Raw genomic sequence first — 112,121 nt, forward strand, 5'->3', positions numbered from 1 at the left:
ACATGGAGCCGAATTTGCCCGCGCCTATCAGGCCGATGCGAATCGGCTTGTTGTCGGCGGCGCGTTGCTGGAGTTTGGTGTGAAGATTCATGGTTTATCCCAAGTCGCTGTTGTTGTCAGGCCGCTTTGCGTTCGGGCGCGATGGCGTCCATCGAGGTTTGCAAGGCCATGGCCGGCAAGCCGTCTTTCCACGGCAGATCCACCGGGTAGTCCTTGCGCAGGCAGTCGTCGGGCAGGCAGGTGATGGGCGTGAAGTCGCGGTGGGCGATGTATTCGGGGCGTTTGTGGCGGCGGATGTGGTTGCTGACCGCGCACAGGCTCAGGTAAACGCTCACGCGGTTGAAGGGCGACAGGTTGCTGCCCGAGGCATGGACCAGGCAGGAGTGGAACAAAATCATGGAGCCGGCCGGGCCCTTGGGGCTGACGATGCCGCCTTGTTTGCCGCCGGCGCGTTGCACCAGTTGGCGGATCAGGTCGTTGTCCACGGTCCACAAGGGGTAGCTGGTGGTGGTCAGGTCGTGTTTCGCATCGACCACGCCTTTTTTGTGGCTGCCGGGAATAAACATCAGCGGGCCGTTGTGCTCGTTCACGTCATCGAGAAAAATCGCCACGTTCATCGCGCGTTCGGTCGGCATCAGGTCGTCGTTGAGCCAGGTGCCGTAGTCCTGGTGCCACTGCCAGACATCACCTTCAAAAGCCATCTTGCCGTTGATCTTGAACTGGTGCATATAGAGCTGCTCGCCCAGCAAATCTTGCACCGGTTCTATCATGCGCGGATGCCGCGCCAGTTTGGCGAAAGGTGCGCTGTACATGTGTGCGGCGAAGTTGGTGCGAACCGCGTCCTTGCCTTTTTCACGAACGTTGTAGTCCTCGCGCCGGCTGTAAAGGGCAGGGACTTCGTCGTTGAGGGTTTGGGTTTCTTCCGGCGTGAACAGGCCGGGGAAAAACAGGTAACCGTCGCGCTCAAATTGGGCGAGTTGCTCGGGGCTCAGTTTCATGGTTTGTCTCCTGGTTTGTTTTATTCAGGGCACTGGACAGCAGGCTGGCCAGGTTGCGGTTGGCGTCTTCGCCGTGCTGGCGAATCAGGGTCTCGGCCCGGTCTTCATCTCCTGCGCCTATGGCCTGGGCAATGGCTTCGTGTTCATCCCAGATGGATTCACGCATGGTGGTCAGCTGCAGCACTGCCCCCATGGCGCGGCGTATGTGTTGCCAGTGCAGTTGCGCGCTTTGTGCAATCAAGGGGTTGCCCGAGGCGGCGTAAATGGCCGCATGAAACTGCGCGTCGGCCGCCATCATGGCCTTGATCTGGTGGCTGCGCGCCGCCAACCGGCCCTGGCGTATCAGTTGCGGGTCCATCTGGTAACGGGCTTTGGCGGCCAGCCGTGCGGCCAACCCATCCAGCGCGCTGCGCACCTGGTAAATCTGCGCCAGCCAGTTCACGTCCAGTGGTGCCACCAGGACGCCACGGCCGGGTGCGTCCAGCACAAAACCGTCTTTTTTCAAGAGGCGCAAAGCCTGCAACACCGGCTGGCGCGACACCGCCAGTTGCTCGGCAATGTCTTCCTGCATGATGCGTTCGCCAGGCGCCAAGCTCCCGTCGCTGATGGCGTCCAGCAAGCTGCGGTAGACCTGGTCAACCAGGTCTGGCGTGGATTCGATTTTGATGAGTTGGGGTGGCATGTTTGTACTCTGTATACAGAATACTCCGTTGAGATTTTCTTGTATTCCGGGTTTTCCCGATGCTGGAGGGTGTTGCCCCAGACGTCGGACCGGCTGTGCCAAGATGGCAGCCGTTTGACAATGGTGTTGATATTTTTCAGGAGCAAGCATGAGCCGACTCGATCCCGCCTGGCTGGACCGCATGTACAACAACCGCGCGTTGGTGCCCGAACATCCCGCGTATTTCAGCCGCTGGGCGGCCTTGTCCGCGCAGGTCCGGGCCACGCAGCCTTGTACCCTGGACATCGCCTATGGGCCGAGTGCTCTCCAGACCCTGGATGTTTTTCCGGCCGCCAAGGCCGCTAAGGCTGGCGCACCGGTGGTGGTGTTTATCCATGGCGGGTATTGGCGCGGGCTGGACAAGTCCGAACATTCTTTTCTGGCGCCGGCTTTCAGCGCTTCAGGCGCCTCAGGCGCTTGTGTCGTGGTGCCGAATTACGATTTGTGCCCGGCCGTGACGATTCCCGAGATCACGGCGCAAATGGTCAAGGCGCTGGCCTGGACTTATCGCAACATCGCACGTTTTGGTGGTGACCCCGGTCGCATCAGTGTGGTGGGTCATTCCGCCGGCGGTCACCTGGCGGCCATGCTGCTGGCCTGCTTGTGGCCGGTGTATGCCAAAGACCTGCCGGCCGATCTGGTGAAAAACGCCTTGTCGATTTCCGGCCTGTATGAGCTCGATTCCGTCATGCTCACACCGTTTTTGAAAGACGCGCTGCGTTTGACACCGGCGCAGGTGATGCAGGCCAGCCCGGCCTGGCTGCCGGCACCCCAACAAGGCCAGCTGTACAGCGTCGCCGGCGGCGACGAAAGTGAAGAGTTTTTGCGCCACAACGCATTGATCGCCCAGGCTTGGGGCCAAGCTGTGGTGCCGGTGTGTGAGGACTTGCCGGGGCTGAACCACTTCAGCATCGTGGATGCCTTGGCCCAGCCCGGCCACCGGCTGAACCAGCTGGCTTTGCAACTGGTCGCCGGTACCGCCTAACGGTTTACATCAGCAGGTGTTCGCCGGCGTTGTCGCCGCCCAGGATGACGTAGTTCACCTTGCGGATGTCCATCAGTTTTTTGCCGCCTGAATAACTGATGGCGCTTTGCACGTCTTCTTCCATCTCGCGCAAGGTGTCCTTGAGGCTGCCCTTGACCGGCTCCAGGATACGTTTGCCCTCGACGTGTTTGTATTCACCCTTGTTGAAGTCCGAGGCGCTGCCGTAATACTCCTTGAAGAGTTTGCCGTCGACCTCCACGGTTTTGCCGGGGCTTTCTTCCAGGCCGGCCAGCATGGAGCCAATCATCACCATGGTGGCGCCGAAACGGATGGACTTGGCAATGTCGCCGTGTTCGCGGATACCGCCATCGGCAATGATGGGTTTGGTCGCCACACGTGCACACCATTTGAGCGCCGACAGCTGCCAGCCGCCGGTGCCAAAACCGGTTTTCATCTTGGTGATGCAGACCTTGCCGGGACCTATGCCGACCTTGGTGGCGTCCGCGCCCCAGTTTTCCAGGTCGATGATGGCCTCGGGTGTGCCGACGTTGCCGGCAATCACAAACGAGGTTGGCAGTTTTTCTTTCAGGCAGGCGATCATGCGCTGCACCGTGTCGGCATGGCCGTGGGCGATGTCGATGGTGATGTAGTCGGGCACCAGGCCCTCGGCGACCAGTTTGTCCACCGTGTCGTAGTCGGCTTGTTTGACGCCCAGCGAGATCGAGGCATACACGTCCTGGGCCGCCATGCGTTTGACGAAGGCGATGTTGTCCAGGTCAAAACGGTGCATCACATAAAAGTAGCCGTTTTGCGCCATCCAGACGCAAAGCTCTTCATTGATCACGGTTTTCATGTTGGCCGGTACCACCGGGATGCGGAAGCTACGCCCGCCCAGCGTTACGCCGGCGTCACACTCGGAGCGGCTTTCCACGCGGCATTTGCGTGGCAGCAGCAAGACATTGTCGTAGTCGAAGATTTCCATTTTTTTCCAGGCTCCTGAATTGATGAACACAGAAGGCGCTTGGATTGGACCGGCTTGTTGCTGCAGGTGCTGCAGAAACAAAAAACCGGGCGCAATTGCTTGGGCCCGGTGACTGATTCTAGCCACTTGCGCGAGCGATTCCGAGACAAGCGGGCATATACCCGTTATATGTGAAGGCGAATGGCCGCAGCTAAGGCGCTCAGGGCTGGCGGCAGCGGGATTGCGCCGCGGCGACGATGCGCCCTTTGGCGTCCTGCACCCAGCCTATGAGTCGCAGGCGGTCGGTGTTCATGCCGGGCGGGATGTTCATGGCGCGTGAATCCTCAAAGCGGATTTGCTCATTTTTTAATAGCTGCTCACGTCCATCCCAATGGGGCTGGAGCAGGTTTTTGACAAGATTTCGGGTGACCGGCGAACCTTCGGTCCCGGCCGGAAGGGTTTCCACCAGCGCTAGCCAGGCGCTCCAGGGCGGGCTGCCGGCCTGGCGAGGCAGGGCCTTGAGTTCTATGGAGGCACCCACATAGCCGGACAGCGGCAAACCATGGGCCACGCGCAACACGCCGGCCTGACGCGTCGCCACCGGGCTGGTGCTGGTCCAGTGCGTTGGCGGGACCTTATGGCCAAGCACTTGCAGCCGCGCCAGCGCGTCACGGTTGGCCACGGCCGACAGCGGCGCGTCTTCGCCCAGGTCGCCGGGGGTGACCCAGTCCAGCGCCAACTCGCCGCGCCGCAGGCGGGGTGTGGCCGGGTCGGTCCAGCAATCAGCGCAGTCGGCGTTGATGAAACGCTCCACCAGGGCCGTGGGCACGGGCTGGCCGTCGCTGGCACAGGAGGACTGCGCCTGAGCGAGCTGCACCAGGCACAAAAGTGCCAAAAAGGTTAACCGAAGCGGAAACAAACACTGCATCTGGGGCTTTCTACAATGAGGGATGTTCTCAGACGTCGCATCAAGCTCCCCTCTTTTACAAAATCTTAATCCGGAGCAACTGGCTGCGGTCACTTTACCCGCGACCCATGCGCTGATTCTGGCCGGTGCCGGTTCCGGCAAGACCCGGGTGTTGACCACACGTATCGCCTGGCTGCTACAAACCGGCCAGGTCTCGCCAGGCGGCATCCTGGCCGTGACCTTCACCAACAAGGCGGCCAAGGAGATGCTGGCGCGGCTCTCGGCCATGTTGCCGGTCAATGTGCGCGGCATGTGGATAGGCACTTTCCACGGCCTGTGCAACCGTTTTCTGCGCGCGCATTACAAGCTGGCGAATCTGCCGTCGACCTTCCAGATCCTGGACACACAAGACCAGCTCTCGGCCATCAAACGCCTGTGCAAGCAGTTCAACGTCGACGACGAGCGTTTTCCGCCCAAGCAGTTGCAGTGGTTTATCGCCGCCTGCAAGGAAGACGGGCAGCGCGCCAAAGACCTGACGGTGCGCGATGAGGAAAGCCGCAAAAAAGCCGAAATTTACGCGCTCTACGAAGAACAGTGCCAGCGTGAAGGGGTGGTCGATTTCGGCGAGCTGATGTTGCGCAGCTACGAGTTGCTGCGTGACAACGCGCCGGTGCGCGAGCATTACCAGCGGCGCTTTCGCCATATCCTGATCGATGAGTTCCAGGACACCAACAAGCTGCAATATGCCTGGATCAAGATGCTGGCCGGGCAGGGCGATGAGGCCGGCGCCAGCACCATCCCCGGTGGTTCGGTCGTGGCCGTGGGCGACGATGACCAGAGTATTTACGCCTTCCGCGGTGCCCGCGTCGGCAACATGACCGACTTTGTGCGCGAATTCAATGTCACGCACCAGATCAAGCTGGAGCGTAATTACCGTAGCTTCGGCAACATCCTCGATTCGGCCAACGAACTCATCAGTCACAACAGCAAACGCCTGGGTAAAAACCTGAGTACCGAAGCCGGTCCGGGCGAACCGGTGCGTGTGTATGAATCGACCAGCGATTTTGCCGAGGCGCAGTGGTTTGTCGACGAGGTCAAACAACTGGTGCGCGAAGGCACCGAGCGCAAAGAAATTGCGCTGCTATACCGCAGCAATGCGCAAAGCCGGGTCATGGAAACCGCGCTGTTCAACGCCGGTGTGCCTTACCGCGTGTATGGCGGCCTGCGCTTTTTCGAACGTGCTGAAATCAAACATGCGCTGGCCTATCTGCGCCTGCTGGAGAACCCGAACGACGACACCAGTTTCATGCGTGTCGTCAACTTTCCGCCGCGCGGCATTGGTGCACGCACGGTGGAGCAGTTGCAGGACGTGGCGCGTGCCGCCGGCTGCTCCCTGCATGACGGCGTGAGCGCGGTGCCGGGCAAGGCCGGCGCCAACCTGGGCGCTTTTGTGGCCAAGCTCGATGTGTTGCGTGAGCAGACCGCGGGTTTGACCTTGCGTGAAATCATCGAACTGGTGTTGCAACACAGCGGCCTTGAAGAACACTACAAGCTGGAAAAAGAAGGCGAGGACAGGCTGGAGAATCTGGCCGAACTGGTCAACGCCGCCGAGTCCTTTGTGAGCCAGGAAGGTTTTGGCCGCGACGCTGTGGCCTTGCCGGTGGATGAACTTGGCGCCGCCCTGCGCCAGTCGCCAGCCAGCCAGGGCCTGGACCCGTCGGCGTTCTTGCTGGATGAGCCCTTGCCAGAGGCCCTGGCGCCCGACAGCGAAACCGGCGAGACCTTGTCGCCGCTGGCCGCTTTCCTGACCCACGCCGCGCTGGAGGCCGGCGACAACCAGGCGAAGGCTGGCCAGGATGCGGTGCAACTGATGACGGTGCATTCGTCCAAGGGACTGGAGTTTGACTGTGTGTTTATCACCGGGCTGGAAGACGGCATCTTTCCGCACGAAAACTCCCTCAGCGACGCCGGTGGCATCGAGGAAGAACGCCGCCTGATGTATGTCGCCATCACACGCGCCCGCAAGCGTTTGTACCTGAGCCACTCGCAGACCCGCATGTTGCACGGCCAGACGCGTTACAACCTGAAGAGCCGCTTTTTCGACGAGTTGCCAGAAAGTGCGCTCAAGTGGATCACGCCGAAAAACCAGGGTTTTGCACCGGCTTATGGCGGGCACTCTGGCGGCTGGCAAGGCGCTAGCAATTCAGGAGCTGGTGGCGCCCGTAGCGATTGGGCTGCGGCCGCTTTTTCCTCAAGAAATGCGGGGGGCGAGCGATTTGCCAGCCCGCCGGTGCCGCCGCAGCGCAACACACCTTCGCATGGCCTGAAAAGCGGCATGGCCGTTTTTCACGCCAAGTTTGGTGAGGGCAAGGTCTTGATGCTGGAAGGCAGTGGTGACGACGCCCGGGCCCAGATCAACTTCCCGCGCCACGGCGTGAAATGGCTGGCGCTGAGTGTGGCCAAGCTGACCATCGTCTAGCGTCGTCAGCGTCTGGTTAAGATAGGCCCACAGGCATCAGCCTGCGGCTCATGGACCTGCAGCCAGCGAGACAACAATGAACGAGACCGAGACAAGCGCTGAATCTTTACCTGCCGAGGTGCCGCACCAGGAATTTCGCAGCGGCGTACCCGCCGGTCGTTTTCGCCTGATCGTGAACCCCGAGCGCGCCCAGAAATACGTCAAACACCGCTTGTTTGTCGTGGGGATCTCGCTGCCCCTGCTGGGCATAGGCACGGCGCTGGGCCTGTCGGGTTACCCGTGGATTGGTTTGCCTCTGGTGGTGGTAGGTGCTTTGTTGCACCGCGTCGTCAAAGCCCATGCTACGAAAATTTTGCTGCACCTGGCGCTGCATGACGCCAAGGTGTACCGGGAAGCGCTGGACTACGAAATCCTGGAAGTGCGTTACGCGGCCTGAGGCTTCCCGGGCCAAGGGTTGCCTCAATACGCCATTTTTCCGCGGCCGTCCTTGATGCCTTTTCGGCCGGCGATTTGCCAGGCCGTGCGCTGGTCGACCAGGCCGGCGAGAAATTCCACTTCTTCGTCGGTGTGGTTCAGCGCCGGGGCCGGGCTCAGGCGACGGCCCTGTTGGGGTTCGGCGTCGGCCCAGAACGCCTGGTGGTATTGCGCTTCGGAAACTCGTTTTTCACGGCCCGCATCCAGCTTGACCGTGCCATAACAGTTGCAAAAATAATTGCGCTGGCCCTGGGCGGCAAAAATTTCGGCGTAGACGCCGGTGCCACGTATGCCGGCCGACAGAGTTGGCATGACGATGCCGCGGTTGACCCCTGGGCCCCAGACACTGGCCACCGCGCCGCTCACCAGCCGTAGCAGGCTGACGGTGTTGAGTGTGGCGCCGCGCCCCACCGAAAGTTGCGAGTTCTGCCGCACATGGAAGGCCGCATGGCCGATCACAAAAATCAGGTGGGCGCCGGGCCCGGTGCGGATCTCGTCACCGGTTTGTATCGTTTGTTGCGGGCTCAGGCGGCCGCCATTGAGCAGGGCGTCACCCTGGAGTTGCACGATGTTGCTGCGCTGCTGCGCCATCGCGGCAGGCAAGCCGCCCAGGGCCAGCCAGGCCGCGGCCGCCTTGAGCGTATCCCGCCGCTGGAACCACAAAATTTCTTTTTCTTGTCGGCCTAGCAGCAGGTGTTGGGTCATGGTGTTTGTTCGGGCGTAAGGGGATCGTCGGCCGGGGAAGCCTCAAAACTGTCGCGGAAGGTGAAATAAATCGAGGTCGAAAACATGGCCGCCATCAGCAAGGCGATGGGCATGATCAGCGCAGCCGCGGCTTCGGGGCTGGCCAGCAGGCCGGCCACCACCGTGACGGCAACCCCGACCACCATCAGCACCACCATCCAGGTGATGCCGAACACGGCGTAGGCGCCGGCATTCCGGAAACACACGACGGCGCTGAAAAACAGGCTTTTGACCGGCGGCACGCCATGCCAGTGCACCAGCGCGGGCGCATGCCAGAACAAGATCGAGATCGGCAGGTAAAGCGCCATGACAACCAGCATCGTCCCCTGCATTTCGGGCGACAGTGCACTTTCGCGGCTGACCGGGGCATCAAAAAACAGCGGCACCACGGACACCACCACCAGGCAGGCCGCTGCATACAGAAACCCCAAAATCAGCATGGCCCGGCCGCGCTGCTGGCCGGCCCGGAAGGCGGTGACCAGGATGGTGGGCATGGGGAATTTCCCCTTGGTGGCCTCCAAGGTGGCGGCCATCAGGCCCAGCGTGGCGGCCGGCACGATGGCCAGGGCCAGCACCACACCGACCACAGGAATCAGCGAGGCCAGTGTGGCGGTTGCCATGTACAGGAAAAACAGGCCTGACAAAGCCAGGGGTTGCTTGAAAAATGTCTGGATGCCGAGCTTGACCCATGTGATGCCGGTGCTTGCGGGAACGATGTTGAGTTTCATTGCGAAGGTTGCATGTTGAGAGGTTCAGGGCGGTCCAGGTTCACGGGCGCGGGGAAGTTTGCTTTAAAAAAAACGGGGTCGGCAGCCATTGTCTGCTGCTGCCGGCAACTTGGCGCCCAGCCTCAGTCTTGCAGGCTGTAAGGATGGCTTATACGCTGGCGCAATACACGTTCGAAATGGCCGGGATCGTGGGCTTGCAACACCGCGGCTTCGCGCGGCAGGTGAAAGTCCCACAAGCGTGAAATCCAGAAACGCAGGGCGCCGGCGCGCAACATGGCCGGCAGCAAGCTGCGCTCCTGCGGGCTCAGGCGGCGCACCGCCTGGTAGGCGGCCATGAAGGCCTGCGCGCGTTCGGCATCATGTGCGCCTGTGGCCAGGTCCACACACCAGTCGTTCAGGGTGACGCCGATGTCGAACAGGAAAGCATCCCAGCCGGCAAAATAAAAGTCAAAAAATCCGGTCAGCTCCAGGCTGTCGCCTTTGCGGTCGAACATCACGTTATCGCGAAACAGGTCGGCATGCACCGGCCCGCGCGGCAAGGCCTGGCAGGCCGATGAGGCCGCCACATGGTTCTGGTAAGCCAGCTCGGACAGGATCAGGCGGTTTTGCGCCGGATCGAGGTGGGGCAGGACCACAGGCACGGTTTCGTTCCACCAGGCCAGGCCGCGCAGATTGGGCTGCTGGCGCGGGTAATCGAGCCCGGCCAGGTGCATACGCGCCAGCATGTCGCCGACGGCCGCGCAGTGGGCCGGCGTGGGCGCCAGTTCGCTGCGGCCGCGCAGGCGGTTCACCACGGCGGCGGGTTTGTCTTTGAGCTTGAGCAGGATGTCGCCGGGTTTGCCGGCTTTGGTGCTCACCAGGGCATGGGGCTCGGGCACCGGAATGCCGTGCTGCGCCAGGTGTTGCATCAAATACAAGTAAAACGGCAACTGCTCAAAGGTCAGGCGCTCGAACAGCGTCAGCACATAGCGACCCTGGTCGGTGTCGACAAAGTAGTTGGTGTTTTCTATGCCACCCGCGCAAGCGGTGATGGTTTGTAGCTGCCCCAGTCCGAGAGATTGCAAAAGGGGAGCGGCCTCGTCGAACGAGACTTCGGTGTAAACGGCCATGCCTGAAACTGAAACCTGAAACTAAAGCAAAAATTAAAACTTGAACACGTTCCAGACACGGCTGCCGGTCGCGCCCACGCCGCCCGATTTGGCGGGGGCCGTGCCGCCGCCCTTGGCGTCGTCGGAGGGCAAGACTTCATAGGCCGGGACATTGGCCTTGGACTGCACGGTGATACTTTGTGTTTCACCGCCCACCCGCAACTCGTCGATGCGCGAACCGGCATCTTCGACGTGGATGCGCTGGATGGCGGGCTCCGGCCGGCGGCTGGTCGGGTTGGTGCCGGGCTCCAGGGCAGGCGCGGGGGCGAGCGACTGTGTCGGTGTCGCCGTCTGGGCCAAAGCCGGGGCGCCGGTCCATGCCGCAGCGGCGCCAACGAGCAGGAGGGAGCAAATAGGGTGTTGCATGGGTCCATTGTAGGACGCTGGCCCGCCTGTGGATATAGCTGACAATCAGGCCCATGAGCACCGACAAAAAAACACTTCTGCTGGTGGACGGCTCCAGCTACCTGTACCGCGCTTTCCACGCCATGCCCGATCTGCGGGCCGACCCGGGCGACCCCAACAGCCCAGCCACGGGCGCCATACGCGGCATGATCAACATGATGCAAAAGCTGCGCAAAGACGTGCGGGCCGACTACGCCGTGTGTGTGTTTGACGCCAAAGGCCCGACTTTTCGCGATGAAATTTACGCCGAGTACAAGGCCCAGCGCTCGCCCATGCCGGACGATTTGCGCAGCCAGGTCGAGCCGATTCACGAGGTGGTGCAGCTCCTGGGCTGGAAGGTGCTGGCCGTGCCCGGCGTGGAAGCCGATGACGTCATCGGTACGCTGGCCTGCCTGGGCTCGCAGCAGGGCATTGAAGTCATTATTTCCAGTGGCGACAAGGACTTGAGCCAGCTGGTCGATGAACACATCACCGTCATCGACACCATGAACGACAGGCGCCGTGACCTGGCCGGCGTCGAGGCCGAGTTTGGCGTGCCGCCGCGCCTGATGGTGGACTACCAGACCCTGGTCGGCGACACCGTGGACAACGTGCCTGGCGTGCCCAAGGTGGGCCCCAAGACCGCCGTGAAGTGGCTGCTCGAATACGGCTCGCTCGATGCCCTGGTGGCCCGTGCCGGCGAGATCAAGGGCGTGGTCGGCGAGAACCTGCGCAGTTCGCTGGACTGGCTGCCCACGGGCCGGGCGCTGGTGACCATCAAGAAGGATTGCGAGCTGTCCGACTACATCGCCGGCCTGCCTGCGATGGATGCCATCGCCATAGGCGACCAGCAGACCGAGGCCTTGAAGTCTTTTTATGAAAAATATGGCTTCAAGGGCCTGGTCCGCTCTATAGGCGGCGACGCGGCTGCCAGCGCCGATTCGGCAGCAGCCCCCAAGGCGGCCAAGTCCGCCAAACCCAAGGGCGACACCGACACCACCGATATGTTCGCGTCCGAGTCGGAAGAGGCACCGGGCGAGGGGACCGAAGCCCGCGCACCGGCCAGCAAGGTGCACTACGACACGATTTTTACCTGGGATGCTTTTGACACCTGGCTGGCCAAAATCGAAGCCGCCGACCTGGTAGCGCTGGACACCGAAACGACCTCGCTCGACGAAATGGTGGCCCAGATTGTCGGCCTGAGTTTCAGCGTCACGCCCGGCGAGGCCGCCTATATTCCGCTGACGCACGACTACCCCGATGCGCCGGCGCAGCTGCCGCGCGATGACGTGCTGGCACGGCTCAAGCCCTGGCTGGAAAACGGCGCCAAGAAAAAACTCGGCCAGCATGTCAAATACGACCGCCATGTGTTTGCCAACCACGGCATCGAGGTGCAGGGCTACGCGCACGACACCATGCTGCAAAGTTATGTGCTGGAGGTGAACAAGCCGCATGGCCTGGCCAGCCTGGCCGACCGCCATCTGGGGCGCAGCGGCATCAATTACGAAGACCTGTGCGGCAAGGGCGTGCACCAGATCAAGTTCAACCAGGTCGATATCGCCAAGGCCGCTGAGTATTCGTGTGAAGACTCCGACCAGACGCTGGACGTGCACCGCGTCTTGTGGCCGCAACTGGAGGCGAACGACAAGCTGCGTTTCATTTATGAGCTGGAGATGCAAAGCAGCGAAACGCTGTACCGCATAGAGCGCAACGGCGTGCTGATAGACGCACCCATGCTGGCCAAACAAAGCGGCGAACTGGGCACGCGCATTTTGCAACTCGAAGCCGAGGCCTACGAGATTGCCGGCCAGCCCTTCAACCTCGGCAGCCCCAAACAACTGGGCGAGATTTTCTTTGACAAGCTGGGCATGCCGGTGGTCAAGAAGACCCCCAGTGGCGCGCGCAGCACCGATGAGGAAGTGCTGGAAAAACTCGCCGAAGACTACCCGCTACCGGCCAAGCTGCTGGAGCACCGCTCGCTCAGCAAGCTCAAAAGCACTTATACCGACAAACTGGCGCAACTGGCCAACCCGAAGACGGGCCGTGTCCACACCCACTACGCGCAGGCCGTGGCCGTCACCGGCCGGCTGTCCAGCAACGACCCCAACCTGCAAAACATTCCTGTACGCACCGCCGAGGGCCGCCGTGTGCGCGAGGCCTTTGTGGCGCCCGCGGGCAGCGTGATCGCCAGCGCCGACTACTCGCAGATCGAGCTGCGCATCATGGCCCACATCAGCGGCGACGAAGCTTTGCTGCACGCCTTCACCGAGGGTCTGGACGTGCACCGCGCCACCGCCGCCGAGGTCTTTGGCGTGCCGGTCGATCAGGTCAGCAGCGAGCAGCGCCGCTACGCCAAGGTCATCAACTTCGGCCTGATTTACGGCATGAGCAGCTTTGGCCTGGCGAAAAATCTGGGCATTGAAACCAAGGCCGCGGCCGCCTACATAGACCGCTACTTCCAGCGCTACCCTGGTGTCAAAACCTATATGGACGAAACCGTGCTGTTTGCCCAGGAACACCGTTTCGTCGAGACCGTGTTTGGCCGCCGCCTGCAGCTGCCCGAGATCGCCGGCGGCAACGGGCCGCGTAAAAAGGCCGCCGAACGCCAGGCCATCAACGCGCCCATGCAGGGCACGGCGGCCGACCTGATCAAGCTCAGCATGAACGCCGTGCAAAAGGTGCTGGACGCTGAAAACCGCGCCACCAAAATGATCATGCAGGTGCACGATGAACTGGTGTTCGAGGTGCCCGAGACCGAGGTTGAATGGGTGAAGACCGAGATTCCGCGCCTGATGGCCGGCGTGGCTGAACTCAAGGTGCCGCTGCTGGCCGAAATTGGCTTCGGGCCGAATTGGGAAAAAGCGCACTGACAAGTAATGCTATTGAACGAGAAGCGCATTGCGCCCTACCACAGGGAATTTTGAGAACCTTGTGTCTGAAACCCTTGTAGATCGTCCGCTGGTAGCTATCAAAAAATGAGTTATCCCCCCTCATTCCCCGTCACCTGACCGTCCTCCGCGCACCACGGCCTTGACCCCGGCCGTGCGTATGGGGCTGTTGACTGTGGTGGTCACGCCCCCGACACCGAGCCCGCGCAGGGGTTGGTATTCAAGACCGACGCAGGTACGCCATCCTGCCGGCCCGTGCTGCTGCCTATCTCATCAAATTGGCGGGCATCGCCGTGCCGGCCCGCTGGCTGAACAACCCACGTATGGCCCGCGTGGCCGGCGCCATCACTGTGGCGCTACTGTCGGCGTTGACGGTGATGAATAACTTCGCTTCAGGCACCGCCCTGGTGCTCGACGCCCGCTTGGCGGTGTTGGCTGCGGCGGTGCGGTGGTTGTGAGATACGTTGGGGGGCGTGGAGCGTGTGAGGGGCTGATTTCGGCCAGAAGCGGGCACTCGGTTAGATGTCAGAATACGGCGGTGGATTCAACCGGTCGATGCAACAAGTTGGCTGAATCTTTCAGCAGGCGTTTCGTAGTTTAGGGTCTTCCTCGGGCGCTCGTTCAACCTTCTTGCCACCGCATTGAGCTGCGTCTGCGAGTAACCCGATATGTCCGATATTCCGCCCCATAGGCTCGACTAACAATCGTTGGCAAATGCTCGACCGCTTGGATTACGATGGCCCTGGCGAGGGAGCTAACCGGCTCACGTATTCAATCAAAGCTTTCAGTTGGGTTGCCCGCATCGAAACCACGTTCGACAATGTCGATGAAACCTTCATCGTTTGTGAGTTCAATTCGCACCAAAGGGTGCTCCCGCAAGAGGCCAGCAAGCATCTGTTGCAGCACCATGACGTCGTCAACCTGGTCAACCGAGATGCGTGGCTAGCCTAGCGTTCGTGAAATTTTGGATCGAGTTTGGGCCGCGAAGGTCAAAAGCGGGAACAACGGCCCGCACAAGTCCCACTGGGACGGCAATCGGACAGGCGGCGGCTCAAATTCGCCCCGACCGCTAAATGTGACGGCTAATGCCAGTACTTTGTTGCTGCCGATGCAAATTTGACCAGGGGGGTGCGGCAGAAACCAGTCCAAAATTTCTGCCGCACCTCCCTTTGCGGTTTAGGTGGTTAGTTTTGCATCAGCACTAACATGCAATGGACAACACCAGCAGGGAGAATCCATCTTTACCGGCGCGACCGATCAGGTCGATCCTGCACGGTGGACGTCGGGAGCCAGCGCCGCGCCAAACGTTCGAGCCACTGCCTTATGCCCTCTTCTCGCGGGAATTGGAGCGCCTGATGGCCGGTGCGGACGCTTTGCAACAACCGCCAGGCGCTGGTTTGCTCTGACAGCTTTGCCGGATTACTCTGCAACGATCCGCTTGTCCGCGGCCAACTTGCTCCAACGCGCGATCTCGGAACTCAAATAAACCTGCGCCTGCTGGGGCGATCCACCAGCGATGTCGGTGCCGAGCGAGACAAGCTTCTCCCGGACGTCTGGCGCCTGCAGCGTCTTGTTCATCGCATCGGCGAGTGCATCGACGATAGGCTTCGGCAAGCCGGCCTGGCCCATAAGCATGTACCAAGCACCTATCTCGTAGTCTGGCACACCGGCCTCCATCACGGTTGGTACATCAGGAAGGCTCGCGGCGCGATGACGCGTGGTGACGGCCAGTGCACGCAATTTGCCCGATCTTATTTGCTGGAGTACCGCCGGCACGGTGTCGAAGTTGACATCGACCTGACCTGCGATTAAGTCGATGAGAGCTGCGCCACTGCCTTTGTAGGGAATGTGCGTCATGGTGGTCATCGTTGCTTGCTGGAACAACTCAGCCGCGAAGTGCTGCTGTGTGCCCGATCCTGAGGACGCGTAGTTCAGGCGGCCGGCCTTGGACTTGGCGAGCGCAATGAACTCCTGCAGCGTCTTCGCGGGCGAGCTGGTGGGGACGACCACCACCTGCGGAACGCTGCCAATCAGCGTGATAGCCGCGAAGTCGCGCGCGGCCGCATACGGCAGCTTGGGCGTGATGGCGGGCACCATCGCGTTCGAGCTGACGTGGCCCAGCAGGAGCGTATAGCCATCCGGCCGGGCCTTCGCGGCTACGGCCGCCGCGATTGCGCCGCTTGCGCCGGCACGGTTCTCGATGACCACCGGTTGCTTGAGTAGTTCGGACAACCTAGGGGCGATCTGCCGGGCAATCAGATCGGTGCCACCGCCTGGAGCAAAGCCCACGAGCAGTGTGATCGGCTTGGTGGGCCAGCTTTCTTGTGCAGACGCCAGCAAAGGCAGTGCCAGCGCAACCCAAACGCCCAGCTTCATGCCAACGGCGAGCACGCTTCGTCTTTTGTTCATGCTTTGTTTCCTATGTTGGGGTGTTCAGTGGAATTCGGTCAGGCTGCCGAAGCCGGGAAACTGGTCTGTGATGCCCATCTTGCGTAGGGCCGACCAGTAGATGACGGGGCCTGAGGCGAACACCGGTTTTTTCAACCATTTCTCCGCGTCGTTGGCTACACGGGCATAGGCCAAATTGGTGCCCAGTTGCAGGATCGCATCGGGCTTGGCCGCTTCGCAGCGCAACGTGGCTTCAGCCAATTGCTCGTATGTCTGGGAAGCCACATGGATAATGCTCTTGCACTTAAGCCCTTCGACATGCACTACCTCAAAGCCACGCGCCGTGAAATAGTTGACCGCATTTTTCTCAATGACCGGGTAGTACGGTGTGAGCAGTGCGATCTTCTTCGCGCCGCACAGCCTGAAAGCCTGCTCAGCCGATTGCGCGCCCATCGTCACTTGCAATCCTGAGAGTTTCTCGAGATGTTCCTGCAGCGCGAAGCTGCCTGCCTCGCCGCCCATATAGCTTTGTGAGGACATGCCGAGCACCAGGTGGTCAATCAGTGCCTCCTTGAGGCGGCGCACGGAGTCGTCCAGATTGACAGCGACATTGCGCATGATGACCGACCAATCCTCGTCCTGCGCGATCTTTTGGTTGGGCACGTAATACCGGTCGATCGCGTTAATCACGCCGCGGGGACGCATGTCCATCATTTCGTTCTCAACGTTGACGTTAGGGCCGGGCGTCATCACACCGATGACGCCGCGCGGGCCGAGTGCGTTGACGTAACGCTCACTGTCGTGCGTGGAGCCGGAAATCTCTTCGATACCCTTCTGGAATGCATTCATAAATTGCCTTTTGACTATGTAATTGAGGGAAATTGACCATCCATTCCTCAAGAATGAATGCGATAAATGTAAACACGCCTAGCCTAGCCGTCAATAACCGTGAATGCAAAACAATGGAAAAAACCTAGAAATTTATGAAAAAGTATAAAAAATAGTAAAAAATGAATTCATAATTCAGACATGGCCAAAGAATTCGTTCATACAGACCTTCTCAACAAGCTGCGCGAGGTGTTCGTTTCGGGCGAGTTTTCGTCCGGCACCAAGGTGCCGGAAGCCTTGCTTTGCGAGCGTTTCGGTGTTTCGCGTACCCCGCTGCGCGAGGCGCTCAAGGTGCTCGGCGCGGAAGGACATGTCGAGCTCCTGCCCAACCGGGGAGCGCGCGTGCGTGAGTTGTCCATTGAGGAGGTGGAGGGACTGTTCGCGGTGGCTGGAGCGCTCGAGGCCCTGGCGGGCGAGCAGGCCGCTGATCGTGTGAGCGCGGAGGAGCTTGCCGAGATCACTTTGCTGCACGAGCGTATGCGCTCCGCCTACGCGGCGCGCGACCTAAGCGTCTACTACGAGCTCAATCGCGGCGTCCACGAGGCGGTCGTTCAAGCTGCCCGTAACCCCGTCCTGCTTGCACAGTACGCAGTGATCAACGCGCGCATTCGCCGCATTCGCTTCAATTCGCCAATGACACAGGCCATCTGGTCACGTGCCATGGCCGAACATGAAGGCATGCTGAACGCGCTTGCACGGCGTGACGCCGGCTCGCTCTCTGGAATTTTGAAAACACATCTGAGACATAAGTGCGAGGCCATCTTGGCTGCTATGAAACCGCCGCTTGGTGATTCCGTGCCCGGCGAAACTTCCCGTTCACGCCGCAAGGAGCCGTCTGCTTAATCTCCTATTTCGCGCTTTGCCACCATTGGGCTTTGTGCAGATGCATGTAGACGACCGCCGAGGCTCGGCCGTGGATTTCCTGCAGGCTGCCGACGCCCACTGCGCGGCTTTGGGTATTTCGATCAAGCGGCTGATCACAGGTATTGGCTCAGCCTGTCGTTGAAAATTGTTCGTCAAATCCGGTCAGGCTCTGGGCATCAGGCACAGCTTCCTCATGCCTCCACCCTCTGAATCAACGGAAAAGCTGAACGCATTTTTCAGGCCTGCCCGCAAGAATGGGCCTATAGCCGCGTCTGGGCCAACTAAAGACGGTGTTGCATGATGGTTCTTCTTTGGCGTTGATGCGTCGTTGAAACGGCTCGCAATCCTTGTTGTCACTCGGGTTTCGGTATGGGGGCGGTCTTCGGCGGTTGCTTTGGTTCAGGGACGTGCCCTCTCTCACGGCGGGGTTCTACTAAAGCACTTCAGTTAAGAAGACAAGTTGCAACGGGCGCTTTAAAAGTGCATTGGAGCGTCCCGCGAACTCTTGGAAGTACGGCATCGAAAAGTGCGCATCCAGCGCAGCGCGGTCTTTGAATGACTCTCGCATATAGAAAGTGCCGGGAGAGTCTGACTGCTCAAAGAGGGTGTAGTCCAAACAACCGAGCTCTTGCCGGGTAAGTGGCACGAGGGCTTGCAAAGCGGAACGGAGTTCGTCTTTTTTATCTGTCTTCGCTTCAAGAATAGCCAGGCTGACCAGAGGTGCTGTTTTCATCTTTTTCCTTCGTTGCAATTGTCAGGTTCGGTGGATCTGCTGCACACCGGACCCTGGTGCGGATGCACCATGGTTCACTACGGGGGGCTGTGGCCGGGGTCTCCGGCTCCCAGTCTCAGACAAATTGGCTGCAGCAAGGCGTGCGCCTGCATTGCGCAGACGCTAGACGTCTGATCAGCCCCAGTTCTCCAGCACCACCTTTCCGCGCGCCTTGCCCGACTCGATCAGCGCATGAGCGCGCTTCAAGTTGGTGGCATTGATGGCGCCGAAGCGCTCGGCGAGCGTGGTGCGGATCAGACCGGCATCCACCAAGTCGGCCACTTCGTTGAGCAGGCGGTGCTGGCCGATCATGTCATCGGTGCCGAACAATGAACGCGTGAACATCAGTTCCCAGTGGATGGACACAGCCTTGCGCTTGAACGGGCTCACATCCAGCGCCTTCGGGTCGTCGATGAGGCCGAACTTGCCTTGCGGTGCAATGGCCTCGACGATCTCCGCAAGGTGGTCGTCGGTGTTGGTCAGGCTGACGATGTAGTCCACCGTGGGGAAGCCAATACGCTTCAGTTCGACGGCGATGGGCTGGCTATGGTCGATGACGTGGTGCGCACCGAGTTCCCTCACCCAAGCCTGTGTTTCGGGGCGTGAAGCGGAGCCGATAACGGTGAGGCTCGTCAGCCGCGCGGCCAGCTGGGTCATGATGGAACCCACGCCGCCGGAGGCGCCGATGATGAGCAGCGTCTTGCGGCTCGGCTGCTTGCCTGGCGCGATGCCGAGCCGGTCGAACAGCATCTCCCACGCGGTGATAGCGGTCAGCGGCAAGGCCGCGGCCTGCGCGAAGTCGAGCGACTTCGGCGCGTGGCCGACGATGCGCTCATCGACCAAGTGCAGCTCGCTGTTGGTGCCTGGGCGCGCGATGGAGCCGGCGTACCAGACGCGGTCGCCCGGCTTGAACAGCGTGACTTCGGGTCCCACGGCCTTGATGATGCCGCTGGCGTCCCAACCCAGCACCTTGTAGGCTTGGCCTTCGGCGGGCGCACCGCTGGTGCGCACCTTGGTGTCCACCGGGTTGACCGACACGGCCTTGACCTCCACCAGCAGGTCGCGCCCGGTGGCCACCGGATCGGCCAGGGTGATGTCAATCAGCGAGTCGGGCTGGCTGATGGCTTGAGGGGTTTTGTATCCAATGGCTTTCATAGTCTATCTTTCAAAAATAATGGGAGGAAATCAAGAGGCGGCCGTGTGGGCCGCATAGTCGGTGTAACCACGCGCATCACCGCCGAACAGCGACTGGGCATCGAAAGTGTCCAGCGGCAACTTCGCCGCATAGCGCGCCGGCAGGTCGGGGTTGGCGATGAAAGGCCGGCCGAAAGCGACCAGGTCGGCCGAGCCTTCTCTCAGAATTCGCTCGGCGCGCTCGGCGTCGTATTTGCCGGCCACCATTACACGGCCCTGGTAGGTATCGCGCAGCGCACGGCGAAACGCCTCGGGGATCTGCGGGGCGTCGTCCCAGTCGGCTTCGGACAGGTGAATATATGCTAGGCCGACGTCGTCCAGCTTCTTCGCCAAATGCAGGATGGTGGGGATGATTTCCGGGCAGTTCATATTGCGCTGTGTGATGAAGGGCGCCAGGCGGATGCCGGTGCGCTCGGCGCCGGCCTCGCTCGCCACTGCGGCGGCCACCTCCTCAACGAAGCGCGTGCGATTGGCCATGCTGCCGCCGTAGGCGTCCTCACGGTGGTTGGAGGTGGTACGCAGGAACTGGTCGAGCAGGTAGCCGTTGGCGCCATGGATCTCCACGCCATCGAAGCCGGCGCGCATCGCGTTGGCCGCGCCGCGGCGAAAATCGCTGATCACCGTCTGAATGTCTTCGGGCGTCATGGCGCGAGGCACTGGGCAGTCAACCATGCGCCCCACGCCATCGTCACCCACCACCCACACCTGCGCGTCGGGCGACAGGGCCGAGGGCGCGATCGGCAGGCCGTCGGCATGGAAGCTGGCGTGCGACATGCGGCCCACGTGCCACAGCTGCAGCACGATGCGCCCGCCGGCCGCGTGAACCGCATCCGTCACGCGTCGCCAACCATCGACCTGGGCATCACTGTAGATCCCGGGCGTGAAGCTATAGCCCTGGCCCTGGCGCGAAACTTGGGTGGCCTCGGAGATGGTCAGACCGGCGCTGGCACGCTGGGCGTAGTAAGTGGCCATCAGTTCGTTGGGCACGTCGCCCGGCTGGCTGGTACGGCTGCGGGTCATCGGCGCCATCACCATGCGGTTAGGTAAGTGGAGCGGGCCAAGCTGAAGGGGAAGAAACAGGGGCGAAGAAGACATAAGGTACTTTCGTGAGTCTGATGGATTGGATGGGTCTGTCGGAGATTTTCAAAAATCGCCCGCACCGGGCGCGGCTCTGGTCGCGCTGTAGGCGTGGTCTTGAGACGTGGCGGTGTCATCGGGCACGTCGAGTTCGACCACGAACTCCCCGGGCAGGAGTACGAAAATCTGTGCGATGTTGTCCCGGGGAACCCGCGCCACCTTGAACGGCAGCGCGCTGCGGCGCAGCTGATCGATCAGCTGCGAGGCCGGCTGTTCGCTGCTGAAGGCGATATGGCCAAAACGCACCTCGCCAGTCTCGGACGACAACTTCGCATCGTCCACCGCATGTACGGCGGCTTGATCACCCGCATAGAGCCACAGGCCGGGAAAGGGAAACGGAGGGCGAAATCCGGGCTGAAAGCCCATCACACCCTCGAACAACCTGCGCAAAGCGTGGCTTGCGCCCATAGACACATTGACATGGTCGAAGCGCCAAGCGGGGGCCACGCCTGCCGGGGTGGCATTGCCTACCGAGGCGGCGTGGTCATTTAGGGAAGTGGTGGCGTTCATGATCCGTATTGGCGTTGAGTAGGTGAATGATCGCCTGTTTGCATTGATTGAAAAATAGCCGATGAATTGAATGTGGCTTCAAAATTATTTTGAAAATCACAATCAGGTACGGTCGCCGCCGACGCCTGCTGGGCGCACCGCAGTCTCCTTCCAAGCCCAGACGTTGACGATGGAAAAGCCCACGATCACGAGCGAGACAATCATCGCCAGGATGCCGCCGAACAGTGCAAGGCGCAGGTTCGCATCCGCAGCGCGCCCGCCGATGGCATTGCCCGCCACCAGACCGGCGCCTACCGCAACCAGCAAGCCGGTGACGGCCTGGGGAGGCAGGCCCACGGCATACTGGGCCACTGGAGAGATGTAGCCATAGCAAGTCATGAAGCCGGTCCAGCCGAACACCGTGATGACCAGGCTCAATCACAGCTGCCGAATGCAAAAAGCGCCCAGTTGCCCGGCCACCGAAGTGGCCTGCTCGGCGGCGATGTGCGGCACCAGCACGGCAATGGCGGCCATCGCGCCGACGCCCAGCAGCGCCACGGCCGAGAAGGTGACAGGTCAGCCATAGGCGTTGCCGATCCATGCGCCGGCGGGCACACCCAGCACGTTGACCAGCGTCAGACCCGCAAACATCTGATCGACAGCGCGGCCCGCCATCCCCTTGGACACCATGCGCGTGGCTACCGCCGCACCAATACCGTAGAACACACCTTGCGCCAATCCGGTGAAGATGCGGCTGATCAGCAGCACGGTGTAGTCCTGGGTGGTTGCCGACAGGATGTTGCCGATGGTGAGCAGCAACATCAGGCCGATCAATACCTTCTTACGCTCGAAGCGCGACAAGCAAATGCTCAAGATCGGACCGCCGATTACGATGACCATCGCGTAGGCGGTGATCAGGTTGCCCGCAGCGCCGTCACTGATACCCAGTGACTTGGCGACCTGCAGCAAGATACCGGCGATCATGAATTCGGCTGTGCCGATGGCAAACACCGAAACGGTCAGAACCCATGCGGCCAGAGGAATGCGGGAGGAAGGGCTAGGGGGAGAAAGCTTGGCGCAGATACTGTTCGTGGAATACGTCATCGTCCCACATCTGTTTCATTTGAAAAAGAGGCTGTCTTTTGAAGGCATATTCAAATTCAATTAGAAAGTTAGGCGCTTGTCGGTAAGATTCATCGATGAAAGCTCTACAGGATCTGGATATCTTCGTGCGCACCGTGGACAGCGGCAGCCTGTCGGCCACCGCGCGGGCGCTGGACATGACGCCAGCGGCCGCCAGCGCTGCGCTCAAGCGGCTGGAGGCCGAGCTGGGTGTGCAACTGCTTGTGCGTTCCACACGCAGCCTGCGCCTGACCCCGCATGGCGAACTGTTTCTCGAGCAGTGCCGTCCGGCACTTGAAGCGCTCCAGCAGGCGAGCCAGCAACTGGCCGCTGGAGAGCAGGCCTTGCGTGGGGTGCTGAAACTTTCCGCACCTTCAGACTTCGGGCGCAATTTGCTGCTGCCCTGGCTCAACGAGTTCCAGGACCTGCATCCCCACGTCGATATTCGGCTGCAGTTGTCGGATCGCTTGGCCAATGTCTACAGCGACCCGGTGGATGCTGCGTTTCGCTATGGTAAACCGCCGGACTCCAGTCTCGTGGCCTTGCCCTTGGCGCCGTCGCACCGCCGGGTCTTGTGCGCCTCGCCCGCCTATCTTGAAAAGCATGGTGCGCCGGCTACACCGCATGAGTTGACGGGGCATGATTGCCTGTGTTTCATGTTCGGTGACGATGTGCACGATCAATGGAGCTTCTCACGCGAAGGCGCGCTGGAAATCACTGTGCGTGTCAAAAGCGTCAACGTCTCCAACGACGGCGATGCGGTCCGGCGCTGGGCACTCTTGGGCAAAGGCATTGCCTACAAAGCTCGCTTCGACGTGGCCAACGACTTGGCACAAGGCCGGCTTCACATCTTGTGCACCGACTGGATCGCTGAAGCCGCACCGCTATTCCTCGTCGTGCCAAGCCGGCGCCAATTGACGCCGTTGGTGCGATGCCTGCGCGACTTCATAGCGCAGCGCACGGCGGAATTTGAACGGCAAGTTGGGCAGCCGCCTGCTTGAACTCTCGGGGGCGCAGTATGCCTCCCGCTTTGCCGACAACGCGTTTCCTCGTCTCAGGGTGCAGATCATCGATCCAGGCGGCGAGCGTCGCGCGCCTTGGATATCCCAGTGTCCTTAGGGTTACCCGACAAGGAGTTGTTTGCCGTCTTCGGAATGCCTCAGTACAAGTTGCGAGGACTCCTCGCATTTGCGGTCCCTCAGAAAGTTGTCTTTGGCATCATCATTGGAAAGCCGCTTTCCGGCGGGGACGTAAAGCTGATGCCAGTTAGTGCCGAGCAACTGCGTGATGAGTATCTGTTACCGCACCCGTCATGATCTGCCGCCCGCTGGGGTCTAGCCCTTCCTTCGAGCGGACGGGCCTTCGGCCCTCCGCTCAAGTCACACGTTGAACGACTGCGTTCCACAGTCCTCTACTACCGCTTCGGGCCCGTTGCCGTACTGCAGCCGAATTCATCCAATGTCTTCAACGCAGCGGCGGATTCAACCGGCCAATATCGGGCATTCAGAAGACACATGTGGTTCACAGAAATCAGGAGCCCCTAGTTGATGAAAAAACCATGCAGACCGGACTACCGCAATGCAAGGACATTGGAGTGGATTTGAGTTTCCCGGTGCCGATATCAATATGAAAAGTAGCGATGCTGTCGCTGTCTTCGTTCAAGACATACATGACGCTATTGCCTGGACTAATCGCAAAAAAACGGGGGGTTTGGCCCATGGACTGCGTTGCCTCTGAAAAGGTCAGAAACCCCGTTTCCAAATCGATGTGGAACACTGCAATGCTGTCATAGCCACGGTTGGATGCGTAAAGTGTTCGACCATCTTGCGCCACTGAAATCTCAGATGCGCGGCTGTTGCCCGTGAAGGCGTCCGGCAGGCAGGACAATACTTGCAAAGGCGTGAGAGCGCCGGTTTCTGCATCAAGCCCGCAAGCCATTACGGTTGAATCAAGCTCAGTGACGACGTAGGCAAAAGGCCTCGTCGGATGAAACGCGACATGGCGCGGCCCAGCTCCCTCCCGTGTGTCCATCCAGGGAGTCGAGGCGGGCGTGAGTCGCCCGTCTTCGAAACGGAAAACGAACACGCGGTCGAAGCCTTTGTCAGGTACCACAACAAACCGGCCCGTTGGTTCGAAGGGGTTGAAGTGCGGCTTCGCATGCGCTTGTTCTTTGCGATGCGGTCCAGGAGTTCCCACCAGGCCTACTCGCTGCTCAACCGCGCCCAAACCTCCGTCATCGTTGACAGGCATCACGGCCAACGTGCCGCCGTTTTCGCCGAGGTGGTCTGAGATGACAAGAAATTTTTCGGTTGGGTCCAACGCAAGGTGCACGGGGTTCAAACCGCCACACTCTTGTCGCTGCAAGAATTGCAGCGTACCGTCCTTCGGGGACACTGAGAATACGCTGACCTCGTGCCCGTCACCATGTACCGCATAGAGTCGGTCGTTGCATTTGTTCAGGCACAGGAAAGACGGATTCACCAGGTCAGACACCAGTTGGACAAGTTCCAGACGGTCGTCTTGCGGGTCGACCCGGTACACGCTGATGCCTTCGCCGCGCGCATTGCGCTCTCGTGTGGTGCGAGAGCCGACGTACGCATACACAACCGTCTCTTGCGCGGCTCCAATGTGCCTCATGTCTGTGCTGGCGCGACGGACGCACCTCGAATGGCATGGCGCGCCAGCGCCTCGGCCACGAAGCCGCTGGCTTTCATGTCTTCGACATACCGGCGCAGAACCGCCACCGCCTCCTCTCCGCGCCCCTTGGGAATGCCCATCGCCTGCTGAATGACCATAAAGCGGCCGGGCAGCAGACGCAAGCCCGGTACACGCTGCGCATCGGCCTCGAGCTGCTGTTTCACCCCTGCGGCGACTTCGGCCCCCATCTCGATGAAGGTATCGACGACTTTCGGTGAGGTGGGCGAACGCAAGATTTCCGCCTGTTTCAGTTCGCGCGTGAGAAACAAGTCATAGGCGCTGCCTTTTCCCACCACGACGCGATGGCCAGTTTGGTCGACTTCGGCGTTCTCCCGGAGAGGCGAGGCATCCTTAACGAGATATGCACCCTCGATAAGCACGTAAGGCGCCGTGAATGCGATGCCCGCGCCGCGCGCTGGGTCAACGGCAAAGAAGCCAAAATCGGCCTGTTGCTGGGTCACCGCCTCGACAGATTTCCCAGCGGCGTCAAACACCACCAACTCCACATCAACACCCAGCAGACTCGCGAAGCCGCGCGCCAAATCAATTGAGACGCCGAACGGCTTACCGTCCTTGTCCAGATTCGCCAGGATAGGGTTGCCGACGTTGATGGACGCGCGCAGCTTGCCAGTTGGCGCAAAGGACTTGATGAGTTGAGCGGAAGTGGACATTGGTTGTGGGTTGCCGACAGCGGCTACTTTGTTGACGTGAGGGGTGGCGGGATAACAGGAGCCGCTTGAAGGATGTCGCTGATGCGCTGCAGATTTCGCAGAGTGCTGCTCAGATGGTCGCGCATGGCGATGGAGGCCTCTTCGTTGCGTTCGCGTTCCAGGAGGTCCAACACTGCCAGGTGTTGATGGCAATGCTCAACGTAACGCGTACGGTCACGCATCGAACGGTACGACAGCAAGCGACGAACACGATTCACGCGGCGAATGGTGTCAATGAAAAATGCGTTGCCAGAAGCTTCAACCAGTGACTCATGGAAATTAACACCGCGGTCGTGCAATTCGTCGGCCGTGGCCACTTCGATGCCTCCTTGGAGTAAGTGCATCTCGGCCGAACGGCAGCGTATCAGCACGTGCTTGTCCAGTCGGTAACCAGGTTCGAGAAGCGCCGCGGGCTCCAGCGCGAGTCGAAGGCGGTACGACTTCAGCAGGCTGTCGGGCGTGGTCAGCATGGAGGAGAACGCCCAACCGTACCCCGGCTTGCGCTCTGCCCAACCTTCCTGCGCAATACGGGTCAGCACCGCACTCAACTGGGCGGGCGTGAGCTGATAGCGCGATTTGAGCGACGCTTCCGAGAACGTGTCGGGCAATCGGCCCAACAGACGGTCCTCCGCAATCTTGAAATACGCGGTGCTCGCGGCGTCGGACGCGTTCACCCCAACTTCCTGCAGCAACTCCGCCGGCAGTTCAGATGTTGCCTTCGCGAGGAAGTAGCCCCGATTTTGTTCACGCAGTAAAACACCCTTGTCTTCCAGCAGTTGGAGAGCCTCGTTCACTGGTGAACGCGAAACGCGGAGCCGGTCTGCCAGCGCCTGGGCCCGCATGTGGGTGCCAACAGGCCAGTCCTCAGTCTGAATCAAAGTGACAATTTGAGCGGAAATGGAGGCGGGAGCTTTCATGAATGGGATTTTCCCACCTTCGCTCTTTGCGTCGCGATGACCAACTTGCACTTCCATGCTTTGCATCAATGTTCAGGAAACCTGCAGCCGCTCCGCCGAAGCATGGTCAGCGATGGTTTTTCCCAAAATCAGCGGAATGACGCCGCCGCTGTGCAAAAGCGCCACCTCCAGCTGAGTCTCGACGGCCGCAGTCGCCGTCACGTTTTCCACGGAGCCGTCGATACGCACGATTTGCACTGGAATGCTGCAACGTGGCGCCAAGCTGTCAGCGAGGGCCATGACTTCGACACGGTCGCCGGGTTGCAGATTCAACGTTTGGGGCCCCACGCCTTTGGGAAAGCGCAGCGGAAGTATCCCCATCCCAATGAGATTGGAGCGGTGGATGCGCTCGAAGCTCATCGCCAGCACGGCGCGAATTCCGAGCAGCCGCTGGCCCTTGGCAGCCCAGTCGCGAGATGAGCCCGTGCCGTAGCGTTCGCCGGCAACCATCACGACCGATTGACCGGCGTCACGATAGCGCTGCGCCACGTCCCAAATGGGTTGCACGTCTCCACTTGGCACGTGCAGGGTGTGCGCGACGGGCACGTCGGGTACCAGCAGGTTCTTTAGCGTTTTGCTGTGGAACGCAGCCCGCATCATGACTTCCCAATTCCCGCGCCGAGATGCGAAAACATTCAGGTCGTTCCTGTCGTCGCCGCGTTCGACTAGAAAGTCGGCAACCAGGCTGTCTGAGGGGATTGCGCTGGCGGGCGAGATGTGGTCAGTCGTGATGTCGTCGCCTACCACCATCAGCGGATAGGCCGCGTAGCTTCCAAGCAGACTGCCTTCGTCCACAGACGCGAAAGGCGGCCTGCGCAAGGCCGTGGACTTGGGGTCCCAGGGAAAAAGCGCCGTTTCCGGGGCCTTGAGCGCGAACCACAGCGGATTCTGGCTCGCGATAACGAAGTCCTTTTTGTAGTCGGCCGGGTCCGCGCCCAGAGCCAGATGCGCGACGATTTCCTCGCGTGCCGGCCACAGGTCTCGCAGGAAAACGCCGCGCCCGTCCGCTGTGACCTGAACGGGTTCATCCCGCAGATTGCGAGATGCGTCCCCTGCCAGGCCGAAAGCGATGACCAGCGGCGGCGACATGATGAAACTGAGTTCGATGTCGGGGTGGACGCGACCCGGAAAGTTGCGGTTGCCTGACAAGATGGCCACCGCCTTGGTTTGACCTGCCTCCTGCGCCTCGCGGATGGACTCCGTCAACGGGCCGGAGTTGCCGATGCACGTCGTGCAGCCGTATCCGACGATGCCGAAACCGACGGCCTCTAGGTCTTCCATCAGGCCCGCACGTTCGAGGTAAGAGGCTGCGGCTGGTGAGCCGGGTCCGAGCGAGGTCTTTACCCAGTAGGGTACTTTCAGCCCCAGGGCGCGAGCTTTGCGCGCCACCAGCCCAGCCGCGATGAGCAACGCCGGGTCACTTGTGTTGGTGCAGCTGGTGATGGCGGCCAGGGCGACCGCATGTTTGGGTAGCGGACCGGTCTCTGTGGCCGTGAAGTCGACTGCGGACAGTGCCTTTGTGCTGTCACCGAAATCCATCAAGTCCTGCGGCCGACGTGGGCCGGCGATGCTCATACCGATGGTGGCCAGGTCGATGTCAATGACGCGTGTATACCTAGGCTCGGCTCCGGGGTCGAACCAGAAGCCGGTTTCTTTGCAATACATCTCGACGAAGGCGATGTGTGCCTCGCTGCGGCCGGTGGCGCGCAGGTAGTCCAGCGTGTGCTGGTCGACAGGAAAGAAACCCGTCGTCGCACCATACTCGGGTGCCATGTTGCTCACCACCGCGCGCTCGCCAGCTGTGAGGGTGGACACGCCCGGCCCGAAATACTCCACGAACTCGCCCGACACGCCAATGGCGCGCAAGCGCTGGGTCACGGTCAGCGCCAGGTCGGTCGCCAGAACGCCGGACTGCAGGGCTCCGTTGAGGCGTACGCCGACCACGTCCGGCACGCGCAGCATGGTGGGCATGCCAAACATCACAGTCTGGGCCTCCAGGCCGCCCACACCCCAGCCCAGTACCCCAATGCCATTGACCATCGGGGTATGGCTGTCGGTGCCAATCATCTGGTCCGGAACAGCCCAGGTCGCGCCATTGCGCTGCGCTGTCGTCACCACCGTGGCCAATTGTTCCAGGTTGATGGTGTGCATGATGCCGGTCCCCGGCGGGTGCACGCGCACCTTGTCGAGAGACTTCGAAGCCCAACGCAGAAACCGGTAGCGCTCGGCATTGCGGCGAATCTCAATCTGCAGATTCGCCGTGGCTGCATCCTTCTGCGCAAAGACCTCGACCGCCAGCGAGTGGTCGACGGATACATCGACAGGTAGCCCGGGATTCAAAACCATCGGGTCCACACCGGCTTCGGCCAGCGCATTGCGCATCGCCGCGATGTCCACCAATGCTGGAGTACTGGTCGTGTCGTGCATCAACACGCGGCCGGGCTGAAAAGCAATCTCCGCCTCGCTGGTACCCGTGTCCAGCCACGCGAACAGGGCATCCACCGCTACGGTGCGCTCGGTCCCGTCGGTGTTGCGCAGCACGTTCTCAAGCAGATGCCGCAAGACCACGGGCAATTTGAGTAGCCGAGGGCCAAAAACGCCCAGCAAATCCGTGGCTTGAAATTCGTCGCCACCCAGACAGAACGTGCGGGCGAAGACCTTATTGGTGTTTTCCATAGGTGTATTTTGCATATTGAATTAATAAAATGCAATTTAGCGCAAACCCTGATACCGGTTTGAAGCGCATTTGCTTGTCACCCCTGGAGTTTTTATGACTGTGTTCCCTAGAGCCATGCTGCTTTCGGCGGCTGTGCTGGCTTTTCCTTCGCTCCCAGCGCTCGCGCAGGACTACCCGTCCAAGACCGTTACGGTGGTCGTGCCCTTCTCGGCCGGAGGCGGCGTGGATGCGATTGCCCGCCTGCTCGCTGACAAACTGCGCACTTCGTTGGGCCAGTCCGTGGTCATCGACAACAAGCCTGGTGCCAGCGGCATGTTGGGCGCCAACGCAGTGGCCAAAGCCAAGGGCGACGGCTATACCTTGCTGCTCGGCAGCGCCGGCGAAACCGCCATCAATCCGCTGGTTTACAAGGGGCGGATGCAATACGTGCCCGAAAAGGACTTGGCGCCCATCACGCTCGTGACGCGCGTGCCCAATGTGCTGGTCGCTTCGCCCAACCTACCCGTCAAGAACATTGAGGAACTGATTGCCTACGCGAAAAAGAACCCGGGCAAAGTGAGCTACGCCACCAGCGGCGTGGGCAACCCGCAGCACCTCAATGGTGAACTGCTGCAATCGCTGGCTGGCATCAAGATGAACCATGTGCCGTACAAGGGTTCGTCGGCCCAGATGGTTGATGTGGCTTCGGGCAATGTGGACATCACCTTTGTCAGCATGGCCGGCGCCACCCCTTTCATCAAAGGCAATCGCGTGAAGCTTCTCGCCGTGACGTCGGCAAAAAGGGCGAGCTTTGCACCCGACGTACCGACCATCTCGGAATACGCACCTGTGTCGACTTATAGCTTGGACAACTGGTTCGGCTTGTTCGTACCAGCATCAACTCCGCCCGCAGTGCAGGCGAAGCTCAATGCAGCAGTCACCGAGGCATTGCGCGACCCGGAACTCATCAAGCGACTCCAGGACCAGGGTGGCGAATCCGCCCCTATGACGCAGGCTCAGTTCAAGGCGTTCATCGCTGTCGAGACAGCCAAGTACTCAAAGATTGTCACTTCGGCACACATCGTCGCCGAGTGACGACCGGAGCCATCGAACCAAAGCCACTCTCAGAGATGGCACGGTCCACTTTCATGCACTTTTTCAACTGAGGAGACAACAATGTTCAAACCAGCATCTCATCTCGCCGCGCCTTTCCTGGCATTGGCGGCCATCATCTGCGGCAGCGCGGCAGCTCAAGACCCCGCCGCCAGTTATCCCTCCAAAGCGGTCACCATCATTGTTCCCTTTGCGGCTGGCGGCAACACCGACGTCAAGACCCGATTGGTCGCAAAACGGCTTGGCGAAATCCTGAAGCAGCCCGTCATTGTCGACAACCGGCCCGGCGCTTCTGGGAACATCGGCATCGAAATCCTGACCAGGGCAGCTCCGGACGGTTACACCATTGCCATGGGCAGTTTTGGACCGTTGGCAGTGAATCCCTGGATTTACCCCAAGATTAACTTCGACCCAAAGACACTCGTGCCCATCATCCTGCTGGAAAAAAGCCCCTTGGTGCTGATGGTGCCCAGCGAAAGGCCGTTCAAAACGGTCGCTGACGTCGTCGCTGCTGCGAAGGCGAAACCAGGCGCATTGAACATTGCAAACGCAGGCCCAGGCGGCGCGCATCATCTCTCAGCTGAGCTGTTTGAAAGCGCCGCAGGCATCGACATGGTGGGGGTGCCGTTCAAAGGAGGTGGCCCTGCTGCGACGGCGCTACTGGCTGGCCAGGTCGACATGATGTTCGAGCAGACCGGCGCAGCATTGCCTTCCATCCAGGCGGGAAAGATACGACCCATTGCTGTGACATCTGCAAAGCGGTTGTCGTCCATGCCAGACGTGCCAACCTTTACCGAGGCGGGCTATCCGCAGGTGACGGTATCAAATTGGATGGGCTACGTGGCACTCAAGGGGACGCCGTCAGCCATCGTGGTTAAGCTGCAGGCGGCTTTCGCCAAGGCAATGGAACACCCTGACGTGAAGGACCGCATTCTGGCGCAAAGCAACGAATTCGGCGGTGGCAGCAGCCATGATTTCGCTACCTTTATCGAAAGCGAAAGTGTGAAATGGTCCAAGCTGGTGAAGGACCGTGGCATCAAGATTGACTGAAGTCGCGCACCAGGGTCGAAGAGGCAACGCCTCAGGTCTCTTTGGCCATCACGGGGTGCAGATTTCCCCACTAGGGCGAGCCTCAAATCAAGATGCACCTCGAACCCTGTGGATGTCCGCTTGAAGGGAGGGCCAACTTCAGCTTAGGGCCCATAGCTGCCACCATCCTTTCCGAAGTCTTCGCGTGTATGGTTGCGTATGGGTATCAAAGTTCGTCTTCCGACGCTCAGCTGAGAGTTCATAGACTTGAGTAGTGGCGATAGGCGCACACAGCGCACCCCGATAAACTCATCTGCCCAATAGCCGTACCGTAACGGCCACCCCAGACTTCCCCGGAGCCCCGCACATGACTGATTCATCCGACTACACCCCACCCGCCATCTGGCGCTGGAACAAGGAAAACGGCGGCAAGTTTGCCAGCATTAACCGGCCGTTGGCAGGTGCCACGCATGAGAAGGATTTGCCGGTGGGTCGCCATCCGCTGCAGCTTTATTCCCTCGCCACGCCCAACGGCGTCAAGGTGACGGTGATGCTGGAAGAGCTGCTGGCGCTGGGCCATGCCGGTGCGGAGTACGACGCTTGGCTGATTCCCATCGGCGAAGGCGCGCAGTTCAGCAGTGGTTTTGTGGCGGTCAACCCCAATTCCAAGATACCGGCCTTGCTGGATTGCAGCGGGGCGACGCCGGTGCGGGTGTTTGAGTCCGGCGCGATCCTGCTGCATCTGGCCGAGAAGTTTGGCGCTTTTTTGCCGACTGGCGCCGCCGAGCGGGCCGAGTGCCTGTCGTGGCTGTTCTGGCAGATGGGCGGCGGGCCTTTTCTGGGCGGTGGTTTCGGTCACTTCTATGCCTACGCGCCGACCAAGATCGAATACGCCATCGACCGTTATGCGATGGAGGTCAAGCGCCAGCTCGATGTGTTGAACCAGCGCCTGGCTGAGAACGAGTACCTGGCGGGCAGCGAATACACGGTGGCCGACATGGCGGTATGGCCGTGGTACGGCGCACTGGTCAAGGGCCAACTCTACGGAGCGGGCGAGTTTTTGCAGGTGCACGAATACACGCATGTCATGCGCTGGGCCGAGCAGATCGCCCAGCGCCCGGCCGTGCAGCGCGGCCGCAAGGTCAACCGCACCTGGGGCGAGCCTGCCAGCCAGTTGCATGAGCGCCATGACGCCAGCGACTTCGACACCAAGACGCAGGACAAGCTGGCGCCGGCCGCGTCCTGACGGTTCAGCGCGAATGACCGAAAATCGCGCCGTATGACAGGCATCAAAACCTATGGCATGTCCGAGCGGGCCGACCACCTGGACTTTGACATCCGTTCGCAACTGGTGCGACCGCCGCTGGTGCGCCCGCACCGGCACGAGTATTTCCAGATGCAGATCAGCCTGCAGGGCGACACTGAACAGAATGTGGCTGGCACGGTGCGGCCTTTCAAGCGCGGCTACCTGAGTTTTATCCTGCCCTACCGCGTGCATGTGATTCCGCACCCCGAAGGCTCGCGTTACGTCATCATCAACATGTCGCAGCAGTTTCTGCGCCCCGGGCTGGACGTGGACCCGCTGGACCTGGAAGACGTGCCGCTGAGCCGGGCGCCCGAGCTGGCGCCTTTTTTGTTCCAGGAATACGCTGACTTTTATTTCGACGAAGACGAGTTTCCCGAGGTCGAAGCGTTGCTGGAAAAACTCGCGCTTGAAAATGCCCAACGCCGCTTCGGCTCGGTCGAGATGATTCGCGGCCTGATGCTGCAGCTGATCGCGCTGACCTGCCGCAAGTTCGAGGCCGACCTGTTGCGTCTGTCCGCCAGCCAGGCGCAGCAGGGCAGCCGGCGTGCCAGTCTGCAGCGGGCGGTGCGATACATCCGCGATCATCTGGCGAGCGAGATCACGCTGGCCGATGCGGCCGCCGCGGCGTTTTTGTCGCCCAACTACCTGGCGCACTTGCTGAAAAAAGAAATCGGCAAAACTTTCACCGAGCTGGTGACCGAGCGGCGCCTGGAGTTTGCGCAGGAGCTGCTGGCGCACAGCAGCCAGCGTATTGCCGGTGTGGCCCATGCCTCGGGTTTTGCCGACGAGGCTTATTTCGCACGCCGCTTCCGCCAGCGTTTCGGCCAGACACCCAAGGCTTTCCGCGACAGCGTGCGCGCAAAAATTTCCGGCGCCTGAACTTCCGTCGCGCAAGTCGTCTGCTGCGCTGCAACATCGCTGCATTGAATCGTCCGGTAAATCCGTAATTGCGTCTGCCTGCCGCGCGCCTGGGCGGCTTAAGCTGCAGCTTGCGACAGAACTTGGACACCCTCAGGAGACAAACATGACCGATATGAACAAACGCGGAATTCTGCAAACCGGCGCCTTGATGACGGCCGGTGCCATGGTGGGCTGCGCCACGCCCGGCACGGCGGCCAATGCGCCTGCCACACCGTTTGCCGTGGCCGACACCTATGTGCCCATCGCCGGCAGCAGCGAGATGTTTCCGGTCCGGCGGATTTACTGCATAGGCCGCAACTACGCCGCCCATGCCATCGAGATGGGCTCGGACCCGACACGCGAGCCACCTTTCTTTTTCCAGAAACCGACCGACGCCATTCAGGTCGTGCCGCCAGGCAAGATCGCCGACCATGCTTATCCTTCCCTGACCAAAAACTACCACTACGAGGTGGAGTTGGTGGCGGCCTTGTCCAAGGGCGGGCGCAACATCCCCATGGACAAGGCGCTGGACCTGGTCTACGGCTACGCCTTGGGCCTGGACATGACACGCCGCGATTTGCAGCGCGGCATGGGTGACCAGAAAAAACCCTGGGAGATCGGCAAAAGTTTTGACCGCTCGGCGCCCATTGGCCCCATCCACAAGGTGGCGCAGACTGGCCACTACACCAAAGGCACGATCTGGCTCAAGGTCAACGGCCAGGTCAAGCAGCAGGCCACCTTGAACCACATGATCTGGTCGGTGGCCGAACAAATCTCCAAACTGTCCGAAGCCTTTGAGCTCTTCCCCGGCGACATTATTTATTCCGGCACGCCGGAAAACGTCGGGCCCGTCGTCAAGGGCGACGTGATCGAATGCCACATCGACGGCCTGCCTGAACTCAGCGTCAAGATCGTTTGAGTGCAGGGCGGGGGCCACCTGGGTAGTCCCCGCACTGGCAAGAATGTCGGCGCCGACATAGACTCGGGCGGTTTGTTTCAACCACTCAACAAGAAAGCCGCCATGCTCAACAACGATCAGAAAACCGAGTTCGACTCCCTGCTCCCCGGCCACAGCACGGAAAACGGCGCCAGCCGCCGCACGGCGCTGAAGGCCGCGCTGGGTGTCGGGTATGCGGCCACGGCCCTGCCCATCATGGCGCAAACCGCCATCAAGACCTCGTCCGAGGGCCTGAAAACCGGCGAGACCACGTTTGAGGTCAATGGCTTCAAGGTGCCTGTGTTTTACGCCGCACCAGCCGGCAAAACCAATCTGCCGGTGGTCCTGGTGATCCAGGAAATTTTTGGCGTGCACGAATACATTGCCGACACCGCCCGCCGCTTCGCCCAAGCCGGCTACCTGGCGATTGCGCCCGAGCTGTTTGCGCGCCAGGGCGACCCGACCCAATACGGCGAGATGGCCAAACTGATGGCCGAGGTGGTCTCCAAGGTGCCCGATGCCCAGGTCATGGCCGATCTCGACGGTGCCGTGAAATGGGCCGGCGCCAATGGTGGCAACACCGCCAAGGTGGCCATCACCGGCTTTTGCTGGGGTGGCCGCGTCAGCTGGCTGTATGCCGCACACAGCCCCAACGTCAAGGCCGCCGTGGCTTGGTACGGCCGCCTGGTCGGCGCCAACACCGCCCTTACGCCGAAAAACCCGATCGACCTGACCCCCATCCTGAACGGTCCGGTGCTCGGCCTGTACGGCGGGCAGGACAGCGGCATCCCGCTTGACACGGTTGATAAGATGAAAACCGCTCTGGCTGCTGGCAGCCCGGCGGCGAAGGCCTCGCAGTTTGTGGTGTACCCTGATGCCCCGCACGCTTTCCATGCCGACTACCGCCCTAGCTTTCGCAAGGAGCCGGCAGAAGACGGCTGGAAACGCGCTCTGGCGTGGTTCAAGGCCAACGGCGTCGCTTAAACTCAAGGCATGCCCCAGCCAAGCCGCCCCACAGCAATGTGTGGCGGCTTTTTAGCGTGGTTTTTATTTTGGCAACTTTATTCAACCTTTTAGGGCTCCAGCCCTTATAGATCGGTCGCAAGCAGCTATGACATTGATAGCAATTTTGGTCGGAACCCTGGCCGCCGGCATCGGCAGCGTGTGGCTGGCGGCCTTGCTCAGCTTCGGCATGCTGGCGCGTTACACCGCCCACATGCTCAGCCTGGCGGCCGGCGCCCTGCTGGCCACCGCCTTCATGCACCTGCTGCCCGAAGCTTTTGAAAGCCAGGCCGGCGCCCAGGAACTGTTTGCCACCTTGCTGGTAGGCCTGGTGTTTTTCTTTTTGCTCGACAAGGCCGAGCTTTACCACCACGGCCACGAGCACCATGACCCGAAAGGCCATGACGGGCACGGCCACGCCGCGCATGCGCCCGGCCATCACGACGGCCACCACCATCCGGTGCGTTCGGGCAGCTGGGCCGTGTTGACCGGCGACAGCGTGCACGCTTTTGGCGACGGCATCCTGATTGCCTCCGCCTTTGTCGCCGACATGCGCCTGGGCGTGATCACCGCGCTGGCCGTGCTGGCGCACGAAATTCCGCACCACATGGGCGACTTGATGGTGCTGCGCCAGAGTTCGAGCAACCAGCGCGCCGCCCTGGTCAAGGTCTCCCTGGCCGGCGCGGTGACCGCGCTGGGCGGCCTGGTCGGTTACGCGCTGGTGGACATGTTGCACGACTGGCTGCCGTATTTCCTCGTTGTGGCCTCCAGCAGTTTTGTCTACGTCGCGCTGGCCGACCTGATTCCCCAGTTGCAAAAACGCCTGAGCGCCCGCGAAACCTTCGCGCAAATCACCTGGCTGGTGGTGGGCATTGCGCTGGTGACGGTGGTGAGCGGGCTGGCGCATTCGCACTGAGCCCTGGGCGGCGACCCGTTGCGTCAGTTGCTATTGATTCGATAGCTTCTGACGCCCGCGGTGCATGGGCTGGAAGCCGATTTAATGCTTGTTTCCGCGAAGCGCCTCGAACACCCGCAAGGTGGCCGCCACAGCGGCATCGTCGATATGCCTGTGGGTGACCAGGCGCAAGCTGCCGGCGCCGCTGGCACGTACCAGTACACCGTGCTGGGCCAACTGCTGTTCCCATAACTTGCCGTCGGCGGCACTGGCGCCGACGCATACGCGCACGATGTTGGTCTGCGGTTCGGCGGGGCCGCACCAGGCCGCATCCATGGCCTGCAGTCCGCGGTAGAGCGCGCGGGCGCGCTGGTGGTCGTCGGCCAGGCGGTCGATCATGTGTTCCAGCGCCACCAGCCCGGCCGCGGCTAGCACGCCGGCCTGGCGCATGGTACCGCCCAGCATGCGGCGTATGTTGCGCGCGCGTTCAATGAAGGCGGCCGTGCCCATCAGCACGGAGCCGACGGGCGCGGACAAACCCTTGGACAGACAGACCGTGAGCGAATCGGTGTGTTCGGCCAGCTGGTGCAGGGGCAAGCCGAGCGCGACCGCGGCATTGAATAAGCGCGCGCCGTCGGTATGCACCGGCACGCCCTGGGCGGCGGCCAGCGTATACAGCGCCGCCAGCGCCGGTGGCGCAGCGACCGTGCCGCCTTGCGCGTTGTGGGTGTTTTCCACGCTGACCAGGGCGCTGGGGCAGCGCGCCCCGGCGTCGGTAGCCAGCGCGGCTGCGAGGGCGTCCAGGCCGATCAGGCCGCCTGTGCCGGGCAGGCCGCGGTAATGCATGCCGGTCAGGCCGGCGGCGGCGCGTTCGGAGTTCAGCAGGTGGCTGGAGGCTTCGGCCAGCACCTCGCCGGGCACACGTGCATGCGCCAGCACCGCCACCAGGTTGCCCATGGTGCCGCTCGCCACGAACAGGCCGGCGGCCTTGTGGAAGCGGGCGGCGCTCACCTCCTCGAGCTGGCGCACGGTGGGGTCGCCGTCCAGGCCGTCATCGCCCAGCGGGGCGCGGCACATGGCCTCCAGCATGGCGGGGGTGGGCTGGGTGACGGTGTCGCTGCGCAGGTCGATGCTGTGAGCGGGGGGCTGGGTCTGTAGCTGCATGGAACTCAGTCGGCCTTGATGTTGCGTTCTTTGACGATTTTGGCCCAGCGGACGGTGTCCGCTTCCATCAGCGTCGCGAATTGCGCTGGCGTCTGGGGCGTGATGTCCACGCCCAGGGATTCGAGTTTGCTCTGCAGCGCGGGCGCCTTCAGTGCGCGCGTGACGGCTTCATGCAGCGCGGTCTGCACGCTGGCCGGCATTTTGGCCGGGCCCAACAGGCCGAACCAGTGGGACACCGTCAGGCCTTTCAGGCCACTTTCTTCAAAAGTGGGCACATTCGGCAGGGCCGTCATGCGTTTGGCGCCGGTGGTGGCCAGGGCGCGCAGGGAACCGCTTTTGACATGCGGCACCACGGTGGGCGCCGACGTGAACATGCTTTCGGTATGGCCGGCGACCACATCGGCGATGGCCTGACCAGAACCCTTGTAAGGGATGTGTGTGATGAACACACCGGTTTGCAGCTTCATCAGCTCGCCCATCAGGTGCGTGGCCGTGCCATTGCCGCCGGAGGCGAGGTTGAGCTTGCCGGGGTTGGCCTTGGCCATGGCCAGGTATTCCTGCACGGTTTGCGCCTTGAGCTTGGGGTTGACGGCGAGCACCAGCGGCGAGGAGCCGACCATGGCGACGGCTGTGAAATCCTTGAGCGCGTCGTAAGGTGTTTTGTACAAGCTGGGGGTGATGGTGTGTGGCATGTCCGCCAGCAGCAGGGTGTAACCATCGGGCGCGGCCCGCGCCACCATTTCCGCCCCCAGCATGGCCGAGGCGCCGGGTTTGTTGTCGACGATGACCGGCTGGCCCAGCTCGCGCGAGAGTTCCGTGCCGAGGGCGCGCGCGATGTTGTCCGAGCCGCCGCCTGCCGTGTAAGGCACGATGATGCGAATTGGCTGGGCCGGCCATTTTTGCGCCAGTGCGATCTGCGGCACGGTGGTGGTGGCCAGGGCGAGCATGGCCGAGCAGAGAAGACGACGCTGAGGATTTCGCATGGGGGCTCCTTGGGGGTGAATGAAGAGGGATGAAGGGTGGGGCATGGCTGCCGCTACAAGGCGGCGGGCCGGCCCGGATTGGGCGCGAGTGATTGCAGCCGGCCCTGCAAGGCATGGCTCAGGTGATCCCAGACGGCGCGCTGCGCCCGGGCGGCATCGCGCGCTTCAATGGCCGCATAAATGTCCAGGTGTTCGTTGATGGCCAGACGCAGACGCCCGGCATCGTAGTGTTCCAGCTGCTGCAGGGCCAGGCCGCTTTGCGCGCGCAGGTTGAGATAGAGCGAGAGCAGGCGCTGGTTACCGGTGGTCTGGAACATGGCCTCGTGAAAACGCCAGCCGACTTTTTGTGTCTCCAGCACATCGAGCGCGGTTTGTTGCGCCATCTCGCGCAGCTGTTGCGCGCACAAGCGCAGGGCTTCGCTGGCGCCCTGTTGCGCGGCCAGCACGGCGGCAATACCTTCCAGGCCGAGGCGGACTTCGTGGATTTCACGCATGTCCTCCACGGTCAATTGGCGCACAAAAGTGCCGCGCGCCGGAATCACCTCGAGCAAGCCCTCCTGGGCCAAGGTCTTGATGGCCTCGCGCACCGGTGTTCGGCCCAGGCCCAGCGTCTCTGACAGGCCTCGCTCGGAAATCGAGGTACCAGCGGCCAGTTCGCGCGACAGGATCAGCGCCCGAACCCGGGTGTAGGCCGTGTCGCTTTCCATTTGAAGTTCAGGTTTCATATCTGGTATACCAGTGGTGTGGCGGAATGATAGCAGACCTGACACGACTGACGACGGGCGTGGATCAGCCGCCTGTCGGCTGGTGGCAAAATCGGAAAAAGGAGGGTGGGGCAGGCGCAGCTGCGCGCACCCGGCTCAGGCGGGTGGGCTGAAGAAAGCCTGGGGGGGGTGAGTGGCGGTCACCCGGTTGCTATTGAATTAATAGCTGCTTGCGCCCGAACGCTATGGGCTGGAGGCCGATTTGGCTAATAGGCGGCGGTGTCAAACACCGCTGCCGGCCGTTCACCGGCCAAAGCCTGCAGCAGGCTGGTGGTGGCCAGTTCCGCCATCGCCTGCCGGGTCTCGAAGGTGGCCGAGCCGATATGGGGCAGGGCGGTGACTTTGGGGTGCGTGCGCAGCGGCGAGTCCATGGGCAGGGGCTCGGTGGCAAACACGTCCAGGCCGGCGGCGCGCAAGCTGCCGTGGTCCAGCGCCTGCAGCAACGCGTCTTCCTGCACCGTGGCGCCGCGTCCGCCGTTGATAAAAATCGCCCCCGGCTTCATGGCGCCGAAGACGCTGGCGTTGATCATGCCGCGTGTGCTATCCGAGAGGGGCAACATGGCAACCACGATGTCGGCACGCGCCAGCAGCTCGTTGAGGGGCGTGTGTATCGCGTGGCCCTGCAATTCGGGCGCTTGTGTGGCGAGGTCGACAGGGCGGCGTGCGTGGTAGAGCACCGGCATGCCAAAACCCAGCGCGGCGCGGCGCGCAATCGCCTGGCCGATGCGGCCAAAACCCAGCAGGCCCACGGTCTTGCCATGCACGTCGAAGCCGAACAGGTCTTCGCCGATGTTTTTGGTCCAGCGGCCTTCACGCACCAAGTTGGAGAGTTCGACGATGCGGCGGCTGCTGGCCATGAGCAGCGCAAACACGGTGTCGGCCACGGTTTCGTCAAGCACACCGGGCGTGTGGCACAACATGACACCGCGTGCCGCCAAGGCGGGCAAGGCGTAGTTGTCCACACCCACGGACACGCTGGAAATCACCTTGAGTTGCGGCGCGGCCGCGAGCAGGGCGTCATCCACCGGGTAGCTGGAACCTATCATACCCACGGCCGTGGCCAGTGCGGCTTGAAACGCCGGCAACTGCGCGGGCAGACGCGGGTTGGCGACCGTCACCTCGTGCACGGCTTGCAGGCGCGCCAGTTGGTCAGAGGGCAGTTCGCGAAAGACCAGGATGGGTTGGCGCATGGCAGCAGTTCTCAGGGTTAAAGACGGGCAGCGTTGAGTTCGGTACGTGTCGGCAGGCCTTCACTGTCGCCCAGCACCTGCACGGCGCGTGCGCCTATCCAGGCGCCGCGTTTCACGGCCTCGGGCACAGTTTGGCCATCGAGCAGGGCACTGATCACGCCACAGGCAAAACCGTCGCCGGCGCCGACGGTGTCTATGACTTTGGCGACCGGAAAACCGGGCACATGGCCAGTGCCTGCGCTGTCGCTGTCAAAGTAAGCGCCTGCTGCGCCCAGCTTGACGACCACCAGCTTGGCGCCGCGCTCGCGGTAAAAGCGGGCCACCCCTTCGGGGGTGCTTTCGCCCGTGAGGAAGAGACCTTCTTCCATGCCGGGCAAGACCCAGTCGGCATGGGTCGCCAACTCGTTGATGGATGCACGCATGAGTTCGGGCGTGGCCCAGAGTGTGGGACGCAGATTCGGGTCGAAGGACACCGTGCGGCCGGCGGCTCGCATGAGTTCCATGGTTTTGCGCGCGGCCGGCAGGGTGGTTGCCGAAATCGCGGCAAACACGCCGGTGGCATGTAAATGCCGGGCCGAGAGCAGCCACGCGGCGTCGATGTCCTTGATACCCATGTGGCTGGCGGCCGAACCCTTGCGGTGGTATTCCACAGGCGGGTCGCTGCCGTCGTCGACCTTGCCCTTGAACTGGAAGCCGGTTTTTTGGGCTGCGTCACAGATCACGTGGGAGCAGTCGATGCCTTCGCCCGACATGGCCTGGATCAGGTAACGGCCCATGGAGTCGGTGCCCAAGCGGCTGGCCCAGCCGACCTTCAGGCCCAGGCGGGCCAGGCCGATGGCGACATTGGTTTCGGCGCCGGCCGTGCGTTTGTGGAAAAACTCGGCGTTTTCCAGCGGGCCGGGCCGATCGGCGACCAGCAGCAACATGGCTTCGCCAAAGGTGACGACGTCCAATGCGCTGGTGTGGGCACCCGGCTCAATGCGCATGCTGGTTGGAGCTCAGGATCTGGCCCAAAAAGTTGCGTGTTTTTTCGTTCTGTGGGTTGCTGAAGAACTGCTGCGGCGGGGCTTGTTCGATGATCTTGCCCTCGGCCATGAAAATCACGCGGTCGGCCACGCTGCGCGCAAAACCCATTTCGTGCGTGACACACAACATGGTCATGCCGTCGTCGGCCAGGCTGATCATGGTGTCCAGCACTTCCTTGACCATCTCCGGGTCCAGCGCCGAAGTGGGCTCGTCAAACAACATGATTTTGGGTGTCATGCACAAGGCGCGCGCAATCGCCACACGCTGCTGCTGGCCGCCCGAGAGCTGGCTCGGGTATTTTTTCGCCTGCTCGGGAATCCGCACACGCGTGAGGTATTTCATCGCGATGGTTTCGGCTTCTTCCTTGCGCAGGCCGCGCGAACGCATGGGCGCCAGCATGCAGTTTTGCAAAATGGTCAGGTGCGGAAACAGGTTGAACTGCTGGAACACCATGCCGACTTCCTGGCGCACGGAATCGACATTTTTGCCGCCCGCCGTGAGGTCGATGCCGTCAACCACGATGCGGCCTTTTTGCACGGTCTCCAGGCGGTTGATGCAGCGGATCAGGGTGGACTTGCCCGAGCCCGACGGGCCGCAGACCACAATGCGTTCCCCGGCGGCCACGCTCAGGTTGATGTCGGTCAGTACCTGGAACTTGCCGAACCACTTGTCCACCGCTTCGATGCGGATGATGGGTTCGGCGCCGCTGGCGGCGGCGTTGGGGGAGGGCATTGTGTCTGTCATGAAAGCACCGTGGTCAGCAACTCGGGTCGGGTTTATTGCAGTTTTGGCAGGTCGGTTTCCAGCCACTTGCGGTAGAGCTTGTTGAGCTCGCCGTTGGCCGTGTTGCGGGCGACAAAGTCATCCACGGTTTTCAGCAGCTCGGCCTGGCCGGGGCGCATGGCGACCGCCATGACCTGCTGGCGCAGCAAGAACTTGTTTTCGTAGGTGTTGGCAGGCGCGCGTTTGTCGATCTGCGCAGCCACCGTGGTCGAGCAGCCGATGGCATCGACCTGGCCGGACATCAGGGCCTGCATGGCCGACGCGTCGTCGTCAAAGCGGCGGATCTCGGTGCCTTCAGGCGCCACAGCGGTCAGTGCCACGTCCTGCGTGCTGGCACGGGCCACACCCACACGTTTGCCTTTGAGGTCGGCCGGGGCCTTGATGTCGGCTTTTTTGCTGCCGTACATCACGATGCTGGCGGCGGCGTAAGGCTTGGAGAACTGCACTTGTTTGGCGCGCTCGGGCGTGATCGCCAGCGAAGCCACCAGCAGGTCCACCTTGTTGGTCAGCAGGAAGGGAATGCGGTTCGGGCCGGTCACTGGCACCAGGTTGAGCTTGACGCCCAGGTCCTTGGCCATCAGGCGCGCCACGTCGGCGTCGTAGCCGTCCGGCTGGTTGCTGCTGTTGGTCGTGCCGTAGGGCGGAAAGTCAACCAGCATGCCGATGGTCAGTTCGCCTTTTTTCTTGATGTCCGCGACGGTTTGTGCACTGGCTGCCGGCGCCCAGGCCGACAGGGTGGCGGCCAGGCCGAGGGCGAGAGCCGTGCCGGTGAAAACGCGGCGTTGCAGGGATTTGATCATGGTGATGTCTCCGTTGATAAAAAGGAAAAGACGAATGCTGCGAAGCGTATGCCTGTCAGCGTGACAGCGCTGCGGCTTGCCGGCGCTCCATTCGTGCGGCCAGCAGGGACAGCGGCCAGCACAACACGAAATAAATGGCCGCCACCACACTGAACACGATGAGCGGCTGAAAGGTGGCGTTGTTGATGATCTGGCCGGCGCGGGTGACTTCGGTAAAACCGATGATGGCGGCCAGCGAGGTACCCTTGATGATTTGCACCAGGTAACCCACGGTGGGTGCCAGCGCAATCTTGAAGGCCTGCGGCAGGATCACGTCACGCATGCGGGCGGTGTAGGACAAGCTGAGCGCATGGGCCGCTTCCGCCTGGCCGGCTGGAATCGCCTGGATGCAACCGCGCCAGATTTCACCGAGGAAAGCGCTGCTGTTGAGAATCAGGGCCACACCGGCGGCGACCCAGGGGTTGATGTCAAAACCCAGCACCGGCGCGCCGAAAAACACCAGGAACAATTGCAGCAACAACGGTGTGCCCTGGAAAATCTGGATGAAGGCGCCCGAGAGGAACAGCGCGACGCGGTTCTCGGAGGTGCGCGCCAGCGCAATGATCAGCCCGCCTATGGCGCCGCCTATAAAAGCGATCAGCGACAGGGCTACCGTCCACTGCGCAGCCTGCAGGATGAAGAAAAATTCTGGGGTGCCGAAAGTACGCATTACCGACGATCCGGGTAGTTGAGGCTGGTTTTGTAGATCAGGCGGAACAGCGCTGAAAACGCCAGGGCCAGCAGCAGGTAAATCCCCGCCACGACGATGTAGATTTCAAAGCTGCGAAAGGTTTGCGACTGCAGGTTGGCGGCGACCGAGGTCAGGTCGTCGGCGGAAATCGCCGAGACCACGGCCGAACTCAGCATCAGCAGAATGAACTGGCTGGTCAGGGCCGGGTAAATCGCCTTGAGCGCGGGTTTGATGATGACGAAGCGGAAAATTTCGTGGCGCTTGAGGTTGAGCGCCAGGCCGGCTTCGATCTGGCCCTTGGGAATGGACTCGATGCCGGCGCGGATGATTTCGGTGGCGTAGGCGCCCAGGTTGATCACCATGGCCGTCAGCGCCGCGGTGTAGGCCGACCAACGCAGGCCCAAAGCCGGCAGTGCAAAAAAGAAAAAGAACAGCTGCACCAGAAAAGGCGTGTTGCGGATCAGCTCGATGTAGACGTTGATGACAAAACGCAGCGGCTTGGGGCCGGCGGTTTTGCCCCAGGCGCAGACGATGGCGACGATCAGCCCGAACAACATCGCCAGCAGCGACAGCTCGATGGTGTTCCAGGTGCCTTTGAGCAGCAGCGGCCAGGCTGCAAAGACGTCACCGAATTGAAATGTGTAGTTCATGAGCGGGCGCTGGCGCCGGAAGGGGCGCAGGCGCTGGGGTCATTGTTGCAGTTAAAGGATTTCCTGAATAGAAGCGATTCAGGACTGTTGCGGCAGATGCTGAAACCGGTTTCAGGAAATTATAGAAGAATATTTATCCAGGTCATAACCGTGGATAACCCTAGCTTTTTGGGTTGGGAGTTAAGCCGCCGTTGGCACGGAAGAGCCCCGTGTTATCAGCTGGCCGGGCAGCAAAATCTGCCGCGCCGGCAACACCACGCCGCGCAGGCGCTCCAGCAGGCAGCCGGCGGCCACACGCCCCAGGTCGTCGGTGGGTTGGGCAATGGTGGACAGGCCAGGGCCGATGTAGGGCGACCATTCGGTCTCGTCAAAACCCACCAGCCCGACATCTTCGCCAAAACGCCAGCCGAGTCTGGCCATGGCGGCGGCCACACGCAGCGTGATCACCGCGTTGCTCGACAACACGCCCGGCAGCCGCCCGCCGGCACGCTGGCTCAGCGCGCGCAACGCCTGGTCCAGTGCATCGGTGTTGTCCGTGCTGCTTTCAAACGTCTGGCCTTGGACAAGGGGCTGGCCGGCCGCGCTATCGCTGATGAAGCTGCGAAAAGCGGCTTCGCGCTCCAGTCGCGAACTGACGTCTTTGACCGGCTCGGAGATAAACAGCAGCTCGCGGTAACCGGCCTCGACCAGGTGGCCGGCGCCCAGCCGCACGGCGCCGGCGTTGTCCAGCGAGACAAAGTCGGCCTGCATGCCCTGGTGGCGTCTGTCCACCAGCACCACCGGTTTGCCGTGGCGCGCGGCGGCCGCAGCCGCGCCGGCGTCGCGGCCCAGGGTATTGAGGATGAAACCTTCGACCTGGTAGGCGGTCAGCGCCTCGATGGCTTCACGTTCACGCGCGCCGTCGTTGCCGAGGTTGAACAACATCAGCAGGTAGCCGGCCTCCTGGCAGGCCTTTTCGGCACCGCGCAACACGGCCACCGAGAAGGGGTTGGTCACATCGGCCACGACCAGGCCGATCAGGCGTGAGCGTCCGCGTTTGAGGGCCTGCGCCATCGGGCTGGGCACATACGCGAGCGCAGCGACAGCGACCTCGACCCGGGTGGCGATGTCGGGTGTGAGCAGTTCTTCGCGGTGGTTCAGAAAACGCGAGACGGTGGCTTTGGACACACCGGCCGCACGCGCCACATCGGCAATGGTCGCGCGACCCACAGGTCGGGGCAGGGGGGCGATGGGGTTCTTGGGGATGGCAGGCATGGCGGAAAAGAAGCCCGTGACAAGCGGGTGAAACCAGTTTCAGTGAATAGTAGCATTCCTGATATTCGCTATTGTTTTGCTAGCTGCTTGCGCCCGTACTTCATGGGCTAGAGGTCGATTTGATGCGATAAGCGGCCTAAGGGGTGTATTTGGGAGCATGTGATTGCGGCAGCGTCGTCCAGGGGCTAAGCTGCTCAGGTCTTCACTCCCTCCAGGCCAGCGATGAATGAAGTCCACACACGTTGCTGTATTGCCGGTGGTGGCCCGGCCGGCATGATGCTGGGCTTGCTGCTGGCGCGCGCCGGCGTGGATGTGCTGGTGCTGGAGAAACACGCCGACTTCCTGCGCGACTTTCGCGGCGACACGGTGCACCCCTCGACCTTGCAGGTGATGTTTGAGCTGGGGCTGCTGGAGAAGTTTCTGGCGCGGCCGCACGACGAGGTCAGCGAGTTGCGCGCCATGGTGGGTGAGACCGAGTTGGGGCTGGCCAGCTTCAAACACATACACACGCGCTGCAAGTTCATCGCAATGATGCCGCAATGGGAGTTTCTGGATTTCCTGCGCGACGAGGCCGCGTTGTTCCCCAGTTTTCGCCTGATGCAAAACGCCGAAGTGACAGGCGTCTTGCACAGCGGCGAGGTGGTGAGCGGCGTGCAGGTCCAGACACCGGACGGTCCGGGGCAAGTCAGGGCGGACCTGGTCATAGGTGCCGATGGCCGGCACTCGGTGGTGCGGGCGGCGGCGGGCCTGGTGGTGCGTGATCTGGGCGCGCCCATCGATGTGCTCTGGATGCGGCTGCCCAAACTGCCGGGCGACCCTTCCACCACGGGTGGGCGTATCACCCCCGGGGCTTTTCTGGTGATGATTGACCGCCGGAGCTACTGGCAATGTGCTCACGTGATCCCCAAAGGCGGCATTGCGGCGGTGCGTACGCGCGGCCTGGCTGCGTTCCGGGCGGATCTGGTGAAAGCGGCGCCGCTTCTGGCAAACCGCGTGGACACGCTGGCCAGTTGGGACGACATCAAGCTGCTGAGCGTGACGGTGGACCGGCTGGAGCGCTGGTACCGGCCCGGCTTGTTATGTATTGGCGATGCGGCGCATGCCATGTCGCCGGTGGGCGGGGTGGGCATCAACCTGGCGATCCAGGACGCGGTGGCGGCTGCGAACATTCTGGCGGCAGCGCTGGCAGATGTTCAGCTGGATGCCAGCGCCTTGACACCTTTGCTGGCCCAGGTGGAAAAACGCCGATTGTTCCCGACCCGCGTGATCCAGGCGGCGCAGGTGGCCGTGCAAAACCGCTTGTTAAGCCCGGTGCTGGCGGCCCGCCCTGCGGACTCGCCTATGGCTGTGCCCTGGCCCTTGAAGCTGCTGAACCGCTGGCCCTGGTTGCAGGCGCTGCCGGCCTACGCGGTGGGCATTGGCGTGCGGCCCGAACATGTGCGCTCACCGCGGGCTTGAGTGGCGGACACGCGTCGGTTTGGCTGGCGTACGCAGGGCTTGCGTCAGATAAGCCAGGCAATCCGCCACGGCCGGTCGGTGCAGCTCCGCCGGGCCGCGCACCATCAGCGCAATACGCCTTGTGATGGCGGGCGCGCCGAGTGGGCGCACCACCAGGCCCTGGCGCGGCACGCCATGTGTGTACAGGCGGGCGATCACCCCCACCGCCAGGCCGCTGCGCACCAGGCTGTAAAGCGATTCGCTGTAGAGCAGGCGGTCGGCTTCTTCCAGCGCCACACCCTGTTGACGCAAGGTGGCCAGCGCCAGGTCGTAGGTGCTGCCGCTGGCGAACAAGGCCAGGCGTTCGCCTTGCAGGTCGCGCCAGCGCAGCGTGCTGTCAGGCTCTGACCGGGCCAGCCGGTGCCCGCGCGGCAACACGGCGACCAGTTCGTCGGTGGCGACGGGAATGGCCGTGATGCCGGCCGGCAGGTCCAGCTCGGTGCCCAGGGCAATGTCGACCTCGCCGGTGTGCAGGGCGGCGATCAGCGCATCGTTGAGCGGGTCACGCACCGTGAGGGTCACTTCCGGGTGCAGGCGCTGCCATTGCGCCAGCGGCGGCGCCAGCAGGTGCATGGTCGAGGGCAGGGCGGCCAGGCGCAGGCTGCTCGCCTGGCTGGTCAGCGCCCGGTGCATGTCGCTCACGCCCAGGCTGAAACTGTTGAGCAGCCAGGCCACCTGCGGCTGCAGCGCCGCGCCGGCCGCGGTCAGCGCCACATGGTGGGTGCTGCGCTCCAGCAGGGTCACGTCCAGCAAACGCTCCAGGTCGCGGATGGTGGCCGACAGCGCGGGCTGGGTCAGGGCCAGCGCCTCGGCGGCACGGCTGAAACTGCCGTGTTGCGCCACGGCCTGAAAGCCCTTGAGCTGCCTGAGCGTGGGCTGGCGCAGGCGGGCGGCGGGTTCAGGGTCGGGTTTGGTCATAGATTTACATGATGAAGTTATCAAATTAAATCATTTCCCTTATGAGCAGTCCATGGCTAGGATGAAACCATGTTGCCGTCCCCCCTGCTATCCGAACCTTCCCTGCGCGCCATGCCCAAGGCCGAGCTGCACTGCCACTTGCTGGGCACGGTGCGGCGTGACACCTTCATTGACCTGGCCCAGCGCGCCAAGGCGCCGCTGAGCAGCGAAGAAATCGAGGCCTTTTACACCCGGGGTGAAAAACCGGTGGGGGTGTTGCGTGTGTTGCGCGCGCTTGATGCCTGGCTGCTGAAAACGCCTGACGATCTGCACCGCATCAGCTACGAATATTTACAGGATGCGGCGGCGCACCAGGTGCGTTATGCCGAGTTTTTCTGGAACCCGACCGGCACGGTGCGCGACTCCGGCATTCCCTACGCCCTGGCCCAGGCCGCCATCGTGCGTGCCATTGCCGACGCGCAGGCCGACTGCGGCATCATCGGCCGCCTGCTGCCGTCCATAGACCGCGAAGCCACGCCCGCCGAAGCGCTGCAGATGGTGCAGTGGATGATTGAACACCGCCACCCCGATGTGCCGGGCATAGGCATTGACTACCGCGAAGTGGACCGGCCGCCCGAATTGTTTGTGGAGGCGTATGCCGCCGCACGCCGCGCCGGCCTCAAGACCACGGCCCACGCCGGCGAGTTCGGCATGCCTTGGCATAACGTGCAGACCGCGGTGGAGCTGCTGAAGGTGGACCGCATCGACCACGGCTACACCATCGTTGACAACCCGGCTTTCGCCGCGCAATGCGCCGAGCGCGGCATCGTGTTCACCGTGGTGCCGACCAATTCTTATTACCTGCGCACCCTGTCGCCCGAGCGCTGGGCGCTGGACCACCCGATTCGCCAGATGCCCAAGCTGGGCCTGCGTATTCACCCCAACACCGACGACCCGACCCTGCACCATGTGACGCCAACCCAGGCCTGGCTGATGATGCAGCGCGACTTCGGTTTTGGCGCCGACGATTTGCGCGGCTTCATGCTCAACGGCCTGGACGCGGCCTGGATAGACGACAGCACACGCCGCCAGTGGCGCAGCGAATGGAGCGCCGCCTTTGACGCGCTGCGCCTGAACGATACCGACTCTGTACAAGGAAACTGACCATGTTGAAACCTCTTGCGCTTTCCCTCGCCGCCGTGGCGACCCTGACCCTGGCGGGCGCCGTGCAGGCGCAGGCCGCCTGGCCCGCGGCCAAACCCATCACCGTCATCGTGCCTTTTGGCGCCGGCGGCAGTGTGGATGTGACGGCGCGCCTGGTCGCGCAAAAACTTGGCGAGCGGCTCAAGCAGTCGGTGGTGATTGAAAACGTGTCGGGCGCCGGCGGCGCCATCGGTGTGGCCAAGGCCGTGGCGGCCGCACCCGATGGTTACACCCTGGTGATGGGCGCCGACAGCCCGGTCGCGATTGCCCGCCTGATCAACCCGGCCGCGGTGAAATACGATGCGCTGAAAGACCTGGCGCCCGTGGGCATGGTCAATACGGCCCCCATGGTGCTGGTGGCTCGGCCCGGCCTGCCGGCCAACACCCTGGCCGAGGTGTTGAAACTCGCACGGACCCAGCCCGGTGGGCTCAGCTACGCCACCTCGGGCGTGGGCACGGTATTGCAACTGGCCATGGAAACCATCAAGGACCAGGCCAAGGTCTTCATCACGCACGTGCCTTACCGCGGCGGTGCGCAGATTGCCACCGATGTGATTGGCAACCAGGTCGACCTGGCGATGATGATCAGCATCAGCGCCACACCGCACATCCTGAGCAAAAAAATGAAGGGCATCGCGGTGACCAGCGACAAACGCCTGCCGACCTTGCCGGGTGTGCCGACCATGGCCGAGTCGCCCGGCTTCAAAGGTTTTGACTTTGTCTCCTGGACCGGCCTGTTTGCCCCGGCCCAGACGCCGCCCGCCGTGATCGAGCGCCTGAACCGCGAACTCAACGAGGTGCTGAAGTCCGACGAAGTACGCACCAAGCTGCTGGAGCAAGGCGCCCTCAGCGGCAGTGGCAGTGCTGCCGATCTGGGGCGTTTTGTGCAGCGCGAGCAAACCCGTTACGCCCGCATCGTGCAAGCCGCCAATATCAAGGAATAAGACGGGAAGCGAAGGGCGAGGATCGCGCGAGGCGTCAGCTCGGCGAAGCGAAGCCGTCGAGCGCGATCGCAGGGTGCGCCGCCGCTGCTGGCTGCGCCATGCGGACGCTCTGGCGCACCCCCGCGCAGCGAGTTCGACCGGCGCAGCGGCTGGCGAGCCAAGGGCCTCAATGGCCCGCCGGCGAGACGCGGCCCGCGGCCTGGGTGCACGCAAGGTCTGAATTGGTGGCATTTCTCAGTCGCTATGTTTTTGATAGCTACTTGCGCCCGTCCCCCTTGGTCCAGATGCCAATTTAACCGTTGCTCAAACCAAAACGCGGATCAAACGAGAAGTAAAAACAGGCACCGTCGCCTTCGGCCGATTCGCCGCGTATCACGCCGCCGTGGCGTTCCAGAATGCGGTGCACCGTCGCCAGGCCGATGCCGCTGCCTTCGAATTCGCTTTCGTGGTGCAGGCGGTGAAAAGGTTTGAACAGGCTGCCCGCATAAGCCATGTTGAAGCCGGCGCCGTTGTCACGCACAAACAGCATCTTGCGTCCGCCTTCGCGGCCCGTCAGGGTGCCGAACTCGATCTGCGCATCGGCCCGTTCACGCGAATATTTCCAGGCATTGCCGATCAGGTTTTCCAGGATGATGCGCGCCAACTTGCGGTCGCAGCGCGCGCTCAAGCCGGGCTCTATCGTGACCAACACCTGGCGCTGCGGGTCGCGCAACTGTTCCTGAACGATGACCTGCTGGGCCATGGCGCTGAGGTTGACGTGGTCGAGCACCAGCTTGCCCTGGCTGACCCGGGCCAGCGCCAGCAAGTCGTTGATCAGCTCGTGCATACGCACGACGTTGACCCGGATCCGGTCGAACAGGCGTTCCTCCTCCTCGCTGAGCCGGCCCTTGAGGCGGCGCGCCAGCAACACACTGAAACCTTCGATGCTGCGCAGCGGCGACTGCAGGTCGTGCGAAACCGAATAACCAAAAGACTCCAGCTCGGCATTGGTCGCCTTGAGCTGTTCAGTGCGTTTGTGGACGCGTTGCTCCAGCGTTTCATGCAGGCGCGCGATTTCGCGGTCGCCGCGCAGGCGCACCAACTCGGCCGAGATGCGGCTGGCATAAATTTGCATCAGCGCATCGCGGTCCGCTGAGGGCGGCTGGCACGCTCGCCACATGGCGTTGACGATGCCTATCGACTCGCCGTCCGCATTGCGCAGCGCCGCACCGATGTAAGCCTGGTAACCACTGTCCAGCAAAAACAAGTCGTGCGGAAACAGCTGCTGGATGCCGTCGCCGTACACACACAGGTCGGGGTGGTGAAGGGCCACGTCGCACGGGCTTCCTTCCAGCGCATAACGGATATTGGGCTGCAGCAGGCCGTCCTGCACCATGGCCAGCGACATGACGCCGCGGTCCGGCGTGGTTTCGCCGACCAGCACCAGGTCGGCGCCCAGGGCCTGGCCCAGATGCCGCGCCACGGTGCGGAAAAAAGCCTCCCCGGTTTCCGCCGACAGGCCTCTGGCCACATCGATCAGCAGGGACTCGCGTTTTTTTTGTTCGCTGATGTTGATGGTCGAGTTGAGCAGACAGGGCTCGCCGGCGATGGTAACAATCACTGACCAGAGCTGGCAGTCGACCAGATGGCCGTTTTTGTGGCGCATGCGTACCTCGCGGCTGACCACCTGTCCCTGCCTGCGCAGCTCCTCAATAAACTGGTGGCGCTCCGCGCCGTTGCGCCAGACACCGGCGTCCACCGACGTGAGTTGCAGCAGTTCTTCCGCGGAAAACCCCAGGACCCGTTCATCGAGGGCGTTGGCGGCCAGGAAGGTGCCGTCGGAGACCCGGGTGATGCTCATGGCGATGGGGCTGAAATTAAAAGCCTTGGTGAACAGCTCCGCCGACTGGCGCGCCGCCTGCCGGGCCAGTGTTTCGGCGGTGGCATCGGTGATGGTGGACACCACGATGCGTCCGCGGCCCTGGTCTTCCACCTCGCTGGACAGCAACACATTCAGCGGGCTGCCGGCTTTGGTACAAACGTCCAGCGGGAGCTTGCTCACGCGGCCCGTCGTTTCGATCTGACGGCAGAAGGCCTGATGCGCCGCCGCATCCTGCCAGAGCCTGGCATCGGTGTTGCCGATGAACTCGTCGCGGCTGTAACCGAACAGGCGTTCGAAGGCCGGATTGACGTCCAGCACCGTCATGTCGTCGAGGGCCTGCACGATGATGGCGGCCGGGCTGCTTTGGAAGATGCGGCTGAAGCGGTCTTCGCTCAGGCGCAGCGCATGTTCCGCCTCTTCGCGCCGCCGCAGTTCGGTCTGCTGGTCGCGCAGCGCCCGCAACACCGTCTGGTGGTTGGCATAGACGCTGGCGGTGAGACCCGTCAGCAGCAAGACATGGATCAGCCAGAACTGCAGGTCTACCGTGAGGTCGGGTTTGGCAAGCAAGCCACCCGAGATATCGGCCCAGGTCAGGGCCGTCAGCGCGGCCGTGCTGAGAACCGCGGTCAGCACCAGGGCGCGTCGGCCCAGGGTCATGCCGGCGGTCACAACCGCGGCTGCAAAACCCGCGGTCAAGGCGCTGCGGACCGAGCCATAGGCATAGATGCCGGCGGTCGATCCGGTGATCAGGATAAACACCAGCAGGTAGCTTGCCTCGCGGTAGCGGCCGCGCCGCAACAGCCTGTAGGCCAGGCCAGCCAGCAAAAGGGCGCTGCTGGCAATGACGAGCTGGTGGCTTCCTTTGTTCTGCACAAGCGACATGCCCAGCAACAGCGACATGCCCAGCAGCAACAGCAGCAGGGAAAACCGCAACCCGCGCAGGCGCCGGGTCTTGATCAGCTCTTCCGTCTGCAAATAAGCCGATTCATAACGGGAGAGGCTGCTGTCGCGTACAGCGATGGACGGTTTCATTTCAATGCCAGAGCCTCACATCGCGCCTCAGCCAGCCCGTCTTAACCCTGGGCCACCGGCCGGCTCGGGTCGCTGCACCAGTCGCTCCAGCTGCCGGCGTACAGGGCGGCGCGACCCAGGCCGGCGATTTCCATGGCCAGCAGGTTGGGCACGGCGCTGACGCCGCTGCCGCAGTGGTGGACCACGCTGGCCGGATCGCGGCCACCGAGCAGCGTTTCAAACTCGGCCTTGAGTTGCGCGGCGGGTTTGAACTTGCCGTCCGCGCCGAGGTTCTGGCTGAACGGTCTGTTCAGCGCGCCGGGGATGTGGCCGGCCACCGGGTCCAGCGGTTCGACCTCGCCGCGAAAACGCGCCGGGGCCCGGGCATCGATCAGGGTCTGGCCGGGCCGACCCAACTGGCTGACGATGCTGGGGGCCGCCACCAGCCGCGCTTGTTCGACGCCGAGAAAAAAGGTGGACTGAAAGTGCGAGGGCTCCTCACCGTTGGCCACCGCGCCGCCCGCCGCTTGCCAGGCCTGCAGCCCGCCGTCGAGCACGGCCACCGCTTCGTGGCCGGCCCACTTGAGCATCCACCAGAGGCGGCCGCAATAGTTGGCGCCGTTGCGGTCATACACCACGGCTTGCATGTCGTTGGTAAACCCCACGCTGGATAACCAGATCGCGAATTTTTCGCGGTTGGGCAGCGGGTGGCGCCCGCCCGACGCCGGCTGGTCGGCGCCGCCGGCGGTCACCACGCCATGCGCGCCGGGCACACCGTGTTTGGCGCTCAGGTCGGTGTCCAGGTTGGCGTAAACGCCGCCCGGGATATGCGCTTCGAGGTACTGCTGTTTGCCGGCCTGCGGCTGCATCAGGTCAAAGCTGCAATCAAAAATGCGGCATGGCTGGCCGCTGGCCAGCAGGGTCTGCAACTGCGGGACGGAAATCAGGGTGGTGTAGTTCATGTGATGCTCCTGTAGCCGGAATTTGTGTGGACTGCTAGAAATTCAATTATCGGGATGCAGGGCAAGGCGCCCGGAGCGCAGGAGGTTTTGGGGGTCAGAGTCCAAATTCGCCACGCTTGCAGCGTGCCAGGAGGGAGCGGTGCGAAGCACCGCAGCGAAATTGGCGTCTGACCCCAATAACCCGCATGAGGATTCCGAGCACCGCGCAACGCCGCCATGCGCCCGAGAATTGGATTTATAGCAGTTCACGTCAGTGTTCTTCGGCGGGCGCGTCCGGCGCGGCGCGGGCGCGCAACACGGTGGCCGTGATGCCGCTGGCCATGATCAGTGCCATGCCGACCCAGCCGAGGAGCGGAATCTTGTCGCCAAATAACACCAGGCTGTAAATGGCGCCGAAGACAATGCCCGAATATTGCAAATTGGCCACGACAAGGGTCGCGCTGGGGGTTTTGGCCAGGCTGTAAGCACGTGTCATGCAGAGCTGGCCCAGCGAGGCCAGCAGGCCCAGCGGAATCAGCCAGAGTGCTGGTTGCCAGTGCCACTCGGAGACCCCGGCCACCCCCATGCCCAGCGCGCCGGCCACGGTCGAACCCACGGCGAAATAAAACACCGTGCGGGTTTCGGGCTCACCAACGCGGGCCAGCGCCATCACCTGCATATAGGCAAAAGCCGCCAGCAGGCCGGACAGCAGGCCGACCAGGCCGGCAAAAGCCTGGTTTTGCTCCATGGTCGGTCGCAGCATCATCACCACGCCGACAAAACCGGCAAGCACCGTCAGCACCAGCGGCCCTTGCGACGAGATACTTCCCGCAGCCACCTTGCCACGCGCCGGCAGCAGGCCCATCAACATGGCGCCGCCGACCAGGAAGGCGGCAATCCAGACGCTGCTCATGTAGTTCAGCGTCATCGCCGTGGCCAGCGGCAGGTGGGCGATGGCGTAAAACCAGGAGCCCAGCGAGATCACGCCGACCAGGCTGCGCCACATGTGCATGCCGGGAAACCGGGTGGCCAGGGGGATGCCGCGGGCCCTGGCCAGTGCCCACATGAAAAACATGCCCAGCAGGCCGCGGTAAAAAACCAGTTCCGCGCTGTTGAAGTGTTCTGAGGCCACCTTCACACAAACCGCCATCGACGCGAAGAAAAAAGCGGCGGCTAACATCCAGAGGGCTTGCATGGGGTGGCGGACCAGGTTGAGGGTGAAACAGGGCTTCAGCCCAGGTAGGGTGGTCGCAAGCAGCTATACATTTTGTAGCGAATGGTGTTTGCGGCGATGACCCGTCAAAGCATTTGTGTGGTTTTGCTGGCGCCCATTTCGCGGCGGTACCACTCGTGAAAATGCTGCATGCCGTCTTCCATCGGGCTCTGGTAAGGGCCGAATTCGTTGTCGCCGCGTTGCATCAAGGCCTTGCGGCCGGCGTCCATGCTGAGCGCAATTTCGTCGTCCTCGACGCAGGTTTCCATGTAGGCGGCCTGCTGTGCCTCGATGAACTCGCGCTCAAAGGCGCAGATTTCTTCGGGATAGAAAAACTCCACCACGTTCAGGGTTTTGTCCGGCCCTTGCGGGTGCAGGGTGCTGACCACCAGCACATGCGGGTACCACTCGATCATCACATGCGGGTAATAAGTCAGCCAGATGGCGCCGTACTTGGGCGGCACGCCGTTGCGGTACTGCAGCACCACATCGTGCCACTTCTTGTAAGTGTCGGTGCCGGGCTTGCCCAGCTTGTCGGACACCCCCACGGTTTGCACCGAATAGCTGGGCGCCAGCTCCCAGCGCAGGTCGTCGGTGGTGACAAAACCGCCCAGGCCGGGGTGGTAAGGACCGACGTGGTAGTCCTCCAGGTAGACCTCGATGAAGGTCTTCCAGTTGTAGTTGCACTCGTGCAGGTGAATCTTGTCGAGCTGGTAGCCGGAAAAATCGAGGTCGGCCATGTGGCCCAGCGAGGCCATGTCGGCGGCGATGTCACGGCCGTTGTCTTCAAACACCAGGCCGTTCCAACTGCTGGTCTTGTAGCGGTTCAGGTTCAGGCAGGGGTCGACCTCGAAATGCGGCGCACCTATCAGCTGGCCGCTGGTGTCGTAAGTCCAGCGGTGCAGCGGGCAGACAATGTTGTTGCCGGTGTTGCCGCGGCCCTGCAGCATGGTGGACTGGCGGTGCCGGCAGACGTTGGAGATCAGTTCCACACCGGTGGCGTTGCGCACCAGCGCGCGGCCGCCCAGTTCTTGCGGCAGCGCGTAATAGTCGCCCAGTGCGGGCACGGCCAACTCATGCCCCACATAACGCGGGCCACGCGCAAAGAGCTTTTGCTGCTCCCGCTGGTACACGCTGGGATCAAAATAGCTGTAGATGGGGAGCTGGCTGGTCGCCTGCAGCAGGCGAAGGCTTAAATCAGGCATGCAGTTTCCGAAACAGGCGATTTCGGGGGTAGGTGAGCGGGCAGGCAACCCTGCCATGACAGGCGGGGCGCCAAGACGAGAAGTAGGTTTAATTGTAACGCCCAGCCCTGAAACGTCGTGTGCGCGACCCTAAACCGGGGGGCTGGCCGTCCGCAGGCAATCTCTGGCGGGGGAAAGTGGTTTCACAACGGCCTAAAATCAGTCCTCAACCAAATAACCATGGCTAAAACTTCCCCATCCCCTGCACCTACGGCCCCCGCCAGTTACGAAGCTGCCCTTGATGAGCTTGAAACCCTGGTGGCCCGGCTCGAATCCGGCCAGTTGCCGCTGGACCAATTGCTGACCGGCTACCAGCGCGGCGCCGAACTGCTCAAGTTCTGCCGCGGCAAGCTCGAGGCCGTTGAAACCCAGATCAAGGTGCTGGAGGGCAACGAGCTCAAGCCCTGGAACCAAGAGTAAGCCCATTGACTGAACATAGATCTTTTGCGCTGGACGCCTGGAGCGCCCGGCAACTCGCGGCCGTAGAACAAGCCTTGATGCGCTGGGTGGCGCCGCCCGAACCCACACCGGCGCCGGCCGGGCTTGGCGACGCGATGCGTTACGCCGTGCTCGACGGCGGCAAACGCCTGCGCCCGCTGCTGGTCCTGGCGGCCTGCGAGGCCGTGGACGGCAACCCGGCAGCGGCGCTGCGTGTGGCCTGCGCGGTGGAGTTGATCCACGCCTATTCGCTGGTGCACGACGACATGCCCTGCATGGACAACGACATCCTGCGGCGCGGCAAACCAACGGTGCATGTCAAGTTTGGCGAGGCAGCGGCCCTGCTGGCCGGCGATGCCTTGCAGGCGCTGGCCTTTGAATTGCTGACGCCCGAGGACGGCTCGGTGGATGCCGCGACCCAGGCGGCCTTGTGCCGCATGCTGGCGCAGGCCGCCGGTTACCAGGGCATGGCCGGTGGCCAGGCGATCGACCTGGCCAGTGTCGGCAAAGCCCTGAGTTCGGAGCAGTTGCACGACATGCACAGTCTGAAAACCGGTGCTCTGCTGCAGGCCAGCGTGATGATGGGCGCGGCCTGTGGCGCACCCTCCACGGCGGCGAAAAACGCCTTGCGTGATTACGGTGCGGCGGTGGGCCTGGCTTTCCAGGTGGTCGACGACATTCTGGATGTGACGGCCGATTCGGCGACCTTGGGCAAAACCGCCGGCAAAGACGCGGCCCAGGACAAACCCACGTTTGTGTCGCTGATGGGCCTGTCCGCGTCGCGCAATTACGCGCAGGAGTTGCTGTCGCAGGCGCATTACAGTTTGAAGGCCAGCGAGTTGAAACACACGGACGCGCTGAGTGCGCTGGCCGACATGCTGGTCAATCGTAAAACTTGAGGCAGACTGATCCAGGGATGAGGCGCTCAGCGCCCGAGAAAAACAAGGCAACACCACGATGTACCCATTGCTTGAAACCATCAACAGCCCCGCAGACCTGCGGCTGCTGCCGCGTGCCCAGCTGAAAACGCTGGCCGATGAATTACGCGCCTACGTGTTGCACAGCGTGTCGCAAACCGGCGGGCATTTGAGTTCCAACCTCGGGACGGTGGAGTTGACCGTCGCCCTGCACTATGTGTTCAACACGCCGGACGACCGGCTGGTGTGGGACGTGGGCCACCAGACCTACCCGCACAAAATCCTGACCGGCCGGCGTGAGCGCATGGGCAGCCTGCGTCAGCTCGGCGGCCTCAGCGGTTTTCCGCGCCGCGACGAAAGCGACTACGACACCTTCGGCACGGCGCATTCGTCGACCTCGATTTCCGCCGCGCTGGGCATGGCGATGGCGGCCAAACAAAAAGGCGAGGACCGCCGTGCCGTGGCCATCATCGGTGACGGCGCCATGAGTGCCGGCATGGCCTTCGAGGCGCTGAACAACGCCGGTGTGTGCGACTGCAATCTGCTGGTGGTGCTCAACGACAACGACATGAGTATCAGCCCCCCGGTGGGCGCGCTGAACCGTTACCTGGCGCAACTCATGAGCGGGCAGTTTTATGCCTCGGCCAAAAATGTCGGCAAGCAGGTGCTCAAGGTGGCGCCGCCGCTGTTCGAGCTGGCCAAACGGCTGGAGACCCATGCCAAAGGCATGGTGGTGCCGGCCACCTTGTTTGAAAATTTCGGTTTCAACTACATCGGGCCCATCGACGGCCACGACCTGGAGTCGCTGATCCCGACGCTGGAAAACATCAAACACCTCAAGGGCCCGCAGTTCCTGCATGTGGTGACCAAAAAAGGCCAAGGCTACAAACTGGCCGAGGCCGACCCCGTGGCCTACCACGGCCCCGGCAAGTTCGACCCGGCCATGGGCCTGCAAAAATCCAGCACGCCGGCCAAACAAACTTTCACCCAGGTGTTTGGCCACTGGCTGTGCGACATGGCGGAAAAAGACAAACGCCTGGTCGGCATCACGCCGGCCATGCGTGAAGGTTCGGGCATGGTGGAGTTTCACCAGCGTTTCCCCGAGCGTTATTACGACGTCGGTATTGCCGAACAACACGCGGTGACCTTTGCCGCCGGCATGGCCTGTGAAGGCCTGAAACCGGTGGTGGCGATTTATTCGACCTTTTTGCAGCGTGCTTATGACCAGTTGATCCACGACGTGGCGATTCAAAACCTGCCGGTGGTGTTTGCGCTGGACCGCGCCGGTCTGGTCGGTGCCGACGGGGCCACCCATGCCGGGGCCTACGACATCGCTTACCTGCGTTGCATCCCGAACATGAGTGTGGCTTGTCCGGCCGACGAAAACGAATGCCGCATGTTGCTGAGCAGCGCCTACGCGCAAAACCACCCGGTGGCCGTGCGTTATCCGCGCGGGGCGGGTGCCGGCGTGGCGACACAGGCCGGCCTGGAGGCCTTGCCTTTCGGCAAAGGCGAAATTCGTCGCCAGGGCGCAGGGCTGGCCATTCTGGCCTTTGGCACCTTGTTGTATCCGGCGCTGCAGGTGGCTGAAAAACTCGGCGCGACCGTGGTCAACATGCGCTGGGCCAAACCGCTGGATGTGGCTTTGCTGCTGCAGGTGGCGGCCAGCCACGACGCACTGGTCACGCTGGAAGAGGGCTGCATCATGGGCGGCGCCGGTAGCGCTGTTGCCGAAGCACTGGCTGAAGCGGGTATCAGCAAACCCTTGCTGCACCTGGGCCTGCGTGATGAATTTACCGAACACGGTGATCCGGCCAAGTTGCTGGCCCAGCAGGGGCTGGATGCGGCTGGCATCGAACAATCCATCCGCATGCGTTTTGCGGAGTTGCTGCTTGCCGCCAAAACCGCCAAGCCGACGCTGAAATCTGTGGCGTAAAAACCTTGGTGGGGCTAGAGGCGTATGGCGGCCATGCGCCTGGTGGACTGACGAGCGCCTGAGCCGGTTTCGCGGGAAAACCCATGCGTGAAAGTCAGCGCAGGTTTCTACAATGGCACGCAAGCTGCCGAGCCTGCGGCTTGTCCTGATCCCCCCACAAGCCGGCTTCCTGGCATTCGGAGCCTTTCATGAATCGTCGCGCCCTGATCAAACATGCTGGTATCGCCGGTGTGCTGGCGGCCGGCGTGGCACCTGCCGTGCATGCGCAGGTGTCTGTGCGCTGGCGCCTGGCCTCGAGTTTCCCCAAGTCGCTGGACACCATTTATGGTGCTGCGGAAACCTTTGCCCAACATGTCAAAGCGGTGTCGGGCGGCAGGTTTGAGGTGTCGGTGCATGCAGCCGGCGAACTGATGCCGGCCTTTGATGTGGTGGACGGTGTGCAGCGCGGCCAGATCGAAGCGGCGCACACGGCGGCCTACTATTTCTCCGACAAGGATGAAACCTTTGCCATCGGCGCTGCGATTCCCTTTGGCTTGAACAGCCGCCAGATGAGTGCCTGGACCTTCGAGGGCAATGGCCTGAAGCTGATGCGCGAGTTTTATGCCCGCTACAACATCATCAACTTTGCCTGCGGTAATACCGGCGCACAAATGGGCGGCTGGTTTCGCAAGGAAATCAAATCCATAACCGACATGAAAGACCTGAAATTCCGGGTCGGTGGTTTTGCCGGCCAGGTGATAGAACGCCTTGGCGGCCTGCCGCAAAACTTGCCTGGCGGCGACATTTACCAGGCGCTGGAAAAGGGCGTCATTGATGCCGCGGAATGGATAGGCCCTTACGACGATCTGAAGCTGGGTTTTAACAAGGTCGCGCCCAATTATTACTACCCGGGTTGGTGGGAAGGTGGCCTGCAACTCGATTTGTACATCAACCAGAAAGCCTACGATGCCTTGACGCCGACGTACAAAGCCATGGTCAGAATTGCGAGTGCGGCGGCGCATGTCGAGATGCAGGCCAAATACGATGCCAGAAACCCGGCCGCCCTCAAACAGCTGGTGAGCGACGGCGCCAAACTGCGGCCCTTTCCCCCCGATGTCATGAACGCGGCCTTCCGGGAGTCCATGAAGCTTTATGGTGAACTGTCGGCAAAAAACGAAAACTGGCGCAAGGTGTATGCCGATTACGCCAAATTTCGTGGCGACCAGAACCTCTGGTTCCGCTTCACCGAATCAACGTTTGACCGCTTCATGCAAAGTCAGAAGCTTTAAGCAAACACGCCGCTTGCATTGATTTTTGCCTCCAAGAACGCGGGCTGAGGACAGACGGATTGAGGCCTGCGCCAGAGGGATTCCGCAGGGAAAACCCCCCCTAGTCCGCAGGTCAGCCAGTTTTACAATCGCAACTACCTAAAAGTTGGTGGCCCGGTCACAAGCCGCGTTTTTTTCAATGCACTTGGAGTGAATTTAATGGATCGTCGTTCCCTAATTAAAAATGCCGGCATTGCCGGTGTGCTCGCGGCAGGTATTGCCCCGGCCGTACATGCCCAGGCCGCCGTTCGCTGGCGTCTTGCTTCCAGCTTCCCCCGCTCGCTCGACACGATTTTCGGAAGTGCCGAAATGTTGGCCAAGACCGTCAAGGCCTTGTCGGGTGGCAAGTTTGAAATCACGACCCATCCCGCCGGTGAACTGATGCCGGCGTTCGGCGTGGTGGACGCACTGCAGGGCGACACGCTCGAAATGGCGCAGTCAGCCGCCTACTATTTCACCGGCAAGGACCCGATCTTCGCCTTCAGCTGCGCCGTGCCTTTCGGCCTGACCGCACGCCAGAACGACTCGTGGAAACAGTACGGCAACGGTCGCAAGCTGCTGGATGCCTTCTTCGCGCAGTACAACTTCCACACCGCCAGCGCCGGCAACACCGGCACGCAGATGGGCGGCTGGTACCGCAAGGAGATCAAGACCGTGGCCGACCTCAAGGGTCTCAAGATGCGCATGGGTGGCGGCGTGTTCGGCGAAGCCATGGCCAAGCTGGGCGTGGTATCACAGAACATGCCAGGCGGCGATGTGTACCAGGCGCTCGAAAAGGGCACGCTGGACGCTGCCGAGTTTGTCGGTCCCTACGATGATGAGAAGCTGGGCTTCAACAAGGTGGCTCCTTACTACTACTATCCAGGCTGGTGGGAAGGCGGCGCCGACCTCGAGTTCTTCATCAACAACAAGGCCTTTGCCAAGCTGTCGGATGAGAATAAAGCCATCCTCAACGCGGCCACCAATGTTGCCGCTCGCGACATGACTGCCAAGTACGATGCCTACAACCCCATCGCCTTGAAGCGCCTGGTGGCAGCCAAGACGCAACTCAAACCGTTCCCGAAAGCCGTGATGGATGCCGGTTTCAAGGCTTCGATGGAAGTGTTCGCCGAGCACGAAGCCAAGTCGCCCGAGTTCAAGAAGATCCACCAGGACATGCGCGCCTTCCAGCGTGACCAGGTCCTGTGGAACCGCTTCTCCGAGTATCCGTTCAACCAGTACATGAACTCGATCAAGATCTGACGATCCGGTCGTTCACAAGCAAAAAGGCCGACCTGCAATGCAGGTCGGCCTTTTTTCCTGGAGCTCTTCCGGAGAAGAGCCCTAAGGACCCGAGGGTCAGGGCTTCTGGGGTTTGAGCGCGTCTTGCATGGCCTTCATGGGATCGCTTTCGGTGCTTTCCGTCGAGGGTTCCGGTGTGGCTGGTGCGACGCCTTCGGCACCCGGTCCGGTCTTCGGTTCCGCGCCCGGCGCGGCTTCTTCCTGAGCGCCGTAGGGGTCGGCTGCGGGGCCGTCGTCCTCAGGCTTCAGGCTGTCGCGCATCTGTGCGCCCACATCTTCGAGGTTGACATTTACCGCCTTATCGAGGCTGCCCGTCACGATCTGCGGGAAGGCGATCAGCACACCCACCATCGTCAACTGGATCAGCACGAACGGAATCGCGCCCCTGTAGATCTGCATCGTTGTTACCGGCTCCATGACCTTCTGCGTCACGCGGTCCACGTACTGCTTTTCGGGTGCGACGGAACGCAGGAAGAACAGCGCGAAGCCGAAGGGCGGGTGCATGAACGAGGTCTGCATGTTCACCGCCAGCAGCACGCCGAACCAGATCAGGTCGATGCCCAGCTTGTGGGCCACCGGCGCCAGTAGCGGCACCACGATGAAGGACAGCTCGAAGTAGTCCAGGAAGAACGCCAGAAAGAACACCAGCACGTTCACCGCGATCAGAAAGCCCACCGGGCCACCCGGCAGCGACGTCAGCAGGTGCTCGACCCAGATCGGGCCGTCGGCGGCCTGGAACACCAGGCTGAAGGTCGTAGCGCCTATCAGGATGAACATCACGAAGCTCGACAGCTTGGTGGTCGAAGCCAGCGCCTGCTTCAGCAGCGAGAAACTCATGCGACGGCGCGCCCAGGCCATGATCAGCGCACCCATCGCACCCATCGCGCCGCCTTCTGTCGGCGTGGCCACGCCCAGGAAGATGGTGCCCAGCACCAGGAAGATCAGCAGTAGCGGCGGAATCAGCACAAAGGTCACCCGTTCGGCCAGCCGCGACAGCAGGTTGAGCTTCAGGCCCTTGTTGATCAGCGCGATCACCAGCGCGACGAACACGCCGCCGCACATGGCGACCACGACTTTTTCGTCAGTGGCCACGAAGGTCACGGCCTCGTCCTGGAACCACGAGTGAACGGCCTCCATGTTGTGCGCCAGGAAGACCGCCACAACCGCCGACAGCGCGGTGATGCCCACCAGGGAGATGTAGCCGCCGCTGCCGTTGGGTTCGCGGAAGGTGCGCGCCTCGAGCGGCAGCGCCGGCACTTGCGCGGGCTTGAAGATCGCCAGGAACACGACGTAGAGCACGTACAGGCCCATCAGCATGAAGCCGGGCAGGAAGGCGCCTTTGTACATGTCGCCGACGCTCTTGCCGAGCTGGTCGGCCATGATGATCAGAACGAGGGAGGGCGGGATGATCTGCGCCAACGTGCCGGAGGCAGCGATCACGCCGCTGCTCAAGCGCCTGTCGTAGCCGTAGCGCAGCATGATGGGCAGCGAGATCAGGCCCATGGAGATGACCGAGGCGGCGACTACGCCGGTGGTGGCGGCCAGCAAGGCACCGACAAAGATCACGGCGAGGGCCAGGCCGCCGCGCATCGGGCCGAAGACCTGGCCGACCGTATCAAGCAAGTCCTCCGCCATGCCGCTGCGCTCCAGGATCAGCCCCATGAGCGTGAAGAAGGGGACTGCCAGCAGCGTGTCATTGGACATGATGCCGATCAGCCGCTGGGGCAGCCAGGCCATCACCGACGACTGGAACACGCCGAGCTCAATGCCGACCAAACCGAAAAATAGGCCGCAAGCCCCGAGGCTGAAGGCCACTGGAAAGCCCAGTAGCAGGAAGCAGATCAGCCCGGCGAACATGATCGGGGCGAAGTTGGCAACAATGAATTCCATGGTGTTTTTTCCGCCTCGGTCAGTGTTGTGGTTTTGGTGTTGCGCCGGACGTGGCGTCGGCCTTTTGGGCGGCTTTCGCTTCGGCCTCGCGGCGCAGAGCTTCGATCAGCTCGGCTTCAGCCGTCTTGTCGGTCAGGCGGCCCATGGGGTCAGGGCCCTGGCCGCGCAGGAAGGCGATGCGCTTGATCAGCTCCGACCAGCCCTGCAAAAGCAGCAGTGTGAAGCCGATGGGCAACGCAGCCCACACAGGCCATCGGATCAGCCCGCCGGAATTGCCGGACATTTCACCCGTCTGGTACATCTGGATCACCACCGGCACGGACAGGTAAAGCACCGTCAGGCACAGCGGCGTCAGGAAGAGTGCGAAGCCGATGATGTCGACCCAGACCTGTGCGCGCTTGGACAAGCGGCTGTTGAGCACGTCGATGCGCACGTGCTCCCGGTGCAGCAGCGTGAAGCCGGCGGCGATCAGGAAGGACCAGGCGAACAGGTACCACTGCACTTCGAGGAAGGCGTTGGAGCTGGTGTTGAAAACCTTGCGCACAATCGCGTTGAGCGCGCTGATGACCGTGGCGGCCAGGATGAGCCAGATGACGGATTTGCCGATCTGGGCATTGAGCCAGTCCACGGCCTGGGAAAACTTCAAGAGGGCGCGCATTTTTTGTCTCCGAGAGGAATGATTCAGCGTCATGACAAACCTCCGGCAAGCCCGCAAAAGGTCAAGGCCGGATGTCGATCAGTGCGTCGGGATTTTATAGAGACTATAAGGGACAAGCTGACGATTGAATGACGCTGCTCGCTGGCATCCTGTACTGACTGTGCGGCGTGGCCGGTTTCAGCCTGAATCGTTGCGCCGCAGCTTGCCTGAGCAGGCCGAGCGTCAGATCACCTGGACACCCTGGCCCTCGCTCATGCGGCCTATGACCCGGGCATCGGGGAAGCCTTGGCTGTGGAAGCAAGCCAGCACTTGGTCGGCGCTGTCGGGGCTGCAGGAGACCAGCAAGCCGCCGCTGGTCTGCGGGTCACTCAGCAAGGCCTGCTGCGCCGGTGTGATGCCGGCCGGCAGGGTGACTTCAGGGCCATAACTGGCCCAGTTGCGCCCCGACGCGCCTGTGACCATGCCTTGTTCCGCCAGCTCGAGCACACCGGGCAGCAGCGGAATCTGGTCCAGGTTCAGTTCCATTTTCAGTTTTGCGCCGCGTGCCAGTTCCAGCCCGTGGCCAGCCAGGCCAAAACCGGTGATGTCGGTCAGGGCATGCACACCGTCCATTTGCGCCAATGCGATACCCGGCTTGTTGAGCTGGGTGGTCACGGCAATCATGCGGGCATAACCGGCGTCGCTGAGTTGGTCTTTTTTGAGCGCTGCCGACAAGATGCCGACACCCAGTGGTTTGCCCAGGATCAACACGTCACCGGCCTTGGCACCGGAGTTTTTCTTGACGCGTGAGGGGTGCACCAGCCCGAGCACCACCAGGCCATAAATCGGTTCGACCGAATCAATCGTGTGGCCGCCGGCAATCGGAATGCCGGCGTCGCGGCAGACGTCCTGGCCGCCACGCAGAATCGCGCCTATGGTCTCCAGCGGTAACACGTTGATGGGCATGCCGACCAGGCCTAACGCCATGATGGGTGTGCCACCCATGGCATAAACGTCGCTGATGGCATTGGTCGCGGCGATGCGGCCGAAGTCATAGGGGTCGTCGACGATGGGCATGAAAAAGTCGGTGGTTGCAATCAGCGCCTGCTCATCGTTGAGCAGGTAAACCGCGGCGTCGTCGGCGGTTTCAATGCCCACCAGTAATTCTTTCGGAATTGGCAAATTGCTGGAGTTTTTGAGAATTTCGCTCAGGATGCCGGGCGCGATTTTGCAGCCGCAGCCGCCACCATGCGACAGGCTGCTCAGGCGGGGCACGGCCGGTTGGGTGGACGGTGTGAGGGGCGTGGGGGTGGTCATGGCAAAACTTTCGAAAGACGTCTCAGTCAAGCTGATCGTCGGGGCAGGGGGCGCTGGGCTTCAGTGCGCTGTGTAGCAAGTTTAAAACACGGCGTTTTTCTTCGGGCGGGCTGAACAAGTGGGCGCGTTGACGGCATTGTTCCTGGAGCAGGGCCAGAAAGCCGGGCTCGGCCGCACAACGCTGCAACAATGCCGCCAGCGCACCATCGTCACCGAGTGCAAAGTAGCCGGCGTAATCGGCGCCCAACATGCCGATGTTGCCGCTGATGGCCGACGCCAGCACCGGCGTGCCGGACTGCACGGCCTCCAGAATCACCTGGGCGCCGCCTTCCATGCGCGAGCTGTTCACCAGCACATGGGCGCGCTTGATGTGCTGGCGGGTTTGCGCACGCGGCAGGCCGCCCAGCCAGCGGTAGCCGGGGGTGGTGTTTTCCGCTGCACGCGCGGCCAGTGCCAGCTCCGGTTGCAAGGCCTCGCCGATGTGTTCAAACAGCATGCGCCCTTCGAAAGGCCTCGCGGCCGCTCGGAGGTAGGTCAGCGGGTCTTTTTCGTCACGCAGATGGCCAACCATCAGCGCGCGGAACTGGCGTGTTGATTTGACGGCGGGGCAAAGGGCCCGGGCCGACTGGTAAATCACCCGGGTTTTGTTGCGCCAGGCGGGCGGAACCTGCTGCAAGCCGGCTTCCTGCAAGACCACCAGATGTGTCGCCAGCCGCAGCGACTGTTGTGCGTCGGCATCCCCCAAGATGTCGCGGTACAGGTCGGTGCCCGTCAGAACCAGGATCAGCGGTTTGCCTGGGTACTGCTGCGCCCAGGCATGGATCGAGGGTGCCGAGCGCCGCGCATGCAGGGCGATCATGGCGTCGGCGGTAGGGGCGCTCAAGGGCGCCGGCCAGGCGGGCAGCAACGCGATGTCACAATGACTGGACAGAAATTGCGCCCAGCGATGTGCAGTGTGCCAGTTGCCATTGTTGGCTTCCTGCATCGCCGGGCTTACCAGGACCACTGTTTTGGCTTCAGACGCTACACCCAATTCATCACCCCATTCATCCTCGACCACGGTGACCGGGCTGATTGATTCGCCCCTGATGCGCAGCGCAGGCCGGGATGTCCTGTCGCTGGCCCTGATGGATGCGCGCAATCATACGCTGCGTCTTTTCGGTCAATACCAGCAGGCGCTGGAGGCGGTTGATTTTGTGGTGCCAATGTTGCCGACCCTCAACCCGCCATTGTGGGAGTTGGGTCATGTGGGCTGGTTCCAGGAGTGGTGGATAGGCCGCAACATGCAGCGGGCCCGTGGCGCGCGTTGTGACGCGGCGCACACGCGGCTGGCGTCGATCGAACCCCGGGCCGACCGCTGGTGGGACTCGGCGAATGTGCCGCACGCCCAGCGCTGGTCACTGGACCTGCCCAGCGTGGCCAACTGCCGCGCCTACCTGCTCGACACGCTGGAAAGCACACTGGAGCTGCTGGAAAAAGCCGGCGACGATGACGACGCCTTGTATTTCTACCGCCTGTGCCTGTTCCATGAAGACATGCACGCCGAAGCCCTGACCTACACCGCCCAAACGCTGGGGCTGACCCTGGACAAGGCTTTGTTGCAAGCCTTCACACCGCCGACCATGTTTTTGCGCGAGCCGCTGCTGATCCCGGCGACGGTCTGGAAGCAGGGCAGCGCCGATGCGGCCCAGGCCGTGGGTTTTGTGTTTGACAACGAACAGGCACAGCATGAGGTCCAGGTGCCCGAGTTCGAGATCGACGCCCAGCCTGTGAGCTGGGCGCAGTTTGTCGAGTTTGTCGATGACGGCGGGTACGACCAGCCCGAGTTCTGGCTGCCGGAGGGCTGGGACTGGCTGCAAGCCACGGCGGCCAGCGAAGGCCGGCGCGGCCCGCGTTACGTCGAGCAAATTGGCGTGGCCAGCGGCGCAGTGATGCAAATCCGTTTCGGCAAAGCCATGCGTATGCTGGGCAACCAGCCGGCCATGCACATGAGCTGGTGGGAGGCCGACGCCTGGTGCCGCTGGGCCGGACGCCGCCTGCCGGCCGAGGTCGAGTGGGAGGTGGCGGCACACACGGCGGCGCGCCGGGGTTTCCGCTGGGGTGATGTGTGGGAGTGGACAGGCAGCAGCTTCCGGCCTTACCCGGGTTTCACCCCCGGCCCTTATGCCGATTATTCCCAGCCCTGGTTCGGCACCCACAAGGTGTTGCGCGGTGCCTCGATGGCGACCCGAGCGCGCATGAAACATCCGAAGTACCGCAATTTTTATCTGCCAGGGCGCGACGATATCTTCTGCGGGTTTCGGTCGTGTGCGTTGTAGATGCTATTAAAACGGGAGCTGCTTGCGCCCGTGTTTAAAGGGCTGAAGGTCGATTTCATTCATAGGTCCGGGCTCAATGCCTTGTCAGCGTCACGCTGCGTTTGCGGCTTGCACTGGACAGTAGGACGGACTCCCCACTCCCACCCCTAACCCCTCCCTCGCCCCGCTGGGCGATGGAGGGGGACTTCATTTGGTCTTGTGTGCTGCGACCGCGTGCATGAATGGCGGCCGTTTGTGTTTGTACTTCGACATGACGCGCTTCGCGCGTCATGTCTCCCCGAATTGGTATTTGCGTTTTTCTCCACCCCCCTTCTGTCTGCGCCGAGGAGCGCAGGGCCAGCCGGATCAGGGCGAGCGATTGTCTGAGCCGAAGGCGAGTTCGAGCTCGACCCCGGCTGGACCGAGCACCGCAGGTTGCCCGTAGCGAAGCGAAGGGACGCAGACAGCGGGGTCGCCTTTCTTTTCCTTAGGTTTCTTTGGCGAAGCAAAGAAAAGTAAGTCGCCCGCCGGGGCGAGACCCGGCCAGCAGGCAAACCACTGCAGCTCGAAATCAAACAAGACTTCAACAAGCTCAGCCCGAACGGCAGAGGCAAGCAAATTTTGCTATAAATTCAGTAGCTATCTGCGCCCGTTCAATAAGGGCTAGAGCATGAAAATACTTAAACGTTAGGGCTTGCTCGCCTTGGCCGTGCGGTAATTCCACCAAGGCAACATGGCCCGCAACGACAAGACCTGCCCACTTTGCGCATCGGCGCCGCTGTAGCCGGGCAGGCCGGCCAATGTGGTTTGCCAGTCCTGGCTTTGCAACTCGGCCAGCAGTGCCTGCACCGGCGCCTGCGGCAGGGCGGACTTCAGGCAGACCAGGTGATAACGTTCCTGCACCAGCGGCACAAAGTCCAGGCCCTTGTCGCGGGCGACGGCTTCAATGCCCAGGCCGGCATCGGCGGCGCCGCTGGCCACCGCTTGTGCGACGGCTGTGTGCGACGGCTCTTGTGTGTCGTAGCCGGAAACGCTGTCGGGGCTGAGCCCGGCCTGCGCCAGCAATTCATCGAGCAAGACACGTGTGCCCGTGCCTTGTGCGCGGTTCACATAACGCAGCCCCGGCTGTTGCAGGTCGGCCAGTTGTGTGAGCCGGCGCGGGTTGTTTTTGGCAACGATCAGGCCCTGGCTGCGGTGGGCAAACCCAATCAGTTTGTGTTGACCGGGTTTGAGCAGGTGGCGATAAGTCTGAGCTGGCACCGAATGCAGGCCTGGCCGGTCCAGCGTGTGAAACCCGGCCATCATGCAACGTCCGGCATTCAGCGCCGCAATCGCGTCCACGCTGCCCATGAAACGGATGTCCAGGTGCAGGCGGCGCGCCGCGGCCTGGTCGCGCAGTGCGCTTAACGCGGCGTCGTGGCTCGCGTATAACGTCAACACATGGGCGTCATCGTCAAAGGCGGTGGAAAACGCCCGCTCGATGTCGCCGCGCAGCGCTTCAATTTGCGGCGCGAGTCTGGCTTGGGCCTGGCGCTCGGACCACAGCAGTTTTTCGCCGAACTCGGTCAGCTGCGCGCGTTGGCCCTTGTCCCAGACGATCAAGGTGCGCCCCAGGGTCTGCTCCCATTTTTTGAGCGCGCCCCAGACATGGCGATAGGACAAATCGAGTGCCCGCGAAGCTTTCGAGATCGAACCTTGCTCGCGCACGGCATGCAACAGGTCCATCAGCGGGTTGCGGATCAGCGCGTCTTTGCCGCGTTCGGGTGACAGCAGGTAGGAGAGTTCGACTTTGTGCATGGTGCTTAAGAAGTTTGCTGATTATGGGTGCGCGGTCGGGCACACCTGGCGCAAGGCTGGTTGGCATCCATCCTATGCACATTGGTTCATAGCTCGTCATTCCCGATAAGCACGCCCGGGCTTAGACCCTAGGATAGGGGCTCATCATTCTTGTGGCATGAACACCTTCTCAAGCAGCATCAGCACGGCTTTTTCGCTCATCGCCTCCTTCGATCCCTTGCTCGGCAGCATTCTCTGGCGGTCGCTGGCCGTCAGTGCCTGCGCCTGCCTGCTGGCCTGCAGCGCCGGCCTGGTGCTGGGCGCCTGGCTGGGGGTGGCGCGGTTTCGCGGCCGTGATGTGGTGTTGACCCTGCTCAACACCCTGCTGGCTTTGCCCTCGGTGGTGGTGGGGCTGGTGGTTTATTTGCTGCTTTCGCGTTCCGGCCCGCTGGGTTTTCTCGGCTGGCTGTTTTCCTTCAAGGCCATGGTGCTGGCGCAGGCCGTGCTGGTGTTGCCTATGGTGACGGCGCTGGTGCGCCAGACGATTGAAGACGCCGACCGCCTGCACGGCGAGCAGTTCCAGTCGCTGGGCGCCGGCAAGGGCATGCGCAGCTTGCTGCTGCTCTGGGACGAGCGTTATACCTTGCTCACCGTGCTGATCGCCGCCTTTGGCCGCGCGATTTCCGAGGTGGGTGCGGTGATGGTGGTGGGCGGCAACATCGATGGTTTCACCCGTGTCATGACCACGACGATTGCGCTGGAGACCAGCAAGGGCGATTTGCCGCTGGCGCTGGCCCTGGGCGTGCTGTTGTTGGCCGTGGTCTTGCTGCTCAATGTGCTGATTGCGCTGGTGCGGCGCTGGCGTGAACGCATCGACGAGGACATGCCGGCAGACGCGGTGAAACTGCTGGCGCCGCAACACCAGGGGAGCCGGCCATGAAACCGCTCTTCGACATGACATCGGTCGCCGTGCATTACGGCAAGGTGCAGGCCTTGAAGTCTTGCACCTTGCGCATCCACGCCGGCGAGCGCGTGGCGCTGGTGGGCGCCAACGGCAGCGGCAAAAGCACCTTGCTACGCACCTTGCACGGCCTGGTCCGGCCCACGCTGGGCCGCCTGCAATTTGACGCGACGGCGCGCCAGGCCATGTTGTTTCAGCACCCCTATATGTTGCGCGCCAGCGCCCAGAGCAATGTGGCACTTGGGCTTTGGCTGCAAGGCATGCCCTGGAAAGAGACCAAGACACAGGCGCTGCGGGCGCTGGACCGGGTTGGCCTGCTGGCCCTGGCGCAGCGCAATGCCAAGGCCTTGTCGGGCGGCCAGCAGCAGCGGCTGGCCCTGGCCCGTGCCTGGGCCATGCAGCCCCAGGTGCTGCTGCTGGACGAGCCGACCGCCAGCCTGGACCCCGGTGCCAAACGCGAGGTCGAGACCTTGATGGCCGAGTTTGCAGACGCTGGCATGACCTTGATTTTCAGCAGCCACAACCTGGGCCAGGTCAAACGCCTGGCCAGCCGCGTGATTTACCTGGAGCACGGCCGACTGCTGGCGGACTTGCCGACACATGATTTTTTCAACGGCCCGCTGCCGGTGGAAGCCGAGATTTTTGTCAAAGGAGAACTTGTATGAACACCGCACCGGTCATCTCGCTTACTTTTAAGTGTTTCAGGGCTGTCGCCCTTATTCCATTTGCGCTGATGGCTACTGTTTCGATAGCGCAACCCAGCACCATCGTGATGGCCTCGACCACCTCGACCGAGCAGTCTGGTTTGTTCGGCACTTTGCTGCCGGCCTTCAAACAGGCCAGCGGCATCGACATCAAGGTCGTGGCCCTGGGCACTGGCCAGGCCATCGACATGGGACGGCGCGGCGATGCCGATGTGTTGTTTGTGCATGACCAGGTGGCTGAAGAAAAAGTCGTGGCCGAAGGGTTTGCGCTCAAACGTTTTCCGGTGATGTACAACGATTTTGTGCTGGTGGGCCCGGCCGCCGATCCGGCCAAAACCAAGGGCAAAGACATTGTTGAAGCGCTGAAAAAACTCAGTGCCAGCAACGCCAGCTTTGTCTCGCGCGGCGATAAAAGCGGCACCCATGCCGCCGAATTGCGTTATTGGAAAAATGCCGGTGTGGACAACCCGCAGTTTGCCGGCTACAAGGCCTGCGGTTGCGGCATGGGCCCGGCACTCAACATCGGTTCCTCGTCCAATGCCTATGTGCTGACCGATCGCGGCACCTGGCTCAGCTTCAAGAACCGCGGTGACTTGGTGGTGCTGGTCGAAGGCGACACCCGCTTGTTCAACCAGTACGGCGTGATGGTGGTCAACCCGGCCAAACACCCGCAGGTCAAAGCGGCCGAAGCGCAGAAGTTTGTCGACTGGGTGATTTCACCCGCCGGCCAGGCCGCGGTGGCGAGTTACAAAATTGGCGGCGAGCAGCTGTTTTTCCCCAACGCCACGCGTTAACGCACCACGGGTGCGCAGCGAAAAATTTTCCGCAGGGCCGCCCCAAGGAAAATGAGCCCCCTTGGGGGGCAGCGCAGTACGCGCAGCGACAAGCGTGGGGGCGAATCAGCGCAAGATGCCCAGCGCAAACGGCAGGCTGACAATGCCCAGCAAGGTCGACAAGGTGACCAGACCGGCCACAAAAGCGCCGTCGTAACCCATGCGGGCCGCCAGCACATAACAACTGGAGGCGGTCGGCAAGGCTGAAAACGACAGCAGCACCGTGGTTTGTACCGTCGACAGGCCAAAGACCCAGCACAGGCCCAGCGCCATCAGCGGCATGAGGAAGTGGCGAATGGCCAGCAAGGAGACCGCCAGGGTTTTGGCCGCAGCCAGCGAGCCGAACTGCAGGCCGGCGCCGGCCGCCATCAAGCCCAGCGCCAGAGAGGCGGCGCCTATGCGGGTCACCGTGGGCTCCAGCCACACCGGGATATGAAAACCCATCAGGTTGGCGCTCAGGCCCAGGGCGGTGGCGATGATCAGCGGGTTGCGGACCAGGGCGTGCAGAAAACCGGTCTTGGCGTGCCGCGCCATCGGCCAGACCGCGCCGACATTGAGCAGTGGCACACAGACGCCGATCAAAATCGCAATCAGCAACAGGCCTTCGGCGCCGGCCAGACGCTCGGCCAAGGCCAGCGCGATAAAGGAGTTGAAGCGGAAGGCAATCTGTGCGCTGGCCGCGTGTTCACGGGCATCGATGTGTTTGCCCAGCCAGGGCAGATAGGGCAGGGCATACGCCAGGCCAATGCCCAGCAAAGACATGCTCAGTCCGGCGGCGATCAGGCTGGAGGCCGCGCCGAGGTCCAGCGGGCTTCTGACGATGGACTGGAACAGCAGGACCGGGAACAGGAAGTAATAAACCAGGCTCTCCACCTGCTGCCAGACGTTGCGGTTCAGCGCGGTGTAACGGCAGACCAGGTAGCCACACAGGATGAGGGAGAAGTCGGGGAAGAGGAGTTGGGCGTAATTCACCCGGCAAGAATAACCGCAAATTTTCAGGCAAATCGGGGTTTGCCCTTATGCGTAATCCACAGGAAGCGGACACATGGCTTGCGCTTAGGATAGGCGCTGTAATCTTTTCAAGGAAATTTGTCATGCAACGTCGTTACCTGCTTACCCTTTCTGCGCTGACGCTGGCTACTGCCGCCGCAGGATCCGCATTTGCCCAGGCTTATCCCAACAAGGTCATCAAACTGCAAGTGCCTTTCGCGCCAGGCGGCACCACCGACATCGTCGGTCGTGTGATTGCCGAGCCCTTGGGCAAGGCGCTGGGCCAGAGCGTGATCATTGAAAACAAGGCCGGCGGCGGCGGTGTGGTGGGTGCCACCGAAACGGCGCGCGCCATCCCCGATGGTTATACGCTGGGTGTCGCGACCGTGTCGACCACGGCAGCCAACCCGGCCATCAACCCCAAAATTCCGTACAACCCGCTGACGGACTTCACGCCCATCATCAACATTGCGGCCACCCCCAACATCATTGCGGTGCACCCCAGCTTTCCGGCGCGCAATTACAAGGAATTTATTGCCGAGCTCAAGAAAAATCCGGGCAAATATTCGTACTCCTCGTCGGGCACGGGCGGCATCGGCCACCTGCAGATGGAGCTGTACAAAAATCTGAGCGGTACCTTTATCACGCACATTCCCTACCGTGGTGCCGGTCCGGCTCTGAACGACACGGTGGCCGGCCAGGTGCCCATGATTTTTGACAACCTGCCTTCTGCGTTACCTTTCATCCAGCAAAAGCGCCTGATTCCCATCGTCGTTGCTGCACCGCAGCGCCTGGCGGCGCTGCCTGATGTGCCGACCTTCAAGGAGCTGGGCCTGGAGCCTGTGAACCGCATGGCGTATTACGGCATCGTAGGTCCCAAAGGCCTGCCGAAAGAGGTGGTCGACAAGGTCAGTGCCGGCACCTTGAAGGCGCTGCAGGACCCGGCGGTGCGTAAACGCATCGAAGACACAGGTTCCCTGATCGTCGGCAATACGCCGGAGCAGTTCGCGGCGCAGATCAAGGCCGAATACGAGGTTTATAAAAAGGTGGTGACCACCGCCGGGCTCAAGCTCGATTAAGCCTTGCCGGCTGCGCGGTGCGCAGCCTGGGCCTACCTACCCTGCCGGCTGCGCGTCTGGCAGGGTATTTTTTTGCGTGTCTGTTTTTCATTTTGTTATCGTCCCGGTATGAATCCCCAGAGCCAGTCCAGCATGGACGCTTTTATCGACGCCTTGTGGCTGGAAGACGGTCTGTCCAAAAACACGCTGGAGGCCTACCGGCGCGACTTGTCCTTGTACGCCGTCTGGCTGGGTGCCCCTGAGCAGGGCGGCCGGGCGCTGGATGCCACGCTGGAGCGCGACATCCAGGCCTATTTCTCGGCACGCCACAACACCACCAAGGCCACTTCGGCCAACCGCCGACTGACCGTGTTCAAGCGTTATTTCCATTGGGCCTTGCGCGAGCGCCTGATCCCGGTGGACCCCACGCTCAAGCTGCAGTCGGCGCGCCAGGCCCTGCGTGTGCCCAAACTTTTGTCGGAGGCGCAAGTCGATTCGTTGTTGGCGGCGCCCAGCGAAGACACGGCGTTAGGCCTGCGTGACCGTGCGATGCTGGAGCTGATGTATGCCAGCGGCCTGCGTGTCAGCGAACTGGTCGGGCTCAAGACTTTTCACACCAGCATGAACGACGGTGTGCTGCGGGTCATGGGCAAGGGCAGCAAGGAGCGCCTGGTGCCCTTTGGCCAAGTCGCCAGGGAGGCGATCGTGCGTTACCTCGACCAAGCCCGCCCCGAGATACTGGGCGGGCAGCAGACCGACGATCTGTTTGTCACCGCGCGCGGCAGCGGCATGAGCCGGGTGATGTTCTGGATGCTGGTCAAAAAATACGCCTTGCGGGCGGGCATTCACTCGCCCTTGTCACCGCATACCTTGCGCCACGCCTTTGCCACCCATTTGCTGAACCACGGTGCAGACCTGCGCGCGGTGCAGATGTTGCTGGGCCATGCCGATATTTCCACCACCACCATCTACACCCACGTGGCTCGTGAGCGCCTGAAAAACCTGCATGCAACTCACCACCCGCGGGGCTGAGCCGCGCAGGCAGCGGCCCGTGCAGGGCAAAATAGCGCCAATTCTTATTCTTGGAAAATTTGCATGTCACGTTTGACCCCGCGCCGCAGCCTGCTCGCCTTGCCCTTGCTGGCCTTGTGTGCAGCCGCCCTGCCTGTTGCCGCCACCGCCCAGTCCTGGCCGGCACGCCCGATACGCATCGTGGTTGCCTACCCGCCGGGCGGCATCAGCGATAACGTCGCGCGGGCGTTGGCCGACAAGCTGACGCTGCAACTGGCCACGCCGGTGATCATTGAAAACCGGGCCGGTGCCGGCGGCAGCATTGGCATGGACATGGTGGCCAAGGCGGCGCCCGACGGTTACACGATTGGTTTTTCATCGATCAGCCCGCTGGCGCTGAACCCACACCTGGGCAAGCTGCCGTTTGACCCGGTCAAAGACATTGCCCCGGTGGCCAGCGTGATGTATTCGCCGGTGGTGCTGCTGGCCACCTCCGCTTTTGCGGGCAAGGACTTCAAGGACATGCTGGCGGCCTCGAAAGCCAAACCCGGCAGCATGCGCTGGTCCACCTCGGGTCTGGCCACGGTCGGCCACATCGTGCTGGAGCAAGTCCAGCACAGCGCGAAAATCGAGATCACCCACATCCCCTACAAAGGCGGCGGCCAGCAACTCACCGATGCGCTGAGCGGGCAGTTTGAAGTTATCACCACCAACCTCAGCGGGGCGGTGATGCCGCACATCCAGTCGGGCAAGCTGAGGCCGCTGGCCGTGGGGGCGCCGGCGCGGGTGGATGCCTTGCCGCAAGTGCCGACCTTTGCCGAACTCGGTTTTGCGCCGGCCAACCTGAGTTCGTTGTTCGGTGTGTTTGCCCCCGCCAAAACGCCTGAGGCCGTGTTGCAGCGGCTGAACACCGAGATCAACCTGGCCTTGCAGACGCCCGAGTTGCGCAAACGCCTGCTCAGTGCCGACAACGTGCCCGCGATCGGCAGCGCTGCGGAGTTTGCCCGCCAGATCGCGCAGGAATCCGCGAGCAACGCCCGCATCATCAAGGCGGCGCAGATCAAGGCGGATTAAAGCCTGGCGACCGGATCATCGACGCATAACAACTAAACGGAGACAAGTCATGAAAAAAATCATCGCCGCCTTCACCTTGCTGGGCATGGCCAGCCTGGCCATGGCGCAGACGCCATCAAAAGCACCCTGGCCCACAGCCAAACCCATACGCCTGATCGTGGGTTACCCGCCAGGCGGTGGCATCGACTTTGCGGCGCGCACAGTGCAGGTGGCGCTGCAGGAGGCGCTGAAGCAGCAGATCGTGGTGGACTACAAACCGGGCGCCGGCGGCATGCTGGCGGCCGGGGAACTGACACGTGCCACACCCGACGGTTACACCATCCTGCTGGCCAACACAGGGCCGTTTGCGATTGCGCCCTACCTTCAGCAGAAGATGCCTTATGACCCGGTGCGGCAGTTCACCTACATCGGACAGATAAGCCAGGGCAGTTATATCGCCGTCACACAAATGGATCACCCGGCGAAAGACCTCAAGGAGTTTGTGGCCTGGGCACGTGCCAACCCCGGCAAGGTGAACTTCGCCTCAGGCGGCGCCGGTACCTCCACCCACCTGAACGGCGAGTTGATGAACCAGGCCACGGGTTTGAACATGACCCACGTGCCCTACAAAGGCAGTGCACCGGCGGTGCAAGACCTGATAGGCGGGCAGACCCAGTTGCTGATCGACGCGGGCAGCGTGTTGCTGCCGCAACTCAAGGGCAGCAAACTCAAGGCGCTGGCGGTGACGGGCGCCAGGCGTGACCCGGCCGCGCCGGATGTGCCTTCGGTCCGTGAACTCGGCCTGAGTGGCATGGAGTCTGTGGGATTTCAGGGCCTGCTGGGTCCGGCCGGCATGCCCAAGGAGATCGTGGACACACTCGCGGCGGAACTGGCCAAGGTGCTGGCCCAGCCGGAAATCAAGGCCAAGTTTGCCGCGGTGGGCGCCGAGGTGCACAGCATCGGCCCGGCGGAGTTTGCCGCCTTTGTCAAAGGCGACAACGAGAAGTGGGCCAAGCTGATCCGCGAGCGCAAGCTTCAGCTGGACTGAGGCCTGAGGACGCTCAGCGGTACATGTAGTCGCGCCGGAAGGGGTAGCGGGCCTGCGCGCCCTTGATGGCTTCGTCCTTGAGCTCGCCGGAGGGCCGGGTCGCCAGCATCTGGTGCAGCCCCAGCCAGCCCTGCTCGAAACTCATGGCGCTGCCGGCCAGGTAGAGCCGGTAGGCGCGCAGGGTTTTTTCGGCCCGTGCCTCGCCGGCGGTGGCGCTCAGCACTTGCAACGCTTCGCCGAGTTTGGCCTCCAGCGTATCCGACCAATCCCACAAGGTGCGCGCATAGTGCGGCCGCAGGTTTTCGGTGTCCACCATTTCCAGCCCGGAGCGGGCCAGGTGGGTCAGGACATCGCTGACATGCAGCAACTCGCCGCCCGGGAAAATGTATTTCTCGATAAAGTCGCCCATGCCGGCGCCTAGTTGCGTGTTGTCCAGCCCGCCGGCGGTGATGCCGTGGTTCAGGACCAGCCCGCCGGGCGCCAGCAGACGATGGATCTTGCTGAAATACGCTGTCATGTTGGCGCGGCCCACATGTTCGAACATGCCGACGGATGAGATTTTGTCGAAAGGCCGGCTTTCGTCCTGGTCGCGGTAGTCGCGTAGCTCCACGCGGACACGGTTTTGCAGGCCTTTTTCGTTGATCAGGCGCTGCACATGCGCATGCTGGTTTTTCGACAGCGTGATACCGGTGGCGTCCACACCGTAATGTTCGGCCGCCCACAGCAACAAGCCGCCCCAGCCCGAGCCCACGTCCAGAAAGCGTTCGCCGGGCTGCAGCATCAACTTGCGGCAGATATGGTCCAGCTTGGCTTCCTGGGCCTGGGCCAGCGTCATGTCGCTGCTGCGGTAATAGGCGCATGAATACACCCGACGCGGGTCCAGCCAGAGCGCATAAAAGTCGTCCGAGACGTCGTAGTGAAACTGGATTTGCTGGGCGTCTTTTTCCGGCGAATGGGCCCGCAAGGATCGGATCTGGCGCAACAGGTGGGACCAGCCACCAGCGCTGGCGGCCACCGGGTTGGCCGGCAGCAGGCCGGCGGCCACAGCCATCACGTCGCGCATGCGGCCTTCCAGCTTGAGCTGGCCTTCGACAAAATCTTCGGCCAGCGCGCCGATTTGTCCGGCCTTCAGGCGGGCCAGGCTGGACCAGTGCGAAAACGACATCTTGACCGGCGCACCGGGTGGGCCCAACACCTGGCCTTCGGGCAGTTGCACCGCAACCGGCGCCGGCAAGCGCACGATTTGGGACTCAATGAGAGGAACGAGATGCCGGATCATGTGCACACTCCTGTTCGACGTTTCAGTCTGGACCGATGGGGGCAGTTTAAGTGTTCAGCCGCCATTTGTCCGGCGACCTCTTTTCGCCGGCCATCCTTCAGCCTACTGCCGCGCAAGTGCCCGGACTGTGCGGAAAATCTGACAATCCGTGTCAGACAAGCCCGGGGGCTCCGAAGCTTCGCCGGACGGTTAAAGCGCCAGTTGAGCCAGTTCGGCCTCGTCAAAACCGGCCGCGCGCCGGGCCGGCAGGTTGAACGGGCCTTTGAGTTTGGGGGCCTGGTAGGTGGTGGCCAGCGCGGCGTAAGTGCTGATCACGTCCAGCCCGCGCTGCTCACACAGGTAACGGTACCAGTGGTTGCCAATGGCCACATGGCCAATTTCGTCGCGCAGGATGATGTCCAGGATCTCGCCGCCGCGCCGGTCGCCGACCGAGATCAGCTTGTTGCGAATGGCCGGCGAGGCGTCCAGGCCGCGTGCTTCCAGCGTGCGCGGCACCAGGGCCAGCCGGGCCAGCAGGTCGCCCTTGGTTTTTTCGGCCATTTCCCACAGGCCGTTGTGGGCCGGGAAGTCGCCATAGGCAAACCCCATGTCCGTCAGGTGGTTGTTGAGCAACTGGAAATGAAGCGCCTCTTCCGTGGCCACGCGGGCCCAGTCGCGGTAAAAACGCTCGGGCATGCCCTCAAAGCGCCACAACACGTCCAGCGCCAGGTCGATGGCGTTGGACTCGATATGCGCCAGCGCGTGGACCAAGGCGGCGCGGCCTTCCAGCGTGCCGACGGCGCGGTTTTTCATCTGTGCGGGCGGCAGCAACTCGGGTCGCTCGGGTCGGCCCGGAATGCCGGGCACGGCGGCCATGGCCTGCCCGGCGCCCAGGTCTGCGGCCTCCGGGTCCAGCGCGCGAGCCGCCAGCGCCTTGTGCACAGGATCGCGGATCACGAGGATGTCCTGGGCGAGTTGTCGGAGAGAAGTCGTCATGGGGTGATTTTCCGCTACCCGGGGCTGGCCGCGCGGGTGGGATTCGAGATGCTATAAAAATAATAGCTATCTGCGCCCGTCGGGTAAGGGGGAAAGGCTATTTTCTCTTAAGAAAACTTAATTCCCGGTGTCAACACAGGTCGCCCTGTCCGTCCGCAGCCGGCGGGGAGGGTGCTCTTTACAATGGGGTGTATCAAGAGACAACAAAGGAAACACACGATGGCGGTTTACCAATTGGACGATCTGGTTCCAAAAATGCACGAATCCGCGTGGGTCGCCGACAGCGCCCAGGTGATTGGCGATGTCCAATTGGCGGCCGATGTCAGCGTCTGGTTTGGCACGGTGATACGCGGCGACACGGAAACCATCACGATTGGCCGTGGCACCAACATCCAGGATGCCAGCGTGTTGCATGCCGACTTTGGTGTGCCCCTGACGATTGGTGAAGACGTGTCCATCGGTCACCAGGTGACCTTGCATGGCTGCACGATTGGCGACGGCTCGCTGATCGGGATAGGCGCGGTGATTCTCAATCACGCGAAGATTGGCAAAAACTGCCTGGTGGGTGCGGGCGCGCTGGTGACCGAAGGCAAGGAGTTCCCCGATGGCTCCATGATCTTCGGCAGCCCGGCCAAAGCCGTGCGGCAGTTGTCGCCCGAACAAATTGCGGGTTTAAAAATGAACGCGAAGCACTATATAGACAATGCCCGGCGCTTCCAGTCCGGGCTGAAAAAGATCGCCTGAACAGTATTGAGACCATGACCCCATTCAAGCAAACCACACACCAGCCAGCCAGGGCCGCGGAACCGGCTATGCCGGGCCGCAGGCGCAGCGCCCCCTCGGGGGGCAGCGAACCACACGAAGTGGGGAGCGTGGGGGCCAAAACTTATGTCTGAACTCCATAAATTTATCTTTGACGGCCTGCCGGTGCGCGGCATGCTGGTGCGCCTGACCGGTGCCTGGCAGGAAATCCTCCAACGCCGCGAGGCCGGCGGCGGTTACCCGCCCGAGGTCTTGCAACTGCTGGGCGAAATGACGGCCGCCGGTGCGCTGATGCAAAGCAACATCAAGTTCAATGGTGCGCTGGTGTTGCAGATATTTGGTGATGGCCCGGTCAAACTCGCGGTGGCGGAAGTGCAGCCCGACCTGAGCTTGCGCGCCACCGCCACGCTGATTGGCGAGGTGTTGCCGGGCGACAGCCTGAGCCGTCTGGTCAATGTCAACAACCAGGGGCGCTGCGCGATCACGCTAGACCCGAAAGACAAGTTTCCGGGTCAGCAGCCTTACCAGGGTGTGGTGCCGCTGTTTGGCGACAAGCACGAAAAGCTTGAAAAACTCAGCGAGGTGCTGGAGCACTACATGTTGCAAAGTGAACAGCTGGACACCAAGCTGATCCTGGCCGCCGACGGCGAGGTGGCGGCCGGTTTGTTGATCCAGCGCCTGCCGGTGAAAGGGCAGGGCAACCTGGAAGGCCAGATTGACCGCGATGCCAACGAGGACCAGATTGGTGTCAACGAAGATTACCAACGCATCGCCATGCTGGCCGGCACGCTGAAACGCGAAGAGTTGCTCACGCTGGATGCCGACACGATTTTGCACCGCCTGTTCTGGGAAGAGCCGATCACACGGTTTGAGGTCCTGACGCCAAGTTTTGCCTGCAGCTGTTCACGTGAACGCGTGGGCAATATGTTGCACAGCCTGGGCACGGCGGAGATTGAAAGCATCATTGAAGAGGCCGGCCAGGTGGCGGTGGCTTGCGAATTCTGCGGTGCGCAATACGCGTTCGATCCGGTGGATGCGGCCCATATCTTTGTCGAGCAAAGCAAGCAGCCGCCCGTGAGCCCCACGGTCCAGTAAACCCTGCACGTCCGTGCTGCGGAGGCTAAATAAGCTTGAGGCGAGGCTAGCGGGCCTTGCCCATCTTTGACGAGAACAGGTGGCGTTCGCAGTCCGGGTCGCTGCATTTGTCGCAGGACCAGCTCCAGGGCTGATTTTTTAAGGAAATTAGGCCTGTAGCCCCTGTACAGCCTGCGCTGATAGCTATTGAATTCATAGCGATCAGCGCATTGGCCAGGCGCTCCTCGCCCTGGCCATACACCACCTGGTAGTTCACACCCGCGCGTGTGAGGGCGGCGCGCACCAGCGCATCCACCGGCTCGCGCACCTGCGGGCCCACGCGCTGCAGGCCATCGGCCACCCAGGGCAGGTCCAGCCCGGTCACCAGGGTCAGGTCGTAGCTGCGCTGGCGCTGCAAGGCAAAGCTGTACAAGGCGCCATCGTCGAACAACATGGCGCTGTAGATGGCGACCATCAGGGCCGTGGTGTCGGCGATCACCCAGTTGGCCTGGGTTGCCGCTGCGTCGACACGGCGCTCCTGCTCCTGCGCAATCGGCAGCTGCTCATCGGGCCGCGGCGTGCGGCCTTCACGTTCGCACCACTCGCGCAGCACTTCCGGTACCACAAGCACCGACTGGTGTTGCCCGCTCAGATGGGCGGCCAGATCGCGCGCGAGCCGGGTTTTACCGGTGCTTTCGGCGCCTAAGAGGGCAATTTTCATGGGGATGTGTCACAAGCGCTGGGGCAGCTTGCGCAGCGGCGTTCCGACGCGGCTTTATTTGGAAATCTGGACGAAAATTTCATTGGGCTTGACCATGCCCAATTCCTGACGCGCCTTTTCTTCCACCATGTCCAGGCCTTCCTTGAGGTCTTTGACCTCGGCGGCCAGGCGTTCGTTGTCGGCTTGCGCCTGCGCGTTGTGGAGGTTTTTTTCGCCCAGCTTGCGCTGCATCTCGTTGACACTGGGAATGCTGCCCCGACCCACCCAGAGCTGCGCATGCACGATGACCAGCAGCGCAATCAGCAGGGCGGGGACGATGCGGTTTCCCACAGGCGCAGTCTCCGGGGTTTAACGGAGGTTGTAGAAAGCGTCGCGGCCGGGATAGGTTGCGATGTCGCCCAGGTCTTCTTCGATGCGCAGCAACTGGTTGTACTTGGCCATGCGGTCGGAGCGGCTGAGCGAGCCGGTCTTGATCTGGCCGGCGTTGGTGCCGACGGCGATGTCGGAAATTGTCGAATCTTCGGTTTCGCCGGAACGGTGTGAAATCACCGCGGTGTAACCCGCGCGTTTCGCCATTTCGATCGCGGCAAAGGTTTCGGTCAGGGTGCCGATCTGGTTGATCTTGATCAGGATGGAATTGGCAATGTTTTTGTCAATGCCTTCCTTCAGGATCTTGGTGTTGGTGACAAACAGGTCGTCGCCGACCAATTGCACTTTTTTGCCCAGGCGTTCGGTCAGGATTTTCCAGCCATCCCAGTCACCTTCGTGCATGCCGTCTTCGATGCTGATGATGGGGTACTTGTCGCACCATGTGGCCAGCATGTCGGTCCATTGCTGGGCCGAGAGGCGCAGGCCGCCTTCGCCTTCGAGCACGTACTCGCCGTCCTTGTAGAACTCGCTGGCGGCGCAGTCCAGGGCCAGGGCGATCTGCTCGCCGGCGGTATAGCCGGCCTTGTCGATGGCTTCCAGGATCAGCTGAATCGCAGCTTCGTGGTTTTCGACGCTGGGCGCAAAACCACCTTCGTCGCCCACGGCGGTGCTGATGCCCTTGTCGTGCAGAATTTTCTTCAGGGCGTGGAAGACTTCGGCGCCCCAGCGCAGGGCTTCGCGGAAGCTGGGCGCGCCCACGGGCACGATCATGAGTTCTTGCAGGTCCAGGCTGTTGTTGGCGTGGGCGCCGCCGTTGATCACGTTCATCATGGGCACGGGCATTTGCATCGCGCCCATGCCGCCGAAGTAGCGGTACAGCGGCAGGCCGGCTTCTTCAGCGGCGGCACGTGCGACGGCCATGCTGACGGCCAGCATGGCGTTGGCGCCCAGGCGAGATTTGTTCTCGGTGCCGTCGAGGTCGATCAGCGTGCGGTCCAGGAAAGCCTGTTCGCTGGCGTCCAGACCCAACACGGCTTCGGAGATTTCGGTGTTGATGTGTTCGACGGCCTTGAGCACGCCTTTGCCCAGGTAGCGGGCCTGGTCACCGTCGCGCAGCTCGATGGCTTCGCGCGAACCGGTGGAGGCACCCGAAGGCACGGCCGCACGGCCCATGACGCCGGACTCCAGCAGGACGTCGCATTCGACGGTGGGGTTGCCACGGCTGTCCAGGATTTCGCGGCCGACGATATCAACAATTGCGCTCATTTAGGCTCTTTCAAATCAAAAAACAAAAATCAAACAAAAGGTTTAAACACCTTCGACGATGACCATGCGCATGATGGCTGCGCCCTGGCGTGCCGCACGGGCTTTGCCGTATTCGGGGGAGGCATCAAAGGCCTTGGCCGCTTCGACGCTGGCGAACTTCAGGATCACCAGGCGGTCGGGTGTCCAGTCGCCTTCAAGCACTTCAACTTTACCGCCGCGCACGCAGACTTCCGCGCCGTGGGCTTGCATCGCCGCCGACGACCACTTTTTGTACTCTTCGTATTGTTCGGGGTTGGTGACGGCAACGTTGGCAATGATGTAGGCACTGGTCATGGGATCAGGCCTCAAAACTGTTTTCAAGGTAACCATTTTTCTTGGTCACGCGGTCCAGTTCCAGCAGGGTTTCCAGCAGCGCCTTCATGTGTTTAAGCGGCACGGCATTGGGGCCGTCGCTCATGGCCTTGGCCGGGTCGGGATGGGTTTCCATGAACAGGCCGGCCACACCGACAGCCACGGCCGCACGCGCCAGCACCGGAACCATCTCGCGCTGGCCGCCACTGCTGGTGCCCTGGCCGCCCGGCAGTTGCACCGAATGGGTGGCATCGAAAACGACAGGGGCTGCCGTTTCGCGCATGATGGCCAGGCTGCGCATGTCGCTTACCAGGTTGTTGTAGCCAAAACTGGCGCCGCGTTCGCAGGCCATGAAGTTGTCTTCGTTCAGGCCTTTTTCGCGCGCGGCGGCTCTGGCCTTGTCGATGACGTTTTTCATGTCGTGGGGCGCGAGGAACTGCCCCTTCTTGATGTTCACCGGCTTGCCCGACTGGGCCACGGCACGGATGAAGTCGGTCTGCCGGCACAGGAAGGCGGGCGTCTGCAACACGTCCACCACGCTGCAGACCTGGGCGATCTGCGATTCGTCGTGGATGTCGGTGAGTACCGGCAGGCCCAGCTCACGCTTGACCTTGGCCAGAATCTCCATGCCCTTGTCCAGGCCAGGGCCGCGAAACGTGCTGCCCGAGGACCGGTTGGCCTTGTCAAAGCTGCTCTTGAAGATAAACGGGATGCCCAGCGCGGACGTGATCTCTTTCAACGTGCCGGCGGTGTCCATTTGCAATTGCTCGGACTCGATCACGCAGGGACCGGCAATCAGGAAGAAGGGCTGGTTCAGCCCGATATCGAATCCGCAAAGTTTCATAAGACCTTCTTCAGGCTGGTCAGTGAGGAGGCCGCGCCGCCTGCAGCAGGCATGGCGGCGATGGGGCGGCGGGCGAGGGTCATGTCAGGCCACGACTTTCAGCGGCTTGGTTTCTGGCGTGGTCATCAGCGCGCGTCGCTTCAGGGCGGCGGCGATAAAGGCGTTGAACAGCGGGTGGCCGCTCCAGGGCGTGGACTTGAATTCAGGGTGAAATTGCACACCCATATACCAGGGGTGCACATCCTGAGGCAGCTCCACGATTTCGGTCAGCTGTTCACGTTGCGTCAGCGCGGAAATCACCAAGCCGGCTTTGCGCAGCGAGTCCAGGTAGTTCACGTTGGCCTCGTAGCGATGCCGGTGACGTTCTGTCACCACGTCGCCGTAGATCTGGTGCGCCAGGGTGTTGGGTTCCACGTCCGAGCTTTGCGCGCCCAGGCGCATGGTGCCGCCCAGGTCTGAGTTGGCGTCACGCACCTGGATCGTGCCGTCGGCGTCTTTCCACTCGTTGATCAGGGCGATCACCGGGTGCGGCGTCTCGGGGTTGAACTCGGTGCTGTTGGCGTCTTTCAGGCCGGCCACGTGGCGGGCGTATTCGATGGTGGCGACCTGCATGCCCAGGCAGATACCCAGGTAAGGCACCTTGTGCTCGCGGGCGTACTGGGCGGTGCAAATCTTGCCTTCGACACCGCGCGATCCAAAACCACCGGGCACCAGGATGCCGTCGTACTGGGCCAGGCTGGCCACGTGCTCGGGGGTGATGGTTTCGGAGTCGAGGTGGTCAATCTTCACGCGCACATGGTTGCGCATGCCGGCGTGGCGCAAGGCTTCGTTGACTGACTTGTAGCTGTCCGACAGGTCGACGTATTTGCCGACCATGGCAATGCGCACTTCGCCTTGCGGGTGTTCGGTTTCATGCACCAGGTCGTCCCAGCGCTTGAGGTTGGTAGGCGGTGTGTTCAGGCGCAACTTGTCGCAGATCAGGCCGTCCAGGCCTTGCTCGTGCAGCATGCGCGGCACTTTGTAGATGGTGTCCACGTCCCACATGGAAATCACGCCCCATTCCTGCACATTGGTGAACAGCGAGATCTTCTCGCGTTCTTCGGCAGGGACCGGGTGGAGTGCACGGCACAGCAATGCGTCAGGCTGGATACCGATCTTGCGCAGTTCCTGCACGGTGTGCTGGGTGGGCTTGGTCTTGAGCTCGCCGGCCGTGGCGATCCAAGGCAGGTAGGTCAGGTGCACGAAGGCGGTGTTGTTCGGCCCCATGCGCAGGCTCATCTGGCGCACGGCTTCGAGGAAGGGCAGGGACTCGATGTCACCCACGGTGCCGCCAATTTCCACGATGGCGACATCGACCGCGTCATCGGTACCGATGCCGGCGCCACGTTTGACATACTCCTGGATTTCGTTGGTCACATGCGGAATGACCTGCACGGTTTTGCCGAGGTAGTCGCCGCGACGCTCTTTTTCCAGCACCGACTGGTAAATCCGGCCGGTGGTGAAATTATTGGTTTTTTTCATGCGCGTTTCGATGAAACGCTCATAGTGGCCCAAGTCGAGGTCGGTTTCTGCGCCGTCGTCGGTCACAAACACTTCACCGTGCTGGAAAGGCGACATCGTGCCGGGATCGACGTTGATGTACGGATCAAGCTTGATGAGGGTGACTTTGAGGCCGCGCGACTCAAGCAGCGCAGCCAAGGAGGCTGAGGCGATTCCCTTGCCCAGGGAAGACACCACACCGCCGGTGACGAAGACAAATTTGGTCATGTCAGGTACGAACCGCAAGTTCGCATAGGTGGTAAACGGGGATTATACGGGTTGGGCACTAGCCAGACCTGAGTCAGAGGTCAAAACCGTACGGCAAACTGAGATACATTGCGGAACATGACGAAGCAAGCAAACCAAGAAGGCCAAAGCGCCGGCGGCGACCTGGCCGGCAAACACATTGTGCTGGGCCTGTCCGGCGGCATCGCCTGTTACAAGGCGGCGGAGTTGTGCCGCGCCCTGATCAAGGAGGGCGCGACCGTGCAGGTGGTGATGACCGAGGCGGCCGAGCAGTTCATCACGGCCGTGACCCTGCAAGCGCTCAGTGGCCGTCCGGTTTACACCAGCCAGTGGGACAGCCGCGAGGCCAACAACATGGCGCACATCAACCTGAGCCGAGAAGCGGACGCGATTTTGATAGCGCCCTGCAGCGCCGACTTCATGGCCAAACTTTTGCATGGCCGCGCCGATGATTTGTTGAGCCTGATGTGCCTGGCCCGGCCGATGGATAAAGTGCCTTTGCTGATCGCGCCGGCCATGAACCGTGAAATGTGGGCGCATCCGGCCACGCAGCGCAACATGGCGCAGTTGTCCGCCGATGGCGCGACCATTCTCGGTGTGGGTTCCGGTTTTCAGGCCTGCGGCGAAACCGGCGACGGCCGCATGCTGGAGCCGCCTGAGCTGCTGGAAGACATCATTGCCTTTTTCCGTCCCAAGCTGCTGGCCGGCCAGCAGGTGCTGGTCACGGCCGGGCCGACTTACGAAGCGATTGACCCGGTGCGTGGCATCACCAATCTGTCGAGCGGGAAGATGGGGTTTGCCATCGCCCGCGCTGCACGCGAGGCGGGCGCCGACGTCACCCTGGTGGCCGGACCGGTCAGCCTGCCCACGCCGCGCGGGGTCACGCGCATCGATGTCAGATCAGCACAAAACATGCTTGAAGCCGCCGTGGGGTGCGCGCCAGCAGCTACTATTTTTATAGCGACTGCAGCGGTGGCGGACTGGCGGCCCGCCAGCGCCACAGACCGCAAGATCAAGAAAGACGGCTCCGGCCAGGCGCCGCAGCTGAGTTTTGCCGAGAACCCCGACATCCTGGCGACCCTGGCCCAGTCGCCCCAAGCCCAAAGCGGAAAATTATTTTGTGTCGGGTTTGCCGCGGAAAGCCATGACCTGGAAGACAACGCGCAGGCCAAACGCCAGCGCAAGGGTGTGCCGCTGCTGGTCGGCAACATCGGTCCGGCCACTTTTGGCCGCGATGACAATGCCTTGCTGCTGGTGGATGAGCAAGGCAGCCGGGAGCTGCCACGCGCCTCCAAACTGTCGCTGGCGCGGCAACTGGTGGCCGAGATCGCCAGCCGTTTGAAACCCGCAGGTTAAGGTCCATGGACCGCCTGCCAGACACCCCGCCGGACGGCGACTTTGCCCGTTATGTCGAACAACTGAGTGCCAGGTCGGCAGCGACTGCGGCGCTGAAGCAAGCCGCCGCCCATCGTCCACCAGTCGACCTTGTTGCAGCAAAGGAGAAGGCGGTTGCCGCCAACCCGCCCGCCACACCGTCCTTGTGGGCCGTGGGAAAATGGCTGCTGATCGCCTGGCTGGTGGTCCAGTTGGCCGCCGTGCTGCTGCCGCGCGCGGGGTTGTTCTCCATCCCGCTGCTGATAGGACTGGCCGCCTGGCTGGTGTTCAAATTCAAAAAAGCGTCGTCCCAGCTGCTGCTGGGACGCCTGCGACTACTGGCCGAACAGGCCGCCAAAGAACTCAAACAACGGAAGTGACATGAAAATCGACGTCAAAATCATAGACGCCCGCCTGCGCGACAACCTGCCCGCGTATGCAACACCCGGCAGCGCCGGGCTGGACCTGCGTGCCTGCCTCAACGAGCCGCTGACCCTGCAGCCCAACGCCTGGCAACTGGTGCCGGCCGGCATTGCCATTTACCTGCACAACCCCAACTACGCGGCCATGATCTTGCCGCGTTCGGGTCTGGGCCACAAACACGGCATTGTGTTGGGCAACCTGGTGGGGCTGATCGACAGCGACTACCAGGGCCAGCTGATGGTTAGTGCCTGGAACCGCAGCGATGTGGCTTTCACCATTGAGCCCATGGAGCGGATTGCACAACTGGTGATCGTGCCGGTGATGCAGGCCGAGTTCAATGTGGTCGATGAATTTGCCGCCAGCCAGCGCGGCGAGAGCGGTTACGGCTCGACCGGGAAGGCCTGAATTCCGGCCCCGGCGCATACGCGTCAGGCTTATCCTACAGCCCGCGATTGCTGCCTCCCACGCCCTGACAGCCTGGGTCCCCACCTGTGTGCCGGGGTGAGACGCATGTAATGAAACCAGCAGAGTCTTCAGGGGCCCCTCAGGCCCGCAACCCCAGACCGTTTCCTTGGATGAGACGGATGGGATGACTCTCTTGAACTTTATTCACAGGAGATTTTCATGCGCCACGTTTCACGTTTTATTTCAGTCGTCTCTTCAGTGCTTGTGGTGGCCGGTCTGGCCGCCTGCGCAGCCCCCATGAACTCCCAGGCGCCGGTGTCGTCCTACCCCGCCTCGTCTTACCCGACCCAGGCGCCGCAGGGCCACTATGTGGAATATGGGCGTGTCAGCAATGTGGAGGTCCTGCGGACCCAGGAACAGGGCAAGGGCTCCGGCCTGGGCGCTGTGATCGGCGGCGTGGCTGGCGCGGTGGTCGGCCACCAGATCGGCGGCGGTAGCGGACGCGATGCGGCCACGGTGGTCGGCGCGGTTGGTGGTGCTGTCGCCGGCAATGCTGTGGAGAAGAATCGCAACGCCAGCGTTCGAGAAACCTTCCGCGTTTCCGTCCAGCTCGACAACGGCGTTGCTCGTGCCTACGATGTGCCTTCTTACGGTGAACTGCGTATAGGTGACCGCGTCAAAATTGAAAACGGTCAGTTGTACCGGATCATGTAAACGTCAGCTGTACACGTCAAGCCGGCCGCACCCCTAAGGAGTGCGGCCGGCTTTTTTAAATGGACGGGTCAGTGCAGCGTGTTGTTGCCGGGCGCTTGTGCTTCGAGCTTGAAAAAGCCGGTGCCCATGGAGCCCTGGCCGATCTCTGCTTCGCTGGCTTCGCGCACCGCTTCGACTTTCAGGCTCAGGCGGATGGCAATGCCTGCCAGCGGGTGGTTGCCGTCAAGCACCACATGTTCCGGGTAAATTTCGGTGACGGTATAAATCAGCGCCGCCGTCATGTCGGGGCTGCAGCCGGCGGGCAAGGCCGCGCCGTCAAAGGTCATGCCTTCTTCCAGTTCCGCCGGAAACAGCTTGCGGGCTTCCAGGAAAACGTGGTTTTCATCGTAGTCGCCAAAGGCGCTTTCAGGCTCAAGGTGCATCTCGACGGTGTCGCCGGCCTCGTGACCCTGCAGGTTTTCTTCGATCTTGGCGAGCAGGTCGTTGCCGCCGAGCAAAAACTCAACCGGCTCATCCAGTTCGTCCAGTATTTCGCCCAAAGTATCTTTCAGCGTCCAAGTCAGGGCGACGACGCATTGCGGGGTGATTTTCATCCGACAATTGTCCCATGGATGTCACTCAAGCCCTTACCCTCCTCGGCGGCCTCACGCCGCAGCAATTCATGCGCCGCCACTGGCAAAAAAAGCCGCTGCTGGTGCGCCAGGCCATGCCGGGCTTCAAGCCGGTGCTCAGTCGCAGCGAGCTTTTCAAGCTGGCCGCGCAGCAGGAGGTCGAGTCGCGCCTGGTGCAGCACCAGGCCAAAGGCTGGCGCATGAAGCAGGGGCCCTTCGGGCCGCGCAGCCTGCCACCTTTGGCGACAGCGGCCTGGACCTTGCTGGTGCAAGGGGTGGATATGCACGACACGCGTGCGCACGCGCTGTTGCAGAACTTTCGTTTTGTACCCGATGCCCGGTTGGACGATTTGATGATTTCATTTGCCACGGCAGGCGGCGGCGTGGGTCCGCACTTTGACAGTTATGACGTCTTTTTGCTGCAGGCCAGCGGCCGCCGCCGCTGGAAGATCAGCAAGCAGAAGGATCTGACCTTGCAGGATGGCGTGCCGCTGAAAATCCTGCAGAACTTCGAACCCGAGCAGGAGTTTGTGCTTGAAGCCGGCGACATGCTTTACCTGCCGCCGCGTTATGCCCATGACGGCCTGGCCGAGTCCTGCACCGGTGAGGACGACAAGACGCAAGACTGCATGACGTATTCCATTGGCTTTCGCGCGCCCAAACAAGCCGAACTTGCAGGCGAGTTGCTGCAGCGTCTGGCGGATTTTCATGGCGATGAAGAAAGCAGTGGTCGGCAGTTGCTTTACCGCGACCCGTCCCAGGCAGCGACCGACACACCGGCCGCCTTGCCGTCACAGTTGTTTGAATTTGCGCAACAGGCAGTGCACGATGCGCTGAAAGATCCGCTGGCGCTGGCCTGTGTGTTGGGGGAATACCTGACCGAGCCAAAAGCCTCGGTGTGGTTTGAAGAGTCCACGCAGGCCTGGTCGGCGCGCCATGCTGGCGGCGTGCGCCTTGATGCCCGTACCCGCATGATGTACGACAGCGACCATGTCTTCATCAATGGGGAGAGCTACCGCGCCAAGGGGGCCGACGCCTTGCTGATGCGGCGGCTGGCTGACCAGCGGGGGCTGGCGCTGGCCGATTTGCGCAAAGCCAGTACGTCGGCCCAGCAATTGCTGGCAGACTGGCATGAGGCCGGTTGGCTGTTTCATCCGGCCGCTCCAGGATGAAGGGGTAAGGTGATTTGTTGGAAGTGGCAATCCACGCAGGAGGTCGACGATGGACAACAAGCAATCTCCCACACCGTCTCCAGCCTTGCTGCAGGGCCGGTTTGAAGGCCGCTCCGATTTCGCTGAACTGGTTCGCCAGGCTTTTGTGACGGCCGCCGCCCAGGGCTGGCGCGAGATCATTCTGTGTGATGCCAATTTCGAGGACTGGCCGCTGGGTGAGCGTGTGGTGGCGCAGGCCCTGAACGACTGGGCCAAAACAGGCCGCAAGCTGACCATGCTGGCCCAGCGATACGATGAGGTGAGCAGCCGGCATGCGCGTTTTGTGAGCTGGCGTCGAACCTGGTCGCATATTGTGGAATGCCGCGCCCATGCCGCGGCCGATTTGCCCAGTGTGTTCTGGAGCCCGGCCTGGGTCTTCGAGCGGCTGGACCTCGTTCACAGCGCCGGTATCGCGGGTTCAGAACCCGCGCGGCGAATTGCCCTGAAAGAACGCCTGGCGGAAAAGCTGTTGCGGAGCAGCCCGGCCTTTGCCGCGACGACCTTGGGCCTTTAGAGCAGGCTGCTGATGGCGTGGCGCCCTGTTTTTCGTGATGGATGGATGTTGTATTTTGTGGATACGGGGTTTCTATGACCGTAAAAACCCGCATATAATCGCGGGCTGGGGAGAAAGAGCTCGAGACCTTTCACCCGGTCAACCAAAACTCGGATCGTTTGATTTGGGTTTTTTTTTGACGATTTCCGGAAATTGTTTTTCTCATTTTCATCAAGGATCATTTCAAATGAACAAGTCCCTCGTTTTGGCCGCCATCGTTGCTGCTGTTGCTCTGGCTGCCTGCGGTAAAAAAGAAGAAGCTGCAGCACCTGCACCAGCTCCCGTGGAAGCACCTGCTGCTGCACCCGCTCCTGCCGCTGCACCAGCACCTGCTGCTGACGCATCCGCACCTGCTGCACCAGCCGCTGCTGCGCCTGCTGCCGCTGCTTCTGACGTTCTTGCTCCAGCCGCTGCTGAGGCTGCGAAGAAGTAATTCTTCCGCTTGTCATGAAAAAAGCCGCCTTCGGGCGGCTTTTTTATGGGTGTTTGAAGTGCCCCGGTCTCCTGGGGCTTACAGCGCCAGCCAGGGCGTGCCGCTGCTGGCGTCGGCCACGACAATGTCGGCGCGGCTGCAGCCCAGGGCTTGTGACAGCAGGTCCTGCACCAAGTCTGATCGGTTGTTTTGCTGGCTCAGATGGGCCGCCACCAGGTGTTTCAGTCCGGGGTGACTGACGGTTTGGGCGATCTGCGCGGCAGCGGCGTTGGACAGATGGCCAAACTGGCCGCTCACACGCCTTTTTAGAAAAGACGGGTAGCTGGATGCCGCCAGCAAGTCGCTGTCGTGGTTGGACTCCAGCAGCAATGCATCACATTGTTGCAAATGCGCCAGCACATGCGCCGTGGCATGGCCCAGGTCGGTCAGTATGCCCAGTTTCACCGCACCGTCCGTGCAGGTCAGCTGCAAGGGCTCGCGTGCGTCATGAGGGACGGTGAAGGGGGTGAGTTGCAAGCCGCCCAGGTCGATGGCCACGCCATCCTGGGCCGTGCGTAGCCAGCCTTCAAAATCAGGGCTGTCCAGCGCGGTGTAGGTGCCGTGGCTCATCCAGACCGGAATGCCGTGGCGTCGCGCCAACTGGCGCGCACAGCCGATGTGGTCGCTGTGTTCGTGGGTGATGAAGATGGCGTCGATGTCGCCCTCAGTCAGGCCGGCTTGGGCCAACCGCAGCGAGAGCTGCCGAAGACCCAGGCCGCAGTCGACCAGCAACCGGAACGCGGGCTGGCCCCCGGCTTCAATCAGCGTCGCATTGCCGGTGCTGCCGCTGCCCAGGCTTTTAAACCGCAACACCTTGACTTGGGCTCCGGCAAGACCTTATTTCAGGTCGTCGGCAATGACTTGCACAATGCGCTGGGCATTGGCGGAGGCTTCCGGCGTACCTTGGGCATTGAGGACGGACACGGTGGTCGCCTCGCCTTCGCTGCGCACGGCAATCCGGTACTTGAGCGGAGCCGCGCCGGCCGACGAGCTGCTGAACAGCTTGCTGAAGAAGCCAGGTTCTTTTTTGTCGGCGGTCGGTTCGACATAACGCACGAAATATGTGCCTTGTGTGCGGTCGCGGTCTTCCACGGTGAAGCCGGTGCGGTCCAGTGCCAGGCCGACACGGCGCCAGGCACGCTCAAAACCTTCATCGATCTGCACCACCGGGACGTTGTTGACCTTGGCCACACGTGCGGTCTGCCGGGCGGTGCCGCTGGCAATCAGGGCTTTGGACTGTTCCTGGCTGACGCCCAGCTTGACCATCAGCCGGCGCAGGAATTCTGCTTCGAGTTCGGGGTCGGCCGGACGGGGCTGCCAGATCGTGCCGTCGCCAGATTTCACAGGGCCGGTGGTGCGGCTGTCCGTGACGGTTTCGACCATGCCGCGGTGGCTGACATAAATTTCGGTGCCGCCGGTGGGCGTGCGTTCCAGACGCGTGCGGAACTTGTCGCGTTCACCGGTGGAGTACAGGCTGTCGAGTAGTTTGCCCAGGGTGGCGCGTATGAAGTCTTGCGGAAGTTTGGCGCGGTTTTCCGCCCAGTCGGTTTCCATGATGCCCAGGTTTTCCTGGTCCATCGCCAGCAAAAAGCCGCTTTCCTGCCAGAACTCGCGGGTCGGTCCCCAGAGTTTGTCGGCAGGGCGGTTCACCACCAGCCAGCGCTGGTTGCCCGCGCGTTCAATCCGGACATCGCCCACCGTGGTCGCTGCCGTTGTCACGGACTGGGTGGTCTGGCCGACCTGGTAGCCGCTGGCGGTGATGGCGCTACCTGGCACCACATAACGGGTGTCGCGTGAAAGCTGGGTCAAATCGGGCGGCACATCCAGTGAGGTCCCTTTGGCGGCGGATTTGTAGTCCACCTTGTCACCCTGCAGGGTTTCACCCAGGGATGAACAACCGGACAGGATCAGGGCGGCAAGCAGTGTCAGCGCGGGCGCGGCCAGAAAACGGGAGGCGGGCACAAGGCGTGAGGCGGTCGGCATAAGCAATGTCTTCTTCACTGGAGGTTCCCTTAAAAATTTAGATCAGGCCGGAAACACGCAGCGCGTTTTCCACCGTGGCTTCGTTGGCTGTTTCGAGCGGCGTCATGGGCAGACGCAAGGTGCCGCCGCAAAGTCCCATGCGGGCCATGGCCCACTTGACCGGAATCGGGTTGGCTTCCACAAACAGGGTTTTGTGCAGCGGCAGCAACTGGAACTGAATTTTCATCGCGGCCCGGGTGTCGCCAGCGATCGCGGCCACACACAATTCATGCATCAGCCGCGGCGCCACATTGGCGGTCACGCTGATATTGCCCTGGCCGCCACACAACATCAGCGCCACGGCGGTTGGGTCGTCACCGGAATAAACCGCAAAACCGGCCGGCACGTCCTTGATCAGCCACTGGGCGCGCTCGATGTTGCCGGTGGCTTCCTTGATGCCGACAATGCCGGGCACTTGCGTCAGGCGCAGCACGGTGGCGTGCTGCATATCCGCCACCGTGCGGCCGGGGACGTTGTACAAGACCATGGGCAGGTCCACCGCTTCGGCGATGGCCTGGAAGTGCCGGTACTGGCCTTCCTGTGTGGGCTTGTTGTAATAAGGCACGACCTGCAACTGGCAGTCGGCGCCGACTTTTTTGGCAAAACGGGCCAACTCTATCGCTTCCGATGTGGAGTTGGCGCCGCAGCCGGCCATGACCGGAACTCTGCCCTTGGCCTGCTCGACCGAGACGCGGATGATTTCGCAGTGTTCTTCGACGTTGACGGTGGGCGACTCGCCGGTGGTGCCGACCACGCCGATGCAATCGGTGCCCTCGGCAATGTGCCAGTCCACCAGTTTGCGCAAGGTCGGGTAGTCAACGCTGCCGTCTTCATGCAGGGGAGTGGCCAGTGCAACAATGCTGCCGGTAATGGTTTTCATGTCTTTGTGTCAGGTTGAGGGCTTTGGGTGCTGGTGCTCAAACCAGCTTGGCAAGCCAATTCCGCATTCTACTCAGTGCGCCAGGTGGGGTATCAGGCGGACAGAGGGCTGCTGTCGTCGATGCTGGCCAGCAGGCGCTGCCGGCCCGACAGCACATGGCGTTCGGCCGCTGATTTCGCCCGGGCTTTGGCGCCCTTGACGATGGCTTCGTAAATCGCCCGGTGTTCGATATTGGAGCGGCGCATATTCCCCGGCGAATTGAAATAACGGCGCCGGAACAGGTGTAACTCCTTGACGTAGTCGTCATAAGTCTCATGGGCGCGCTGGTTGTTCGACAGGCGCAGGATCAGGGTGTGGAATTGCAGGTTCAGGTCGTAATAACGGTCCGCGTCTTCGGCATCGCAGGCGGCATCCATTTGAGCCAGCAGCAGCTCGAATTGCTGTTTGTGTTCTTCATTGACATGTTCGGTCGCACGTTCGGCGGCAAAACCGAAGACCAGGGCGCGTAATTCATAGATCTCCAGCATCTCGCGCACCGAAATTTGTCGCACAAACACCCCGCGATTCACCACGGCCTTGACGATGCCCAGGCCCGTCAGCATACGAATGGCCTCGCGGATTGGACCGCGGCTGGTGCCCATGCGCAGCGCCAGCGCCGCCTCGTTGAGGCGTTCGCCGGGTTTGAGTGCCCCCGTGTAAATCAGGTGCTTGAGCTGATCCGCAATAAAGAGCGGCAATCCCTGCTCGGGCTTTTCTTTCGGTGATGGCATGGCGGAAGGGGCCGGTTGCGCACGAGATGGGCGCATGAAACAGGTGTTGGCATGGTACCTGAAAACGCAGGACGCTCTGGCTTGGAGGTCGAATAGTGTTCTCAATTATTAAAAAAGTGTTGACACTTTAATTATGAAGAGATGACACTTGCATTTTGTTTTTGTGTCTTTTTCTGGACTTTATCCATGCCTCACATGCCTGCTTCTTCCGCACTCCAGCGTTTTCGCGTGGTGGACCTGACCCAGGTCCGGGCCGGTCCGACGGCCTGCCGCCAACTGGCCGACTGGGGTGCCGACGTGATCCAGGTGCAGATGCCCGAACACATGCGCGGCGATGACACCCTGGGTGGACAGGAAGGCTCGGACTACCAGTACACCCACCGCAACAAACGTTCGATCTCCCTGAACCTGAAAGAGGACGAAGGCATACGCGTGCTCAAGCGCCTGATCGCCGGGGCTGACGTGGTGGTGGAAAACTTCCGGCCCGACGTCAAGTTTCGCCTGGGCATTGACTACGGCACCCTGAGTGTGGACAACCCGGGTCTGGTGTATGCCAGCATTTCGGGTTTTGGCCAGACCGGCCCGCTGGCCGCCCGTCCCGGCTTCGACCAGATTGCCCAGGGCATGGGCGGGCTGATGTCGGTGACCGGGATGGCTGAGCAGGGTCCCATGCGTGTGGGTATTCCGATCGCCGATTTGTGCGCCGGCATTTTTGCGGCCCAGGGCATTCTGGTGGCTTTGCTGGAGCGTGAGGTTTCGGGCAAAGGGCAGTGGTTGCACACCTCGCTGCTGGAGTCCATGGTGTACATGATGGACTTCCAGACCTCGCGCTGGTTGATCGACGGTGAAGTGGCCACCCAGGCCGGCAACTTTCACCCCACCAGCATCCCGACCGGGGTGTACAAGGCCCGTGACGGTTATATGAACATCGCCGTGTTTGGCTCCAAGATCTGGGAGCGTTTCTGCGACATCCTGGGTGCACCGGAGTGGGTCAGCGACGAGCGTTACCACGACAAGCGGGGGCGCTCGGTCAACCGCGATTCACTCAACGCTGAAATCAACCGGCGCCTGGTCGCGCAAGACCGCGCTTACTGGATCGAACGTTTGAACGCGGGTGGCGTGGCCTGCGGCCACATCAGCAATCTGAAAGAGGTGTTCGAGGAGCCGCAAATCCAGCACCTGGCCATGGTCAAGGACGTGGTGTCCAAACACCTGGGCGCACAACGCATGGTGGGCCAACCCATGCAACTGGAGCGCACGCCCAGCAGCATTGCCCGCGCCGCACCGCGTCGCGGCGAACATACCGAAGAAATCCTGGCCGAACTGGGCTGGGGCGCTGACGACCTGGCGCGTATGAAATCAACCGGAGTGTATTGAATGGCAACGATCAACTATGAATCCCCGACCGAACGTGTGCAGACCTGGCTGGAGGCCTCGACCTTGCATATCCGTTTCAACAACCCGGCCCGCCACAACGCCTTGTCGGTGGACATGTGGGAGGCGGTGCCGGCGCTGTTGACGCTTGCGGAAACCGACGATCGCGTGCGGCTGGTGGTGTTTTCGGGTGCCGGCGAAAAAGCCTTTGTGTCCGGCGCCGACATCTCGCAGTTTGAAGACATGCGTGCTGCACGCGAAGCCGTGACGCGTTATGAACACATGGCGGAAACCGCGCTGATGAGCATTTACCAGTTCAGCAAACCCACACTCTCCTGTATTCGTGGTTATTGCATAGGCGGCGGCGTGAATGTGGCGATCAGTTGTGACATCCGTATTGCTTCGACCGATTCGGTGTTTTCGATTCCCGCTGCCCGCCTGGGCCTGGGCTACCGTTATTCGGCCATGAAAAACCTGGTGGACCTGGTAGGTGCGGGCGCCGCCAAAGACCTGTTTTTCACGGCCCGCAAGATAGACGCCCGGGAAGCCCAGGCGCTGGGTCTGATCTCACGCGTCTGCGAGCCCGAGCAGTTGTCCGCTGTGCTGGCGGAATACACCTCGGCCATGGCCGTCAATGCCCCCTTGACCATACGCGCGGCCAAGGCCATCACGGCGGAAATCCTCAAACCTTCGCCCGAGCTGGACATGGCGCTGTGCCAGCAACTGATACGCGGCTGTTTTGACAGCGCGGACTATGCCGAAGGCCGCAAGGCTTTCATGGAAAAACGCAAACCCGTCTTCGTTGGCAAATAGGCCGGCCCTCATTTCGGCCCAAACCACCTGGAAAGAAAACACCCATGCAGTCTTACTGGATGCACATGACCGAGCAACACGCGACGCTGGAACTGCGCGAGCTGCCCCAGCCCGAACCCGGACCGCAGCAAGTGCTGGTGCGCCTGCACGCGGCCAGCCTGAACCGCGGCGAATTTATTGCCGGCCATGGGCTGCACGGCAAACCCGGCAGCGCCAAGGCTGTGGGCATGGAAGGCGCGGGCGAGGTGGTCAAGCTGGGCGCTGGTGTGAGCCACCTGAAGGTGGGCGACCGTGTCATGGGGCGCTGTCCCGGGGCTTTTTCCGAATACGCGCTGATGGATGTGCGCGAAGTTATGGCCATGCCTGCCAACTTGTCCTGGGAAGAAGCGGCCAGTGTGCCGCTGACCTTTCTGGTGGTTTACGACATGCTGGTTTTGCAGGGCCGGCTGGCGGCCGATGAGTGGTTGTTGATCAACGGTGTGTCGTCGGGGGTGGGTGTGGCGGCCTTGCAGACCGCCAAGGCCCTGGGGGCGAAAGTGATAGGAACCTCCGGCTCGGCCGAGAAACTCGCCCGCCTCCAGCCACTGGGGCTGGATGTTGGCCTGTGTACCCGCGCCGCTGATTTTTACGACGCCGTGATGCAGGCCAGCGGCGGCAAAGGGGTGAACCTGGTGGTCAACACCGTGGGGGGGGCGGTGTTTGCCGAAGGTCTGCGTTGCCTGGCTTTCCAGGGGCGACACGCCACCGTGGGTTATGTCGATGGTGTGCTCAAGGCCGAGATTGACCTGGAAGCCCTGCATGCCAAACGCCTCACCCTGTTCGGCGTGTCCAACAAGCAGCGCACGCCCGAGCAGCGCGCCCAGGCGGTGCCAGGCTTTGTGGCCGACCTGTTGCCGGCCCTGGCGGCGGGGCGTATCCAGCCGCTGGTGGACCGGGTGTTCCCCTTCGATCAGTTGGCCGCCGCCAAGGCCTGTATGGAAGCCAGCCAGCACCTCGGCAAGATTGTGCTGGCCATGCCGGGCGGACGCTAAACCGCAGCGCGAACAATTCAAAAAAAGGAGACAAACATCATGAAAAAACTGGAACTTATTTCAGCCTTGGTTCTCGGCAGCCTGAGTTTGGGCGCCGCAGCCCAGGCGCCGGCGTATCCGGCCAAACCGATCCGGCTGTTGGTGGGTTTTGCGCCCGGCGGTGCGGCCGACTATGTGGCGCGCGCCATGAGCGATGCATTGGGCAAAGCCATGGGCCAGCCCATCGTGATCGAAAACCGCGCCGGTGCCGGCTCCAGCATCGCCGCCGAAGCTGCGGCCAAGGCCGCGCCGGACGGCTATACCATCCTGATCGCCAGCCCCAGCAGCATCTCGGTGAACCCGGCCCTCAACACCAAGCTGGGTTACACCGCACGCGACCTGATGCCTATCACCAAGCTGACCAGTTCGCCGTTGGTGATTGCGGTCAACCCGGCCACGGGCATCAACTCCGTGCAGGACCTGATTGCCAGGGCCAAAAAATCACCCGGCGTGCTGAATTACGCCACGGCGGGCAATGGCTCGGCCCCGCACCTGGGGGCGGCGCTGTTCCTGCAGATCACCGGCGTGCAGATGACACATATTCCGTTTCGCGGCGGCAACCCGGCCATCCAGTCGGTGATTGCCGGTGACACACAACTGACTTTCGGTACGCCACCCTCTGTGCTGCCCGGGGTGAAGAGTGGCCGTCTGCGCGGCCTGGCCGTCAGTGCCCGCGAGCGTACGTCGCTGGTGCCCGGCTTGCCGGGTATGGCCGAGGCGGGTTTGCCGGAGTACGGCATCGAGTTCTGGTACGGCTTTTTTGTGCCGGAGGGCACGCCTGCGCCCATCGTCAAAAAGATCTTCGACGCCACCGCCATCGCCATGCAGCAGCCCGCAGTCAAGGCGGCGCTGGCACGTGAAGGCACGGATGTGGCCTTGTCAGCCTCGCCCGAGCAGTTTGCGGCCTTTCTGAACGAAGATGCGAAATTCTGGGTCAAGCTGGTCAAGGACGCGGGCGTCAAGCTCGATTGAGCTGGTGCCAGCGCTGTACCGTTAAGCCAGGGGGTAACGCGGCACGATCCCCGGCGAAGCGATTTCCCGGACCGCCGCAATCCGCTGCACAAAACGCGCCGGCGCCTCCTGGTAGCCGTCTTCAAAGGCCACCACGCGCAAGTCGCGGCACAGGTCCAGCAGCTCGCCCGGTCGCAGCAAAAAGTCAGGCCGCGAGGGTTTGCCTATGGTTTCATTGCCTTGCGCAAAAGTTTCGTAAATCAGCACACCGCCGGGCGCCAGGCTGGCCAGCAACGTCGGGAGCAAGGGGCGCCAGAGGTAGTTGGTCACGACCACGGCGTCAAACTGGCGACCAGCAAAAGGCCAGGGCCCGGCTTCGATATCGGCCACGACGGTTTCGCTGGCGGTGGCTGGAATCGCTATGGATTCGATAGCTGCTTGCGACCGGTCCACAAGGGCTAGAGGGTGATTTCTCTTGTAAAACCAATAAGCATGGCGGCCCTGGCCGCAGGCCACGTCGAGCACGGTACCCTGGGGGCGCACCAGGTGCGACCAGCGTTGTACCCAGGGGGAGGGCGCTTCGCTGCCGTGGGGACTGTTATTTGTCGCGGAGATCGGTTCCGCCGACAGGCCGCCCTTAGGCGGAACAGCCCCCTCGGGGGGCAACGTAGTACACGAAGTGACAAGTGTGGGGGCCGTATTTTTCAATGGGGTTTGACCTCGTCTTTGAGCGCGGCCAGCGCCATGGTTTCGACGGCGCCGGGTGCCAGCAGCTTGAGCCAGCGGCCCAGCTTGCCCTTGGCCGTCATCACGACCTCGCGCTCGCGACGCGCCATGCCTTCGATGATCAGGCGCGCGCAGGTTTCTACGCTCATGGCATCGTCTTCCTTGAGCCCGCTGGCGCCGGCTGCGGTTCCTGCGGCGTTGAAGCCACGGTAACGGATTTGGGTGGCGACCACGCCGGGGTAGGCGGTGGTGACGCTGACGCCGGCCGTTTTCAGCTCGGCGCGCAAGGCTTCAAAAAAACCGGTCATCGCAAATTTGGTGGCGCTGTAGGCAGTGCGGCCCGGCACACCGATCAGGCCGGCCAGGCTGGACACCGCCACGATGCTGCCGCGGCTTTGTTTGAGCCAGGGCAGGGCGGCGTGGGTGCACCAGAGACTGCCCCAGAGGTTGACACGCATCAACTGCTCGTACCAGGCCAGGTCTTCGGCTTTCACGTCTTCAAACAGGGCTTGGGCCGACATGCCGGCGTTGTTGATCAGGGCATCGATGCGCCCGAAACGGTCGGCGGCGGCCGCAATCAGCGCGCGACACTGGGCCTGCTCGGCCACGTCGGTGGGCAGCACCAGCGTGGTCGCCCCGCTGGCCTGGCACTGGGCGGCCACGGCGTTCAGTGCGTCTTTGTTGCGGGCGGCCAGCACCAACGCAAGCTCCGCGCCGTGGCGCTGCGCCAGTTGGCGCGCAATTTCGGCGCCTATGCCGTCCGAGGCGCCGGTGATCACGATGGTTTTCATGGTCTTGTCACTTTTTGCAGGTCTGGTGTGGAGTCCAGGCGAAAGCCTACCATCGAATGAGTGGGCTCGGCCCCTTGCCCTGAGGCGCACTATCCCTTACGCTGTGTAGCCAAGTCATGCCATCGGGCGCAGGCGCTGCGTCCGGCACCAAGGAGCGCGCTTATGCCTTCCTCGAATTCTCCGGCCGTCGCTGCCTTGCGCACGCTGGCTTTTGTCGGTGCTGCCGCCAGCGGCAAGACCAGCCTGGTCGAGGCCTTGTTGCACAAGGCCGGTGCGATCGGTACGACGGGCAGCCTGGAGCGTGGCACGACGGTCAGCGACTTTGATCCGCTGGAGCGACGGGCGCAACACTCGCTCAACGCAGCGCTGGTGCACCTGCAGCACGAAGACACCCTGATTCACCTGATCGACACCCCGGGCGCGCCGGATTTTCTCGGCCAGTCCTTGCCCGCGCTGGAGGCGGTGGAGACCGCGGCCCTGGTGGTCAGCGCCTCCAGCGGCCTGGAGTTGATGAGCGGCCGCATGATGGCCTGGGCCGCGCATCGTGAGTTGTGCCGCATGGTCATCATCAACAAGATAGACGCGTTGGGTATTGATCTGCCGGGTTTGCTGGCGGCCATCCAGACGGCTTTTGGCAAGGAGTGTCTGCCGCTGAACCTGCCTGCAGCCGGCGGCACACGGGTGGTGGACTGCTTTTTCAACCCGTCCGGCGAGGCTGATTTTTCCAGTGTGGAGTTAGCGCACCGCGCGCTGGTCGAGCAGGTGGTCGAGGTCGATCCGGCCCTGGTCGAGCGTTACCTGAACGACGGTGATGTGGACCCGCGCGAATTACATGCACCGCTGGAACAGGCGCTGCGTGAAGGTCACCTGATTCCCGTCTGTTTTGTCTCGGCACGCAACGGCGCCGGGGTGGCCGAGTTGCTGGATGTGATGGTCAGGCTGCTGCCCAATCCGGCCGAAGGCAACCCGCCCCGGTTTCTGCGCGGCGAAGGCGCCGCCGTCACGCCGGTGCAGGCCGAACCGGATCCGGCACGTCATGTGCTGGCGCATGTGTTCAAGGTCACCGTCGATCCTTACGTGGGCAAGATGGGCATCTTCCGGGTGCACCAGGGCACGATCACCCGCGATAGCCTGCTTTACATAGGTGACGGCAGGCGGCCCTTCAAGGTCGGCCACCTGTTCCGCTTGCAGGGCAAGGACCACACCGAGATCGCCAGTGCCGGGCCGGGTGAGTTGTGTGCGGTGGCCAAGGTTGATGAAATTCATTTCGACGCGGTCTTGCACGACGCGGCGGAGGACGACCACATCTACCTCAAGCCGCTGGACTTCCCGGTGCCTGTGCATGGGCTGGCGATCGAGCCCAAACGCCGCGGCGACGAACAACGCATGTGGGATCTGGTGCAAAGACTGGTGGACGAAGACCCCTGCCTGCGGTTGGAACATGTGACAACGACCAACGAAACCGTGGTCTACGGGCTGGGCGAGCTGCACCTGCGGGCCTTGCTGGAGCGACTGAGCGAGGTCTACAAATGTGAAGTCAATACCCGGCCACCACGTATTGCCTACCGCGAGACCATCACCGTGGCGGCGGCCGGCCACCACCGCCACAAAAAACAAAGCGGCGGCGCCGGCCAGTTCGGCGAGGTTTTTTTGCGCGTCGAACCTTTGGCCCGCGGCGCCGGCATCGAGTTTGTCGATCAGGTCAAGGGCGGCACCATTCCCGGGCAGTACCTGCCAGCGGTTGAAAAAGGCGTGCGCCAGGCCCTGGAGAGCGGCGTGATTGCGGGTTTTCCGGTGCGGGATGTGCGGGTGGTGGTCTACGACGGCAAGTACCACAGCGTGGACAGCAAGGACATCGCGTTTGCGACCGCCGGACGCAAGGCGGTGATCGAGGCCGTGCGTGCGGCCGTGCCCATCGTGCTGGAGCCCATCGTCAATGTGGAGATCACCGCGCCCGAGGCCAATATGGGCGACATCACCGGCGACCTGTCGGCGCGCCGCGGCCAGGTCAGCGGCACACGCGGGTTGCAGCTGGGCATTTTGGCGGTGTTGGGTCAGGTCCCGTTGTCGGAGCTGAGCAGTTACCAGTCACGGCTCAATGCCTTGACCGGCGGCCAGGGCCGCTACACGCTGGCCTTCAGCCACTACGAGGCCGTGCCGCCGCCGGTGCAGCAGCAGTTGGCTGGTCAGTTCAAGGTGCGCGACGAGGATTGAGCGTTTACAATTTTTCGACGGGCCGCCCCTAGAAAAATTAGCCCCCTCAGGGGGCAGCGCAGTACGCGAAGCGACAAGCGTGGGGGGCTAGAAACAGGCCCAGAGCTGGTCGGCCAGGGTCAGCAGGAAGTCGGGCCGGGTGTAGAGCGCAAACACGCCCAGCACGGCCGCCAGGGCCAGTGTGTACAGCGTGATCTTGCGAGCCATCTCAGGCACCCTGTAACTGGCCGGTCCGGGGGCGTTGGATCGCGGTTTCACGCACCGGCAGGTTGACCAGCGCCGCAAACACGCCCAGGCCGATGGCGATGTACCAGACGATGTCATAACTGCCGGTACGGTCGTACAGGTAGCCGCCCAGCCAGACCCCCATGAAGGAGCCAATCTGGTGGCTGAAAAACACAAAACCGCTGAGCATGGACAAATGCTGGATGCCGAAAATTTGCGCCACCACCGCGTTGGTGGGTGGAATCGTGGACAGCCACAGCAGCCCCATCAGGCTGGCAAAAATATAGACGCTGGTCGGGCTCAGTGGTGCCGCCAGAAACACGGCAATCACAATGGCCCGGGCGAAATAAATGAAGGCCAGGATTTTTCGTTTGGCCAGCCGCTGGCCCAGGGTGCCGGCCGCGTAGGTGCCAAACACATTGAACAGGCCGATCAGGGCCAGCGCATAACTGGCCACTTGCGGTGACAGCCCTTTGTCCCGCAGATAGCTGGGCATGTGCACGCCGATAAACACGACCTGGAAACCACAGACAAAATAACCGGCCATCAACAACTGGAAGCTCGGGTATTTGAAAGCCTCTTTCAAGGCCTGCAGGATGGTTTGTTCACGCGGGGGCGCCTGGCCGGCACCGAAACGGTTCTCGCGCAGGCCAAAGGCCAGCGGCATGATCAGCAAAACCGCGCCGCTGAGCACCAGCAGCGCTTCTTTCCAGCCCAGGCCGCTGATCAGAAAACCTTCCACCGGCACCATCAGGAACTGCCCGAAAGAGCCGGCCGCCGCCGCCACGCCCATGGCCCAGGAGCGTTTTTCGGCCGGGATGTTGCGGCCAATCACGCCATAAATCACGGCGTAAGTGGTGCCGGCCTGGGCCGCACCAATCAAGATGCCGGCGGTCAGCGTGAACAACAAGCTGCTGGTGGAGAGCGCCATGCCGACCAGGCCCAGCGCATACAAGACGGCGCCGCCTATGATCACGCGGGACGCGCCAAAACGGTCGGCCAGCATGCCGGCAAAAATACCGAACACGCCCCAGGACAGGTTTTGCACGGCAAGCGCCAGCGCAAAGGTCTGGCGTGTCCAGCCCTGCTCCTGGGTGATGGGCAGCAGCCACAGGCCGAAGCCGTGGCGTATGCCCATGGACAGGGTGACAATGGCGGCGCCGCAGATGAGCACCTGCGCCATGGAAAGAGATCGGCTGGAAGATTGCATGCGGTGAATGTACCCAAACACGCGTGTTTCTGCTTTTCAAAATATTCAGCGCATTGATGCGTGCCAGGAATGAATACCGGTGCACGCCTAAAGACTGTATATTTATCCAGCCTTAGAATCATCCAGGTCTACAATCCACCCTCCCATGGCGACCAAACTACCCAACGAATATTCCGAAGGCTCGATCCGCGTGCTCAAGGGCCTAGAGCCCGTCAAGCAGCGCCCGGGCATGTACACCCGCACCGACAACCCGCTGCACATCATCCAGGAAGTGCTGGACAATTCGGCCGACGAGGCGCTGGCCGGTCACGGCAAGAAGATCAAGGTCATCTTGCACAGCGACGGCTCGGTCAGCATCGAAGACGATGGCCGCGGCATTCCCTACGGCATGCATCCGGAGGAAAACGCACCGGTGATCGAGCTGGTGTTCACCCAGCTGCATGCCGGCGGCAAGTTCGACAAGGGCAAGGGCGGCGCCTACAGCTTTTCCGGCGGCCTGCACGGCGTGGGTGTCAGCGTGACCAATGCGTTGTCCAAACGTCTGGAAGCCACCTCCTACCGCGACGGCATGGTCGCCTCCCTGGTGTTTTCGGGCGGCGATGTGACCGAGGCTTTGCAGTTGCGCAAGGCCGGCGAAGGTGACCGCAAATCGGGCACCACGGTGCGCGCCTGGCCGGACGCCAAATATTTTGAAAGTTCGGCCCTGCCCATGGCCGAACTCACCCACCTGCTGCGCAGCAAGGCCGTGCTGATGCCCGGCGTCACCGTGACCCTGGTGGTGGAAAAAACCAAGGAAGTGCAGACCTGGATTTACAAAGGCGGCCTGCGCGACTACCTGATGCAGACCCTGAGCGCCGATCCGGTGATTCCGCTGTTCGAGGGTGAAGGTTTTGCCGACGCCGCACACGACAGTTTTGCCGAAGGCGAGGGCGCGCAGTGGTGTCTGGGCTTCACCGAAGACGGCCAGCCGGTGCGTGAAAGTTATGTCAACCTGATTCCGACCAGCGCTGGCGGCACGCATGAAAGCGGCCTGCGCGACGGCGTGTTTCAGGCCGTCAAGAGTTTCATCGAGCTGCATTCGCTGCTGCCCAAAGGTGTCAAGCTCTTGCCCGAGGACGTGTTTGCCCGCGCCAGTTATGTGCTCTCGGCCAAGGTGCTGGACCCGCAGTTCCAGGGCCAGATCAAGGAACGCCTGAACTCGCGCGATGCGGTGCGGCTGGTCTCCAGTTTTGTGCGGCCTACGCTGGAAGTCTGGCTCAATCACCATGTCGACTACGGCAAAAAGCTGGCCGAACTGGCCATCAAGGCGGCGCAAACGCGGCAGAAGGCCGGCCAGAAAGTTGAAAAACGAAAAGGTTCTGGCGTGGCCGTGTTGCCGGGCAAACTCACCGACTGCGAAAGCAAGGACCTGGCGCACAACGAGATGTTCCTGGTCGAGGGCGACTCCGCCGGCGGCAGCGCCAAGATGGGCCGCGACAAGGAAAGCCAGGCCATTCTGCCGCTGCGCGGCAAGGTGCTCAACACCTGGGAGGTCGAGCGCGACCGGCTGTTTGCCAACAACGAGATCCATGACATTTCGGTGGCCATCGGTGTGGACCCACACGGCCCCAACGACTCCCCGGACCTGAGTGGCCTGCGTTACGGAAAAATCTGCATCCTCAGCGATGCCGACGTGGACGGCTCGCACATCCAGGTCTTGCTGCTGACCCTGTTTTTCCGGCATTTCCCCAAACTCATAGAAACCGGCCATGTGTATGTGGCCAGGCCGCCGCTGTACCGGGTGGATGCGCCGGCGCGCGGCAAAAAACCGGCGTCCAAGGCCTATGCGCTGGACGAAGGCGAGTTGAGCGCCATTCTGGATAAACTGCGCAAGGAAGGCGTGCGTGAAGGCGCTTGGGCCATCAGCCGCTTCAAAGGCTTGGGTGAGATGAATGCGGAACAACTGTGGGAAACCACACTCAATCCAGACACCCGGCGCCTGTTGCCGGTGCAACTGGGCAATATGGACTTTGCCCAGACCGAAAGCCTGGTCACCAAATTGATGGGCAAGGGCGAAGCCGCGGCACGCCGCGAACTCATGGAACTTCACGGCGATGCTGTGGAGATCGACATCTGAAGGACCCCATGTCTCAGCCCGGATACCGCGCCGCATGAGTATGTTTATGCGTCAAAAGTGGCTCCAGCCCTTATGGGTTGGGCGTAAGCAGCTATCGTTTTTGATAGCCGCTGCCGCCTTGCTGCTGACTGGCGCGCCTGCCCGGGCCGATGTCTGGGGTTATGTAGATCAGGCTGGTGTGGCGCATTTTTCGGCCGAGCGACTGGATGAGCGTTACCAGCTGTTTTTCCGCGGTGGCGAAAGTTTCGACACCAACCGGGGCGCCGCCTCGTCGGGCGTACCGGGCAAAGGCATGCCGGGCGCACCGCCCAAGCTGCTGGCATTTTTCGACGTGTCGCCGAATTACAAGGCGGTCCGGCATTTGCTGCGCGAAGCCTCGGTCACACACAACATCGACTACGCCTTGCTGCAGGCGTTGATCGCCACCGAGTCCGGCTTCAACACCCAAGCCGTGTCGCCCAAAGGCGCGGTCGGCCTGATGCAACTGATGCCGCCTACGGCCCAGCGTTATGGCGTGCGGGCCGAGAAAAACGCGACGATCGAGAAAAAACTGACGGACCCGAAAACCAATATTCGCGCCGGTGCGCGTTACCTGCGTGACCTGATCGATTTGTTTCCCGGTCAGCTTGAGCTGGCCATCGCGGCCTACAACGCCGGCGAAGGCGCGGTGCAGCGGGCCGGCAACAAAATTCCCAATTACGCCGAAACCCAGAATTACGTAAAAACCGTGATGCAGCTTTACGGCCACCTCCAGCCGCCCCCCATGTTGGCGGAGGCGCGCCGCGGGCGCGTCAGGCTGGAGATGATGGGCGGCGCCAGCGGGCGCGGCAACCAGGTCCCCACCTTGGTGGTGCAAACACCCGCAGCCCCTGAGTTCCAGGTCGAGCGTGAATAAGGTGGGCCCCGTTTTGAACGGCGCTGGCCATCACCCTGGCGGGGCTGGCCCGCCTACATCCATTTCCTGCGGGTGAGCCGCACAGGCTGAATCCCCCTGTTTCTACACCCCTTACTTTCGTAGTTTGAACCCCGATGGACGATCTTTTTACATCCCCTGCACCTGCCAGCCCCGAATTGCCCGACCAGGAGTCGCTGGCCGCTTATGCCCAGCGCGCCTACCTTGAATATGCGCTCAGTGTCGTCAAGGGCCGGGCCCTGCCCGATGTCTGTGACGGTCAGAAACCGGTGCAGCGGCGCATCATGTACAGCATGGCGCGTATGGGGCTGGGCTTCTCAGGCGCCAATGGCGCCAAGCCGGTCAAAAGTGCGCGCGTGGTCGGCGACGTGCTGGGTAAATACCACCCACACGGTGACCAGGCCGCGTATGACGCGATGGTGCGCATGGCCCAGGACTTCAGCCAGCGTTACCCGCTGGTCGATGGCCAGGGCAATTTCGGCTCCAGAGACGGCGATGGTGCTGCGGCGATGCGATACACCGAGGCACGCTTGTCGAAAATCACGACCTTGCTGCTCGACGAGCTCGACGAAGGCACGGTCGACTTCGTCGCGAACTACGACGGCTCCTTTGAAGAACCGCGCCAGTTGCCGGCGCGTTTGCCTTTCACCCTGCTCAACGGCGCGAGCGGCATTGCCGTGGGCCTGGCCACCGAAATCCCGAGTCACAACCTGCGCGAAGTGGCCGACGCCTGCGTGGCGCTGATCAAGACGCCCAAGCTCAGCGACGACGAGTTGTATGGACTGATCGCTGGGCCGGACTACCCGGGCGGCGGCCAGATCATTTCCAGCGCGGCCGAGATCGCCGCGGCTTACAGCACTGGCCGCGGCTCGCTCAAGGTGCGCGCGCGCTGGAAGATCGAAGACCTGGCACGTGGCCAGTGGCAACTGGTGGTGCAGGAGTTGCCGCCGGGGGTCAGCACCCAGCGTGTGCTCGAAGAAATCGAGGAAATCACCAACCCGAAAATCAAGACCGGCAAAAAGGCCTTGAGCCTGGACCAGGTGCAACTCAAACAAACCGTCTTGTCCGTGCTGGATGTGGTGCGTGACGAATCGAGCAAGGACGCCGCTGTGCGCCTGGTGTTCGAGCCCAAAACCAGCCGCATCGAACAGTCCGAACTCATCACCACCTTGCTGGCCCACACCAGCCTGGAAAGTTCGTCGAGCATCAACCTGACCATGGTCGGGCTGGACGGCCGGCCCACGCAAAAAAATCTGCGGCAGATGCTCAACGAGTGGATCAGCTTTCGCCAGACCACGATAGAGCGGCGCTCACAGCATCGCCTGAACAAGGTGCTGGACCGCATCCACATCCTCGAAGGCCGGCAACTGGTGTTGCTCAACATCGATGAAGTGATTGCCATCATCCGCCAGGCCGAAGAGCCCAAGGCGGCGCTGATTGCGCGTTTTAATCTCAGCGACCGCCAGGCTGAAGACATTCTCGAAATCCGCCTGCGCCAGCTCGCACGCCTCGAGGCCATCAAGATTGAGCAGGAGTTGAAAAACCTGCGCGAAGAGCAGGGCAAGCTCGAAGAAATTTTAGGCAGCCCGGCCGCCTTGCGCCGGCTGATGATCAAGGAAATCGAAGCCGACGCCAAACAGTTTGCCGACCCGCGTCGCACCCTGATCCAGGCCGAGAAAAAAGCCGTGCTTGAAGTGAAAGTGCTGGACGAACCTGTGACCGTGGTGGTGAGCGCCAAAGGCTGGATACGCGCGCGCAGCGGCCACGGCCACGACGCCGCCAGTTTTGCCTTCAAGTCCGGCGACGGCTTGTACGGCACTTTTGAATGCCGCACAGTGGACAGCTTGCTGGTGTTCGGCACGGCGGCCAAAGGCACGGGCCGCGTGTATTCGATACCGGTGGCGATGTTGCCGGGCGCACGCGGTGACGGCCAGCCGGTCACCACCCTGATCGAACTCGAATCAGGCACCCAGCCCGCGCATTATTTTGCGGGACCATCAACGGCCACCTTGCTGCTCAGCGGCAGCGGTGGTTATGGTTTCCTGGCGACGGTTGAAAACATGACCTCACGCCTCAAGGCTGGTAAGGCCTTTATCAGTTGTGCTGAAGGCGAAATAATTTGCAAACCTTCCCATGTGTCGGGCCACAGCGGATCGGTGCCGCTGAATCCGGCGACGCATGTGGCTTGCGCGTCCACCGGCGGCCGCATCTTGACTTTTGAAATCAGCGAACTCAAAACGCAAGCAGCAGGCGGTCGCGGCCTGATGCTGATCGACCTGGACGCCAAAGACACGCTGGCCGGCGCGGCGGCCTATACCCGCAGCGTAAAAATCGAAGGCATAGGCCGGGGTGGCAAGGAACGCGAAGAAACGCTGGAGATTCGCAGCCTGAACAACGCCCGTGCTGCACGGGCGCGCAAGGGCAAGGCGGCGGACCTGGGCTTCAAGCCGACGGCGATTTCCCGGGTGGAATAAACGGTTTGCAGTCGCTATTGAATTGATAGCTTCTTGCGCCCGAAGGTATTGGACTGTGGCTATCTTTTCTTTAAATTTTCGAGCTGAATCCTTCGAGAGGATTACTCTCTGGGGTTGATGCTTTTGAGCATCACGCTGCGCCTGTGGCTTGCCCCCGGCAGTAGGACGAACTCCCCACGCCCACCCCTAACCCCTTACAGGGACTTCCCACGTAGTCAAGCATTGTTCGTGATAAGTTTTCCTTGGTGACGGTTTTCTTGCTTTGTCGTGAAATTGATGGTGCGAGGCAACGGGAACAGACT

Annotated in this window: 106 protein-coding genes and 2 pseudogenes (1 of these 108 cut by a window edge); 47 read left to right on the forward strand and 61 right to left on the reverse strand. The window is 62.1% G+C overall.

The window, feature by feature from the left end; genetic code table 11:
• The 3 genes in view from R6254_RS10165 to R6254_RS10175 are tightly spaced (at most 25 nt apart) and all read right to left on the reverse strand, a layout consistent with a single transcriptional unit that may run on beyond the window.
• Positions 1-91: the 5' portion of an NAD(P)H-dependent oxidoreductase gene (locus tag R6254_RS10165; protein WP_318406507.1), read on the reverse strand. It extends 1,268 nt beyond the left edge of the window; the window shows 91 of its 1,359 coding nt (coding positions 1-91); the start codon lies at positions 89-91; the stop codon falls past the left edge of the window.
• 25 nt (positions 92-116) lie between these two features.
• Entirely contained in the window at positions 117-998 is an 882-nt protein-coding gene (locus tag R6254_RS10170; RefSeq protein WP_318406509.1) for a phytanoyl-CoA dioxygenase family protein, read from the reverse strand.
• On the reverse strand, positions 964-1,680 hold the full coding sequence (locus R6254_RS10175; protein WP_318406511.1) for a GntR family transcriptional regulator: 717 nt from the start codon (positions 1,678-1,680) through the stop codon (positions 964-966). The genes R6254_RS10170 and R6254_RS10175 overlap by 35 nt, the downstream gene beginning before the upstream one ends.
• 148 nt (positions 1,681-1,828) lie before the next feature.
• Here R6254_RS10175 and R6254_RS10180 point away from each other — a divergent pair, with 148 nt between their 5' ends.
• Positions 1,829-2,704 (forward strand): alpha/beta hydrolase, encoded by an 876-nt coding sequence (locus tag R6254_RS10180; RefSeq protein ID WP_318406513.1) that lies wholly within the window; start codon positions 1,829-1,831, stop codon positions 2,702-2,704.
• Between the two features lie 4 nt (positions 2,705-2,708).
• On the opposite strand, the gene R6254_RS10185 is transcribed toward R6254_RS10180, so the two are convergent.
• Positions 2,709-3,686, reverse strand: coding sequence for a GMP reductase (locus R6254_RS10185; protein WP_318406514.1), 978 nt, complete (start codon positions 3,684-3,686; stop codon positions 2,709-2,711).
• Positions 3,687-3,885: 199 nt separating this feature from the next.
• Positions 3,886-4,560: a hypothetical protein gene (locus R6254_RS10190; protein WP_318406516.1), complete on the reverse strand. Its 675-nt coding sequence runs from the start codon at positions 4,558-4,560 to the stop codon at positions 3,886-3,888.
• Positions 4,561-4,615: 55 nt separating this feature from the next.
• Between R6254_RS10190 and R6254_RS10195 the strand changes: the two genes are divergently transcribed.
• The gene (locus R6254_RS10195; RefSeq protein ID WP_318406518.1) at positions 4,616-7,051 is read left to right on the forward strand and encodes a UvrD-helicase domain-containing protein; all 2,436 of its coding nucleotides are present in this window, start codon (positions 4,616-4,618) and stop codon (positions 7,049-7,051) included.
• Between the two features lie 76 nt (positions 7,052-7,127).
• Positions 7,128-7,487, forward strand: coding sequence for a hypothetical protein (locus R6254_RS10200; RefSeq protein WP_318406519.1), 360 nt, complete (start codon positions 7,128-7,130; stop codon positions 7,485-7,487).
• Between the two features lie 23 nt (positions 7,488-7,510).
• Here R6254_RS10200 and R6254_RS10205 read toward each other — a convergent pair whose 3' ends face one another.
• From R6254_RS10205 to R6254_RS10220, 4 genes are all read right to left on the reverse strand, one after another.
• The gene (locus R6254_RS10205) at positions 7,511-8,230 is read right to left on the reverse strand and encodes a FecR family protein (RefSeq protein ID WP_318406520.1); all 720 of its coding nucleotides are present in this window, start codon (positions 8,228-8,230) and stop codon (positions 7,511-7,513) included.
• A complete protein-coding gene (locus R6254_RS10210) occupies positions 8,227-8,997 on the reverse strand; it encodes a BPSS1780 family membrane protein (RefSeq protein WP_318406522.1) in 771 nt (256 codons plus the stop codon). The genes R6254_RS10205 and R6254_RS10210 overlap by 4 nt, the downstream gene beginning before the upstream one ends.
• 122 nt (positions 8,998-9,119) lie before the next feature.
• Positions 9,120-10,106 carry a homoserine kinase gene (locus R6254_RS10215; protein WP_318406524.1) on the reverse strand — a complete coding sequence of 329 codons (987 nt, stop codon included), beginning with the start codon at positions 10,104-10,106 and terminating at the stop codon, positions 9,120-9,122.
• A 33-nt stretch (positions 10,107-10,139) separates the two neighbouring features.
• Entirely contained in the window at positions 10,140-10,511 is a 372-nt protein-coding gene (locus tag R6254_RS10220; RefSeq protein ID WP_318406526.1) for a hypothetical protein, read from the reverse strand.
• Positions 10,512-10,564: 53 nt separating this feature from the next.
• On the opposite strand from R6254_RS10220, the gene polA reads away from it, so the two are divergent.
• Positions 10,565-13,399, forward strand: coding sequence for a DNA polymerase I (gene polA / locus R6254_RS10225; RefSeq protein WP_318406527.1), 2,835 nt, complete (start codon positions 10,565-10,567; stop codon positions 13,397-13,399).
• 296 nt (positions 13,400-13,695) lie between these two features.
• A complete protein-coding gene (locus R6254_RS10230; RefSeq protein ID WP_318406528.1) occupies positions 13,696-13,875 on the forward strand; it encodes a hypothetical protein in 180 nt (59 codons plus the stop codon).
• A gap of 86 nt (positions 13,876-13,961) precedes the next feature.
• Here R6254_RS10230 and R6254_RS10235 read toward each other — a convergent pair.
• From R6254_RS10235 to R6254_RS10250, 4 genes and pseudogenes are all read right to left on the reverse strand, one after another.
• Positions 13,962-14,090: pseudogene (locus tag R6254_RS10235) on the reverse strand (IS30 family transposase); the annotation flags it as partial.
• Between the two features lie 98 nt (positions 14,091-14,188).
• Entirely contained in the window at positions 14,189-14,326 is a 138-nt protein-coding gene (locus tag R6254_RS10240) for a hypothetical protein (RefSeq protein WP_318406530.1), read from the reverse strand.
• A gap of 510 nt (positions 14,327-14,836) precedes the next feature.
• Positions 14,837-15,826: a tripartite tricarboxylate transporter substrate binding protein gene (locus R6254_RS10245; RefSeq protein WP_318406531.1), complete on the reverse strand. Its 990-nt coding sequence runs from the start codon at positions 15,824-15,826 to the stop codon at positions 14,837-14,839.
• Positions 15,827-15,850: 24 nt separating this feature from the next.
• Positions 15,851-16,654, reverse strand: a complete 804-nt coding sequence (locus R6254_RS10250) for a maleate cis-trans isomerase family protein (protein ID WP_318406532.1) — start codon at positions 16,652-16,654, stop codon at positions 15,851-15,853.
• 180 nt (positions 16,655-16,834) lie between these two features.
• On the opposite strand from R6254_RS10250, the gene R6254_RS10255 reads away from it, so the two are divergent.
• Together R6254_RS10255 and R6254_RS10260 are read left to right on the forward strand one after the other, a co-directional pair.
• Positions 16,835-17,536: a GntR family transcriptional regulator gene (locus R6254_RS10255; protein ID WP_318406534.1), complete on the forward strand. Its 702-nt coding sequence runs from the start codon at positions 16,835-16,837 to the stop codon at positions 17,534-17,536.
• A 28-nt stretch (positions 17,537-17,564) separates the two neighbouring features.
• Positions 17,565-17,839: pseudogene (locus R6254_RS10260) on the forward strand (IS481 family transposase); the annotation flags it as partial.
• Between the two features lie 151 nt (positions 17,840-17,990).
• Here the strand turns inward: R6254_RS10260 and R6254_RS10265 are convergent.
• The 6 genes from R6254_RS10265 to R6254_RS10290 all read right to left on the reverse strand — a co-directional run bounded on the left by R6254_RS10265 (position 17,991) and on the right by R6254_RS10290 (position 22,253).
• Positions 17,991-18,290: a putative quinol monooxygenase gene (locus R6254_RS10265; RefSeq protein WP_318406535.1), complete on the reverse strand. Its 300-nt coding sequence runs from the start codon at positions 18,288-18,290 to the stop codon at positions 17,991-17,993.
• Between the two features lie 174 nt (positions 18,291-18,464).
• Positions 18,465-19,484 carry a zinc-binding alcohol dehydrogenase family protein gene (locus tag R6254_RS10270; protein WP_318406536.1) on the reverse strand — a complete coding sequence of 340 codons (1,020 nt, stop codon included), beginning with the start codon at positions 19,482-19,484 and terminating at the stop codon, positions 18,465-18,467.
• Between the two features lie 30 nt (positions 19,485-19,514).
• Positions 19,515-20,618, reverse strand: coding sequence for an alkene reductase (locus tag R6254_RS10275; protein WP_318406537.1), 1,104 nt, complete (start codon positions 20,616-20,618; stop codon positions 19,515-19,517).
• A gap of 48 nt (positions 20,619-20,666) precedes the next feature.
• Positions 20,667-21,170, reverse strand: coding sequence for a VOC family protein (locus R6254_RS10280; protein ID WP_318406539.1), 504 nt, complete (start codon positions 21,168-21,170; stop codon positions 20,667-20,669).
• A gap of 102 nt (positions 21,171-21,272) precedes the next feature.
• A complete protein-coding gene (locus tag R6254_RS10285) occupies positions 21,273-21,587 on the reverse strand; it encodes an MFS transporter (RefSeq protein WP_318406540.1) in 315 nt (104 codons plus the stop codon).
• A 138-nt stretch (positions 21,588-21,725) separates the two neighbouring features.
• The gene (locus R6254_RS10290) at positions 21,726-22,253 is read right to left on the reverse strand and encodes an MFS transporter (RefSeq protein WP_318406542.1); all 528 of its coding nucleotides are present in this window, start codon (positions 22,251-22,253) and stop codon (positions 21,726-21,728) included.
• A 95-nt stretch (positions 22,254-22,348) separates the two neighbouring features.
• Between R6254_RS10290 and R6254_RS10295 the strand changes: the two genes are divergently transcribed.
• Positions 22,349-23,272 (forward strand): LysR family transcriptional regulator, encoded by a 924-nt coding sequence (locus R6254_RS10295; protein WP_318406543.1) that lies wholly within the window; start codon positions 22,349-22,351, stop codon positions 23,270-23,272.
• A 529-nt stretch (positions 23,273-23,801) separates the two neighbouring features.
• Here R6254_RS10295 and R6254_RS10300 read toward each other — a convergent pair.
• The 4 genes from R6254_RS10300 to acnA all read right to left on the reverse strand — a co-directional run bounded on the left by R6254_RS10300 (position 23,802) and on the right by acnA (position 29,310).
• On the reverse strand, positions 23,802-24,875 hold the full coding sequence (locus tag R6254_RS10300) for a lactonase family protein (protein ID WP_318406545.1): 1,074 nt from the start codon (positions 24,873-24,875) through the stop codon (positions 23,802-23,804).
• Positions 24,876-24,904: 29 nt separating this feature from the next.
• Positions 24,905-25,639: an ABC transporter substrate-binding protein gene (locus tag R6254_RS10305; RefSeq protein ID WP_318406547.1), complete on the reverse strand. Its 735-nt coding sequence runs from the start codon at positions 25,637-25,639 to the stop codon at positions 24,905-24,907.
• Between the two features lie 23 nt (positions 25,640-25,662).
• Positions 25,663-26,595 carry a GntR family transcriptional regulator gene (locus R6254_RS10310; protein WP_318406684.1) on the reverse strand — a complete coding sequence of 311 codons (933 nt, stop codon included), beginning with the start codon at positions 26,593-26,595 and terminating at the stop codon, positions 25,663-25,665.
• A 72-nt stretch (positions 26,596-26,667) separates the two neighbouring features.
• Positions 26,668-29,310, reverse strand: coding sequence for an aconitate hydratase AcnA (gene acnA, locus R6254_RS10315; RefSeq protein ID WP_318406549.1), 2,643 nt, complete (start codon positions 29,308-29,310; stop codon positions 26,668-26,670).
• Positions 29,311-29,425: 115 nt separating this feature from the next.
• On the opposite strand from acnA, the gene R6254_RS10320 reads away from it, so the two are divergent.
• From R6254_RS10320 to R6254_RS10350, 7 genes are all read left to right on the forward strand, one after another.
• The gene (locus R6254_RS10320; RefSeq protein WP_318406550.1) at positions 29,426-30,385 is read left to right on the forward strand and encodes a Bug family tripartite tricarboxylate transporter substrate binding protein; all 960 of its coding nucleotides are present in this window, start codon (positions 29,426-29,428) and stop codon (positions 30,383-30,385) included.
• 81 nt (positions 30,386-30,466) lie between these two features.
• Positions 30,467-31,453 (forward strand): Bug family tripartite tricarboxylate transporter substrate binding protein, encoded by a 987-nt coding sequence (locus R6254_RS10325; protein ID WP_318406551.1) that lies wholly within the window; start codon positions 30,467-30,469, stop codon positions 31,451-31,453.
• Positions 31,454-31,799: 346 nt separating this feature from the next.
• A complete protein-coding gene (yghU, locus tag R6254_RS10330) occupies positions 31,800-32,678 on the forward strand; it encodes a glutathione-dependent disulfide-bond oxidoreductase (protein ID WP_318406553.1) in 879 nt (292 codons plus the stop codon).
• A 33-nt stretch (positions 32,679-32,711) separates the two neighbouring features.
• Positions 32,712-33,617, forward strand: coding sequence for a helix-turn-helix transcriptional regulator (locus tag R6254_RS10335; RefSeq protein WP_318406554.1), 906 nt, complete (start codon positions 32,712-32,714; stop codon positions 33,615-33,617).
• Between the two features lie 145 nt (positions 33,618-33,762).
• Positions 33,763-34,557, forward strand: a complete 795-nt coding sequence (locus R6254_RS10340) for a fumarylacetoacetate hydrolase family protein (RefSeq protein WP_318406555.1) — start codon at positions 33,763-33,765, stop codon at positions 34,555-34,557.
• Positions 34,558-34,659: 102 nt separating this feature from the next.
• Positions 34,660-35,559, forward strand: a complete 900-nt coding sequence (locus tag R6254_RS10345) for a dienelactone hydrolase family protein (RefSeq protein ID WP_318406556.1) — start codon at positions 34,660-34,662, stop codon at positions 35,557-35,559.
• Positions 35,560-35,686: 127 nt separating this feature from the next.
• Entirely contained in the window at positions 35,687-36,493 is an 807-nt protein-coding gene (locus R6254_RS10350) for a ZIP family metal transporter (protein ID WP_318406557.1), read from the forward strand.
• A gap of 81 nt (positions 36,494-36,574) precedes the next feature.
• On the opposite strand, the gene R6254_RS10355 is transcribed toward R6254_RS10350, so the two are convergent.
• From R6254_RS10355 to R6254_RS10400, 10 genes are all read right to left on the reverse strand, one after another.
• Positions 36,575-37,636: a threonine aldolase family protein gene (locus tag R6254_RS10355; RefSeq protein ID WP_318406559.1), complete on the reverse strand. Its 1,062-nt coding sequence runs from the start codon at positions 37,634-37,636 to the stop codon at positions 36,575-36,577.
• 5 nt (positions 37,637-37,641) lie between these two features.
• Positions 37,642-38,619, reverse strand: coding sequence for a tripartite tricarboxylate transporter substrate binding protein (locus tag R6254_RS10360; protein ID WP_318406561.1), 978 nt, complete (start codon positions 38,617-38,619; stop codon positions 37,642-37,644).
• Positions 38,620-38,672: 53 nt separating this feature from the next.
• Complete coding sequence (locus R6254_RS10365; protein ID WP_318406562.1) at positions 38,673-39,344, reverse strand: GntR family transcriptional regulator; 672 nt, start codon at positions 39,342-39,344, stop codon at positions 38,673-38,675.
• Positions 39,345-39,589: 245 nt separating this feature from the next.
• On the reverse strand, positions 39,590-40,573 hold the full coding sequence (locus R6254_RS10370) for a 2-hydroxyacid dehydrogenase (RefSeq protein WP_318406564.1): 984 nt from the start codon (positions 40,571-40,573) through the stop codon (positions 39,590-39,592).
• A gap of 17 nt (positions 40,574-40,590) precedes the next feature.
• Positions 40,591-41,559, reverse strand: a complete 969-nt coding sequence (locus R6254_RS10375) for a sugar kinase (RefSeq protein ID WP_318406565.1) — start codon at positions 41,557-41,559, stop codon at positions 40,591-40,593.
• Entirely contained in the window at positions 41,549-42,331 is a 783-nt protein-coding gene (locus tag R6254_RS10380) for an amino acid ABC transporter ATP-binding protein (RefSeq protein ID WP_318406566.1), read from the reverse strand. The genes R6254_RS10375 and R6254_RS10380 overlap by 11 nt, the downstream gene beginning before the upstream one ends.
• A 44-nt stretch (positions 42,332-42,375) precedes the next feature.
• Positions 42,376-43,182 carry a transporter substrate-binding domain-containing protein gene (locus R6254_RS10385; RefSeq protein WP_318406567.1) on the reverse strand — a complete coding sequence of 269 codons (807 nt, stop codon included), beginning with the start codon at positions 43,180-43,182 and terminating at the stop codon, positions 42,376-42,378.
• A 55-nt stretch (positions 43,183-43,237) separates the two neighbouring features.
• On the reverse strand, positions 43,238-43,891 hold the full coding sequence (locus R6254_RS10390; RefSeq protein ID WP_318406568.1) for an amino acid ABC transporter permease: 654 nt from the start codon (positions 43,889-43,891) through the stop codon (positions 43,238-43,240).
• Positions 43,891-44,562 (reverse strand): amino acid ABC transporter permease, encoded by a 672-nt coding sequence (locus tag R6254_RS10395; protein ID WP_318406569.1) that lies wholly within the window; start codon positions 44,560-44,562, stop codon positions 43,891-43,893. Before R6254_RS10395 ends, R6254_RS10390 begins: the two co-directional genes overlap by 1 nt.
• A 180-nt stretch (positions 44,563-44,742) precedes the next feature.
• The gene (locus R6254_RS10400) at positions 44,743-45,816 is read right to left on the reverse strand and encodes a LacI family DNA-binding transcriptional regulator (RefSeq protein WP_318406570.1); all 1,074 of its coding nucleotides are present in this window, start codon (positions 45,814-45,816) and stop codon (positions 44,743-44,745) included.
• 222 nt (positions 45,817-46,038) lie between these two features.
• On the opposite strand from R6254_RS10400, the gene R6254_RS10405 reads away from it, so the two are divergent.
• Positions 46,039-47,274, forward strand: a complete 1,236-nt coding sequence (locus tag R6254_RS10405) for an FAD-dependent oxidoreductase (RefSeq protein ID WP_318406572.1) — start codon at positions 46,039-46,041, stop codon at positions 47,272-47,274.
• On the opposite strand, the gene R6254_RS10410 is transcribed toward R6254_RS10405, so the two are convergent.
• Positions 47,260-48,231 carry a LysR family transcriptional regulator gene (locus tag R6254_RS10410; RefSeq protein WP_318406574.1) on the reverse strand — a complete coding sequence of 324 codons (972 nt, stop codon included), beginning with the start codon at positions 48,229-48,231 and terminating at the stop codon, positions 47,260-47,262. The genes R6254_RS10405 and R6254_RS10410 overlap by 15 nt on opposite strands.
• Before the next feature lie 69 nt (positions 48,232-48,300).
• On the opposite strand from R6254_RS10410, the gene add reads away from it, so the two are divergent.
• On the forward strand, positions 48,301-49,374 hold the full coding sequence (gene add, locus R6254_RS10415) for an adenosine deaminase (RefSeq protein ID WP_318406576.1): 1,074 nt from the start codon (positions 48,301-48,303) through the stop codon (positions 49,372-49,374).
• 2 nt (positions 49,375-49,376) lie between these two features.
• A complete protein-coding gene (locus R6254_RS10420; RefSeq protein ID WP_318406578.1) occupies positions 49,377-50,357 on the forward strand; it encodes a Bug family tripartite tricarboxylate transporter substrate binding protein in 981 nt (326 codons plus the stop codon).
• Positions 50,358-50,649: 292 nt separating this feature from the next.
• Here the strand turns inward: R6254_RS10420 and R6254_RS10425 are convergent, their stop codons facing one another.
• From R6254_RS10425 to R6254_RS10440, 4 genes are all read right to left on the reverse strand, one after another.
• Positions 50,650-53,250: a PAS domain-containing sensor histidine kinase gene (locus R6254_RS10425; RefSeq protein ID WP_318406579.1), complete on the reverse strand. Its 2,601-nt coding sequence runs from the start codon at positions 53,248-53,250 to the stop codon at positions 50,650-50,652.
• A gap of 41 nt (positions 53,251-53,291) precedes the next feature.
• Entirely contained in the window at positions 53,292-54,191 is a 900-nt protein-coding gene (locus tag R6254_RS10430; RefSeq protein ID WP_318406580.1) for a sulfurtransferase, read from the reverse strand.
• 250 nt (positions 54,192-54,441) lie between these two features.
• Positions 54,442-55,365 (reverse strand): DMT family transporter, encoded by a 924-nt coding sequence (locus tag R6254_RS10435; protein WP_318406582.1) that lies wholly within the window; start codon positions 55,363-55,365, stop codon positions 54,442-54,444.
• A gap of 104 nt (positions 55,366-55,469) precedes the next feature.
• Entirely contained in the window at positions 55,470-56,588 is a 1,119-nt protein-coding gene (locus R6254_RS10440; RefSeq protein WP_318406584.1) for an aromatic ring-hydroxylating oxygenase subunit alpha, read from the reverse strand.
• A gap of 219 nt (positions 56,589-56,807) precedes the next feature.
• On the opposite strand from R6254_RS10440, the gene R6254_RS10445 reads away from it, so the two are divergent.
• From R6254_RS10445 to R6254_RS10465, 5 genes are all read left to right on the forward strand, one after another.
• A complete protein-coding gene (locus R6254_RS10445) occupies positions 56,808-57,047 on the forward strand; it encodes an exodeoxyribonuclease VII small subunit (protein WP_318406586.1) in 240 nt (79 codons plus the stop codon).
• A gap of 5 nt (positions 57,048-57,052) precedes the next feature.
• Positions 57,053-57,964 (forward strand): polyprenyl synthetase family protein, encoded by a 912-nt coding sequence (locus tag R6254_RS10450; protein WP_412103148.1) that lies wholly within the window; start codon positions 57,053-57,055, stop codon positions 57,962-57,964.
• Between the two features lie 58 nt (positions 57,965-58,022).
• Positions 58,023-59,918, forward strand: a complete 1,896-nt coding sequence (dxs, locus tag R6254_RS10455) for a 1-deoxy-D-xylulose-5-phosphate synthase (RefSeq protein WP_318406588.1) — start codon at positions 58,023-58,025, stop codon at positions 59,916-59,918.
• Between the two features lie 188 nt (positions 59,919-60,106).
• Positions 60,107-61,186: a TRAP transporter substrate-binding protein gene (locus tag R6254_RS10460; RefSeq protein WP_318406590.1), complete on the forward strand. Its 1,080-nt coding sequence runs from the start codon at positions 60,107-60,109 to the stop codon at positions 61,184-61,186.
• A 198-nt stretch (positions 61,187-61,384) separates the two neighbouring features.
• Positions 61,385-62,467, forward strand: a complete 1,083-nt coding sequence (locus tag R6254_RS10465) for a TRAP transporter substrate-binding protein (protein WP_318406592.1) — start codon at positions 61,385-61,387, stop codon at positions 62,465-62,467.
• 96 nt (positions 62,468-62,563) lie between these two features.
• Here the strand turns inward: R6254_RS10465 and R6254_RS10470 are convergent, their stop codons facing one another.
• The 4 genes from R6254_RS10470 to senB form a co-directional block, all read right to left on the reverse strand.
• Positions 62,564-64,396, reverse strand: a complete 1,833-nt coding sequence (locus tag R6254_RS10470; protein WP_318406594.1) for a TRAP transporter large permease — start codon at positions 64,394-64,396, stop codon at positions 62,564-62,566.
• A gap of 19 nt (positions 64,397-64,415) precedes the next feature.
• The gene (locus R6254_RS10475) at positions 64,416-65,054 is read right to left on the reverse strand and encodes a TRAP transporter small permease subunit (protein ID WP_318406596.1); all 639 of its coding nucleotides are present in this window, start codon (positions 65,052-65,054) and stop codon (positions 64,416-64,418) included.
• Between the two features lie 222 nt (positions 65,055-65,276).
• Positions 65,277-66,350 carry a selenide, water dikinase SelD gene (gene selD / locus R6254_RS10480; RefSeq protein WP_318406598.1) on the reverse strand — a complete coding sequence of 358 codons (1,074 nt, stop codon included), beginning with the start codon at positions 66,348-66,350 and terminating at the stop codon, positions 65,277-65,279.
• Positions 66,351-66,372: 22 nt separating this feature from the next.
• Positions 66,373-67,410 (reverse strand): selenoneine biosynthesis selenosugar synthase SenB, encoded by a 1,038-nt coding sequence (gene senB / locus R6254_RS10485; RefSeq protein ID WP_318406600.1) that lies wholly within the window; start codon positions 67,408-67,410, stop codon positions 66,373-66,375.
• A 28-nt stretch (positions 67,411-67,438) separates the two neighbouring features.
• On the opposite strand from senB, the gene senA reads away from it, so the two are divergent.
• Entirely contained in the window at positions 67,439-68,668 is a 1,230-nt protein-coding gene (gene senA / locus R6254_RS10490) for a selenoneine synthase SenA (RefSeq protein WP_318406687.1), read from the forward strand.
• 666 nt (positions 68,669-69,334) lie between these two features.
• Here the strand turns inward: senA and R6254_RS10495 are convergent.
• Complete coding sequence (locus R6254_RS10495; RefSeq protein WP_318406602.1) at positions 69,335-70,444, reverse strand: substrate-binding domain-containing protein; 1,110 nt, start codon at positions 70,442-70,444, stop codon at positions 69,335-69,337.
• A 157-nt stretch (positions 70,445-70,601) separates the two neighbouring features.
• Here R6254_RS10495 and R6254_RS10500 point away from each other — a divergent pair, with 157 nt between their 5' ends.
• The 3 genes from R6254_RS10500 (at position 70,602) to R6254_RS10510 (ending at position 72,882) form a co-directional block, all read left to right on the forward strand.
• Positions 70,602-71,363 carry an ABC transporter permease gene (locus R6254_RS10500; RefSeq protein WP_318406603.1) on the forward strand — a complete coding sequence of 254 codons (762 nt, stop codon included), beginning with the start codon at positions 70,602-70,604 and terminating at the stop codon, positions 71,361-71,363.
• Positions 71,360-72,049: an ABC transporter ATP-binding protein gene (locus tag R6254_RS10505; protein WP_318406605.1), complete on the forward strand. Its 690-nt coding sequence runs from the start codon at positions 71,360-71,362 to the stop codon at positions 72,047-72,049. The genes R6254_RS10500 and R6254_RS10505 overlap by 4 nt, the downstream gene beginning before the upstream one ends.
• 68 nt (positions 72,050-72,117) lie before the next feature.
• Complete coding sequence (locus tag R6254_RS10510; protein ID WP_412103150.1) at positions 72,118-72,882, forward strand: ABC transporter substrate-binding protein; 765 nt, start codon at positions 72,118-72,120, stop codon at positions 72,880-72,882.
• A gap of 105 nt (positions 72,883-72,987) precedes the next feature.
• On the opposite strand, the gene R6254_RS10515 is transcribed toward R6254_RS10510, so the two are convergent.
• On the reverse strand, positions 72,988-73,893 hold the full coding sequence (locus R6254_RS10515) for an AEC family transporter (protein ID WP_318406608.1): 906 nt from the start codon (positions 73,891-73,893) through the stop codon (positions 72,988-72,990).
• Positions 73,894-74,015: 122 nt separating this feature from the next.
• On the opposite strand from R6254_RS10515, the gene R6254_RS10520 reads away from it, so the two are divergent.
• The 4 genes from R6254_RS10520 (at position 74,016) to R6254_RS10535 (ending at position 78,081) form a co-directional block, all read left to right on the forward strand.
• Positions 74,016-74,990, forward strand: coding sequence for a tripartite tricarboxylate transporter substrate binding protein BugE (locus tag R6254_RS10520; protein ID WP_318406610.1), 975 nt, complete (start codon positions 74,016-74,018; stop codon positions 74,988-74,990).
• Positions 74,991-75,098: 108 nt separating this feature from the next.
• Positions 75,099-76,001: a site-specific tyrosine recombinase XerD gene (gene xerD, locus R6254_RS10525; RefSeq protein WP_318406611.1), complete on the forward strand. Its 903-nt coding sequence runs from the start codon at positions 75,099-75,101 to the stop codon at positions 75,999-76,001.
• A gap of 63 nt (positions 76,002-76,064) precedes the next feature.
• A complete protein-coding gene (locus tag R6254_RS10530; RefSeq protein WP_318406612.1) occupies positions 76,065-77,054 on the forward strand; it encodes a Bug family tripartite tricarboxylate transporter substrate binding protein in 990 nt (329 codons plus the stop codon).
• A 49-nt stretch (positions 77,055-77,103) separates the two neighbouring features.
• Positions 77,104-78,081, forward strand: a complete 978-nt coding sequence (locus R6254_RS10535; RefSeq protein ID WP_318406614.1) for a Bug family tripartite tricarboxylate transporter substrate binding protein — start codon at positions 77,104-77,106, stop codon at positions 78,079-78,081.
• A gap of 13 nt (positions 78,082-78,094) precedes the next feature.
• Here R6254_RS10535 and R6254_RS10540 read toward each other — a convergent pair whose 3' ends face one another.
• Both R6254_RS10540 and R6254_RS10545 read right to left on the reverse strand, forming a co-directional pair.
• Complete coding sequence (locus R6254_RS10540) at positions 78,095-79,360, reverse strand: class I SAM-dependent methyltransferase (protein WP_318406615.1); 1,266 nt, start codon at positions 79,358-79,360, stop codon at positions 78,095-78,097.
• A 189-nt stretch (positions 79,361-79,549) separates the two neighbouring features.
• Positions 79,550-80,335, reverse strand: a complete 786-nt coding sequence (locus R6254_RS10545) for a ferritin-like domain-containing protein (RefSeq protein ID WP_318406617.1) — start codon at positions 80,333-80,335, stop codon at positions 79,550-79,552.
• Between the two features lie 219 nt (positions 80,336-80,554).
• On the opposite strand from R6254_RS10545, the gene R6254_RS10550 reads away from it, so the two are divergent.
• Together R6254_RS10550 and hslO are read left to right on the forward strand one after the other, a co-directional pair.
• Positions 80,555-81,079: a gamma carbonic anhydrase family protein gene (locus R6254_RS10550; protein ID WP_318406618.1), complete on the forward strand. Its 525-nt coding sequence runs from the start codon at positions 80,555-80,557 to the stop codon at positions 81,077-81,079.
• Positions 81,080-81,223: 144 nt separating this feature from the next.
• A complete protein-coding gene (hslO, locus tag R6254_RS10555) occupies positions 81,224-82,192 on the forward strand; it encodes an Hsp33 family molecular chaperone HslO (protein WP_318406619.1) in 969 nt (322 codons plus the stop codon).
• Between the two features lie 46 nt (positions 82,193-82,238).
• Here the strand turns inward: hslO and R6254_RS10560 are convergent, their stop codons facing one another.
• The 6 genes from R6254_RS10560 to pyrG form a co-directional block, all read right to left on the reverse strand.
• The gene (locus R6254_RS10560) at positions 82,239-82,892 is read right to left on the reverse strand and encodes an ATP-binding protein (RefSeq protein WP_318406621.1); all 654 of its coding nucleotides are present in this window, start codon (positions 82,890-82,892) and stop codon (positions 82,239-82,241) included.
• Between the two features lie 54 nt (positions 82,893-82,946).
• Complete coding sequence (locus R6254_RS10565) at positions 82,947-83,222, reverse strand: FtsB family cell division protein (RefSeq protein WP_318406622.1); 276 nt, start codon at positions 83,220-83,222, stop codon at positions 82,947-82,949.
• A gap of 18 nt (positions 83,223-83,240) precedes the next feature.
• Entirely contained in the window at positions 83,241-84,527 is a 1,287-nt protein-coding gene (gene eno / locus R6254_RS10570) for a phosphopyruvate hydratase (RefSeq protein WP_318406623.1), read from the reverse strand.
• Between the two features lie 42 nt (positions 84,528-84,569).
• Positions 84,570-84,860, reverse strand: coding sequence for a DUF1330 domain-containing protein (locus R6254_RS10575; protein WP_318406624.1), 291 nt, complete (start codon positions 84,858-84,860; stop codon positions 84,570-84,572).
• Positions 84,861-84,864: 4 nt separating this feature from the next.
• Positions 84,865-85,722 carry a 3-deoxy-8-phosphooctulonate synthase gene (kdsA, locus tag R6254_RS10580; protein WP_318406625.1) on the reverse strand — a complete coding sequence of 286 codons (858 nt, stop codon included), beginning with the start codon at positions 85,720-85,722 and terminating at the stop codon, positions 84,865-84,867.
• 84 nt (positions 85,723-85,806) lie between these two features.
• Positions 85,807-87,489 (reverse strand): CTP synthase, encoded by a 1,683-nt coding sequence (gene pyrG / locus R6254_RS10585; protein ID WP_318406627.1) that lies wholly within the window; start codon positions 87,487-87,489, stop codon positions 85,807-85,809.
• A 117-nt stretch (positions 87,490-87,606) separates the two neighbouring features.
• On the opposite strand from pyrG, the gene coaBC reads away from it, so the two are divergent.
• The 4 genes from coaBC to R6254_RS10605 all read left to right on the forward strand — a co-directional run bounded on the left by coaBC (position 87,607) and on the right by R6254_RS10605 (position 90,423).
• Positions 87,607-88,863 carry a bifunctional phosphopantothenoylcysteine decarboxylase/phosphopantothenate--cysteine ligase CoaBC gene (gene coaBC, locus R6254_RS10590; RefSeq protein WP_318406629.1) on the forward strand — a complete coding sequence of 419 codons (1,257 nt, stop codon included), beginning with the start codon at positions 87,607-87,609 and terminating at the stop codon, positions 88,861-88,863.
• 5 nt (positions 88,864-88,868) lie between these two features.
• Positions 88,869-89,261, forward strand: a complete 393-nt coding sequence (locus tag R6254_RS10595; RefSeq protein WP_318406631.1) for a hypothetical protein — start codon at positions 88,869-88,871, stop codon at positions 89,259-89,261.
• A 1-nt stretch (position 89,262) separates the two neighbouring features.
• Positions 89,263-89,709: a dUTP diphosphatase gene (dut, locus tag R6254_RS10600; RefSeq protein WP_318406633.1), complete on the forward strand. Its 447-nt coding sequence runs from the start codon at positions 89,263-89,265 to the stop codon at positions 89,707-89,709.
• Between the two features lie 219 nt (positions 89,710-89,928).
• Positions 89,929-90,423, forward strand: a complete 495-nt coding sequence (locus R6254_RS10605; RefSeq protein WP_318406634.1) for an outer membrane lipoprotein — start codon at positions 89,929-89,931, stop codon at positions 90,421-90,423.
• A 68-nt stretch (positions 90,424-90,491) separates the two neighbouring features.
• Here the strand turns inward: R6254_RS10605 and R6254_RS10610 are convergent, their stop codons facing one another.
• A complete protein-coding gene (locus tag R6254_RS10610; RefSeq protein ID WP_318406636.1) occupies positions 90,492-91,016 on the reverse strand; it encodes an FKBP-type peptidyl-prolyl cis-trans isomerase in 525 nt (174 codons plus the stop codon).
• Between the two features lie 14 nt (positions 91,017-91,030).
• Between R6254_RS10610 and R6254_RS10615 the strand changes: the two genes are divergently transcribed.
• A complete protein-coding gene (locus R6254_RS10615) occupies positions 91,031-92,206 on the forward strand; it encodes a JmjC domain-containing protein (protein WP_318406638.1) in 1,176 nt (391 codons plus the stop codon).
• A gap of 49 nt (positions 92,207-92,255) precedes the next feature.
• Positions 92,256-92,759 (forward strand): hypothetical protein, encoded by a 504-nt coding sequence (locus R6254_RS10620; RefSeq protein WP_318406639.1) that lies wholly within the window; start codon positions 92,256-92,258, stop codon positions 92,757-92,759.
• On the opposite strand, the gene R6254_RS10625 is transcribed toward R6254_RS10620, so the two are convergent.
• From R6254_RS10625 to R6254_RS10645, 5 genes are all read right to left on the reverse strand, one after another.
• Complete coding sequence (locus R6254_RS10625) at positions 92,756-93,247, reverse strand: hypothetical protein (protein ID WP_318406640.1); 492 nt, start codon at positions 93,245-93,247, stop codon at positions 92,756-92,758. The two genes, R6254_RS10620 and R6254_RS10625, sit on opposite strands and share 4 nt — an antisense overlap.
• Before the next feature lie 62 nt (positions 93,248-93,309).
• The gene (locus R6254_RS10630; protein ID WP_318406642.1) at positions 93,310-94,083 is read right to left on the reverse strand and encodes an MBL fold metallo-hydrolase; all 774 of its coding nucleotides are present in this window, start codon (positions 94,081-94,083) and stop codon (positions 93,310-93,312) included.
• 24 nt (positions 94,084-94,107) lie between these two features.
• On the reverse strand, positions 94,108-95,253 hold the full coding sequence (gene bamC / locus R6254_RS10635) for an NlpB/DapX family lipoprotein (RefSeq protein ID WP_318406643.1): 1,146 nt from the start codon (positions 95,251-95,253) through the stop codon (positions 94,108-94,110).
• Between the two features lie 37 nt (positions 95,254-95,290).
• Positions 95,291-96,172, reverse strand: coding sequence for a 4-hydroxy-tetrahydrodipicolinate synthase (gene dapA, locus R6254_RS10640; protein WP_318406645.1), 882 nt, complete (start codon positions 96,170-96,172; stop codon positions 95,291-95,293).
• A gap of 92 nt (positions 96,173-96,264) precedes the next feature.
• Positions 96,265-96,942 carry a GntR family transcriptional regulator gene (locus tag R6254_RS10645; RefSeq protein ID WP_318406647.1) on the reverse strand — a complete coding sequence of 226 codons (678 nt, stop codon included), beginning with the start codon at positions 96,940-96,942 and terminating at the stop codon, positions 96,265-96,267.
• A 186-nt stretch (positions 96,943-97,128) separates the two neighbouring features.
• Here R6254_RS10645 and R6254_RS10650 point away from each other — a divergent pair, with 186 nt between their 5' ends.
• The 4 genes from R6254_RS10650 to R6254_RS10665 are packed head-to-tail and all read left to right on the forward strand — an operon-like array spanning position 97,129 to position 101,171.
• On the forward strand, positions 97,129-98,319 hold the full coding sequence (locus R6254_RS10650; RefSeq protein ID WP_318406649.1) for a CaiB/BaiF CoA transferase family protein: 1,191 nt from the start codon (positions 97,129-97,131) through the stop codon (positions 98,317-98,319).
• Entirely contained in the window at positions 98,320-99,129 is an 810-nt protein-coding gene (locus R6254_RS10655) for an enoyl-CoA hydratase (RefSeq protein ID WP_318406651.1), read from the forward strand. It abuts the gene before it with no gap.
• Positions 99,130-99,173: 44 nt separating this feature from the next.
• Positions 99,174-100,160: a zinc-binding dehydrogenase gene (locus R6254_RS10660; RefSeq protein ID WP_318406653.1), complete on the forward strand. Its 987-nt coding sequence runs from the start codon at positions 99,174-99,176 to the stop codon at positions 100,158-100,160.
• A gap of 39 nt (positions 100,161-100,199) precedes the next feature.
• Positions 100,200-101,171 (forward strand): tripartite tricarboxylate transporter substrate binding protein, encoded by a 972-nt coding sequence (locus tag R6254_RS10665; protein WP_318406655.1) that lies wholly within the window; start codon positions 100,200-100,202, stop codon positions 101,169-101,171.
• A gap of 21 nt (positions 101,172-101,192) precedes the next feature.
• Here R6254_RS10665 and R6254_RS10670 read toward each other — a convergent pair whose 3' ends face one another.
• Complete coding sequence (locus R6254_RS10670; protein WP_318406689.1) at positions 101,193-101,696, reverse strand: class I SAM-dependent methyltransferase; 504 nt, start codon at positions 101,694-101,696, stop codon at positions 101,193-101,195.
• Between the two features lie 158 nt (positions 101,697-101,854).
• The gene (locus tag R6254_RS10675) at positions 101,855-102,667 is read right to left on the reverse strand and encodes an SDR family oxidoreductase (RefSeq protein WP_318406656.1); all 813 of its coding nucleotides are present in this window, start codon (positions 102,665-102,667) and stop codon (positions 101,855-101,857) included.
• A 162-nt stretch (positions 102,668-102,829) separates the two neighbouring features.
• Here R6254_RS10675 and fusA point away from each other — a divergent pair, with 162 nt between their 5' ends.
• Positions 102,830-104,881 (forward strand): elongation factor G, encoded by a 2,052-nt coding sequence (fusA, locus tag R6254_RS10680; protein ID WP_318406657.1) that lies wholly within the window; start codon positions 102,830-102,832, stop codon positions 104,879-104,881.
• 208 nt (positions 104,882-105,089) lie between these two features.
• On the opposite strand, the gene R6254_RS10685 is transcribed toward fusA, so the two are convergent.
• Entirely contained in the window at positions 105,090-106,316 is a 1,227-nt protein-coding gene (locus R6254_RS10685; RefSeq protein ID WP_318406659.1) for an MFS transporter, read from the reverse strand.
• 145 nt (positions 106,317-106,461) lie between these two features.
• On the opposite strand from R6254_RS10685, the gene R6254_RS10690 reads away from it, so the two are divergent.
• The 3 genes from R6254_RS10690 (at position 106,462) to parC (ending at position 111,819) form a co-directional block, all read left to right on the forward strand.
• On the forward strand, positions 106,462-108,432 hold the full coding sequence (locus R6254_RS10690) for a DNA topoisomerase IV subunit B (RefSeq protein WP_318406661.1): 1,971 nt from the start codon (positions 106,462-106,464) through the stop codon (positions 108,430-108,432).
• 46 nt (positions 108,433-108,478) lie between these two features.
• A complete protein-coding gene (locus tag R6254_RS10695) occupies positions 108,479-109,327 on the forward strand; it encodes a lytic transglycosylase domain-containing protein (RefSeq protein WP_412103149.1) in 849 nt (282 codons plus the stop codon).
• A gap of 134 nt (positions 109,328-109,461) precedes the next feature.
• Positions 109,462-111,819 carry a DNA topoisomerase IV subunit A gene (parC, locus tag R6254_RS10700; RefSeq protein WP_318406664.1) on the forward strand — a complete coding sequence of 786 codons (2,358 nt, stop codon included), beginning with the start codon at positions 109,462-109,464 and terminating at the stop codon, positions 111,817-111,819.
• Positions 111,820-112,121 lie beyond the last annotated feature (302 nt).

The sequence above is a fragment of the Polaromonas potterensis genome, assembly GCF_033446725.1.
Lineage (GTDB): Bacteria > Pseudomonadota > Gammaproteobacteria > Burkholderiales > Burkholderiaceae_C > Polaromonas.

Bases quoted from the DNA above. Each gene is read 5' to 3' on its own strand.
- R6254_RS10505 (WP_318406605.1), top strand. From the start codon at position 71,360: ATGAAACCGCTCTTCGACATGACATCGGTCGCCGTGCATTACGGCAAG.
- pyrG (WP_318406627.1), bottom strand. From the start codon at position 87,489: ATGACCAAATTTGTCTTCGTCACCGGCGGTGTGGTGTCTTCCCTGGGC.
- eno (WP_318406623.1), bottom strand. From the start codon at position 84,527: ATGAGCGCAATTGTTGATATCGTCGGCCGCGAAATCCTGGACAGCCGT.
- R6254_RS10650 (WP_318406649.1), top strand. From the start codon at position 97,129: ATGCCTCACATGCCTGCTTCTTCCGCACTCCAGCGTTTTCGCGTGGTG.
- R6254_RS10250 (WP_318406532.1), bottom strand. From the start codon at position 16,654: ATGAATGCATTCCAGAAGGGTATCGAAGAGATTTCCGGCTCCACGCAC.
- R6254_RS10360 (WP_318406561.1), bottom strand. From the start codon at position 38,619: ATGCGAAATCCTCAGCGTCGTCTTCTCTGCTCGGCCATGCTCGCCCTG.
- dut (WP_318406633.1), top strand. From the start codon at position 89,263: ATGAAAATCGACGTCAAAATCATAGACGCCCGCCTGCGCGACAACCTG.
- yghU (WP_318406553.1), top strand. From the start codon at position 31,800: ATGACTGATTCATCCGACTACACCCCACCCGCCATCTGGCGCTGGAAC.
- R6254_RS10420 (WP_318406578.1), top strand. From the start codon at position 49,377: ATGTTGAAACCTCTTGCGCTTTCCCTCGCCGCCGTGGCGACCCTGACC.
- R6254_RS10460 (WP_318406590.1), top strand. From the start codon at position 60,107: ATGAATCGTCGCGCCCTGATCAAACATGCTGGTATCGCCGGTGTGCTG.
- R6254_RS10365 (WP_318406562.1), bottom strand. From the start codon at position 39,344: ATGAAACCTGAACTTCAAATGGAAAGCGACACGGCCTACACCCGGGTT.
- R6254_RS10220 (WP_318406526.1), bottom strand. From the start codon at position 10,511: ATGCAACACCCTATTTGCTCCCTCCTGCTCGTTGGCGCCGCTGCGGCA.
- R6254_RS10340 (WP_318406555.1), top strand. From the start codon at position 33,763: ATGACCGATATGAACAAACGCGGAATTCTGCAAACCGGCGCCTTGATG.
- R6254_RS10535 (WP_318406614.1), top strand. From the start codon at position 77,104: ATGAAAAAAATCATCGCCGCCTTCACCTTGCTGGGCATGGCCAGCCTG.
- R6254_RS10685 (WP_318406659.1), bottom strand. From the start codon at position 106,316: ATGCAATCTTCCAGCCGATCTCTTTCCATGGCGCAGGTGCTCATCTGC.
- R6254_RS10440 (WP_318406584.1), bottom strand. From the start codon at position 56,588: ATGCCTGATTTAAGCCTTCGCCTGCTGCAGGCGACCAGCCAGCTCCCC.
- acnA (WP_318406549.1), bottom strand. From the start codon at position 29,310: ATGGAAAACACCAATAAGGTCTTCGCCCGCACGTTCTGTCTGGGTGGC.
- R6254_RS10270 (WP_318406536.1), bottom strand. From the start codon at position 19,484: ATGAAAGCCATTGGATACAAAACCCCTCAAGCCATCAGCCAGCCCGAC.
- R6254_RS10370 (WP_318406564.1), bottom strand. From the start codon at position 40,573: ATGCGCCAACCCATCCTGGTCTTTCGCGAACTGCCCTCTGACCAACTG.
- R6254_RS10245 (WP_318406531.1), bottom strand. From the start codon at position 15,826: ATGAACAAAAGACGAAGCGTGCTCGCCGTTGGCATGAAGCTGGGCGTT.
- R6254_RS10660 (WP_318406653.1), top strand. From the start codon at position 99,174: ATGCAGTCTTACTGGATGCACATGACCGAGCAACACGCGACGCTGGAA.
- R6254_RS10275 (WP_318406537.1), bottom strand. From the start codon at position 20,618: ATGTCTTCTTCGCCCCTGTTTCTTCCCCTTCAGCTTGGCCCGCTCCAC.
- R6254_RS10205 (WP_318406520.1), bottom strand. From the start codon at position 8,230: ATGACCCAACACCTGCTGCTAGGCCGACAAGAAAAAGAAATTTTGTGG.
- R6254_RS10350 (WP_318406557.1), top strand. From the start codon at position 35,687: ATGACATTGATAGCAATTTTGGTCGGAACCCTGGCCGCCGGCATCGGC.
- R6254_RS10265 (WP_318406535.1), bottom strand. From the start codon at position 18,290: ATGAAAACAGCACCTCTGGTCAGCCTGGCTATTCTTGAAGCGAAGACA.
- R6254_RS10595 (WP_318406631.1), top strand. From the start codon at position 88,869: ATGGACCGCCTGCCAGACACCCCGCCGGACGGCGACTTTGCCCGTTAT.
- R6254_RS10215 (WP_318406524.1), bottom strand. From the start codon at position 10,106: ATGGCCGTTTACACCGAAGTCTCGTTCGACGAGGCCGCTCCCCTTTTG.
- R6254_RS10510 (WP_412103150.1), top strand. From the start codon at position 72,118: ATGGCTACTGTTTCGATAGCGCAACCCAGCACCATCGTGATGGCCTCG.
- selD (WP_318406598.1), bottom strand. From the start codon at position 66,350: ATGACCACCCCCACGCCCCTCACACCGTCCACCCAACCGGCCGTGCCC.
- R6254_RS10520 (WP_318406610.1), top strand. From the start codon at position 74,016: ATGCAACGTCGTTACCTGCTTACCCTTTCTGCGCTGACGCTGGCTACT.
- R6254_RS10610 (WP_318406636.1), bottom strand. From the start codon at position 91,016: ATGAAAATCACCCCGCAATGCGTCGTCGCCCTGACTTGGACGCTGAAA.
- parC (WP_318406664.1), top strand. From the start codon at position 109,462: ATGGACGATCTTTTTACATCCCCTGCACCTGCCAGCCCCGAATTGCCC.
- R6254_RS10240 (WP_318406530.1), bottom strand. From the start codon at position 14,326: ATGGTGCTGCAACAGATGCTTGCTGGCCTCTTGCGGGAGCACCCTTTG.
- hslO (WP_318406619.1), top strand. From the start codon at position 81,224: ATGTCTGAACTCCATAAATTTATCTTTGACGGCCTGCCGGTGCGCGGC.
- coaBC (WP_318406629.1), top strand. From the start codon at position 87,607: ATGACGAAGCAAGCAAACCAAGAAGGCCAAAGCGCCGGCGGCGACCTG.
- R6254_RS10310 (WP_318406684.1), bottom strand. From the start codon at position 26,595: ATGAAAGCTCCCGCCTCCATTTCCGCTCAAATTGTCACTTTGATTCAG.
- R6254_RS10475 (WP_318406596.1), bottom strand. From the start codon at position 65,054: ATGCGCGCCCTCTTGAAGTTTTCCCAGGCCGTGGACTGGCTCAATGCC.
- R6254_RS10400 (WP_318406570.1), bottom strand. From the start codon at position 45,816: ATGCCTGCCATCCCCAAGAACCCCATCGCCCCCCTGCCCCGACCTGTG.
- R6254_RS10195 (WP_318406518.1), top strand. From the start codon at position 4,616: ATGTTCTCAGACGTCGCATCAAGCTCCCCTCTTTTACAAAATCTTAAT.
- add (WP_318406576.1), top strand. From the start codon at position 48,301: ATGTTGCCGTCCCCCCTGCTATCCGAACCTTCCCTGCGCGCCATGCCC.
- R6254_RS10445 (WP_318406586.1), top strand. From the start codon at position 56,808: ATGGCTAAAACTTCCCCATCCCCTGCACCTACGGCCCCCGCCAGTTAC.
- R6254_RS10625 (WP_318406640.1), bottom strand. From the start codon at position 93,247: ATGACAAGCGGAAGAATTACTTCTTCGCAGCCTCAGCAGCGGCTGGAG.
- R6254_RS10345 (WP_318406556.1), top strand. From the start codon at position 34,660: ATGCTCAACAACGATCAGAAAACCGAGTTCGACTCCCTGCTCCCCGGC.
- R6254_RS10210 (WP_318406522.1), bottom strand. From the start codon at position 8,997: ATGAAACTCAACATCGTTCCCGCAAGCACCGGCATCACATGGGTCAAG.
- R6254_RS10170 (WP_318406509.1), bottom strand. From the start codon at position 998: ATGAAACTGAGCCCCGAGCAACTCGCCCAATTTGAGCGCGACGGTTAC.
- R6254_RS10405 (WP_318406572.1), top strand. From the start codon at position 46,039: ATGAATGAAGTCCACACACGTTGCTGTATTGCCGGTGGTGGCCCGGCC.
- R6254_RS10410 (WP_318406574.1), bottom strand. From the start codon at position 48,231: ATGACCAAACCCGACCCTGAACCCGCCGCCCGCCTGCGCCAGCCCACG.
- R6254_RS10180 (WP_318406513.1), top strand. From the start codon at position 1,829: ATGAGCCGACTCGATCCCGCCTGGCTGGACCGCATGTACAACAACCGC.
- R6254_RS10545 (WP_318406617.1), bottom strand. From the start codon at position 80,335: ATGACGACTTCTCTCCGACAACTCGCCCAGGACATCCTCGTGATCCGC.
- R6254_RS10690 (WP_318406661.1), top strand. From the start codon at position 106,462: ATGGCGACCAAACTACCCAACGAATATTCCGAAGGCTCGATCCGCGTG.
- R6254_RS10665 (WP_318406655.1), top strand. From the start codon at position 100,200: ATGAAAAAACTGGAACTTATTTCAGCCTTGGTTCTCGGCAGCCTGAGT.
- R6254_RS10465 (WP_318406592.1), top strand. From the start codon at position 61,385: ATGGATCGTCGTTCCCTAATTAAAAATGCCGGCATTGCCGGTGTGCTC.
- R6254_RS10540 (WP_318406615.1), bottom strand. From the start codon at position 79,360: ATGATCCGGCATCTCGTTCCTCTCATTGAGTCCCAAATCGTGCGCTTG.
- R6254_RS10495 (WP_318406602.1), bottom strand. From the start codon at position 70,444: ATGCACAAAGTCGAACTCTCCTACCTGCTGTCACCCGAACGCGGCAAA.
- R6254_RS10295 (WP_318406543.1), top strand. From the start codon at position 22,349: ATGAAAGCTCTACAGGATCTGGATATCTTCGTGCGCACCGTGGACAGC.
- R6254_RS10530 (WP_318406612.1), top strand. From the start codon at position 76,065: ATGTCACGTTTGACCCCGCGCCGCAGCCTGCTCGCCTTGCCCTTGCTG.
- R6254_RS10305 (WP_318406547.1), bottom strand. From the start codon at position 25,639: ATGTCCACTTCCGCTCAACTCATCAAGTCCTTTGCGCCAACTGGCAAG.
- R6254_RS10550 (WP_318406618.1), top strand. From the start codon at position 80,555: ATGGCGGTTTACCAATTGGACGATCTGGTTCCAAAAATGCACGAATCC.
- R6254_RS10425 (WP_318406579.1), bottom strand. From the start codon at position 53,250: ATGAAACCGTCCATCGCTGTACGCGACAGCAGCCTCTCCCGTTATGAA.
- R6254_RS10615 (WP_318406638.1), top strand. From the start codon at position 91,031: ATGGATGTCACTCAAGCCCTTACCCTCCTCGGCGGCCTCACGCCGCAG.
- R6254_RS10575 (WP_318406624.1), bottom strand. From the start codon at position 84,860: ATGACCAGTGCCTACATCATTGCCAACGTTGCCGTCACCAACCCCGAA.
- R6254_RS10385 (WP_318406567.1), bottom strand. From the start codon at position 43,182: ATGATCAAATCCCTGCAACGCCGCGTTTTCACCGGCACGGCTCTCGCC.
- R6254_RS10390 (WP_318406568.1), bottom strand. From the start codon at position 43,891: ATGCGTACTTTCGGCACCCCAGAATTTTTCTTCATCCTGCAGGCTGCG.
- R6254_RS10335 (WP_318406554.1), top strand. From the start codon at position 32,712: ATGACAGGCATCAAAACCTATGGCATGTCCGAGCGGGCCGACCACCTG.
- R6254_RS10185 (WP_318406514.1), bottom strand. From the start codon at position 3,686: ATGGAAATCTTCGACTACGACAATGTCTTGCTGCTGCCACGCAAATGC.
- bamC (WP_318406643.1), bottom strand. From the start codon at position 95,253: ATGCCGACCGCCTCACGCCTTGTGCCCGCCTCCCGTTTTCTGGCCGCG.
- polA (WP_318406527.1), top strand. From the start codon at position 10,565: ATGAGCACCGACAAAAAAACACTTCTGCTGGTGGACGGCTCCAGCTAC.
- R6254_RS10430 (WP_318406580.1), bottom strand. From the start codon at position 54,191: ATGAACTACACCACCCTGATTTCCGTCCCGCAGTTGCAGACCCTGCTG.
- senA (WP_318406687.1), top strand. From the start codon at position 67,439: ATGCGCAGCGCAGGCCGGGATGTCCTGTCGCTGGCCCTGATGGATGCG.
- R6254_RS10255 (WP_318406534.1), top strand. From the start codon at position 16,835: ATGGCCAAAGAATTCGTTCATACAGACCTTCTCAACAAGCTGCGCGAG.
- R6254_RS10355 (WP_318406559.1), bottom strand. From the start codon at position 37,636: ATGCAGCTACAGACCCAGCCCCCCGCTCACAGCATCGACCTGCGCAGC.
- R6254_RS10375 (WP_318406565.1), bottom strand. From the start codon at position 41,559: ATGCGCATTGAGCCGGGTGCCCACACCAGCGCATTGGACGTCGTCACC.
- R6254_RS10435 (WP_318406582.1), bottom strand. From the start codon at position 55,365: ATGCAAGCCCTCTGGATGTTAGCCGCCGCTTTTTTCTTCGCGTCGATG.
- R6254_RS10645 (WP_318406647.1), bottom strand. From the start codon at position 96,942: ATGCCATCACCGAAAGAAAAGCCCGAGCAGGGATTGCCGCTCTTTATT.
- dapA (WP_318406645.1), bottom strand. From the start codon at position 96,172: ATGAAAACCATTACCGGCAGCATTGTTGCACTGGCCACTCCCCTGCAT.
- R6254_RS10500 (WP_318406603.1), top strand. From the start codon at position 70,602: ATGAACACCTTCTCAAGCAGCATCAGCACGGCTTTTTCGCTCATCGCC.
- R6254_RS10675 (WP_318406656.1), bottom strand. From the start codon at position 102,667: ATGAAAACCATCGTGATCACCGGCGCCTCGGACGGCATAGGCGCCGAA.
- R6254_RS10320 (WP_318406550.1), top strand. From the start codon at position 29,426: ATGCTGCTTTCGGCGGCTGTGCTGGCTTTTCCTTCGCTCCCAGCGCTC.
- R6254_RS10200 (WP_318406519.1), top strand. From the start codon at position 7,128: ATGAACGAGACCGAGACAAGCGCTGAATCTTTACCTGCCGAGGTGCCG.
- R6254_RS10290 (WP_318406542.1), bottom strand. From the start codon at position 22,253: ATGACGTATTCCACGAACAGTATCTGCGCCAAGCTTTCTCCCCCTAGC.
- kdsA (WP_318406625.1), bottom strand. From the start codon at position 85,722: ATGAAACTTTGCGGATTCGATATCGGGCTGAACCAGCCCTTCTTCCTG.
- R6254_RS10380 (WP_318406566.1), bottom strand. From the start codon at position 42,331: ATGCCCTCCCCCAACGCCGCCGCCAGCGGCGCCGAACCCATCATCCGC.
- R6254_RS10695 (WP_412103149.1), top strand. From the start codon at position 108,479: ATGCGTCAAAAGTGGCTCCAGCCCTTATGGGTTGGGCGTAAGCAGCTA.
- R6254_RS10280 (WP_318406539.1), bottom strand. From the start codon at position 21,170: ATGAACGCCACCACTTCCCTAAATGACCACGCCGCCTCGGTAGGCAAT.
- xerD (WP_318406611.1), top strand. From the start codon at position 75,099: ATGAATCCCCAGAGCCAGTCCAGCATGGACGCTTTTATCGACGCCTTG.
- fusA (WP_318406657.1), top strand. From the start codon at position 102,830: ATGCCTTCCTCGAATTCTCCGGCCGTCGCTGCCTTGCGCACGCTGGCT.
- dxs (WP_318406588.1), top strand. From the start codon at position 58,023: ATGTACCCATTGCTTGAAACCATCAACAGCCCCGCAGACCTGCGGCTG.
- R6254_RS10395 (WP_318406569.1), bottom strand. From the start codon at position 44,562: ATGAACTACACATTTCAATTCGGTGACGTCTTTGCAGCCTGGCCGCTG.
- R6254_RS10560 (WP_318406621.1), bottom strand. From the start codon at position 82,892: ATGAAAATTGCCCTCTTAGGCGCCGAAAGCACCGGTAAAACCCGGCTC.
- R6254_RS10325 (WP_318406551.1), top strand. From the start codon at position 30,467: ATGTTCAAACCAGCATCTCATCTCGCCGCGCCTTTCCTGGCATTGGCG.
- R6254_RS10655 (WP_318406651.1), top strand. From the start codon at position 98,320: ATGGCAACGATCAACTATGAATCCCCGACCGAACGTGTGCAGACCTGG.
- R6254_RS10620 (WP_318406639.1), top strand. From the start codon at position 92,256: ATGGACAACAAGCAATCTCCCACACCGTCTCCAGCCTTGCTGCAGGGC.
- R6254_RS10470 (WP_318406594.1), bottom strand. From the start codon at position 64,396: ATGGAATTCATTGTTGCCAACTTCGCCCCGATCATGTTCGCCGGGCTG.
- R6254_RS10605 (WP_318406634.1), top strand. From the start codon at position 89,929: ATGCGCCACGTTTCACGTTTTATTTCAGTCGTCTCTTCAGTGCTTGTG.
- R6254_RS10175 (WP_318406511.1), bottom strand. From the start codon at position 1,680: ATGCCACCCCAACTCATCAAAATCGAATCCACGCCAGACCTGGTTGAC.